The sequence below is a fragment of the Blastococcus sp. SYSU DS0828 genome, assembly GCF_054050975.1.
Window position 1 is genome coordinate 1 of the sequence record NZ_JBJHAK010000002.1, and the last position, 112,309, is coordinate 112,309.

General features: G+C 74.9%; 110 protein-coding genes, 2 tRNA genes and 1 riboswitch (1 of these 113 cut by a window edge). Of the genes, 43 read left to right on the forward strand and 69 right to left on the reverse strand.

The features are described 5' to 3' along the window. Together ACI79Q_RS01620 and ACI79Q_RS01625 are read right to left on the reverse strand one after the other, a co-directional pair. Positions 1-1,099, reverse strand: a 1,099-nt coding sequence (locus ACI79Q_RS01620; protein ID WP_456588026.1) for a DUF3152 domain-containing protein, incomplete at its 3' end; no start/stop codon positions are given. Between the two features lie 360 nt (positions 1,100-1,459). Further along, positions 1,460-1,535: transfer RNA gene (locus tag ACI79Q_RS01625), tRNA-Arg, on the reverse strand. Between the two features lie 121 nt (positions 1,536-1,656). Between ACI79Q_RS01625 and ACI79Q_RS01630 the strand changes: the two genes are divergently transcribed. From ACI79Q_RS01630 to ACI79Q_RS01640, 3 genes are read left to right on the forward strand one after another with little or no spacing between them, the layout of a single operon-like run. Continuing rightward, complete coding sequence (locus tag ACI79Q_RS01630; RefSeq protein WP_456588027.1) at positions 1,657-2,037, forward strand: GNAT family N-acetyltransferase; 381 nt, start codon at positions 1,657-1,659, stop codon at positions 2,035-2,037. Positions 2,038-2,071: 34 nt separating this feature from the next. Further along, a complete protein-coding gene (locus tag ACI79Q_RS01635; RefSeq protein WP_456614024.1) occupies positions 2,072-2,881 on the forward strand; it encodes an Fpg/Nei family DNA glycosylase in 810 nt (269 codons plus the stop codon). Between the two features lie 45 nt (positions 2,882-2,926). Next, entirely contained in the window at positions 2,927-3,754 is an 828-nt protein-coding gene (locus tag ACI79Q_RS01640; protein WP_456614025.1) for a hypothetical protein, read from the forward strand. A 12-nt stretch (positions 3,755-3,766) separates the two neighbouring features. Here the strand turns inward: ACI79Q_RS01640 and ACI79Q_RS01645 are convergent, their stop codons facing one another. Continuing rightward, a complete protein-coding gene (locus ACI79Q_RS01645) occupies positions 3,767-4,075 on the reverse strand; it encodes a putative quinol monooxygenase (protein WP_456599106.1) in 309 nt (102 codons plus the stop codon). Between the two features lie 82 nt (positions 4,076-4,157). Here ACI79Q_RS01645 and ACI79Q_RS01650 point away from each other — a divergent pair, with 82 nt between their 5' ends. Next, positions 4,158-5,567 (forward strand): FAD-dependent oxidoreductase, encoded by a 1,410-nt coding sequence (locus ACI79Q_RS01650; RefSeq protein WP_456588031.1) that lies wholly within the window; start codon positions 4,158-4,160, stop codon positions 5,565-5,567. A gap of 1 nt (position 5,568) precedes the next feature. Here ACI79Q_RS01650 and ACI79Q_RS01655 read toward each other — a convergent pair whose 3' ends face one another. From ACI79Q_RS01655 to ACI79Q_RS01685, 7 genes are all read right to left on the reverse strand, one after another. Continuing rightward, complete coding sequence (locus ACI79Q_RS01655) at positions 5,569-6,642, reverse strand: inositol monophosphatase family protein (RefSeq protein WP_456614026.1); 1,074 nt, start codon at positions 6,640-6,642, stop codon at positions 5,569-5,571. Beyond that, on the reverse strand, positions 6,635-9,436 hold the full coding sequence (gene ppc, locus ACI79Q_RS01660; RefSeq protein WP_456599104.1) for a phosphoenolpyruvate carboxylase: 2,802 nt from the start codon (positions 9,434-9,436) through the stop codon (positions 6,635-6,637). Before ppc ends, ACI79Q_RS01655 begins: the two co-directional genes overlap by 8 nt. Positions 9,437-9,547: 111 nt before the next feature. After that, the gene (locus tag ACI79Q_RS01665) at positions 9,548-10,663 is read right to left on the reverse strand and encodes a hypothetical protein (RefSeq protein ID WP_456614027.1); all 1,116 of its coding nucleotides are present in this window, start codon (positions 10,661-10,663) and stop codon (positions 9,548-9,550) included. Positions 10,664-10,828: 165 nt separating this feature from the next. After that, the gene (locus ACI79Q_RS01670; protein ID WP_456588035.1) at positions 10,829-11,689 is read right to left on the reverse strand and encodes a tetratricopeptide repeat protein; all 861 of its coding nucleotides are present in this window, start codon (positions 11,687-11,689) and stop codon (positions 10,829-10,831) included. 116 nt (positions 11,690-11,805) lie between these two features. Then, on the reverse strand, positions 11,806-12,786 hold the full coding sequence (locus ACI79Q_RS01675; protein WP_456588036.1) for a TIGR03557 family F420-dependent LLM class oxidoreductase: 981 nt from the start codon (positions 12,784-12,786) through the stop codon (positions 11,806-11,808). Between the two features lie 51 nt (positions 12,787-12,837). Further along, a complete protein-coding gene (locus ACI79Q_RS01680; RefSeq protein WP_456588037.1) occupies positions 12,838-14,028 on the reverse strand; it encodes an ABC transporter permease in 1,191 nt (396 codons plus the stop codon). Then, positions 14,025-14,939, reverse strand: coding sequence for an ABC transporter ATP-binding protein (locus ACI79Q_RS01685; RefSeq protein ID WP_456588038.1), 915 nt, complete (start codon positions 14,937-14,939; stop codon positions 14,025-14,027). Before ACI79Q_RS01685 ends, ACI79Q_RS01680 begins: the two co-directional genes overlap by 4 nt. 142 nt (positions 14,940-15,081) lie before the next feature. Between ACI79Q_RS01685 and ACI79Q_RS01690 the strand changes: the two genes are divergently transcribed. Further along, the gene (locus ACI79Q_RS01690; protein ID WP_456588039.1) at positions 15,082-15,750 is read left to right on the forward strand and encodes a UdgX family uracil-DNA binding protein; all 669 of its coding nucleotides are present in this window, start codon (positions 15,082-15,084) and stop codon (positions 15,748-15,750) included. 114 nt (positions 15,751-15,864) lie between these two features. On the opposite strand, the gene ACI79Q_RS01695 is transcribed toward ACI79Q_RS01690, so the two are convergent. Further along, positions 15,865-17,199: an MFS transporter gene (locus ACI79Q_RS01695; RefSeq protein ID WP_456599102.1), complete on the reverse strand. Its 1,335-nt coding sequence runs from the start codon at positions 17,197-17,199 to the stop codon at positions 15,865-15,867. Further along, positions 17,196-17,843 (reverse strand): pyridoxamine 5'-phosphate oxidase, encoded by a 648-nt coding sequence (gene pdxH, locus ACI79Q_RS01700; protein ID WP_456588041.1) that lies wholly within the window; start codon positions 17,841-17,843, stop codon positions 17,196-17,198. The genes ACI79Q_RS01695 and pdxH overlap by 4 nt, the downstream gene beginning before the upstream one ends. A gap of 153 nt (positions 17,844-17,996) precedes the next feature. Between pdxH and ACI79Q_RS01705 the strand changes: the two genes are divergently transcribed. From ACI79Q_RS01705 to ACI79Q_RS01715, 3 genes are all read left to right on the forward strand, one after another. Then, positions 17,997-19,118 (forward strand): citrate synthase 2, encoded by a 1,122-nt coding sequence (locus tag ACI79Q_RS01705; RefSeq protein ID WP_456588042.1) that lies wholly within the window; start codon positions 17,997-17,999, stop codon positions 19,116-19,118. A 90-nt stretch (positions 19,119-19,208) separates the two neighbouring features. Then, positions 19,209-20,321, forward strand: coding sequence for a phosphoserine transaminase (gene serC / locus ACI79Q_RS01710; protein ID WP_456588043.1), 1,113 nt, complete (start codon positions 19,209-19,211; stop codon positions 20,319-20,321). A 103-nt stretch (positions 20,322-20,424) separates the two neighbouring features. Beyond that, positions 20,425-23,103 (forward strand): ATP-binding protein, encoded by a 2,679-nt coding sequence (locus ACI79Q_RS01715; protein ID WP_456614028.1) that lies wholly within the window; start codon positions 20,425-20,427, stop codon positions 23,101-23,103. A gap of 12 nt (positions 23,104-23,115) precedes the next feature. Here ACI79Q_RS01715 and ACI79Q_RS01720 read toward each other — a convergent pair whose 3' ends face one another. Next, entirely contained in the window at positions 23,116-24,582 is a 1,467-nt protein-coding gene (locus ACI79Q_RS01720) for a circularly permuted type 2 ATP-grasp protein (RefSeq protein WP_456614029.1), read from the reverse strand. Further along, positions 24,579-26,477 carry a S9 family peptidase gene (locus tag ACI79Q_RS01725; RefSeq protein ID WP_456612611.1) on the reverse strand — a complete coding sequence of 633 codons (1,899 nt, stop codon included), beginning with the start codon at positions 26,475-26,477 and terminating at the stop codon, positions 24,579-24,581. Before ACI79Q_RS01725 ends, ACI79Q_RS01720 begins: the two co-directional genes overlap by 4 nt. A 251-nt stretch (positions 26,478-26,728) precedes the next feature. Here ACI79Q_RS01725 and sepH point away from each other — a divergent pair, with 251 nt between their 5' ends. Both sepH and ACI79Q_RS01735 read left to right on the forward strand, forming a co-directional pair. Next, the gene (gene sepH, locus ACI79Q_RS01730) at positions 26,729-27,631 is read left to right on the forward strand and encodes a septation protein SepH (protein WP_456588047.1); all 903 of its coding nucleotides are present in this window, start codon (positions 26,729-26,731) and stop codon (positions 27,629-27,631) included. Positions 27,632-27,677: 46 nt separating this feature from the next. Beyond that, the gene (locus ACI79Q_RS01735) at positions 27,678-28,151 is read left to right on the forward strand and encodes a general stress protein (protein WP_456588048.1); all 474 of its coding nucleotides are present in this window, start codon (positions 27,678-27,680) and stop codon (positions 28,149-28,151) included. On the opposite strand, the gene ACI79Q_RS01740 is transcribed toward ACI79Q_RS01735, so the two are convergent. Continuing rightward, positions 28,152-28,958 (reverse strand): TrmH family RNA methyltransferase, encoded by an 807-nt coding sequence (locus tag ACI79Q_RS01740; protein ID WP_456588049.1) that lies wholly within the window; start codon positions 28,956-28,958, stop codon positions 28,152-28,154. A 131-nt stretch (positions 28,959-29,089) separates the two neighbouring features. On the opposite strand from ACI79Q_RS01740, the gene ACI79Q_RS01745 reads away from it, so the two are divergent. The 3 genes from ACI79Q_RS01745 (at position 29,090) to ACI79Q_RS01755 (ending at position 31,190) form a co-directional block, all read left to right on the forward strand. Then, positions 29,090-29,809 (forward strand): ABC transporter ATP-binding protein, encoded by a 720-nt coding sequence (locus ACI79Q_RS01745; RefSeq protein WP_456614030.1) that lies wholly within the window; start codon positions 29,090-29,092, stop codon positions 29,807-29,809. Next, the gene (locus tag ACI79Q_RS01750) at positions 29,806-30,570 is read left to right on the forward strand and encodes an ABC transporter permease (protein ID WP_456588051.1); all 765 of its coding nucleotides are present in this window, start codon (positions 29,806-29,808) and stop codon (positions 30,568-30,570) included. The genes ACI79Q_RS01745 and ACI79Q_RS01750 overlap by 4 nt, the downstream gene beginning before the upstream one ends. A 68-nt stretch (positions 30,571-30,638) precedes the next feature. Then, positions 30,639-31,190 carry a TetR/AcrR family transcriptional regulator gene (locus tag ACI79Q_RS01755; protein WP_456588052.1) on the forward strand — a complete coding sequence of 184 codons (552 nt, stop codon included), beginning with the start codon at positions 30,639-30,641 and terminating at the stop codon, positions 31,188-31,190. Positions 31,191-31,252: 62 nt separating this feature from the next. Here the strand turns inward: ACI79Q_RS01755 and ACI79Q_RS01760 are convergent, their stop codons facing one another. The 6 genes from ACI79Q_RS01760 to ACI79Q_RS01785 all read right to left on the reverse strand — a co-directional run bounded on the left by ACI79Q_RS01760 (position 31,253) and on the right by ACI79Q_RS01785 (position 36,572). Continuing rightward, complete coding sequence (locus ACI79Q_RS01760; protein WP_456614031.1) at positions 31,253-32,080, reverse strand: acyl-CoA thioesterase; 828 nt, start codon at positions 32,078-32,080, stop codon at positions 31,253-31,255. Between the two features lie 84 nt (positions 32,081-32,164). Further along, a complete protein-coding gene (gene thpR / locus ACI79Q_RS01765) occupies positions 32,165-32,767 on the reverse strand; it encodes an RNA 2',3'-cyclic phosphodiesterase (protein ID WP_456588242.1) in 603 nt (200 codons plus the stop codon). Then, on the reverse strand, positions 32,728-33,111 hold the full coding sequence (locus tag ACI79Q_RS01770; protein ID WP_456588243.1) for a hypothetical protein: 384 nt from the start codon (positions 33,109-33,111) through the stop codon (positions 32,728-32,730). The genes thpR and ACI79Q_RS01770 overlap by 40 nt, the downstream gene beginning before the upstream one ends. Positions 33,112-33,171: 60 nt before the next feature. Continuing rightward, a complete protein-coding gene (locus ACI79Q_RS01775) occupies positions 33,172-34,554 on the reverse strand; it encodes an MFS transporter (RefSeq protein WP_456588054.1) in 1,383 nt (460 codons plus the stop codon). After that, complete coding sequence (locus tag ACI79Q_RS01780; protein WP_456588055.1) at positions 34,535-34,984, reverse strand: MarR family winged helix-turn-helix transcriptional regulator; 450 nt, start codon at positions 34,982-34,984, stop codon at positions 34,535-34,537. The genes ACI79Q_RS01775 and ACI79Q_RS01780 overlap by 20 nt, the downstream gene beginning before the upstream one ends. 28 nt (positions 34,985-35,012) lie before the next feature. Continuing rightward, positions 35,013-36,572: an NCS2 family permease gene (locus ACI79Q_RS01785; protein ID WP_456588056.1), complete on the reverse strand. Its 1,560-nt coding sequence runs from the start codon at positions 36,570-36,572 to the stop codon at positions 35,013-35,015. Between the two features lie 106 nt (positions 36,573-36,678). On the opposite strand from ACI79Q_RS01785, the gene ACI79Q_RS01790 reads away from it, so the two are divergent. After that, entirely contained in the window at positions 36,679-36,906 is a 228-nt protein-coding gene (locus ACI79Q_RS01790; protein WP_456588057.1) for a DUF2530 domain-containing protein, read from the forward strand. Between the two features lie 7 nt (positions 36,907-36,913). Here the strand turns inward: ACI79Q_RS01790 and ACI79Q_RS01795 are convergent, their stop codons facing one another. Then, positions 36,914-37,714 carry a DUF3027 domain-containing protein gene (locus ACI79Q_RS01795; RefSeq protein WP_456614032.1) on the reverse strand — a complete coding sequence of 267 codons (801 nt, stop codon included), beginning with the start codon at positions 37,712-37,714 and terminating at the stop codon, positions 36,914-36,916. 65 nt (positions 37,715-37,779) lie between these two features. Here ACI79Q_RS01795 and ACI79Q_RS01800 point away from each other — a divergent pair, with 65 nt between their 5' ends. Both ACI79Q_RS01800 and ACI79Q_RS01805 read left to right on the forward strand, forming a co-directional pair. Beyond that, positions 37,780-39,288 (forward strand): MFS transporter, encoded by a 1,509-nt coding sequence (locus ACI79Q_RS01800; protein ID WP_456614033.1) that lies wholly within the window; start codon positions 37,780-37,782, stop codon positions 39,286-39,288. Continuing rightward, complete coding sequence (locus tag ACI79Q_RS01805; RefSeq protein ID WP_456614034.1) at positions 39,285-39,749, forward strand: DUF2771 family protein; 465 nt, start codon at positions 39,285-39,287, stop codon at positions 39,747-39,749. Before ACI79Q_RS01800 ends, ACI79Q_RS01805 begins: the two co-directional genes overlap by 4 nt. 10 nt (positions 39,750-39,759) lie before the next feature. Here the strand turns inward: ACI79Q_RS01805 and ACI79Q_RS01810 are convergent, their stop codons facing one another. After that, the gene (locus ACI79Q_RS01810) at positions 39,760-40,152 is read right to left on the reverse strand and encodes a cold-shock protein (protein WP_456588061.1); all 393 of its coding nucleotides are present in this window, start codon (positions 40,150-40,152) and stop codon (positions 39,760-39,762) included. A gap of 140 nt (positions 40,153-40,292) precedes the next feature. On the opposite strand from ACI79Q_RS01810, the gene ACI79Q_RS01815 reads away from it, so the two are divergent. Both ACI79Q_RS01815 and ACI79Q_RS01820 read left to right on the forward strand, forming a co-directional pair. After that, on the forward strand, positions 40,293-40,634 hold the full coding sequence (locus ACI79Q_RS01815) for a YidH family protein (protein ID WP_456588062.1): 342 nt from the start codon (positions 40,293-40,295) through the stop codon (positions 40,632-40,634). After that, positions 40,631-40,951 carry a DUF202 domain-containing protein gene (locus ACI79Q_RS01820; RefSeq protein ID WP_456614035.1) on the forward strand — a complete coding sequence of 107 codons (321 nt, stop codon included), beginning with the start codon at positions 40,631-40,633 and terminating at the stop codon, positions 40,949-40,951. Before ACI79Q_RS01815 ends, ACI79Q_RS01820 begins: the two co-directional genes overlap by 4 nt. On the opposite strand, the gene ACI79Q_RS01825 is transcribed toward ACI79Q_RS01820, so the two are convergent. Then, complete coding sequence (locus tag ACI79Q_RS01825; RefSeq protein WP_456614036.1) at positions 40,938-41,504, reverse strand: nucleotidyltransferase family protein; 567 nt, start codon at positions 41,502-41,504, stop codon at positions 40,938-40,940. The two genes, ACI79Q_RS01820 and ACI79Q_RS01825, sit on opposite strands and share 14 nt — an antisense overlap. A 74-nt stretch (positions 41,505-41,578) precedes the next feature. On the opposite strand from ACI79Q_RS01825, the gene ACI79Q_RS01830 reads away from it, so the two are divergent. After that, positions 41,579-42,346: an endonuclease/exonuclease/phosphatase family protein gene (locus ACI79Q_RS01830; RefSeq protein ID WP_456614037.1), complete on the forward strand. Its 768-nt coding sequence runs from the start codon at positions 41,579-41,581 to the stop codon at positions 42,344-42,346. A 71-nt stretch (positions 42,347-42,417) separates the two neighbouring features. Here ACI79Q_RS01830 and ACI79Q_RS01835 read toward each other — a convergent pair whose 3' ends face one another. The 3 genes from ACI79Q_RS01835 to ACI79Q_RS01845 form a co-directional block, all read right to left on the reverse strand. Further along, entirely contained in the window at positions 42,418-44,073 is a 1,656-nt protein-coding gene (locus tag ACI79Q_RS01835) for an AMP-binding protein (protein ID WP_456588066.1), read from the reverse strand. Then, positions 44,070-44,297, reverse strand: a complete 228-nt coding sequence (locus ACI79Q_RS01840) for a hypothetical protein (protein ID WP_456588067.1) — start codon at positions 44,295-44,297, stop codon at positions 44,070-44,072. Before ACI79Q_RS01840 ends, ACI79Q_RS01835 begins: the two co-directional genes overlap by 4 nt. Positions 44,298-44,409: 112 nt before the next feature. Continuing rightward, positions 44,410-44,922 (reverse strand): hypothetical protein, encoded by a 513-nt coding sequence (locus ACI79Q_RS01845; RefSeq protein WP_456595884.1) that lies wholly within the window; start codon positions 44,920-44,922, stop codon positions 44,410-44,412. Positions 44,923-44,974: 52 nt separating this feature from the next. Between ACI79Q_RS01845 and ACI79Q_RS01850 the strand changes: the two genes are divergently transcribed. Both ACI79Q_RS01850 and ACI79Q_RS01855 read left to right on the forward strand, forming a co-directional pair. Then, on the forward strand, positions 44,975-47,221 hold the full coding sequence (locus ACI79Q_RS01850; protein ID WP_456614038.1) for a helicase-associated domain-containing protein: 2,247 nt from the start codon (positions 44,975-44,977) through the stop codon (positions 47,219-47,221). Between the two features lie 54 nt (positions 47,222-47,275). After that, a complete protein-coding gene (locus tag ACI79Q_RS01855; protein WP_456614039.1) occupies positions 47,276-47,593 on the forward strand; it encodes a DUF1905 domain-containing protein in 318 nt (105 codons plus the stop codon). Here the strand turns inward: ACI79Q_RS01855 and ACI79Q_RS01860 are convergent. Then, positions 47,559-48,056, reverse strand: a complete 498-nt coding sequence (locus ACI79Q_RS01860) for a DUF1648 domain-containing protein (protein WP_456614040.1) — start codon at positions 48,054-48,056, stop codon at positions 47,559-47,561. The two genes, ACI79Q_RS01855 and ACI79Q_RS01860, sit on opposite strands and share 35 nt — an antisense overlap. A gap of 136 nt (positions 48,057-48,192) precedes the next feature. Between ACI79Q_RS01860 and ACI79Q_RS01865 the strand changes: the two genes are divergently transcribed. Both ACI79Q_RS01865 and ACI79Q_RS01870 read left to right on the forward strand, forming a co-directional pair. Continuing rightward, positions 48,193-49,878, forward strand: coding sequence for a DNA repair helicase XPB (locus ACI79Q_RS01865; protein ID WP_456614041.1), 1,686 nt, complete (start codon positions 48,193-48,195; stop codon positions 49,876-49,878). 155 nt (positions 49,879-50,033) lie between these two features. After that, positions 50,034-51,425: a DUF3592 domain-containing protein gene (locus ACI79Q_RS01870; protein WP_456614042.1), complete on the forward strand. Its 1,392-nt coding sequence runs from the start codon at positions 50,034-50,036 to the stop codon at positions 51,423-51,425. A gap of 8 nt (positions 51,426-51,433) precedes the next feature. On the opposite strand, the gene ACI79Q_RS01875 is transcribed toward ACI79Q_RS01870, so the two are convergent. Both ACI79Q_RS01875 and ACI79Q_RS01880 read right to left on the reverse strand, forming a co-directional pair. After that, positions 51,434-53,467, reverse strand: coding sequence for a DUF222 domain-containing protein (locus ACI79Q_RS01875; protein WP_456614043.1), 2,034 nt, complete (start codon positions 53,465-53,467; stop codon positions 51,434-51,436). A 50-nt stretch (positions 53,468-53,517) separates the two neighbouring features. After that, on the reverse strand, positions 53,518-54,072 hold the full coding sequence (locus ACI79Q_RS01880) for an N-acetyltransferase family protein (RefSeq protein ID WP_456599093.1): 555 nt from the start codon (positions 54,070-54,072) through the stop codon (positions 53,518-53,520). Positions 54,073-54,150: 78 nt separating this feature from the next. Between ACI79Q_RS01880 and ACI79Q_RS01885 the strand changes: the two genes are divergently transcribed. From ACI79Q_RS01885 to ACI79Q_RS01900, 4 genes are all read left to right on the forward strand, one after another. Then, positions 54,151-54,657: a 2Fe-2S iron-sulfur cluster-binding protein gene (locus ACI79Q_RS01885; protein WP_456588076.1), complete on the forward strand. Its 507-nt coding sequence runs from the start codon at positions 54,151-54,153 to the stop codon at positions 54,655-54,657. Then, complete coding sequence (locus ACI79Q_RS01890) at positions 54,654-55,667, forward strand: FAD binding domain-containing protein (protein WP_456588077.1); 1,014 nt, start codon at positions 54,654-54,656, stop codon at positions 55,665-55,667. The genes ACI79Q_RS01885 and ACI79Q_RS01890 overlap by 4 nt, the downstream gene beginning before the upstream one ends. Then, positions 55,664-57,751 (forward strand): xanthine dehydrogenase family protein molybdopterin-binding subunit, encoded by a 2,088-nt coding sequence (locus ACI79Q_RS01895; RefSeq protein ID WP_456599091.1) that lies wholly within the window; start codon positions 55,664-55,666, stop codon positions 57,749-57,751. The genes ACI79Q_RS01890 and ACI79Q_RS01895 overlap by 4 nt, the downstream gene beginning before the upstream one ends. Positions 57,752-57,950: 199 nt before the next feature. Further along, a complete protein-coding gene (locus ACI79Q_RS01900; protein ID WP_456588079.1) occupies positions 57,951-59,726 on the forward strand; it encodes a DEAD/DEAH box helicase in 1,776 nt (591 codons plus the stop codon). A gap of 10 nt (positions 59,727-59,736) precedes the next feature. Here ACI79Q_RS01900 and ACI79Q_RS01905 read toward each other — a convergent pair whose 3' ends face one another. The 4 genes from ACI79Q_RS01905 to ACI79Q_RS01920 form a co-directional block, all read right to left on the reverse strand. Continuing rightward, on the reverse strand, positions 59,737-59,991 hold the full coding sequence (locus ACI79Q_RS01905; RefSeq protein ID WP_456599090.1) for a hypothetical protein: 255 nt from the start codon (positions 59,989-59,991) through the stop codon (positions 59,737-59,739). 65 nt (positions 59,992-60,056) lie between these two features. Further along, positions 60,057-63,056, reverse strand: coding sequence for a helix-turn-helix transcriptional regulator (locus ACI79Q_RS01910; RefSeq protein WP_456614044.1), 3,000 nt, complete (start codon positions 63,054-63,056; stop codon positions 60,057-60,059). Between the two features lie 53 nt (positions 63,057-63,109). Further along, complete coding sequence (locus tag ACI79Q_RS01915) at positions 63,110-63,241, reverse strand: hypothetical protein (protein ID WP_456588082.1); 132 nt, start codon at positions 63,239-63,241, stop codon at positions 63,110-63,112. 340 nt (positions 63,242-63,581) lie between these two features. Beyond that, entirely contained in the window at positions 63,582-64,322 is a 741-nt protein-coding gene (locus ACI79Q_RS01920; protein ID WP_456599088.1) for a phospholipid scramblase-related protein, read from the reverse strand. Positions 64,323-64,382: 60 nt separating this feature from the next. Between ACI79Q_RS01920 and ACI79Q_RS01925 the strand changes: the two genes are divergently transcribed. Both ACI79Q_RS01925 and ACI79Q_RS01930 read left to right on the forward strand, forming a co-directional pair. Next, positions 64,383-65,648 (forward strand): ArgE/DapE family deacylase, encoded by a 1,266-nt coding sequence (locus tag ACI79Q_RS01925; RefSeq protein WP_456614045.1) that lies wholly within the window; start codon positions 64,383-64,385, stop codon positions 65,646-65,648. Beyond that, positions 65,645-66,301 carry an HD domain-containing protein gene (locus ACI79Q_RS01930; protein WP_456588085.1) on the forward strand — a complete coding sequence of 219 codons (657 nt, stop codon included), beginning with the start codon at positions 65,645-65,647 and terminating at the stop codon, positions 66,299-66,301. The genes ACI79Q_RS01925 and ACI79Q_RS01930 overlap by 4 nt, the downstream gene beginning before the upstream one ends. Here the strand turns inward: ACI79Q_RS01930 and ACI79Q_RS01935 are convergent. Continuing rightward, positions 66,243-66,518, reverse strand: coding sequence for a DUF4031 domain-containing protein (locus ACI79Q_RS01935; RefSeq protein ID WP_456588086.1), 276 nt, complete (start codon positions 66,516-66,518; stop codon positions 66,243-66,245). The genes ACI79Q_RS01930 and ACI79Q_RS01935 overlap by 59 nt on opposite strands. A gap of 38 nt (positions 66,519-66,556) precedes the next feature. Between ACI79Q_RS01935 and ACI79Q_RS01940 the strand changes: the two genes are divergently transcribed. From ACI79Q_RS01940 to ACI79Q_RS01950, 3 genes are all read left to right on the forward strand, one after another. Beyond that, complete coding sequence (locus ACI79Q_RS01940) at positions 66,557-67,552, forward strand: Gfo/Idh/MocA family protein (protein ID WP_456588087.1); 996 nt, start codon at positions 66,557-66,559, stop codon at positions 67,550-67,552. Between the two features lie 5 nt (positions 67,553-67,557). Further along, the gene (locus tag ACI79Q_RS01945; RefSeq protein WP_456595870.1) at positions 67,558-68,379 is read left to right on the forward strand and encodes an SDR family oxidoreductase; all 822 of its coding nucleotides are present in this window, start codon (positions 67,558-67,560) and stop codon (positions 68,377-68,379) included. A 107-nt stretch (positions 68,380-68,486) separates the two neighbouring features. Next, on the forward strand, positions 68,487-69,167 hold the full coding sequence (locus ACI79Q_RS01950; protein ID WP_456614046.1) for a hypothetical protein: 681 nt from the start codon (positions 68,487-68,489) through the stop codon (positions 69,165-69,167). A 9-nt stretch (positions 69,168-69,176) separates the two neighbouring features. Here ACI79Q_RS01950 and ACI79Q_RS01955 read toward each other — a convergent pair whose 3' ends face one another. Then, positions 69,177-70,001 carry a DUF72 domain-containing protein gene (locus ACI79Q_RS01955; protein WP_456614047.1) on the reverse strand — a complete coding sequence of 275 codons (825 nt, stop codon included), beginning with the start codon at positions 69,999-70,001 and terminating at the stop codon, positions 69,177-69,179. Here ACI79Q_RS01955 and ACI79Q_RS01960 point away from each other — a divergent pair. Further along, on the forward strand, positions 70,000-70,383 hold the full coding sequence (locus ACI79Q_RS01960) for a VOC family protein (protein ID WP_456588091.1): 384 nt from the start codon (positions 70,000-70,002) through the stop codon (positions 70,381-70,383). The genes ACI79Q_RS01955 and ACI79Q_RS01960 overlap by 2 nt on opposite strands. A gap of 118 nt (positions 70,384-70,501) precedes the next feature. Here the strand turns inward: ACI79Q_RS01960 and groL are convergent, their stop codons facing one another. The 3 genes from groL to thrC all read right to left on the reverse strand — a co-directional run bounded on the left by groL (position 70,502) and on the right by thrC (position 74,163). Beyond that, the gene (gene groL, locus ACI79Q_RS01965) at positions 70,502-72,133 is read right to left on the reverse strand and encodes a chaperonin GroEL (protein WP_456588092.1); all 1,632 of its coding nucleotides are present in this window, start codon (positions 72,131-72,133) and stop codon (positions 70,502-70,504) included. Positions 72,134-72,434: 301 nt separating this feature from the next. Next, a complete protein-coding gene (locus ACI79Q_RS01970) occupies positions 72,435-72,635 on the reverse strand; it encodes a cold-shock protein (protein WP_456588093.1) in 201 nt (66 codons plus the stop codon). 226 nt (positions 72,636-72,861) lie between these two features. Continuing rightward, entirely contained in the window at positions 72,862-74,163 is a 1,302-nt protein-coding gene (gene thrC / locus ACI79Q_RS01975; protein WP_456614048.1) for a threonine synthase, read from the reverse strand. A gap of 12 nt (positions 74,164-74,175) precedes the next feature. Further along, positions 74,176-74,304, reverse strand: a riboswitch (SAM riboswitch). Between the two features lie 58 nt (positions 74,305-74,362). Here thrC and ACI79Q_RS01980 point away from each other — a divergent pair. Then, positions 74,363-75,184, forward strand: coding sequence for an HAD family hydrolase (locus ACI79Q_RS01980; protein ID WP_456614049.1), 822 nt, complete (start codon positions 74,363-74,365; stop codon positions 75,182-75,184). Between the two features lie 4 nt (positions 75,185-75,188). Here the strand turns inward: ACI79Q_RS01980 and ACI79Q_RS01985 are convergent, their stop codons facing one another. The 6 genes from ACI79Q_RS01985 to rarD form a co-directional block, all read right to left on the reverse strand. Beyond that, the gene (locus ACI79Q_RS01985; RefSeq protein WP_456588096.1) at positions 75,189-75,365 is read right to left on the reverse strand and encodes a hypothetical protein; all 177 of its coding nucleotides are present in this window, start codon (positions 75,363-75,365) and stop codon (positions 75,189-75,191) included. Between the two features lie 41 nt (positions 75,366-75,406). Further along, on the reverse strand, positions 75,407-76,297 hold the full coding sequence (locus tag ACI79Q_RS01990; RefSeq protein WP_456614050.1) for an ABC transporter permease: 891 nt from the start codon (positions 76,295-76,297) through the stop codon (positions 75,407-75,409). Beyond that, on the reverse strand, positions 76,294-79,236 hold the full coding sequence (locus tag ACI79Q_RS01995; protein ID WP_456614051.1) for an alpha/beta fold hydrolase: 2,943 nt from the start codon (positions 79,234-79,236) through the stop codon (positions 76,294-76,296). Before ACI79Q_RS01995 ends, ACI79Q_RS01990 begins: the two co-directional genes overlap by 4 nt. 56 nt (positions 79,237-79,292) lie before the next feature. Further along, positions 79,293-80,324: a LytR C-terminal domain-containing protein gene (locus ACI79Q_RS02000; protein ID WP_456614052.1), complete on the reverse strand. Its 1,032-nt coding sequence runs from the start codon at positions 80,322-80,324 to the stop codon at positions 79,293-79,295. A gap of 440 nt (positions 80,325-80,764) precedes the next feature. Further along, entirely contained in the window at positions 80,765-81,103 is a 339-nt protein-coding gene (locus ACI79Q_RS02005) for a DUF3263 domain-containing protein (RefSeq protein WP_456588100.1), read from the reverse strand. 117 nt (positions 81,104-81,220) lie between these two features. Further along, a complete protein-coding gene (gene rarD, locus ACI79Q_RS02010) occupies positions 81,221-82,138 on the reverse strand; it encodes an EamA family transporter RarD (protein ID WP_456614053.1) in 918 nt (305 codons plus the stop codon). Positions 82,139-82,203: 65 nt separating this feature from the next. On the opposite strand from rarD, the gene ACI79Q_RS02015 reads away from it, so the two are divergent. Then, entirely contained in the window at positions 82,204-82,602 is a 399-nt protein-coding gene (locus ACI79Q_RS02015; protein ID WP_456588102.1) for a DUF5313 family protein, read from the forward strand. Positions 82,603-82,618: 16 nt separating this feature from the next. Here ACI79Q_RS02015 and ACI79Q_RS02020 read toward each other — a convergent pair whose 3' ends face one another. The 11 genes from ACI79Q_RS02020 to ACI79Q_RS02070 form a co-directional block, all read right to left on the reverse strand. Next, on the reverse strand, positions 82,619-83,719 hold the full coding sequence (locus ACI79Q_RS02020) for a CaiB/BaiF CoA transferase family protein (protein ID WP_456614054.1): 1,101 nt from the start codon (positions 83,717-83,719) through the stop codon (positions 82,619-82,621). Next, the gene (locus tag ACI79Q_RS02025; RefSeq protein ID WP_456588103.1) at positions 83,716-84,399 is read right to left on the reverse strand and encodes a TetR/AcrR family transcriptional regulator; all 684 of its coding nucleotides are present in this window, start codon (positions 84,397-84,399) and stop codon (positions 83,716-83,718) included. Before ACI79Q_RS02025 ends, ACI79Q_RS02020 begins: the two co-directional genes overlap by 4 nt. Before the next feature lie 124 nt (positions 84,400-84,523). Beyond that, the gene (locus tag ACI79Q_RS02030) at positions 84,524-85,543 is read right to left on the reverse strand and encodes a phosphotransferase family protein (RefSeq protein ID WP_456612588.1); all 1,020 of its coding nucleotides are present in this window, start codon (positions 85,541-85,543) and stop codon (positions 84,524-84,526) included. A gap of 34 nt (positions 85,544-85,577) precedes the next feature. After that, positions 85,578-86,393: a crotonase/enoyl-CoA hydratase family protein gene (locus ACI79Q_RS02035; protein ID WP_456588105.1), complete on the reverse strand. Its 816-nt coding sequence runs from the start codon at positions 86,391-86,393 to the stop codon at positions 85,578-85,580. Then, a complete protein-coding gene (locus ACI79Q_RS02040) occupies positions 86,390-86,512 on the reverse strand; it encodes a hypothetical protein (RefSeq protein WP_456614055.1) in 123 nt (40 codons plus the stop codon). Before ACI79Q_RS02040 ends, ACI79Q_RS02035 begins: the two co-directional genes overlap by 4 nt. 23 nt (positions 86,513-86,535) lie before the next feature. Continuing rightward, complete coding sequence (locus ACI79Q_RS02045) at positions 86,536-87,729, reverse strand: thiolase family protein (protein ID WP_456599077.1); 1,194 nt, start codon at positions 87,727-87,729, stop codon at positions 86,536-86,538. Next, positions 87,726-87,977 (reverse strand): hypothetical protein, encoded by a 252-nt coding sequence (locus ACI79Q_RS02050; protein WP_456588108.1) that lies wholly within the window; start codon positions 87,975-87,977, stop codon positions 87,726-87,728. The genes ACI79Q_RS02045 and ACI79Q_RS02050 overlap by 4 nt, the downstream gene beginning before the upstream one ends. 97 nt (positions 87,978-88,074) lie before the next feature. Then, positions 88,075-89,079 (reverse strand): NAD(P)H-dependent flavin oxidoreductase, encoded by a 1,005-nt coding sequence (locus ACI79Q_RS02055; RefSeq protein ID WP_456614056.1) that lies wholly within the window; start codon positions 89,077-89,079, stop codon positions 88,075-88,077. Then, complete coding sequence (locus tag ACI79Q_RS02060) at positions 89,076-89,834, reverse strand: SDR family NAD(P)-dependent oxidoreductase (RefSeq protein ID WP_456614057.1); 759 nt, start codon at positions 89,832-89,834, stop codon at positions 89,076-89,078. The genes ACI79Q_RS02055 and ACI79Q_RS02060 overlap by 4 nt, the downstream gene beginning before the upstream one ends. A gap of 241 nt (positions 89,835-90,075) precedes the next feature. Beyond that, a tRNA-Thr gene (locus tag ACI79Q_RS02065) sits at positions 90,076-90,151 on the reverse strand. Between the two features lie 161 nt (positions 90,152-90,312). Then, positions 90,313-90,957 carry a hypothetical protein gene (locus ACI79Q_RS02070; protein ID WP_456588111.1) on the reverse strand — a complete coding sequence of 215 codons (645 nt, stop codon included), beginning with the start codon at positions 90,955-90,957 and terminating at the stop codon, positions 90,313-90,315. A gap of 190 nt (positions 90,958-91,147) precedes the next feature. On the opposite strand from ACI79Q_RS02070, the gene ACI79Q_RS02075 reads away from it, so the two are divergent. From ACI79Q_RS02075 to ACI79Q_RS02085, 3 genes are all read left to right on the forward strand, one after another. Next, positions 91,148-91,921, forward strand: a complete 774-nt coding sequence (locus tag ACI79Q_RS02075) for an ABC transporter permease (protein WP_456614058.1) — start codon at positions 91,148-91,150, stop codon at positions 91,919-91,921. 109 nt (positions 91,922-92,030) lie between these two features. Beyond that, positions 92,031-93,293: a S1C family serine protease gene (locus ACI79Q_RS02080; protein WP_456614059.1), complete on the forward strand. Its 1,263-nt coding sequence runs from the start codon at positions 92,031-92,033 to the stop codon at positions 93,291-93,293. Positions 93,294-93,336: 43 nt separating this feature from the next. Further along, complete coding sequence (locus ACI79Q_RS02085) at positions 93,337-94,617, forward strand: DUF445 domain-containing protein (protein WP_456588114.1); 1,281 nt, start codon at positions 93,337-93,339, stop codon at positions 94,615-94,617. A gap of 110 nt (positions 94,618-94,727) precedes the next feature. Here the strand turns inward: ACI79Q_RS02085 and rlmB are convergent, their stop codons facing one another. Genes rlmB through ACI79Q_RS02110 form a run of 5 tightly spaced genes read right to left on the reverse strand, consistent with a single transcriptional unit; the run spans position 94,728 to position 98,817 of the window. After that, entirely contained in the window at positions 94,728-95,708 is a 981-nt protein-coding gene (gene rlmB / locus ACI79Q_RS02090; protein WP_456588115.1) for a 23S rRNA (guanosine(2251)-2'-O)-methyltransferase RlmB, read from the reverse strand. After that, complete coding sequence (gene cysS, locus ACI79Q_RS02095; RefSeq protein ID WP_456614060.1) at positions 95,690-97,093, reverse strand: cysteine--tRNA ligase; 1,404 nt, start codon at positions 97,091-97,093, stop codon at positions 95,690-95,692. Before cysS ends, rlmB begins: the two co-directional genes overlap by 19 nt. A gap of 10 nt (positions 97,094-97,103) precedes the next feature. Further along, positions 97,104-97,625 carry a 2-C-methyl-D-erythritol 2,4-cyclodiphosphate synthase gene (gene ispF / locus ACI79Q_RS02100; protein ID WP_456588117.1) on the reverse strand — a complete coding sequence of 174 codons (522 nt, stop codon included), beginning with the start codon at positions 97,623-97,625 and terminating at the stop codon, positions 97,104-97,106. Continuing rightward, on the reverse strand, positions 97,622-98,305 hold the full coding sequence (gene ispD, locus ACI79Q_RS02105; protein ID WP_456599072.1) for a 2-C-methyl-D-erythritol 4-phosphate cytidylyltransferase: 684 nt from the start codon (positions 98,303-98,305) through the stop codon (positions 97,622-97,624). The genes ispF and ispD overlap by 4 nt, the downstream gene beginning before the upstream one ends. A 29-nt stretch (positions 98,306-98,334) precedes the next feature. Further along, positions 98,335-98,817, reverse strand: coding sequence for a CarD family transcriptional regulator (locus ACI79Q_RS02110; RefSeq protein WP_091929357.1), 483 nt, complete (start codon positions 98,815-98,817; stop codon positions 98,335-98,337). A gap of 121 nt (positions 98,818-98,938) precedes the next feature. Between ACI79Q_RS02110 and ACI79Q_RS02115 the strand changes: the two genes are divergently transcribed. The 4 genes from ACI79Q_RS02115 to disA all read left to right on the forward strand — a co-directional run bounded on the left by ACI79Q_RS02115 (position 98,939) and on the right by disA (position 103,231). Then, entirely contained in the window at positions 98,939-99,796 is an 858-nt protein-coding gene (locus tag ACI79Q_RS02115) for a UbiA family prenyltransferase (protein ID WP_456614061.1), read from the forward strand. Positions 99,797-99,931: 135 nt separating this feature from the next. Beyond that, a complete protein-coding gene (locus ACI79Q_RS02120) occupies positions 99,932-100,603 on the forward strand; it encodes a hypothetical protein (RefSeq protein ID WP_456588120.1) in 672 nt (223 codons plus the stop codon). Positions 100,604-100,661: 58 nt separating this feature from the next. Then, a complete protein-coding gene (radA, locus tag ACI79Q_RS02125) occupies positions 100,662-102,029 on the forward strand; it encodes a DNA repair protein RadA (RefSeq protein ID WP_456588121.1) in 1,368 nt (455 codons plus the stop codon). A gap of 116 nt (positions 102,030-102,145) precedes the next feature. Beyond that, entirely contained in the window at positions 102,146-103,231 is a 1,086-nt protein-coding gene (disA, locus tag ACI79Q_RS02130; RefSeq protein ID WP_456588122.1) for a DNA integrity scanning diadenylate cyclase DisA, read from the forward strand. Positions 103,232-103,277: 46 nt separating this feature from the next. Here the strand turns inward: disA and ACI79Q_RS02135 are convergent, their stop codons facing one another. Then, on the reverse strand, positions 103,278-103,946 hold the full coding sequence (locus tag ACI79Q_RS02135) for a MucR family transcriptional regulator (RefSeq protein WP_456614062.1): 669 nt from the start codon (positions 103,944-103,946) through the stop codon (positions 103,278-103,280). A 77-nt stretch (positions 103,947-104,023) separates the two neighbouring features. Between ACI79Q_RS02135 and ACI79Q_RS02140 the strand changes: the two genes are divergently transcribed. After that, complete coding sequence (locus ACI79Q_RS02140) at positions 104,024-104,914, forward strand: A/G-specific adenine glycosylase (RefSeq protein WP_456614063.1); 891 nt, start codon at positions 104,024-104,026, stop codon at positions 104,912-104,914. 185 nt (positions 104,915-105,099) lie between these two features. Here ACI79Q_RS02140 and ACI79Q_RS02145 read toward each other — a convergent pair whose 3' ends face one another. The 7 genes from ACI79Q_RS02145 to ACI79Q_RS02175 all read right to left on the reverse strand — a co-directional run. Beyond that, positions 105,100-107,631 (reverse strand): ATP-dependent Clp protease ATP-binding subunit, encoded by a 2,532-nt coding sequence (locus ACI79Q_RS02145; RefSeq protein ID WP_456588125.1) that lies wholly within the window; start codon positions 107,629-107,631, stop codon positions 105,100-105,102. Between the two features lie 363 nt (positions 107,632-107,994). Continuing rightward, positions 107,995-108,345, reverse strand: coding sequence for a histone-like nucleoid-structuring protein Lsr2 (locus ACI79Q_RS02150; protein ID WP_456588126.1), 351 nt, complete (start codon positions 108,343-108,345; stop codon positions 107,995-107,997). A 148-nt stretch (positions 108,346-108,493) separates the two neighbouring features. Continuing rightward, positions 108,494-110,014: a lysine--tRNA ligase gene (gene lysS / locus ACI79Q_RS02155; protein WP_456588127.1), complete on the reverse strand. Its 1,521-nt coding sequence runs from the start codon at positions 110,012-110,014 to the stop codon at positions 108,494-108,496. 11 nt (positions 110,015-110,025) lie between these two features. Beyond that, entirely contained in the window at positions 110,026-110,832 is an 807-nt protein-coding gene (locus tag ACI79Q_RS02160) for a type III pantothenate kinase (RefSeq protein ID WP_456588128.1), read from the reverse strand. Between the two features lie 4 nt (positions 110,833-110,836). Further along, a complete protein-coding gene (gene panD, locus ACI79Q_RS02165; protein ID WP_456614064.1) occupies positions 110,837-111,262 on the reverse strand; it encodes an aspartate 1-decarboxylase in 426 nt (141 codons plus the stop codon). Then, positions 111,259-112,113 carry a pantoate--beta-alanine ligase gene (gene panC, locus ACI79Q_RS02170; protein WP_456599068.1) on the reverse strand — a complete coding sequence of 285 codons (855 nt, stop codon included), beginning with the start codon at positions 112,111-112,113 and terminating at the stop codon, positions 111,259-111,261. The genes panD and panC overlap by 4 nt, the downstream gene beginning before the upstream one ends. Further along, positions 112,110-112,309, reverse strand: the 3' end of a protein-coding gene (locus ACI79Q_RS02175; RefSeq protein WP_456588131.1) for a Rossmann-like and DUF2520 domain-containing protein. Its footprint extends 766 nt past the window's final position; the window shows 200 of its 966 coding nt (coding positions 767-966); its start codon lies beyond the right edge, outside the window; its stop codon occupies positions 112,110-112,112. The genes panC and ACI79Q_RS02175 overlap by 4 nt, the downstream gene beginning before the upstream one ends.

Consider the following 112,309-nt stretch of genomic DNA (forward strand, 5'->3'; position numbering starts at 1 on the left):
TCTCGTGCGCACCGGTGCTCGGCGACCAGTGGATCGAGCCACCGCCGTAACCCCCGGCGAAGGCGTTGTACCGGCCCACGCCGTCCGCGGTGCTGCGCTCCCCGGTGATCGGGTAGCCCAGCACACCCTGCTCCCAGCCCAGCTCCTCCCAGCGGTCCCGGATCTCCCCGTACGTCTCGTGCGCACCGGTGCTCGGCGACCAGTGGATCGAGCCACCGCCGTAACCCCCGGCGAAGGCGTTGTACCGGCCCACGCCGTCCGCGGTGCTGCGCTCCCCGGTGATCGGGTAGCCCAGCACACCGCGCTCCCAGCCCAGCTCCTCCCAGCGGTCCCGGATCTCCCCGTAGATCTCGTGCGCGCCCGTGTTCGCCGACCAGTAGATCGAGCCACCGCCGTAACCCCCGGCGAAGTGCTGGTAGGACCCGCCGTCGGCCCCGGCGTACCTCTCCCAGGTGATCGGGGGACCCAGCACGCCCCCCTCCTGCCCGAGGTCCCGGTACCTGGCCTCGATGGCCGACCAGTTCACCGACACACCGCGGTTGTCCGCCGCCTGCTGGCGCTCGGCGATGACCGGCCAGACGTTGGCCCGGCAACCCTGCAGGGAGATCGACTGCTGCTGCATGACCCAGGCGGTGCGGCCGGGCGTGGGGCAGTCCTGGTGACCGAGACCCAGCCAGTGCCCCACCTCGTGCAGGATCACGTACCGCTGGTACAGGTCCAGCCCGTGCGGCCACGAGTCCGTGCCGCCGCGCCACCGCTCGTCGTTGATGTAGACGTTGCGGCCCACCCGGCAGCTCCACTCGCTGCTGCAGCCGGGAGCAGCAGCAGCGACCACGGCCGGCGAGGCCAGGATGAGGCTGAAGTTCCCTCCGGACTGCACCTGGTCGAAGCGGAGGGCGCCGCCGAGGCTCCAGCCCCGTGGGTCGTTGAGCGTCTCCGAGGCGACGCCGGCGAAGTGGTCCAGGTCGCCGTAGACGGTGCCCTGGGCCGTGACGGTGTAGGTGATGGCCTGTTGGGCCTGCGCCGGCGCCGCGGGCAGCATGCCCGCGGTGGTCAGCGCGAGCAACATCGCCAGGAACGTCCGCAGGTGCCAGCTCATCGACAGTCCCGTCCCGCAGCCGGCACGCGGCGACCGCGTCTCGTGGTCCTCCGGCACCGGCGCGCCGTGGCGTACCGGCCGCCGCTGCCCGTCCCGGCACGATAGCCAGCCACCACCGGGCCGGGACAAGCCTTTTGGACGCCTGACACGAAGCTGTCATGGACGTGCGGGCGGGGGCCGACCACCGCCCCGCTTCCCTCGTCGGCGGCGGTCCCCGGGACCGGTGGCGATCGCCGGACACGGTGCGGGCCGGATCCCCATGGCCACGTGACGGCTGCATCGTCGGGACAGGAGGGCGGCTTCGACCGGCCGGCGCCCAGGACGACGGTGCAGCACGGGACCGCCGGCCACAGGTCCAGCTGGTGCCCCCGGCAGGATTCGAACCTGCGACACACGGTTTAGGAAACCGATGCTCTATCCCCTGAGCTACGGGGGCCACGGCGCGGCACCAGCTGCCCCGGGACCAACGCCAGCAGGCTATCGGGTGGCCGAGGGAACCCCGGCGGGACCCGACTCGTCGGTACGGCTGAGAGAGCGAACGCCTCCAGCGGGTTACCGTGCTGGGGTCGAAACGAGCTCCGGCAGCGTGGCCGGGGTCAGAGAGGTGGGCCGCAGCGATGGAGACCACGGTGGTCGACGTCCCCGAGCGGGGTCGGTTCGAGATCCGGCAGGGCGAGCGCGTCGTCGGACTTGCCAGCTACCACGTCGAGCACGGGCAGATGACCCTCCCGCACACCGAGGTGGACCCCGCCATGGGCGGTCAGGGCATCGGGAAGGCGCTCGTCGCCGGGGTCCTCTCCGCGGCCCGCGAGCGGGGGCTGACCGTGCTGCCGTACTGCTCCTTCGTCCGCCACTACATCCAGCAGCACCCCGAACTGGTCGACCTCGTCGCGGTCGAGGACCGGCCGCACTTCGGCCTGGAGACCGCCGACCACTGAGCAGGTGACGCGCGGCGCCACCTACGCTGCGCGGGTGCCCGAAGGCCACACCCTGTACCGCCTGGCGCGGCAGCTCGAGCTGCCGTTCGCCGGCCGCCCGGTGCACGTGACCAGCCCCCAGGGCCGGTTCGAGGTCGGCGCCGCCCTCCTCGACGGGCGGGTGCTCGACGAGGTGTTCTCGTACGGCAAGCACCTGTTCGCCCGCTTCGGCGGCGACCACCTGCACGTCCACCTCGGGCTGTACGGCACCTTCCTCACCGGCACCGGCAGACCACCCCCGGCCAAGGGCGCGCTGCGCATGCGCTGGGTGGGCGACGGGCCGGACGGCGCCGGGGCATGGGGCGACCTGCGCGGTCCCACCGCCTGCGAGGTGCTCCCCGCCCCGGAGGTCGAGCGGATCCTGGGTCGCCTGGGGCCGGACCCGCTGCGGCCCCGCGCCGACGGGACGGTCGCCCACCGGCGCATCGCGGGCAGCCGCACGGCGGTCGGGGCCTTGCTCATGGACCAGTCGGTGCTGGCGGGCGTCGGCAACGTGTACCGCGCGGAGCTGCTGTTCCGGCACCGGGTCTCACCGTTCCGGCCCGGCCGGCAGATCGACGCCGCGCTGTGGGCCGGCATGTGGCGGGACCTGGTGACCCTCATGCGCTCCGGCGTCCGGATGGGCCGCATCGTGACCACCCGCCCCGAGGACCGCTCCCGGCGCAGCGGTGCGGTGACCCGCGAAGACGCCCACTACGTCTACCGGCGCACCGACCTGCCCTGCCGGATCTGCGGGACCGCCATCCGCACCCAGGTCCTGGTGGGGCGCAACCTCTACTGGTGCCCCGTCTGCCAGGCGACCTGACCGGTACCGGCGGATGCCGCTCGGCCGCGCGTACCGTCGAGGGCAGTGAGACGCAGATCATGCACGATGGTGGCCCTCGCCGCGGTGGGGGCGCTCCTCGGTCTGCCCGCGACCGCCTCCGCCGCACCCGTCGAGACCGCCGGCCCGACGCGCACCGTCGGCTACGACGTCTCCCACCCGCAGTGCGGCACCGAGCTCCCCGAGGACGCCGCGTTCGCCGTGGTCGGGGTCAACGGCGGGCTCGCCACCCGGGCCAACCCCTGCCTCGCCGACCAGCTGGAGTGGGCCGCCGGCTCCTCGGGTGCGGCCGGCCAGCCGCGGGTGCAGCTCTACCTCAACACCGCCAACCCCGGCGAGCTGCGCGAGCAGGTCACCACCTGGCCCGAGGCGGGCAGCACGCCCTACGGGCGCTGCGACGGCGGCAACTCGACGGCGTGCTCGTGGCAGTACGGCTGGGAGCGGGCGCGCGCGAGCGTGCAGTCGTTCTTCCGCCCCGCCGCCCGCGCCGCGGGGCTGGGCAGCCAGCCGGCGGGCTACACGTGGTGGCTGGACGTCGAGACCATGAACACCTGGCAGTACGGGTCCTCCGACGCGCGGGCCCGCAACCGGGCCGCGCTCGAGGGCATGACCGAGTACCTGACCGGGCGGGGCGCACGGGTCGGCGTCTACTCCACCGGCTACCAGTGGGGCCGCATCGTCGGCGAGGTCCCGGAGGAGAGCCCGCTGGCCGGGCTGCCCAGCTGGCTGGCCGGCGCCACGACCCGGATCGGGGCCGTGGCGGCCTGCGGAAAGCCGCCGCTGGTCCCCGACGGGGAGGTCGAGCTCACCCAGTACGTCCCGGGCGAGCTCGACCACGACCACGCCTGCCGCTGAGCTCGCTCGACGTCAGAGCGCGCCCTTGCCCGGCTCCCCCGCCGGGACGGCGGTCAGCCGGCGCACGTCCAGCGGCGCGGCGAGCTTGTCGGCCAGCGCCGCTCCCAGGGTGGTCAGCGCCTCGGCCTTGCCATGGGTGCGCAGCGCCTCGGGGCTCTCCCACCGCTCCACCATGACGAACACCCCGTCCCCCTCGTGCAGCGCGTACAGCTCGCAGCCGGGCTCGGCGTGCACCTTCGGCACGGCGGCGAGGATCGCCTCCCGGACGGCGTCCACCGCCTCGGGCTTCGGGGTGATGGTGGCGACGACGACAACGGACACGCAGACCTCCTGGGACGGGGGGACGACAACGGCCCGGACGGTTGCCCTGGTGGCGCGGCCCCGGCCGGGTCAGGATGCCAGGGTGGTCGACGACGGCGCTCCTCCTCCCCCGACCGCTGAGCACCCGCTGCGGGTGGCGGTCGTCGGGGCCGGTCCGGCCGGCATCTACGCCGCCGACGCCCTGACCCGGCAGAGCGCGGTCCCCGTCGCCGTCGACCTGCTCGACCGGCTGCCCACCCCCTTCGGGCTGGTCCGCCACGGCATCGCCCCGGACCACCCGAAGATGCGGGCGATCCGGGACACCCTGCACCGCAGCCTGGACCACCCGCTGGTGCGGTTCGTCGGCAACGTCGAGGTGGGCACCGAGCTCTCCCTGGCCGAGCTGCGCGCCCACGTCGACGCCGTCGTCTACACCTACGGCGCGGCCCTCGACCGGCGCCTGGGCATCGAGGGCGAGGAGCTCCCCGGCAGCCTGGCCGCCACCGACCTCGTGGCCTGGTACACCGGGCACCCCGACGCCGACCGCGCGACCGTGGAGGCGGCCCTGGCCGGCGTCCGGCACGTCGTGGTCGTCGGGGTGGGCAACGTCGCGCTCGACGTCGGGCGGATCCTCGCCCGGACCGCCGAGGAGCTGGACCCCACCGACATGCCCCAGCACGTCATCGACGTCCTCGCCGCCGCACCCGTCGAGGAGGTGACGGTGCTCGGCCGCCGCGGTCCGGCGCAGGCCACCTTCACCACCCAGGAACTGCGCGAGCTCGGGGAGCTGGCGGCGGCCACCGTGCTCGTCGACCCCGCTGACCTCGACCTGGACGCCGACACCGAGGCCCGCGCCGCGGCCGACCGCAACGCCAGCCGCAACCTCGCTGTCCTCCGCGAGTGGTCCGGCCACGTGCCCGCCCCCGGTCGCACCCGGCTGCGGCTGCGCTTCTACACCCGCCCGGTGCGGCTGCTGGGCACCGACCGGGTGACGGGCGTCGAGGTGGAGCGCACCGCCGTCGACGGCGACGGCCGGGCGATCGGCACCGGGCAGTTCGAGGTGCTGCCCGCCGACCTGGTGGTGCGGTCGGTGGGGTACCTCGGCACCCCGCTGCCCGGGCTGCCGGTCGACGAGCGCACCGGCACCGTCACCCACGACGGCGTGGGACGGGTGCTGCGCGACGGGCGGCCGTCGGCCGGGGAGTACGTGGCCGGCTGGATCAAGCGCGGCCCCACCGGGGTGGTCGGGCACAACAAGCACGACGCCCGGGAGACCATCGCGGGCCTGCTGGCCGACGCCGCCGACGGCACGCTGCGGGTGCGTGGCCCGGCCGACGACCTGGTGCGCACGCTGCAGAGCCGCGGGGCCGAACCGGTGCTGCTGGAGGACTGGCGGGCGATCGACGCCGCCGAGCAGGCGCTGGGTGCCAGCCGCGGCCGGGCCCGGACGACCCTGCACGAGCGGGAGGCGCTGCTGGCCGCCGTCCGGGAGGCCGCCGCCCGTCAGCGCTGAATCAGCGCAGCGCGGCCAGCAGCTCGCGGGCCGCCGTCTCGTCGGCGGCGGCCACGAACCGGATCAGCGCGTCCGTGTCGGGTGCCAGCTCGAGGGGCTCCCCCGCGTCGGTGAGGACGACGCCCCCCGCGGCGGCCAGCACCGCCAGTCCGCCGGCGACGTCGTGCACGTGCGTGCCGCCGCGGTCCAGGTCGTGCCAGGCCGCGGCCGCGCCGTCGGCCACCAGGCACAGGTCGACGGCGGTGCACCCGGTGATCCGCACCCGGCGGGCGGTCACCGGCACGGTGACCGCGCCGCCCCGCGGCCCGCTGGGGACGACGACGGTGCTACCCGGCCGGGTGCGCACCGGCACCCCGTCCCGGACGGCGCCGTGCCCCTCGACCGCCGCCCACCGCCGGCCCGAGGAGAGGTCGGCGACCAGCCCGGCGACCGGCCGGCCCTCCTGCACCAGCGCGGCCGAGAACGCCCACGGCGGCAGGCCGGCGGCGAAGTTTCCGGTGCCGTCGAGCGGGTCGAGCACCACCCAGGGCCGGCCGGGGGCCACCCCGGTGTCGCGGCTCTCCTCGCTGAGCACCGGCACGCCCAGCGCGCCGAGGACCTCGACGGCGGCGGCGTGGGCGGCGGCATCGGCGGCCAGCGCAGGGCTCCCGTCCCGCTTGGTCCGCGTCTCCCCGGTGCCGTGGGCGAGCGCCACCGCGGTCTCCACCCGCGTGGCCGCGAGCGCCGCCAGGTGGGCGAAGCGCAGCGGCAGGGGGGCGTCGGCCGGTGGACCCGGCACGTCGATCGCCCGCCCGGTCGCGAGGTGCCGCACGCGGTCGCACCCCCACCCCGCCGCGGCGGTGAGCACCACGGGGTGGTCCAGCGGCACCCCTGCCCGGCGCACCACCACGGCCGCGGTGGTGGCATCGTCGGTCCACTGCCGGCGGAGCAGCACCACCTGGCCCTCGTCCCCGACCAGCACCCGCGCCCAGGGGTCGAGCAGGGCCGGGGCCAGCGCGGCCGCCGACATCCCCAGCGCCTCCGCCGCGGCCGGCAGATCCGGGCTGGCCGCGGTGCGCAGCCCCGGCTCAGCCACTGTTGCGCAGCGCGGTGGCGATGCCGTTGATGGTCAGCTGGATGTTGCGGCTGGTGAGCTCTTCGTCCTCGCCGCTCCGCCGGCGCCGCAGCATCTCCACCTGCAGGTGGTGCAGCGGCTCCAGGTAGGGGAACCGGTTCCGGATCGACCGGGCCAGCGACGGGTTGTCGGCGAGCAGGTCGTCGTCGCCGGTGACGGCCAGCGCCATCCGGCAGGTCCGCTCGTGCTCGGCGGTGATGCGGTCGAACACCCGCGCCCGCAGCTCCTCGTCGGGCACCAGCTCGGCGTACCGGGCCGCGAGCTCCAGGTCGGTCTTGGCCAGCACCATTCCCATGTTGGACAGCACGGTGCGGAAGAACGGCCACCGCCGGTGCAGCTCGCGCAGCCGCTCCAGCCGCTCCGCGGAGCCCCCGACCCACTCCTCCAGCGCCGATCCGGTGCCGTACCAGCCGGGCAGCATGATCCGTGTCTGCGACCAGCTGAACACCCACGGGATCGCCCGCAGGTCGGCGATGGAGTTGCCCGCCTTGCGCGACGGTGGCCTGCTGCCGATGTTGAGCTCGGCCAGCTCACCGATCGGGGTGGCCGCCCGGAACCACTCCACGAAACCGGGCGTCTCGTGCACCAGCTCCCGGTAGGCCCGCTGCGCGCGGGCGGCGAGGTCGTCGAGCACGGCGTAGGCGTCCTCGGCGTCGGCGCCGAGGCCTTCGACGTCGAGCAGCGTCGACTCCAGGGTGGCGGCGACGAGCGCCTCGAGGTTGCGCCGGGCGAGGTCGGGGTCGGCGTACTTCGCGGCGATCACCTCGCCCTGCTCGGTGATCCGCAACGCCCCGGCCACCGCGCCCGGGGGCTGCGCGCGGATCGCCTCGTAGCTCGGGCCGCCGCCTCGGCCGACGGTGCCCCCGCGGCCGTGGAACAGCCGCAGCCGGATCCCCTCGCGGCGCGCGAGCTCCACCAGGTCGAGCTCGGCCCGGTACAGCGCCCAGTTGGCGGCGAGGTAGCCGCCGTCCTTGTTGCTGTCGGAGTACCCGAGCATGACCTCCTGCACGTCGCCCCGGTTGGCCAGCAGGGCCCGGTACAGCGGCTGGTCGAGCACCGCCCCGAGCGTCGTGGCGGCGTTCTGCAGGTCGGTGATCGTCTCGAACAGCGGGGAGATGCCGACCGGGCAGGTGGGCCCCTCCGGTCCGGCCGGGTCGAGCAGGCCGACCTCCTTGAGCAGGACGGCGACCTCCAGCACGTCGCTGACCGACTCGCACATGCTGATCACGTAGTTCGGGATGGTCCGCGGGCCCAGCAGCGCGACCCGCTCGGCCGCGGCCACGAGCACGTCGAGCTCCTTGCGCGCCTCCTCCGACAGCTGCGCGTCGGGACGCACCAGCGGACGTCGCAGCGTCAGCTCCCCGGCGAGCAGCTCCACCCGGGCGGTCTCGTCGAGCGCGGTGTAGTCGTCGCACACCCCGGCCCAGGCCAGCAGCTCGCCGACCACCTGCTCGTGCACCGACGAGTTCTGCCGCAGGTCCAGCCCGCACAGGTGGAACCCGAAGACCTCCACGGCCTCCCGCAACCGCAGCAGCCGGTCGTCGGCCAGCGCCCCGGCCCCGTGGCTGCGCAGCGACGCGTCGACGACGTCGAGGTCGGCCCGCAGCTCGTCGGGCGTCGCGTAGGGCGGCAGCGCGGGCAGGGACCCCGCGTCCCCCGGCACGACCCCCGGAACCCGGGCGGCGGTGGCCGCCAGCCGCGCCGAGATGCCGCTGAGCGCCCGCCGGTACGGCTCGTCGGCCCGGAACGGGGAGTCGTCGCCGGAGGCGTCGGCCAGTGCGTAGAGCTGCGGCGTGGGCGTGACCAGCCGGTCGGACATCGACAGCTCGCTGCGCAGCGCCGCGAGCTCGACCAGGTGGTGGCTCAGGGCCGTCTCCGCCTGCCGGGACGTGGCCCGGCGCAGCGCCTCACCCGTGACGAACGGGTTGCCGTCGCGGTCACCACCGATCCAGGACCCCGGCAGCAGCATCGGCCGGCGCAGCACCCCGGCCCCGGGCCACCGCTGCTCGACCGCCCGCCGCACCTCGGCGTTGATCGCCGGCACGACCTCGAACAGGGAGAGCTCGTAGTAGCGCAGCGCCTCGTCGATCTCGTCGGTCAGCCGCAGCCGGGACAGCCGCAGCAGCGCCGTCTGCCAGAGGGTGAGCACCGCGCGCCACAGCTGCGCCGACCACGCCGGGTCGACGTCGCCGCCGGCGCGGTCCCGTTCCCGGATCAGCTGGGTCACCTGCCGCTGCACCTGGAACACGGTCTTGCGTCGGACCTCGGTGGGGTGGGCGGTGACCACCGGGCAGACGAGGGCCCCGGCGAGCTCGCGGGCCACGGTCTCGCCCGGGATGTCCGCCTGGTCCAGCAGGGCGAACGACGCCGCGAGGCTGCCCTGCTGCGGCGGGGAGCCGGCGCGGCGGTGGTGCCGGCGGCGGCGCTCGTGGTGGATGTCCTCGGCGAGGTTGGCCAGCAGCGAGAAGTGGCTGAACGCCCGGATGACGTGGTTGGCGGAGCGGACGTCCAGGTCGGCGAGCCGGCGGGCGAGCTCGGCCCGGTCGACCTCCGAGCGACGGATGCGGAAGGCCTCCACGCGGGTGGACTCGACCAGCTCCAGCACCTCGGGGCCGGCCTGCTCGCCGATCACCTCGCCGAGGACGCGCCCCAGGAGCCGGATGTCCTCGCGCAGCGGCTCGTCGTCCGCGCGGTCACCGGTGCCGGGTGCACCGTGGTGTCGGAGGTCTGCGACGTCAACAGTGGCTTCGGACACACCCCGAGTATCGGGGATCGATGTGACGGGCAGGTGTCGGCCTCCACCTCGGTCCCGGCGCCCGCCATCGAGGGGCGGGCGCCGGGAGCGAGAGCCGGTCCCTGCGGGGTCTCAGCTCCCGTCGGCGCCGCGGCGCCGGGCCGCGACGAGCAGAGCCCCACCGGCCAGCAGCGCGCCGGCACCCAGCGCCGCGGGCAGCAGCGGGTCGGCGCCGGTGTAGGCGAGCTGCCCGGCGGCGGGGGTGGCCGCCGGGGCCACCGTCACGTCGAGCCGGAGGAACCGGTCCGATCCGTCCGGCGCGAACCCGGAGGCGACGAGTGAGTGCACACCCGCCGCCAGGTCGGCGGGGATGGTCACCGGGGCGCTGAAGTCGCCGTTGCCGTCGGTGGTCACCGTGGCCAGGACCTGCGGCTCGGAGTAGATGACGACCTTCGCGGTCGAGTTCGGCATGAAGCCCGTGCCGAGGACGGTCAGCTGCTCGCCGGCCGAGGCCCGGGTGATCAGGCCCTTGTCCGTCGTGAGCGTGAGGGGCGTCGAGGGGACCCGCGACGGCACCGTCGGCTCGCCAGCCGGCGTGGCGACCGGCGCGGGCGGGGCGGGCGGCGCGGGCGGGGCGGGCGGCGCGGGCGGCGCGGGCGGCGTCCACGTCGCGACACCGTCGGCCGCGATGGTCAGCGGGGTCTGCGGGTTGCTCTGGTTGCCGCACAGCATCGACTGGACGACGAAGGAGTGGGGCCCCTCGGTCAGGCCCGTGACGGTGGTCGTGACGACCCCGGTACCGACGTCCTCGGTGAAGGCCCCGCCGTCGAGGTAGGGCCGGGCGACGCCGTCCACCTTCAAGTAGTAGGAGGTGTAGACGACGTCGGGGTGCTCCTCGGGCTTCGCGGCGGTCCAGTTCAATGTCACCTGGCCGGCGGCGGAGGAGGCCGCCGAGACGAAGACGACCCTCGGCAGCGGCGGCGGCGGCCGGTCCTGGCTGTTCCAGTAGTCCTGGTAGGGGCCGCACTGGTCGACGGCCGCCGGCGCAGTGCCGCCCCGACCCTCCGGAACCGCCGTAACTTCGGGAGACGTCGCCTCCGACGGCTGGACGGCGACGTCCGCGCCCGGCTCCTCGGCGACGGCGACCCCGGCCCCCGTGGCCCCTCCACCGATGGTCACTGCCAGCAGGGCCGCGCCCCCGGCCAGGGCCCGGGCGAGCCGGCGCCCCCGATCCAGCCGTCCGTCCACGTGCATGTCCTCCCCGTCCCCGCCCGGACGGTCGACCCCGTCCGGCGCGTGCACGAGGCTTTCGGCAGCGGAGCGCCGTTCCTCCAGGGCAACCGCGGGTGGCTCGTACCGGAGGGCCCACTGCACCGCCCCATGCGCCCCACCGGCCACGCGAGGCGCAGCAGGCTAGTCGTGCTCGAGCTCCCGCAGGCACTGCGCCGCGAGCTGGTCGCCGGCCGCCGCCCCCAGGCGGAACTGCTCCACGGCTCCCTCGAGGTCCCCGCGGTCGGCCAGCAGCACGCCGAGGTTCTGGTGGCAGTAGGCGTCACCGGCGGAGATCCCGCTGCGGTAGGCCTCCTCGGCGGCCTCCTCGTCGCCGAGCTCCTCGCGGTAGAGGTTGCCCAGCGGCAGCCAGGCCACCTGCTCGCCGAGCTTGGCGCCGCGCTCCAGCACCGCGCGCGCCTCGGCCGAGCGGCCGGTCTCGCGCAGCAGGTGCGCCAGGTCCGCGCGGGCGGCCGGGAAGTGGTGCTGGCCGGCGCGGAGGTCGTCCTCCAGCGCCGGGTCGAGCGTCGAGCACCAGCGCCAGCAGGCGACGACGGCGGCGGCCTCCTGGTCACCCGCGGCGGCGAACTCCTCGGCCACCGCCATGGCCTGCTCGCGCTCCCCCTGCTCCCGCAGCAGGAAGGCCAGCTGCAACCCGCCCTCGAGGTCGCCGGCGGCCGCCGCCCCCCGGTAGGCGCGCATGGCGCCGGCGAGGTCACCGAGGTCCTCCAGCACCAGGCCGAGGTTGCGCCAGGCGTCGGCCTCGCCGCCGCGCAGGGCGACCTCGTAGGCGTCGACCGCCTCCTCCCAGCGCTGCTGGGCGGCCAGCGAGTTGCCGAGGTTGAACGCGGCGACGGAGTCCCCCAGGTCGAAGGCGCGGCGGAAGCAGGCCTCCGCCTCGGTCTGCCGGCCGGCGTCGGCCAGGTCGCAGCCGAGGTCGATCAGCGCGTCGGCGTCGTCGGAGGCGAGCAGCCGCCGCAGCCGCACGTCCAGGTCCTCGGTCATGCCGCCGATGATCGCGGCGAGGAGGCGCCCGGCGCGCCCCCTCGCCGCCGGACCTCACCCCAAGGGATCGGCCCGGAGGCCGAACGGTCACCCGATCAGCTGTCCCCTCCGGCCGGTCAGCTGCCGAACGCCTCCCGCCAGGCCGGCATCAGCGAGCTGCGCACCCACTCCAGGTAGGGCTCCTGCTGGTCCCCGCCGATCTGGACCAGGGCCAGGTGGGTGAACCCGGCGTCGGCGTACTCCTTCGCGGCCTCGATCACCGCGCCGACGTCGTCCCCGCACGGGATGCTGCCCTCGACGTCCTCCTCGCGGACGAACGAGGTCGCCGCGTCGAACGCCGACGGACCGGGCAGCTCCGAGTTGACCTTCCAGCCCAGGCCGAACCAGCGGAAGAGGCTGTGCGCCCGGGTGACGGCGGCGGCCTTGTCGGTGCCGTAGCTGATCGGCATCTGGGCGATCTTCGGCTTGCCCGCGCCCCCGGCGGCCTCGAACGCCTCGACCAGCTCCGACAGCGGATCGGTCGCGACCAGCACGTCGGCCAGCTCGCCGGCGATGGTGGCCGCCTGCTTCCCGCCGGCCGCGAAGCCGATGGGCACGCGCTTCTCCGGCAGGTCCCAGAGCTTGGCCGACTCGACGTCGAAGTGCTCACCGCGGAAGTTGGTGTAGCCCTCCCCGTCGAACAGGTCGCGGATGATCTGCAGCGCTTCCATGATCATCTCGTGCCGGACGTCGGCCGGTGGCCAGCCGGCGCCCACGACGTGCTCGTTGAGGTTCTCCCCCGCCCCCAGTCCGAGGGTGAAGCGGCCGCCGGAGAGGATCTGCAGGGTCGCCGCCTGCTGCGCCACGACCACCGGGTGGTAGCGGAAGCTCGGGCAGGTCACGTAGGTCATCAGCGGGATCCGGCTGGTGGCCTGCGCGGCGGCCCCGAGGGTCACCCACGCGTTGGGCGAGTGGCCCATCTCGTCCAGCCACGGGAAGTAGTGGTCGCTGCTGACGGCGAAGTCGAAGCCGACCTCCTCGGCGCCCACCACGTGGCCGACCAGGTCCTTCGGCCCGGCCTGCTCGGTCATCATCGTGTAGCCCAGCTGCATCACCATGCCGCGCGGCTACCCGGCGCGGGCCGGGGCGAACCGACCCGCGCCAGGTGGTCACACCCGCTCGGCCTTCAGCGCCTCCCGCATCGTGATCTTCCCGCCCGTGCGCAGCAGCGCCGCGGCGTACACCCGACCGCCGAGCCGGACCACCAGGACGATGGCCGCGACCATCAGGGCGGCCGACAGCACGATCTCCCAGACGGCCACGCTGCCCGCGGCCTGCCGCACCGGCATCACCAGCGGGGACAGTCCGGGGATGTAGGACGTGACGACCGCCAGGGTGCCGTCGGGCTCCGCGGCGGCCTGGATGCCGACGACGAAGGCGACCACCAGCACCATGATCGTGGGCATCACCACGGTGTTGAGGTCCTCCTGCCGGCTGACCAGCGAGGCGGTCACCGCGAAGATCGCCGCGTAGAACGCGTACGCGAGCACGAACCAGGCGACGACGGCGACGGCCGTGCCGATGAGCTCTCCGGGGATGTCGACGATGTCGAGGGCCAGCGCCCCGGCGACCCCGACGACCACGATGAGCACGATCTGCGCCAGCCCGAGCAGTCCCAGGCCGATGATCTTCCCGGCCAGCAGCTGCCACGGCCGCATGGTCGCCAGCAGCAGCTCCACCACCCGGCTGGCCTTCTCCTCGACGACGCCCTGGGCGACGAACTGGCCGAAGAGGATGAGCAGGCCGTAGAGCAGCGCGACGCCGATGATCGCCATGCCGATGCGCTGGCCGTCCTGGTCGGCGTCCGGGTCCAGCGGCGTCACCGCCACCTCGGGCACGACGAGGTCATCGACCCCGGCGGCCGCCAGCTGCTCGGCCAGCGCCAGCTGTGTGACCGCGCCCTGGACGACCGACTGCAGCGTTCCGCCGGCCGACTGCTCGACCAGCAGCTCGGGCTCACCCCCGCCCTCGGCCAGCAGCACGCCGTCGACGTCGCCCTCCTCGATCGCCGTGCGGGCGGCGGCCTCGTCGTCGAGGGCGACCACCGTGACGTCGACGTCGAGCGCCTCGCCCTGGGCCTCCAGCGTCTGCTCCAGCCCGGCGCCCCCGCCGACCATCCCGATCCGGGTGGCGTCGCCGCCGGAGCCGAGCGCCACCTGCATGCCCAGCGTGCCGAGCAGCAGCACCAGGATCACGACCGAGCTGATGATGAAGTTCTTGTCCCGGATGCGGGCGGAGACCTCGCGTGCGGCGACGAGCCGCACGAGTCCCGCGCTGCCGGGCGTACGCGACGGGCTCACGCCGCCACCTCCTGGGCGCTGGGGGCGGCGACCGCCCCGCGGAAGAGTTCGACGAGTGTGGGCTGCTGCCAGGCGAAGTGGGTGACCCGGCCGGTGTGCAGCGCGGCGGCCAGGACCGCCTGGTCGTCGGCGTCCGACGCGAGCTCCAGCAGCGTGTCACCGGCCTGCTCGGAGACCACCCGGACGCCGGGGAGCGCCGCGGCCCACCCCGGCGCGGCGTCGGGCACCACGACGCGCAGCAGCCGGCCGGCCTCGCGCCGGCGGAGCTCGTCGACGGTCCCGGTGGCGACCATCCGCCCGCGGGCGAGGATGCCGACCGAGTCGCAGAGCCGCTCGACCAGGTCCAGCTGGTGGCTGGAGAAGACCACCGGGACGCCCGCGCGGGCCTGGTCCAGCAGGGCCTCGGCCAGCGAGTCCACGCCGATGGGGTCCAGGCCGGAGAACGGCTCGTCGAGGATGAGCACCTCGGGCCGGCTCACCAGCGCGGCGGCCAGCTGCACCCGCTGCTGGTTGCCCAGCGACAGTTTCTCGACGGCGTCGCCGCTGCGCGGCCCCAGCCCGAGCCGCTCCACCCACTCGCCGGCCGCGTGCGTGGCCGCGGCGGAGTCCATGCCGTGCAGGCGGGCGAAGTAGGCGATCTGCTCGCCGACCTTCATCTTCGGGTAGAGCCCGCGCTCCTCCGGCATGTAGCCGACGCGGCGCCGGGACTCCTGGTCGAGCGGGCGTCCCTGCCAGCGCACCTCCCCGGCGTCGGGCCGGACCAGCCCCATGGCCACGCGCATGGTCGTCGTCTTTCCCGCACCGTTGGAGCCGCAGAAACCGAACATCGATCCCGGCGCCACCGTGAAGCCCACGCCGTCGAGGACGCGGACGTCCCCGAAACTTTTCTGCAGCCCGTCGAACTCGAGCACCTGTTCCTCCTGCCGTTGGGCACGTCCGCCGGAAACCGTAGCCGAGCTCATGATCACGCCAGGGTGATCGACTCGCGGGCGCGACGTCGGGACCCCGAGAGTTCATCTCGCGACGGCCGGGAGGGTGCGGTCTGATCGGTGGATGAGCGAGCGCGACGGCGTGGCGCGGCCACCCACCGGGGTGGGCCTGGAGCAGCTGCGGTCGGCGGCGGCGGGCTGCCGGGCCTGCGAGCTGTGGCAGGACACCACCCAGACCGTGTTCGGGGAGGGGCCCGAGACCGCCCGCGTGGTCTTCGTCGGCGAGCAGCCGGGCGACCAGGAGGACCGGCGGGGCGAGCCGTTCGTCGGTCCGGCCGGCCGGCTGCTGGACAAGGCGCTGGCCGACGCCGGCATCGACCGGCGCGACAGCTACGTCACGAACTCGGTGAAGCACTTCTCGCACACCGTGAAGGGCAAGCGGCGCATCCACCAGACACCCCGGCCCGAGCACCTTCGGGCCTGCCGGCCGTGGCTGGAGGCGGAGCTCGCCGTGCTGAAGCCCGAGGTCGTCGTCGCGCTGGGTGCGACGGCGGCCAAGGGGCTCATCTCGCCGTCCTTCCGGATCACCCGCGACCACGGGCAGCTGCTGCCCTGGGCACCACCGGGCGCCCCGGCGGCGACGGAGGACGACGACGAGGACGCGCCGCACCAGACCTGGATCCTCGCCACCACGCACCCCTCGGCGGTCCTGCGCACCCCGGACGAGGCGCGCGCCGCTGCCTACGACGCCCTGGTCGCCGACCTGCGGACGGTCGCCGGTGCGCTGGCCTGATCCCACGGAGAGGACTACCGGCGAGTAGGGACCGCCGGTGCTGGTTATGCCTCCCAGCGCCCGGCCGGCCTCGCCACTCTCGGGGGCGGGCGAGCCCGGCCGGGCCCCGGGCCGTCAGCGGGTGCGCTCGACGCCGGAGCGCGAGGCGCGGAACAGCCAGAACGAGGGCACCAGGAGCGCGACGGCGGCCATCGCCAGCACCACCACGATGCCGCCGGAGACCATCGCCACCGTCACCGACGCCGCGCTCGCGAGCGCCCCGGCCCGCAGGTCGCCCAGCCGCGGGCCACCGGCGACGACGACGAGGAACACGCCCTGCATCCGGCCGCGCATCTCATCGGGTGCCGCCAGCTGCAGCATCGACGAGCGCAGCACCGCGCTCACCATGTCCCCCGCGCCGGCGACGGCGAGGAACAGCACGGCGAGCCACAGCGACGGCGCCAGCCCGAACCCGATCACCGCCCCTCCCCAGACGGCGATGGCGCCCAGGACGACCGCTCCCTGCCGATCGACCCGCGACACCCACCCCGAGGTCAGCCCCATGGCGAGCGCGCCGACCGACACCCCGGCGAAGAGCCACCCCAGCGCGTTCGGCGAGTCGGCGAACCGCTCGGCCGAGAGCTCCGGGAAGACCGCGTTGGGCCAGGCGAACAGCATCGCGATGATGTCGACGACGAACGTCATCAGCAGCACCGGCTGGGTGCGCAGGAAGGCGAACCCCTCCCCCACGCCGCGCACCGCGGCGCCCAGCCGCAGCCGGCGGGCCCGGCCACCGGGCGGCAGCGCGGGCAGGCCGCGCAGCAGCAGCGCGGCGACCAGGAAGCCCAGCGCGTCCACCAGGTAGGCGAGGAACAGCTCCCCCTGACCGATCAGGACCCCGGCGAGCAGCGGACCGGCGATGACGCCTGCCTGGCGCACCGTCATCGCCAGGGCGTTCGCGGCCGGCACCAGCGCGGTGCCCACCAGCGCGGGGATGGCGGCGCTGCGCGCCGGCTGGTTGACCGCCGCGAAGCCGGAGACGAACGCGGTGAGCACCCACAGCAGCACGAGGTTCCCGCCGCCGGGCAGCAGCGCCTGGAGGGCCAGCAGAGCGCTCGTGACCGCGGCGCCCGTCGAGGTGACGAGCATCAGCTTCCGCCGGTCGACGACGTCGGCGATCGCACCGCCGAGGAGCCCGAACACCACGAGCGGTACCAGCGCGACCAGCGAGGTGAGCCCGACGAACAGCGACCGGCCGGTGAGCTCGTAGACCTGGTAGGGGACGGCGACCAGCGTCATCTGCTGGCCGATCATCGTGGCCGCGACACCGCCGAAGAGCCGGCGGTAGGCCGGGACGCGCAGCGGCGTGGTGTCCACCGCCCACCCGCGCCGCCGCACCGGCTCGGGCACCGGCTCCACCACCGCCCGGTCCGGTTCGACCGGGTCGACCGGCCCGGGCGGCCCGCTCACGGGGCGAGCCGCTGGACGATCCAGCCCCCGCCCTCCGCCGTGTCGCGGACGAACCGCAGCCGGTCGTGCAACCGGTCCCCACCGCCCTGCCAGAACTCGACCCGTTCGGGCACCACCCGGTAGCCGCCCCACGCCGCGGGGCGGGGCAGCTTCCCCTCTGGCGTCTGCTGGTCCAGCAGCCGCACCCGCTCCTCGAGCTCGTGCCGGGAGTCGACGACGGTCGACTGCACCGAGGCCGCCGCCGCCAGCTGCGAGCCGCGTGGCCGCGGGTCCCACAGCGCATCGGAGGCGGCATCGCCGATCCGCTCCACCCGACCGGCCACCCGCACCTGCCGCTGCAGCGCGTGCCACGGGAAGACCAGCGCCGCGCGGGGGTTGACCGCCAGCTGCGCGCCCTTGGCCGAGGCGTAGCTGGTGCCGAACACGATCCCGTCGGTGTCGTAGCCCTTCATCAGCACGATCCGGGCATCCGGGGCGCCGTCGGCGTCGGCGGTCGCGACCACGACGGCGTTGGGCTCCGGGAGGTCCGCGGCGACGGCGTCGGCGAACCAGCGGTCGAACTGCTCGACCCAGGTGGCGGCGAGCTCGTCCTCGCGCAGCCGCCCGAGCGTGTAGTCGTTGCGCATGCGGGTCAGGTCGGGCACGCCGCCATGCTGACACCGGCGGCGCGGGTCGGCTCGGGAGGGCGTCCACCGCGCCCCCCGTGTGCCAGGACGGGGCCGACGGCCTAGGGTCGGCTGGCAATCGTGCGCCGTGTCCTGCGCGCACGTGGGTCCACGCGCAGAGGAGCTTGCGAGATGGCCGACGACTTCGTACCCGGCCTGGAAGGCGTCATCGCCTTCGAGACGGAGATCGCCGAACCGGACAAGGACGGCGGCGCGCTGCGCTATCGCGGCGTCGACATCGAGGACCTGGTCGGCAAGGTCACGTTCGGCAACGTCTGGGCGCTGCTGGTCGACGGCAAGTTCGGCCCCGGCCTGCCGCCGGCCGAGCCGTTCCCCATCCCGGTGCACAGCGGCGACGTGCGCGTCGACGTCCAGGCCGCCCTGGCGATGCTCGCCCCGTTCTGGGGCTACCGCCCGCTGCTGGACATCGACAGCGAGACCGCTCGCGAGCAGCTGGCCCGCGCCGCCGTCATGGCGCTGTCCTACGTCGCCCAGTCCGCCCGCGGCATCGGCACCCCCGCCGTTCCGCAGAGCCGGGTCGACGAGGCCTCGACCATCGTCGAGCGCTTCATGGTCCGCTGGCGCGGCGAGCCCGACCCCCGCCACGTGGCCGCTGTGGACGCCTACTGGACCTCGGCCGCCGAGCACGGCATGAACGCCTCGACGTTCACCGCCCGGGTCATCGCCTCCACCGGCGCCGACGTCGCCGCCGCCATGTCCGGCGCGATCGGCGCGATGTCCGGGCCGCTGCACGGCGGCGCCCCCTCCCGGGTGCTGCACATGCTCGACGAGGTCGAGAAGACCGGCGACGCGGAGAAGTACGTCAAGGACCTGCTCGACCGCAAGGAGCGGTTGATGGGCTTCGGCCACCGGGTCTACCGCGCCGAGGACCCGCGCGCCCGGGTGCTGCGCCGCTCGGCCCAGGAGCTGGGTGCGCCGCGCTTCGAGGCGGCCCTCGCGCTGGAGAACGCCGCCCTCAAGGAGCTGCGGGAGCGGCGTCCCGACCGGCCGGTCGAGACGAACGTGGAGTTCTGGGCGGCCATCGTCCTGGACTTCGCCGAGGTGCCCAGCCACATGTTCACCTCGATGTTCACCTGTGCCCGCACCGCCGGCTGGTGCGCGCACATCCTGGAGCAGAAGAACACCGGTCGCCTGGTGCGCCCGTCGGCCCGCTACGTCGGCCCCGAGCCCCGCAAGCCCGAGGCCGTCGAGGGCTGGGACACCATCAACCCCTCGGCCGCCCAGCTGGCCTGAGCGAGGACCCCGCTGCCCCCACCGCGCACGCCCGCGGTGGGGGCGCGCGGCGGGGCCGCCCGACCCGCACGACCGGAAGGCCCTCCCCGGATGAGCATCACCATCCCCGCCGCACTCCTGCCCGCCGACGGCCGGTTCGGGTGCGGTCCGTCGAAGGTGCGCCCCGAGGCGTTGCGCGCCCTCGCCGGTGACGGGGCGGCGATCATGGGCACCTCCCACCGGCAGCCGCCGGTGAAGAACCTCGTGCGGCGGGTCCGCGAGGGGCTGACCACGCTGTTCGACCTGCCCGACGGCTACGAGGTGGTGCTCGGCAACGGCGGGACGACCGCATTCTGGGACGCGGCGCTGTTCGGGCTCGTCCGCGACCGCGCCGCCTTCGGCACCTACGGGGAGTTCTCCGCCAAGTTCGCCTCCGCGGCGGTGCGGGCACCGTTCCTCGGCGACCCGGTGGTCGTGACGGCCGAGCCGGGGTCGCTGGCGCTGCCGACCGCCACCGAGGGCGTCGACACCTACGCCTGGGCGCACAACGAGACCTCGACGGGCGTCATGGCCCCGATCTCGCGCCCGCACGGCACCGAGGACGCCCTCGTCCTCATCGACGCCACCTCCGGCGCCGGCGGCCTGCCCGTCGACGTCTCGCAGACCGACGTCTACTACTTCGCCCCGCAGAAGTCCTTCGCCGCCGACGGCGGGCTCTGGGTGGCCCTGATGTCGGCCGACGCGCTGCAGCGGATCGCCGAGATCAAGGCCGCGGGCCGCTGGGTGCCCGGCTTCCTGGACCTGTCGATCGCCGTCGACAACTCCACCAGGGACCAGACCTACAACACCCCCGCGGTCGCCACCCTGTTCCTGCTGGCGGACCAGCTCGACTGGATGCTCTCCCTCGGCGGCCTCTCCGGCACCGTCGCGCGCAGCCGCGAGTCCGCCACGCGGCTCTACGGCTGGGCGGAGCAGTCGCCGTACGCGACCCCGTTCGTCCCCCACCCCGAGCACCGCAGCTTCGTCGTCGGAACCGTCGACTTCGCCGACTCCGTCGACGCCGCCGCCCTGGCGACGACCCTGCGCGCCAACGGCATCGTCGACGTGGAGCCGTACCGCGGGCTCGGCCGCAACCAGCTGCGCGTCGGCATGTTCCCCGCCGTGGACCCCGACGACGTGACGGCGCTGACGGCCTGCATCGACTACGTGACCGAGCGGCTCTGAAGAAGGGCCCCCTGCCGCCCACCGCTCGCACGCTCGCGGTGGGTCCCTGCAGGGGGCCGCAGTGGGCAGTTCCGAGGTGAAGGTCCGTAGGCGGGAGGTGAGTGTGGGCCCCGATGTCCCGTCGGGCCCCGGGATCGGCGACCTGTTCGCCGCCGGGGGCGAGGCCGGCCGGATCATGGCCGGCCTCGACTGGGCGAGCACCCCGCTCGGCCCCGTGGCCGGCTGGCCGGCCAGCCTGCGTTTCGCCGTGCGCACGGTGCTGGTGTCCAGGTTCCCGATGGTGCTGACCTGGGGCCCGGACTTCCTGCAGTTCTACAACGACGCCTACGCGCCCCTCATCGGCGCGAAGCACCCGGCGATCGGCCAGGACATCCGGCAGACCCTCGCCGAGGGCTGGCACGCGCTCGGGCCCCCGATCGAGCACGCGATGGCCACGCGCGAGGCCTCCTGGCTGCCGGGGCTGCTGCTGCTCCTCGAACGCACCGGATACCGGGAGGAGACCTACTTCACCGTCTCCCACGCGCCGGCCTTCGACGACGACGGCGGGGTCGCCGGCATCCACGCCGTCTGCACGGAGGTCACCGGTGAGCTGCTCGCCGCCCGCCGCCAGCAGTTGCTGCACACGCTGTCGGTGGCGGGCACGCAGCTCGCCGACGAGCGGCAGACGGTCGCGACCATGTGCGCGGCCCTGCGCTCGAACCCGCTCGACATCCCCTTCGCCGCCGTCTACCTCGCCACCGACGAGGGCACCTTCGCCCGCGTGGCGACGACCGGGGTCGACGCCGCGCTCCTGCCCGCGGTCGCCGACGCCGGCGCGGCACTACCGCCGGTCGCCTCCCTGGGGCTGACCGGCGGTCCCTGGGACGACCCGGTGACCGACGCGGTGGTGCTGCCGCTGGCGTCCGGCCACGACGCCGAGCCGGCAGGCCTGCTGGTCCTCGGCACCTCGCCCAACCGGGCCGTGGACGCCGACTACCAGGCCTTCCACCAGCTGGTGGCCGGCCAGTTCACCGGCGCGCTGGCCACCATCCGGGCGTTCGAGGACGAGCGTCGGCGGGCCGAGTCGCTCGCCGAGCTCGACCGCGCGAAGACCACCTTCTTCGCCGACGTCAGCCACGAGCTGCGCACGCCGCTCACGCTGCTGCTGGGCCCGATCGGCGACGTCCTGGAGAACACCGACCCGCCGTTGGGCGACGACGTCCGCGAGCAGCTCTCCCTGGCGCTGCGCAACGGGCAGCGCCTGCAGCGGCTGGTCAACGACCTGCTGGACTTCGCCGGCATCGAGGCCGGGCGGGCCACCCCGGTCCGCGTGGAGACCGACGTCCCGGCGTTCACCGCCGAGCTCGCCGGCATCTTCCGGTCGGCCGCCGAGCGGGCCGGGCTGCGCCTCACCGTCGCCTGCCCGCCCCTGCACCGCCCGGCCTACGTCGACCCCCGGATGTGGGAGAAGATCGTCGTCAACCTGCTGGCCAACGCGGTGAAGTACACCTTCGTCGGCGGCATCGACGTGGCTGTGCGCGGCACCGGCGACGGCTTCGAGCTCACCGTCGCCGACACCGGCGTGGGCATCGTCGCCGAGGAGCTGCCGCACCTGTTCGAGCGTTTCCACCGGGTGTCGGGCGCGACCGCCCGCACGCGGGAGGGCACCGGCATCGGCCTGGCGCTGGTGCAGGAGCTCGCCGCCCTGCACGGCGGCACGGTGACGGTGACCAGCGAGCCGGGGCGGGGCAGCACGTTCACCGTCGCCCTGCCGTTCGGCGCCCCCGACGCCGTCGTCGGCGTTCCTGCGGCCGTCCCGTCGGAGGCCGCCCACGGCGAGGCCGAGGGCTGGGAGCGGGAGGTCTCACGCCCGGCCGACCGGGCTCCCGGCGCGGCGGACGCCACTGCGGTCCTGGTGGTGGACGACAACGCGGACATGCGCGGCTACCTCGACCGCCTGCTGCGGCCGCACTGGGCGGTGCGCACGGCGGCCGACGGACAGGAGGCGCTCGCCGCGGTGGCCGAGCAGCGGCCGGCCCTCGTGCTGACCGACGTGATGATGCCGCGCGTCGACGGCTTCGAGCTGCTCCGGGCGCTGCGCGGGGACCCGGCCACCCGGGACATCCCGGTGATCATGCTGACGGCCCGCGCCGGGCAGGACGCCTCGGTCGAGGGCCTGGAGGCCGGCGCCGACGACTACCTGGCCAAGCCGTTCCGCGCCGCGGAGCTGCTCGCCCGGGTACGGGTGGTGCTCGAGCGGGCGGCCGGTCGCGCCGTGACCCCGGCGACGACGCGGGAGGTCGGCGAGCCGCCCCGGCCGGCCACCTCCCCGCTGCCCGCGCCGCTGGTGGCCACGCCGGTAGGCCGGCCGGCGCCGGCGTCGGACCCGGGTCCGCAGCCGTCGACCGGCCCCGACGGCGCCCGGAACCGGGCGCACTGGCAGCTGCCGTCGGTCCTCTCCTCGATCCCGGTGATCCGCCGCCGGCTCCGCGGCCTCCTGGCCGACGCCGGGGTCGGCGCCGACCAGTCCTACGACCTGCTCCTGGCGGCCTGCGAGGCGGCCAGCAACGCGATCGAGCACGCTCAGGAGCCGACCCGGCCCGTCGTCGAGGTCACCGCCGTCGTCGGGGACGGCGCGGTGGAGATCACGGTCCGCGACCACGGCCAGTGGCGGGAGCGGGAGCCGAGCATGGACCGCGGCCGCGGCTCCACGCTGATGAGCGCGGTCGCCGAGGTCACCGCCGTCCCGGGCCCCGAGGGGACGACCGTGCGGATCCGGTCGGCGCTGCAGCCGGCCGCCTGACCGCGGAACTCCTCAGCGGAGCAGCCAGGTGTCCTTGCTCGCCCGGTCGAGCTCCCGCGGCCGGTCGTCCCGGGCCACCCGGGTCAGGGCGAGCGGCAGGGTGGCGGTGGTCTCGCCGGCCACGGAGAACAGCCGCAGCTCCACCGGCCGGGGACGCAGGCACCCGTCGACCAGCGTCGGCGCCGTCGAGGCGGCCAGCGGCTCCCGGGCCACGAACCGGTGCGGGGCGGCGGCGATCTCGGCCCGCAGCGCAGCGAGCTCCGCCGCCGAGCAGGCCGGGCCGAGCACCACCTGCCGGCCGCCGTACCCGGCGACCGACTCGACCTCCAGCTCCGGCAGCCGGTCGGCGACCTCCGCCCACGCCGCGGGGTCGGCGAGCACCCACGTCCGCGCCGAGCCCAGCAGCGGCTCCTCGCCGAGGTAGAAGCGGATCATGGCCGGGACCCAGGCGTAGCCTGCCGCGTCGTCGGCCACCCCGTTGCCGGGCACGTTGGCCAGCCCGAGCCGCCCGGCCCGCACCGCTTCGGTGAGCGCCAGCCCGAGCGGGACGCCCGCGCCGGTGGGGTAGGCGCCGAGCAGCGCGTCGTCGAAGCGCCGGTAGAGCACGTCGACCGGTACCCGGCCCCCGTCGACGGCGACCTCCACTCCCCCGTCGGCGCGCGGCCACAGGTCACCGGCCCGCACCAGCGGGGCGTCGAGGGCGTCGGCCAGCAGCCGGTGCTCGAACCAGGACCCGTCGTTCTCGCCCTGGGTGAGCACCGCGATCCGCGGCGCCCCGGGCACCGCCGGCGGGGCGGCGGCCGCCAGTGCACCGGCCAGCAGCGGAACGGCGTCCCCCGGTTCCCGCAGCCGCTCCCCGGCACCGGCGAACAGCTCCGGCAGCGCGGCGCGGGCGGAGTCCCGGTCGGCGAGCGCGTACCCGATGCCGGACGGCACCCGCAGGTCGTCGCGGAGCACCACCCAGCGGTCGTCGTCGGTGCGGACGAGGTCGGCCGCGGCGACGGTCGCGCGAGGCTGACCCCGCCACGCGCGGGCGACGGCGTCCGGATCCCGGCCCGGCCCGTGCGTCACGGCCCACTCGGGCAGCGCACCGGCCCGGACGATCTCGGCCGCGCGGTCGGGGTCGCCGCGCCGGCGCCCGGCCGGGCGGTAGGCGTCGGCGAGGAAGGCGTTCAGCGCCCGGTGCCGCTGCGCCATCCCGGCCGACAGCGTCCGCCACGTGCCGGCGTCGACCAGCCGTGGGACGGGGTCCAGGGGCACCGGGCGCAACTGCTGCCGGCCGTCCACCCACGTGCCGACGACGACGCCGCGTTCCTGCCGCCGGAGCCGCAGCTCCGCCTCGGCGGCCGCCAGCCCGGTCGCCCCGAGGCGCTCCAGGGCAGCGATCGGCCCGGCCCACCCGTCGCGCAGCCGGCCGTCGGCAGCGACGGCCTCGTCGCTGCGGGCGGTGGGGTAACCGGCGAAGAGTTCCCCGCTCACAGCCACCGATCGAACCAGGCGGCGAGCCGCTCGCCCAGTTCGACCAGGTGCTCCCGGCCGACGATGGCGTGCCCCTCGCCGGCGAAGAGCAGCAGGTCGGCGCGCGCACCGCGCGCCTGCAGCGCCTGGTGCGCCTGCACCGACTCGGCCACCGGCACGTTCGTGTCGCGGTCCCCGTGCACGAGGAGCACCGGCGCGGTGAGCCGGTCCAGGGCCGTCATCGGCGAGAGGGCGGCCAGCATCTCGCGGTCGGCGACCGGGTCGCCGTACTCGGTCACCGAGGCCGCGGCCATCCACGGCTCGGTGCCGGCGAAGAAGGTGCGCAGGTCGCTCATCCCGGCCAGCGAGGTGCCGGCCGCGAAGAGCTCGGGCCACCGGGTGAGGGCGACGAGGGTGAGGTACCCGCCGTAGGACCAGCCGTGGGCGCCGACCCGGCCGGGCGCCGCGATGCCCGCGGTCACCAGCTCGTCCACCGTCGTCCGGACGTCGGCGAACGAGGACTCGCGCGCGGGCCCGTCGTCGGCGGTCATGAAGGCCCGCCCGAACCCGCCCGAGCCGCGCACGTTCGGGGCGAAGACCGTGAGCCCCGCGGCCACCATGCTCTGCGTGATCGGCGACCAGTTCGGCCGCGCCTGCCCCTCCGGTCCGCCGTGGAAGCTGACCACCGTGCGGTTGGGGCCGCGGGTGCCCTCGGGCACGTACAGCCAGCCGGAGAGCCGGACGCCGTCCGGGGCGAGGTACTCGTGGCGCACCGGCTCGACCACGCCCGGCACCTCCGGGCTGGTGGGCGAGCAGGCGAGCGGTTCGGGTGCGCCCGCGCCGTCGAGCGGCACCCGCCACAGCCCCCGGGGGGCGCGCGGCCCGGACAGCTCGGCGATCAGCGCGTCGCCGTCGGCGGCCGGCGCCCACCCCGACAGCACCGGTCGGGGGAGCTCGATCCGCCGCACCACGGCCCCGTCGGCCCTGGCGTGCAGCCACAGCTGGCTCACCCCGTCGGCGTTCCACACCGCGAGCACCGTGCCGTCCGGGCGCACCGCGTACCCGTCGAGGTCGGCGTCGGCGCGCTGCAGGACCGTCCGGCCGGGTCCGGGCACCCCGTCGGTCAGGGGGACGGCGACCAGGCCGGCGCGATCGGCCCCGGGCGGCCCGGGCAGCGCGGCACGGACGTGCACGGTGGCCCCGTCGTCGGTGAACCGGCCGTCCTCGGAGGCGATGCCGCCGGGGGCGTCCAGGGGGAGGACCCGCCGCTGGATGCCCGTGGCGACGTCGATGACCACGATGTGCCGGTAGGCGCGCGGGCCGCGCCGGGCGAGGACGGTGCGGTGGTCGGCGGAGACGGCGGTGACGACGAGGAAGCCGCCGGAGGCCAGCGTGCGCTGCTCTCCGGTGACCACGTCGACCAGGACCACGTCGGCGTCCGGTCCGCTGCCCGGGGCGATCGAGCAGGCGTAGTGCCGCGGCCCCACCCAGCAGCCGGCGAAGACCGCCGCACGTGGATCGGCACCGGCCACCAGCCGGCGATCCGTGCCGTCGGGGCGGACGACGTGCAGTTCGGCGCAGATGGACCCGCCGGGGCTGACCAGGTAGGCCAGCCGCGCGCCGTCGGGCGACCAGGCGGCGGAGATCACCTCCTGGTCGGTGCCGGACACCTGGACCGGCGAGGTCCGGCCGTCCAGCGCGGCCACCTCCAGCCGGGGCAGCCCCGATCGGTCGGTGACGTAGGCGACGCGGCGGCCGTCCGGGGCCGGCGCCGGGCACCAGGCCGCGGTGGCCCCGGCGATCCCTGCGATGGCGCGGCGGACCCGCGCCGGCAGCACCTCCGGGGGCGCCAGGAGCTCCAGGGCGGCGCATCCCGCGGGCGCGGCCGTCCACTGGTCGGTCACGGGGCTGGCCATCGCTCCTCCTCGGCTCGGTGCGGCGCCGCCGGCGAGCCGCCCACTGTGGCGGTCGCGCGTTTCGGGCGTGTGTCAGTGCTGACATCGGCGTGCGACGACGTCGTCCGCACCCCTCCCCCGGGGGAACCCGCCGCTCCCCGCCGCAGACGCGCCACGCCGGTGCGCCTGCGCGCCGCTCGCGCCCGATCCCGATAACCTCGGGGACCGGGATCGGCGTCCGGACCCACCGCGCCGGCTGCAGGAGGTCGCCCATGCGCACACTGCGCCTCGTGGCGCTCTCCGACGACGGGAAGAGCCTCGTCCTCGTCGCGGACGGCCCCGACAGCCCCGACGGCGAGCGGTTCGAGCTCCCGATCGACGAGCGCGTCCGTGCGGCGGCCCGCGGGGACGCCCGCCGGCTGACCCAGATCGACGTCGACTCCGGCAGCGAGCTCCCGCCCCGGGTGATCCAGTCCCGCATCCGCGCCGGGGAGACCCCCGAGCAGGTCGCCGCCGCCACGGGTGCCCGGGTGGAGCGGATCATGCGTTTCGCCCACCCCGTGCTGCAGGAACGGGAGCGCGTGGCCACCCAGGCCCGCGAGGCGCGGGTCCGGCTCACCGACGGGGCACCGGGGGCGGTGCTCCAGCACTTCATGGTCGAACGGCTGCGGCTCATCGACACCGACATCGACGCCGTCGCGTGGGACGCCCACCGGGACGACGAGGGCACCTGGGTGGTCACCGGCGCGTGGCGCGCAGGGGCCAAGTCCGGCACCGCGCGCTGGAACTTCGACCTGCAGTCCCGCACGGTCTCCCCGGGGGACGCCGCGACGGCGGACTTCGCCGAGGGCACCCGCCTGGTGCGGGTCGTGCCCGAGGTGCCGGCCGGCCTGCCCTCGCCGGCCGCCCGCAACCGGCCGGTCTCGGTGGTGCGCAGCCCGGAGCCGCCCCCCGCCCCGGCCGGGGAGGACGACGCGCCCGTGCGCGACGTGCACGCCCCCGACGGGACCCCGGCCGACGACGAGGCGCTGGCCACCCTGCTCGACGAGGTCGCCGAGCACGACACCGTGGTGCTCGGCCGGGGGCAGAGCACCGACGAGGACGGCGACGAGGACCCGCGCGCCCGCATCCCGGCGTGGGAGGACATCGTCTTCGGGGTCCGCCGCAACCGCTGACCAACCGCACGTGGAACAGCCGGCAGGACTGGGTAGTCGCTCCGGCATGAGTGCTTCGGTGTCGATGCCGCTGGGCGGCGTGCAGGTCGGTTCCTACGACAGCTACGAGCGGGCGCAGGCCGCCGTCGACTACCTCTCCGACGAGAAGTTCGCGGTCGAGAACGTGACGATCATCGGGAGCGACCTGCGCATGGTCGAGACGGTGACCGGCCGCATGACGACGGGCCGGGCGGTCGCCGCAGGCGCCGCGGCCGGCGCCTGGTGGGGTCTGTTCGTCGGCCTCCTGCTGGGCATCTTCGCGCCCGACGGGACCAGCTGGATCGGGTCGGTGCTGACCGGCCTGCTCATCGGTCTGGCCTTCGGCGCCGCCTTCGGCGGCATGGGGTACGCCGCCACCCGCGGCAAGCGCGACTTCACCAGCACCAGCAAGATCGTCGCCAGCCGGTACGACGTGATGTGCCACCCCTCGCACGCCGAGGAGGCCCGCGCGATGCTGGCCCGGTTCTCGCTGCGCGGCTGACTAGCGCAGGGTGGCGAAGGCCACCGCCGCGGCGGCGGCCACACCGAGGGAGTCGACCCCGGTGCGCATCGGGATGCGGGCCCGCACCCGCGCCGTCCGCTGCGCCTCCGGCGTGAGACCCGGCCCCTCGGCGCCCAGCAGCACGGCGGTGCGCGGGTGCGCCCGCGGGTCGACGTCGCCGAGGTCCACCGCGTCGGCCGCCGGGGTGAGCGCGACGGTGAGGTAGCCCGCTTCGTGCAGCCGCGCGAGCCCAGCCGGCCAGTCGGGCAGGACGGCGAACGGTAGCGATAGCACGTGCCCCATCGAGACCCGCACCGACCGGCGGTACAGCGGGTCGGCGCAGCGCGGGTCCAGCAGCAGCCCGTCGACGCCGAGGGCCACCGCCGAGCGCGCGATCGAGCCCAGGTTCTCGGCGTCGTTGAGCGCCTCGAGGACCGCCAGCCGGCGCGGCCCCGCCGGGTCCGGGCCGGTCAGCACCTCGTCCGGGTCGGCCGGCGGGAGGCGGTCGGCGGAGGCGACCACGCCGCGGGTGAGCCGGAACCCGATGACCTCCGAGAGCACCCACTTGTCCGCCTCGAAGGCCGGGACGTCCCCGGGCAGGCCGAGCGCGGCCACCCGTCCCGGCACACCGAACACCGCGCGCACCCGGTACGGCGAGGCGAGCAGGCGCTCGACCGCCGGCACCCCCTCCACGATGACCGGCCCGGTGCCCCGCTCCCTGCCCGCCGGGCGGTCCCCGGCCTTGAGGTCGCGGAAATCTGCGACGCGGGGATCGGCCGGGTCGGTGATGACGACGGGTGCAGGCACGGGCGCCGATTCTGCCCGCACCGGGCGGGCGACCCTGCGCGCGCCCGGCCGCGGGCGCGCGACCCGTTGACGGCACCCAGCAACTCATCTAGCGTTGAGTTCATCAGCCGTTGAGTTGTGGGGAGCGCGTCATGGACGCCGTCACCGTCACCGATCTCGTCGTCGACCGCGGGAAGCGCTGCGTGCTCCCCGGTCTCTCCTTCGCCGTCCCGGCCGGCCAGGTGACCGGGCTGCTCGGGCCGAGCGGCAGTGGGAAGAGCACGCTGATGCGGGCGGTCGTCGGGGTGCAGCGGGTGCGCTCCGGCACGGTCACCGTGCTCGGGGAGCCCGCCGGCTCCCCCGGCCTGCGCAGCCGGGTCGGGTACGTCACCCAGGCGCCCAGCGTCTACCCCGACCTCACCGTCCGGGAGAACGCCCGCTACTTCGCCGCCCTGTACGGCCGCGGGGCGCGTGAGGCCGACGCCGCGATCGCCGACGTGGGGCTGGGCGGAGCCGCCGGGCAGCTCGTCGCCGACCTCTCCGGCGGGCAGCGCGGCCGCGCCTCCCTGGCGTGCGCACTGGTCGGCGAGCCCGAGCTGCTGGTCCTCGACGAGCCGACCGTCGGCCTGGACCCGGTGCTCCGGGTCGAGCTCTGGGAACGCTTCCACGCCCTGGCCCGCGCCGGGACGACGCTGGTCGTGTCCAGCCACGTGATGGACGAGGCCGCCCGGTGCGACCGGCTCCTCCTTCTCCGCGACGGCGCGCTGCTCGCCGACACGACACCGGGGCAGCTGCGCGCCGACGGCCGCTCCGACGACCTGGAGACGGCGTTCCTGACCGTCGTCCGCGCCCGCGAGGCGGTGACCCGGTGACCGCCGCCGGCCCGCGGCTCACCGCGACGACCGCGGCCCGCGTCCTGCGCCAGCTGCGGCACGACCACCGCACGATCGCGATGCTGCTCGTGCTGCCGAGCCTGCTCCTGGGCCTGCTGTACCTGCTGTGGGCGGACGTCCCGACCGCCCCCGGGCAGCCCGGCACCTTCGACCGCGTCGGGCTGGCGATGCTCGGCGTCTTCCCCTTCGTCGTGATGTTCCTCGTGACCAGCATCGCCATGCTGCGCGAGCGCACGTCCGGCACGCTCGAGCGGCTGCTCACCACTCCCCTGTCCCGGCTGGACCTGCTGCTCGGCTACGGCCTGGCGTTCGGGCTGGCCGCGGGTGTGCAGGCGGTGGTCACCGTGACGGTGGCGACGACGCTGTACGACCTGGACGTGGCCGGGTCCGTCGGGCTCGTCGTCCTCGTCGCCGTGGTCGACGCCGTGCTCGGGGTCGCGCTGGGGCTGCTGGCCAGCGCCTTCGCGCGCAGCGAGTTCCAGGCGGTGCAGTTCATGCCGGTGGTCGTCCTGCCCCAGTTCTTCCTCTGCGGGCTGCTCGTCCCCCGCGAGCAGATGGCCGGGTGGCTGCAGGCGATCAGCGACGTCCTCCCGCTGACCTACGCGGTCGAGGCCCTGCGCGAGGTCGGGCGCTCGGCGGAGGCGACCGGCACGATGGTGCTGGACGTCGGCATCGTGGCCGGCGCCGCCCTGCTGGCGCTCGCGCTGGCGGCGGCCACCCTGCGGAGGAGGACCGACTGAACGCCGGCGACCAGCCACCACGGCGACGCACCGGACGGCGTCCCGGCAGCCCCGGCACCCGGGACGCGGTGCTGGCCGCCGCGCGGGAGGCGTTCGCCGAGCGGGGGTTCGACGGCGCCACCATCCGGCAGATCGCCACCGCGGCCGGCGTCGACCCCGCCCTGGTGCACCACTACTTCGGCAGCAAGGACCAGCTCTTCCTCGCCGCGATCGAGGCCCCGGCCGACCCCGCCCAGCTGCTGCCCGAGGTGCTCGCCGGCACGCGGGAGGAGCTGGGCGGCAACGTCGTCCGCATGCTGCTGCGGGTCTGGGACGGGCCGGGGCGCACCGCCGGTCTGGCGCTGGTGCGTTCGGCGGTGGGCAACGAGTGGACCGCCCGCCTGCTGCGCGAGTTCCTGGTCACCCAGGTGCTGCGCCGGGTGCTCGGCTCCCTGGACCTCGACCCCGCCGAGCGCGACGCCCGGGGCGCCCTGGCCGCCTCGCAGCTGGCCGGGCTGGTGGTCACCCGGTACGTGCTGCGCCTGGAGCCGCTCGCGTCGGCCCCGCCCGAGTGGCTGGTGGGCACGATCGGCCCCACGGTGCAGCGCTACCTCACCGGCGAGCTGGACCTGCCCCGCTGAAAGAGGACCCCCCTGCCCCCCACGGACTCGCAGGCTCGCCGCGGGACCCTGCACGGGGGCCTTCAGCGGGCGGTACGGGCCAGCTGGCGGCTCTGCGCGACCAGCCGCCCGGTGGAGTCCCAGACCCGGTAGTCCTCGTCGGACCAGCCGCCGGCGATCTCGCTGGCCCGCGCCTCCACGAGGCACCAGCCCGGGGCCGGCAGCGCCCGCACGAGCACCTGCAGCTGCACGGTCGGCGCCCAGCCCATCCGGCCGGTGGCGAAGCTCGTGGGCGGCAGCACGTCGGCGAAGGTGAGCAGCGCCAGCGGGTCGGCCGGGCGGCCGTCGGCCAGCCGCACCCACGCCCGGAGCACCGGCTCGTCGGAGGGCTGCCCGAGCGCCCACGTCGCGGTGGCCGGGTCCAGTCGGCTCTCCACGTGCCGCGTCAGCCCGGGCAGCTGCACCGGCACGGCCGCCAGGTGCGCGTTCGCGGCCATGTCGATGCACTCGTCGGGCCCGGGTACCTCGGGCACCGGGAGGGAGTACTCGGGGGCGTCGTCGGCGAGCGTCGCCGTCGTCGCCTGGACCGTGAGGACCGGCCCGTTCGCGTCCGCCAGGGTGACCAGCGAGTGGGCCAGCGTCCGACCCGCCGGCCCGGGCGTCACGGCGAGGGTGGCGGGACCGGCCGCCGCCGCCCGCAGGTAGCTGGCCGACAGCGCGACCGGGTGCTCGTGCGGGCTCTCCAGCACCGCCGCGCGCCCGGCGACCGACAGCAGGTAGCCGCCGTTGAGGATCCCGCCACCGACCTCCCACTCCGGGTGGAGGTCGGCGAGGAGCGCGCCGGCCTCGCCCCGCCGCACGGCGGTCGCGGCGTCGAAGTCGGAGAGGGCCTGGTCAACGTTGTGCGGCACGTCGGACAGGGTGCCAGGGCGGCCGGCGTGGACCGCACGCGCCTCGGCTCGGGCGACCGCGCCGCCCCGCCTGCACGCGGTGACTCAGCCGACCGCCCAGTGGGCGACCACCGTGTACGCCGGCTCGGCACCGAGCCGGCTCTCCCAGAGCCGGATCTCGCGCACCGGCCACTCCGGCCCCCGGTAGCCGGCGAGCCGGTCGGTCAGCGAACCGTCGGCGGGCCGCCCGGGGCGCCAGCGCCCCAGGGTGAGGTGCGGGCGGAACGGCCGGTCCTCCACCGGCAGCTCCAGACCGCGGGCGACCCCGGCCAGCCGCCCGGCCAGCGCGGCCAGCGGGTCGACGTCGCCGTCGAGCCCGGCCCAGGCCACCTGCGGACGGCGCACCGACCCGAACCGCCCGCCCCCGGCCAGCCGCAGCGTCATCGGCGGCGTCGCGGTGACGGCGGGCGCGGCGGCGGCCACGAGGCCGGGCACCACGGCGTCCGGGACCTCGCCCAGGAACAGCAGCGTCAGGTGCCAGCGCTCGGCACGGCTCCACCGCGGCGCCCCCGGGAGCTCCCGCAGCGGGGCCAGCGCCCGCTCGAGGTCGCGGCGCGCGGACTCGGGCGGGTCGACGGCGAAGAAGAGCCGGCGCGCGGGACCGGCGGTCAGAGGGGCACCTGCAGCCCCGCGGCGCGCAGCGCGCAGGCGACCCGGAGGCGCTCGACCTCGCGGGCGCGGTCCTGCCGCAGCGCGGCCAGGTCCGAGGTCACCCCGAGCATCCCGGCCGCCTCGAGGAGGACGTCGTCGTACGCGGCCTGCAGCGCGCGGCGGCGGGCCATCGGCACCCCGGCCGCCACCAGCTCGAGCTGGCGCCCGAGCCGGCGCAGGTCCGCGGCCACGTGCTGCACCGAGCGCCCGGGCGCCGCGGGGTGCCGCGCCGCGTGGCGGCGGGCCGATCGAGCCTCGATCCACCGGATCAGCGGGCCGAAGCCGGCGACCAGGCCGGCGAACGCGGCGAGCAGTGCGACGAGCTGGATGAGTGCGGCCATGGCGTTCCCCTGCGCACGGGCGGTTCCGGTGCCCGCCGACGGTACGCGCACCCCGGCCGCTCAGAGCGACTGCTGACCGGGGGCCTTCTCGCTGAGCTCCTCCTCCACGGTGCGCACCTGCGCGGAGGGGACGGCCGGGCGGGGGGCGGCCTGGACCCGCAGCCGCAGCGGCGTGCGCTGCACCGCCAACCGCAGACCTCCGCGGTGGGCCAGCCAGGCCGCGGCGCCGAGGCCGGCGACGACGCACACCCCGCCGCCGAGGATGAGCCCCCACGGGGCACCCAGGTGCTCGGAGACCCACCCGACCAGCGGCGCGCCGACCGGGGTGCCGCCCATGAAGCACATGAAGTAGAGCGCCATGACCCGCCCGCGCATCTGCGGGTCGACGCCGAGCTGGACGAAGCTGTTGTTCGCCACGCTGAACACCAGCGCCGCCGCGCCGGTCGGTACGAGCAGCAGCGCGAAGCTGAGGTGGGTGGGCATGAGCCCGGCGACGACCGTGCACGCACCGAAGACCACCGCCGAGCCGACGAGGAAGCGCTGCCGGGGCCGCACGCTGCGCCGGGTGGACAGCAGCGCACCGGTGAGCGAGCCGACGGCGAAGCAGGTGGACAGCAGCCCGAACGCCTGGGCGCCGAGGTCGAAGGTCTCCCGGGCCATCAGCGCGATGGTGACCTGGTAGTTGAAGCCGAAGGTGCCGAGGACGAACGCCAGCCCCATCGCCAGCAGCAGGTCGGGGTGGGCCCAGGTGTAGGCGAGCCCGGCGCGCAGCTGCCCCCGCCCCCGCGCCACCGGCGGGCTCGGGGTGAGCTCGTCGGTCCGCATGCCGGCGAGCGCGGCGAGGGTGAAGGCGAAGCTGGCGGCGTTGAGGAAGAAGGCCGGCGCGGTGTTGCCCGACGCCGCTCCGATCAGCAACCCGGCCAGCGCCGGCCCGACCAGCCGGGCCCCGTTGAAGATGGTCGAGTTGAGGCTGACCGCGTTGGTGATCAGCGCGGGGCCGACCATCTCCGGGACGAACGCCTGGCGCACGGGCATGTCGACGGCGGAGACCGCGCCGAGCATCCCGGCCAGCACGAACACGTGCCACAGCGCCACCGCCCCGGTGGCCACCAGTACCCCGAGGACCAGCGAGAGCAGCCCCATGGCGCTCTGGCTGACCAGCAGCAGCCGGCGCTTGGGGTAGCGGTCGGCGAGCACGCCGCCGTACATGCTCAGCAGCAGCGACGGGCCGAACTGCAGGGCGGTGATCAGCCCGAGCGCCACGCCGCTGTCGTCGGACAGCTGCAGCACCAGCCAGTCCTGGCCGATGCGCTGGATCCAGGTACCGGTGAGGCTGAGCAGGTTGGCCGAGGCGTAGCGGCGGAAGTTGCGCACCCGCAGGGCGCGGAACATGCCGCGCCCCGGCTCCGGCGGCGTCCGCTGGTCAGTGCTCGTCCAGGTCACCCCTGGCCAGCTCGTCCATGATCTCGGCCGCCTCGCGCAGGACCGCCCGCTCCTCGGCGGTCAGCTGCTGCAGCCGGCCGGCGAGCCACGCCTCCCGCGCCCGCGCCTCCGCCGACAGCAGCTCCTCGGCCGCCGGCGTGAGCTCGATGATCACCTGGCGCCCGTCGGTGGGGTGCGGCGTGCGGGTCACCAGCCCGGCCGTCTCCAGCGCGACGACGACGCGGGTCATCGACGGCGGCTGCACCCGCTCGTGGCCGGCCAGCTCCCCCGGGCTCATCGGGCCGTGCTGCTTGAGCGTCGACAGCGCCGCGAGGTGGGTGAGGGTGACCGAGGTGTCCACCCGCTGGTTGCGCAGTCGCCGGGAGAACCGCATGACCGCCAGCCGCAGCTCGTGGGCGAGCGCGGCGGTGTCCAGCGTCGTCCGGCCCACGATCGTTAGCCTAACTCAGCAGCCGGGGTCAGAAGAGCTGCTGCAGCGGCTCGAGCGCGAAGTAGACGCCGAACATGAGCGCCACCACCCACATGAGCGGGTGGATGTCCCGGCGCCGCCCGACCGCCAGCCGCAGCAGCACGAAGCTGATGACGCCGGCCCCGATGCCGTTGGTGATCGAGTAGGTGAACGGCATCAGCGCGATGGTGAGGAACGCCGGGATGACCAGGGACATGTCGTCCCAGGTGAGGTGCTTGATCTGGCTGATCATCAACGCGCCGACGATGACGAGCGCGGGGGCGGCTGCCTCCGACGGCACCACCGCCACCAGCGGGGTGAAGAAGACCGCGACCAGGAACAGCAGGCCGGTGACGATGCTGGCCAGCCCCGTGCGGGCGCCGTCGGCCACACCGGCGGTGCTCTCGATGTACGTGGTGTTCGACGAGACGCTGCCCGCGCCACCCGCGGCGGCGGCCAGCGAGTCGACGAGCAGGACCGGCTGCGACTTGGGCAGGTTGCGCTTCTCGTCGAGCAGGTCGCCCTCGGCCCCCACGGCGGTCACCGTGCCGACGGTGTCGAAGAAGTCCGCGATCATGATCGAGAAGACGATGAGCAGGGCGGCGACGACGCCGATGCGCTCGAACCCGCCGAACAGGGAGAAGTTGCCGAGCAGCGAGAAGTCCGGGCTGCCGACGACGTCGTCGGGCAGCGCCGGCACCTGCAGCGCCCAGCCGCGGGGGTTCTCCCCGTCGTCGCCGAAGCGGGGGCCGACCCCGGCGATCGCCTCGACGACGATGGCGAGCACCGTCGTCGCCACGATGCCGATGAGCAGCGCGCCCTTGACCTTGCGGACGACCAGCAGGCTCATGAGCAGCAGACCGACGACGAAGACGAGCATCGGCCAGCCGGCGAGCTGCCCGCCGACACCGAAGCTGATCAGCGGGTTGCCCGGCCGGATGATGCCGGCGTCGGCCAGCCCGATGATCGCCAGGAAGAACCCGATGCCGACGGCGATCGCGGTCTTCAGCTGGGCCGGGATCGCCTCGAAGACGGCCCGGCGGAAGCCGGTCAGCACCAGGACGGTGATGAGCAGGCCCTCGAGCACGACCAGGCCCATGACCTCCGGCCAGGACAGCTGCGTGGCCGCGAAGACGGCGACGATCGCGTTGATGCCCAGGCCGGTGGCCAGCGCGAACGGGTAGCGCCCGACGATGCCCATGAGCAGCGTCAGCGCGCCGGCGAGCAGCGCGGTGACCGCGGCGATCGAGCCGAACGGGAGCACCGTGCCCTCGACGTCGGCGCCCGGCGTGCCGTCCGGCCCCGCGATGCTGGTCAGGATGATCGGGTTGAGCACCACGATGTAGGCCATCGTGAAGAACGTCGTGATCCCGCCGCGCACCTCGCGGCTCACCGTCGACCGGCGCGCGCTGATCTCGAAGTAGCGGTCCAGCCCGTTCTTCGGCCGCACCCGCGGCCCCTCGCTGCGGCGCGGGGTGGTGGGAGGCGTGCCGGCCGAGACGTCGGCGGGGGTGCTGCCGTCGGTGGCGGCGGCGCTGGCGCCACCGGACGGACGGGACTTCTGCGGCATGCGGGTTCTCCGGGGCGGTGCGAGCGGCCAACGAGCGGCGCCAGCGTGCCACACGCACGTGGCAAGCAGGTCGCCCCGTGACCGAGCCGGGATCTAAGGTGCCGTCGTGCCCGGTCCCGGAAAGCAGGCTCCCCCGCCGTTGCAGGTGGACACCGCGCGCGTGGTGCTCGCCGGGATCGCGCTGTGGGCGGTCGCCCTGGTCGTCCTGCTGCTGCTGGGCGACCGGGTGGACCGCATGTGGACCTGGACGTGCGTCGCCGCGATCGGGCTGGCGCTCCTGGGGCTCGGCGTCATGAAGCTGCAGGGGCAGCTGGGCCGGCGCGACCGCGGCTGACCCGCGATCAGTCGCTCAGGACGTCGTACTCCGAGGTGTCGTAGCGCGCAGAGGTGACCACCTCGGTCTCCTCGACGACGACGAGGGTCGCCTGGCTGTGCGCGCCGCACCCGTAGTCGGCCGCCACGACCCGACCGTCGCCGGGGGCGTAGGCGTTCCCGCACGCACCGACGAACTGCCGCAGCGAGCCGGCCAGCGGGAGGTAGAACCCGCAGGTCGCGCAGGGGCCGGGTGCCTGCCGGGCCATCGGCGACGTCGGGCCGAACTCCCCCGACGTCCAGCGGGCCACCGCCTCCGACCGGCCCTCCCGCGACATGACGCGCTCCCGGCCGAGGCCGATCTCGGCGGCGACCACCCGTCCCTCCGGGTCGTCGGCGGAGTCGTCGTCGGTCGTGTACGCCGGCACCAGCCGCGGGTCGTCCTCGGTGGCCGGCAGGACGTCGCCCACCGAGAGGTCGCCCGGCCGCAGCCGCTCGTGCCACGGCACCCAGGCCGGGGCCAGCAGCGCCTGCTCACCGGGGAGGAGCACCACCTCGTCGACGGTGATCCGCTCCTCGCCGGGAACCCGGGCGATCGTGACCGCCCAGTGCCAGCCGACGTAGCCGGGCAGCCGGCTGGCGAAGGTGTGGGTGAGCACCTCCCCCAGCTCGGGGGGACCGACCGACTCCGCGGTGGCCCCCAGGTGCTCGCCGACCGCGTCGGCGGCGCCGGCCGTCTCGACGGCCGCCGCCCGGGCCTGCTCGATCGCGGCGGTCAGCGGCTCGGCCGCTGGGGAGGCGGGCCGGACGGGCGCGGGGGACTCGGACACGACTCCCATTGTGGCGGACGACCGGTCCGGCGTCGCGGACCGGACTCCCAGGCGGGTGCGGCACCATGGGCGGCGTGTCCGCCTCCAGCCGCCCGCCCGGCGCACGCCGGTGGTCGCGGCCGGGCAGGCAGGAGGCGGCGCCGCCGCTGGACACCACCCCGCTGGACACCACCCCGCTCGGAGTGCCGCGGCCGCAGACCCGGCCGATGCCCGCGGCCACCCCGAAGATCACCGTCACCCGGGTCGCCGCCGCCCGCAGCCGCGAGCTGACCACCGCCGCCGCCCGCCGGATCCGCGCCGCCAGCCGGGCCGACGGCGCGGGTGAGAGCGGGCTGACCCAGCTGCTGTGGGTGAACGCCCTGCACATGGCCGGTGACGCGATGATCGCCGTCTCCCTGGCCGGCACGCTGTTCTTCGCCGCGACCACCGATGCGCAGCGCGGCAACGTCGCGCTCTACCTGCTGGTGACCATGGCGCCCTTCGCGCTCCTGGCGCCGGTCATCGGCCCCGCGCTGGACCGGCTGCAGCGCGGCCGCCGGTGGGCGCTGGCGGCGTCCCTGGGCGGGCGGGCAGCGCTGGCCCTGGTGATGGCCGGGCACTTCGACGACCTGTGGCTGTACCCGGCGGCCCTGGGGGTGCTGGTGCTGTCCAAGGCGCACAACGTGCTGCGGGCGGCGGTGGTCCCCCGCGTGCTGCCGGGCGCGATGTCGCTGACCTCGGCGAACGCGCGGCTGTCGGTCTTCGGCCTGGCGACGGCAGGGGTGGCCGGTGGCCTGGCCGCCGGGGTGGCCGCGCTGATCGGCTTCGACTGGGAGCTGTGGGCGACCGCCGCGGTGTTCCTGGGCGGGGCGGTGCTGGCCGTCCGGCTCCCCCGGCACGTCGACGTCCCGGCGGGCGAGGAGCCCGCCGACGTCCTGCGCACCGCCGAGATCCCGGTGCAGGGCCGGGGACGCCGGCGGGTGAGCCCGCACGTGGTGCTGGCGCTGCGCGCCAACACGGCGCTGCGCGGCCTGGGCGGCTTCCTCACCATCTTCGCCGCGTTCCTGGTGCAGGCGACGTTCGCCGACGGCTGGTCGGCCACCCTCGCGCTCGGCGCGCTCGCGGCCGCCGCGGGGCTCGGCAGCTTCACCGGGACCGCGGTGGGCTCACGGCTGCACACCGCCGCCCCCGACCGCCTCGTGCTCCACGCGGCGTCCGCCGCCGCGGCGGTGACCGTGCTGGCCGCGGTCTTCTACGGGTTCGCCATGGCGGTGCTCGTGGCCGGCGTCTCCGCCGTCGCCAACGCCCTCGGCAAGGTATCGCTGGACGCGATCATCCAGCGCGAGGTGCCCGAGCGCCTGCGCGCCTCGGCGTTCGCCCGCTCCGAGACGATGCTGCAGCTGGCCTGGGTGGTCGGCGGGGCGCTGGGCATCGCGCTGCCGCCGGTCGGCTGGATCGGGTTCACCGTCGCGGCGGCCCTGCTCGTGCTCGCCGTCGCCCTGATCCTGTGGAGCCTCTACCGCAGCCACCCCCCGGCAGCCGCGCCGGGGGGCCCGGAGGCGCCGACGACGCCGGTGGGACCGTCGTGGTCGTGAGAGCTCCCCTCCCCGCGCTGCTGCTCGCCGTCTGCGCGGCCGGTTCGCTGTCGGCCTGCGCGGGCGAGCCCGCGACCCCCGAGGAGATCCGGGTGCAGGCCGGCAGCCAGGACGTCACCGCCGGGCCGACCCAGTACTGCCTCGACGGCGAGGGGCAGCGCTACAGCACGAGGCCGCCGGTGGTCGAGGTCTCCCCGGGCACCACCATCTCCCTGACCGTCCCCGAGGCGATCGCCGAACGGGGCTGGCAGGTGCAGGTGTTCGACGAGTCGCTGGAGGAGCTCATCGGCGAGGTGGACGTCCCGGCGGGCACCGAGACGTTCGAGGGGATCAGCTCCTCCGACGTCGTCCCGCCAGCCTTCTACCTCGTGGTGGTCGAGGACGCCGGCGGCGACTGCGGCGAGTTCACCGCGGCCTGGCCGGTCGGCTTCCTGCGCGCAGGCGGCGAGCTGGCGGGCTGAGCGGCGGCGCTCAGCCCTCCAGGTCGGTGGCGACGGCGCGCAGCACGGCGGCGACCTTCCGGGCGTGGCCGCGATCGGGGTAGCGGCCGTGGCGCAGCCCCTCGGAGACGTCGTCGAGCAGCTTGATCAGGTCCTCGACGATCGGGACCAGCTCGTCGGGCTTCTTGCGGTTGGCCGCGGCGACGGTGGCCGCCACCGACGGGAGCGGGTCGAGGATGCGGACCTGCAGCGCCTGGTCGCCGCGGCGGCCGGCGACGATGCCGAACTCCACGCGCTGACCGGGCTTGAGGTCGGTGCCGGCGGGCAGCGCGTCCTTGTGCACGAAGACGTCGGGACCGTCCTCGCGGGACAGGAAGCCGAAGCCCTTCTCCGCGTTGAACCACTTCACTCTGCCGGTGGGCACGGTGGATTCCCTCAGTTCCTCGCTCTGGCGCGGCACGCTGGCCGGTCGGACGACGGCGGCAGGACGCCGCTGGTCACCAGGTTAGCCGCCGCGCCGCCGCGCCGACCTGCCGATTCCCGGCGGGTCCCTACGCTGGGCCGGTGCCCGACCACCCCGACTACCGCTTCACCCTGGCCAACGAGCGCACGCTGCTGGCCTGGCTGCGGACCGGGCTGGCGCTGGTCGCGGGCGGGGTCGCCGTCGCCACCTACGCCCCCGACCTCGGGGTCCCGTGGGGCAGCTCCGCCGTCGCGCTGGCGCTGGTCGCCATCGGCCTGGGCATCGCGCTGGCCGGGTACCGCCGGTGGCGGGCCAACGAGGCGGCGATCGAGTCCGGGCGGGCGCTGCCCTCGAGCGTGCTCGTCCCCGCCGTGGTCGCCGCCGTGAGCGCCGTGGTGGTCGTCGTCGGCGTCCTCGTGGGCCTGGAGGTCCTGCGCGGGTGACCGACCCGGTGGAGACCCAGCCCGAACGGACCGCGCTGGCCTGGCAGCGCACCGGGCTGGGGCTGCTCGCCGTGGCCGGGCTGGTGGCGCACCGGGCAGTGGGCGCGGAGCGGCCCGCGCTCCTCGTCGCGGGCGGGGTCACCGCGTTGCTCGGGCTGCTGCTGCTCGGAGGGCTCGCTCCCGCCCGCTACCGGCAGGTGCGCCGCAGGGTGGCCGACGGCGGGCGCGTCTCGAGCCCCGCGCTGGCCCGCGCGGCGACCGCCACCGTCGTCCTCACCGCCCTCGCCGCCGCCGTGGCCGTGCTCATCCCGGGCTGACGTCCGGGGTGATCCGGAGCCGATCCAGCAGCGCCAGGAAGACGACGGCGAAGTCGTTCTCCGCCACCTCGCGGGCCACCAACTCCCAGTCGACCTGCTCGCGCAGCGCGCGGGCGACCGGCAGCAGCCGCGAGAAGTCGCAGTAGTGCTCGTCCAGGGCCATCAGCTTGGACACCACGATGTCGGTCGGCGCCAGCACCGGCATCTGCACGGAGAGGACGGGCAGCGTCTCGGCGCGGTCGACCAGGTCGTTCCCCACGGGGAGTCCGCAGGCCCGCCAGATCACGTCGACGAAGACGTCGTCCCGCACGATCTTCAGCAGCCAGTCCTCGGCCGGCTCCACCACCTGCAGGCCGGCGTCGGCGAGCGCTTCGGCCGCCCGCCCGGCCTCGGCCGCCGGGACGAGGAAGTCGGCGTCGTGATCGGGCTCGGGCGCACCGCGCGCCCAGGCGGCGTAGCCGCCGCAGAGCGCGAACGGCACGTTCCCCTGTTTCAGCGCGACCGCGGTCCGCTTCAGCAGGTCGCGCACCTGCTCCCGGGGAGACGTCTGCACCCAGCGCCTGCTACCCGCAGGTAACGCCCGCACACAGCGGGGTAGACCGGGCGCCCGGCGGGCACTGGGAGCGGGTGCGCATCGCGACCTTCAACCTCCTGCACGGACGCTCGCTCGACGACGGCCGGGTCGACGTCGACCGGCTGGCCGCCGCGGTCAAGACCCTGGACGCCGACGTCCTCGGTCTGCAGGAGGTCGACCGCGACCAGCCGCGGTCGCACGGCGCCGACCTGACCGCCGTCGCGGCCGAGGCGATGGGGGCCGTCGACTCCCAGTTCGTCGCGGCGCTGTCCGGGACGCCCGGCGGCACCTGGATGGCCGCCACCGGCGACGAGCAGCCGGGGTCGGCCAGCTACGGCATCTCCCTGCTCTCCCGGTACCCGGTGGTCTCCTGGCGGGTGGTCCGGCTGGACGCGCTGCGGGTGAGCGTGCCGCTGTGGTCGCAGCAGTCCCGCCGTCCGTTCCTGGCCCGGGACGAACCCCGCGTGGCCGTCGCCGCCGTCATCGACGGCCCCTCCGGGCAGGTCACCGTGTGCAACACCCACCTGTCGTTCATCCCCGGGTGGAACGCCCACCAGCTGCGCACGCTGGTGCGCTCGCTCGCGGGCACGCCGGAGCCCCTGGTGCTGATCGGTGACCTCAACATGCAGCAGCGCGCGGCCGCGCGGCACAGCGGGCTGCGCCCGGTCGCGACGGCGGCGACGTTCCCGGCGCCCCGGCCGACCCGGCAGCTGGACCACGTCCTGGTGCGCGGCGGCATCCGGGCCGGCGGCCCGGCCGAGGCGGTGCGGCTCCCCCTGTCCGACCACCGGGCGCTGGTGGTGCCGGTCGCCCCGGGGTGACGAACTGGAACGGCCACCCTTCAGGGGCCCGCGCCGAGCGTGCGAGGCGTGGGGGGAAGGGTGGTCCTTCTTCAGGCGTTGCGCACGGCCGCCGCGGACTCCAGCCCCAGCTCCGCCACCGACACCTGGCGCATCTCCACCTTGCGGATCTTGCCGGTCACCGTCATCGGGAACTCGTCGACGACCTTCACGTACCGCGGCACCTTGTAGTGGGCCAGCTTGCCGGCGCAGAACTCGCGGAGGCTCTCGGCGGTGAGCGGCTCGGCGCCCTCGCGCAGCCGCACCCAGGCCATGAGCTCCTCCCCGTACCGCTCGTCGGGGACGCCGATGACCTGCGCGTCGACGATGTCGGGGTGGGTGTAGAGGAACTCCTCGATCTCCCGCGGGTACACGTTCTCCCCGCCGCGGATGACCATGTCCTTGATCCGGCCGACGATGTTGAGGTAGCCGGCGTCGTCCATGACGGCGAGGTCGCCGGTGTGCATCCAACGGGCGCGGTCGATGACCTCCGCGGTCTTCTCCGGCTCGTCCCAGTAGCCGAGCATCACCGAGTAGCCGCGGGTGCAGAACTCGCCGGGGGTCCCACGGGGGACGGTCAGCCCGGTCGCCGGGTCGACGACCTTCACCTCCAGGTGCGGGTGCACCCGGCCGACGGTGGAGGTGCGCCGCTCCAGGTCGTCGTCGGCACCGGTCTGCGTGGAGACCGGCGAGGTCTCGGTCATGCCGTAGCAGATGGTCACCTCGGTCATGCCCATCTCGGCGACCACCCGCTTCATCACCTCCACCGGGCACGGCGAGCCGGCCATGATGCCGGTGCGCAGGCTGGAGAGGTCGAACTCGCCGAAGTTCGGCAGCCCGAGCTCGGCGATGAACATCGTCGGGACGCCGTACAGCGAGGTGCAGCGCTCGTCCTGCACGGCCTGCAGCGTCAGCGCGGGGTCGAACCCCGGCGCCGGGATGACCATCGTCGCGCCGTGGCTGGTGGCGCCGAGATTGCCCATCCCCATGCCGAAGCAGTGGTAGTACGGCACCGGGATGCAGACGCGGTCGGCCTCGGTGTAGCCGCACCCCTCGCCGACGAAGAACCCGTTGTTGAGCAGGTTGTGGTGGGTGAGCGTGGCGCCCTTCGGGAAGCCGGTCGTGCCCGACGTGTACTGGATGTTGATCGGGTCGTCGGCGGAGAGCTGCGTCTCGCGCTCGGCGAGCAGCCCCCGGTCCCCCTCCCGGCCCGCGCGCATCAGCGCATCCCACTCCGGGGAGCCCAGGAAGACGACCTCGCGCAGCTCGGGGCACTCACCGCGCACCTCGGCGACCATGGCGCGGTAGTCGCTGGTCTTGAACGCAGGGGCCGCGACCAGCACGGAGATCCCGGCCTGCTTCAGCACGTAGGCGAGCTCGTGGGTGCGGTAGGCCGGGTTGATGTTCACCAGGATCGCGCCGAGCTTCGCCGTCGCGTACTGGACGAACACCCACTCGGCGCAGTTGGGCGCCCAGATGCCGACCCGGTCACCCTTGGCCACGCCGAGGGCGTCGAGCCCCAGCGCGCAGGCATCGACGTCGTCGACCAGCTGGGGATAGGTCCAGCGGCGACCGGAGGCGCACTCGACGAGCGCCTCGTGGTCGCCCACCCGTGCCGCCGTCCGATCCAGGTTCGCCCCGATCGTGTCGCCCAGCAGGGGGACCGTGGAGGTCCCGCTGCTGTAGGACGGCAGCGCGGGCGCGCTCACCGCCGCCGGCCCTCTGCGGTCTGGACGCCGGCCCGGTTGGGCTTGTCCGTCGGGTGGGCGTAGCGCAGGCGCTCCGGCGGGATCGGGAAGCCGTGGTCCTCGCCGAACGGCGACAACGGGCCGGCGACCGAGGCCACGAGCTCGGTGATCGGCGGACCGCCGCCGTCGGACTCGCCCCAGGTGGGTTCCACCAGGTGGGCGTGCTTCTCGTTGCGCTTGGCCATGACGCCTCCGTGTGCGGTCGCGGGTGCACCGCGCGGTGCACTGTCCCCCACATCATCTCCTGACCGGCCTGCCCGGCGCGCGCCACCGCCCCCGCGGCGGGGGGTGTCGCGGTCAGCGCCCCCGGGCGACGGCCCGGGCGCCGTAGAGGGTGCCCGCTCCCTCGGTCGTGAACACCCACTGCCCCGCTCCGACCGGCGCGGCGAGCACGCTGCCGCCGTCGAGCGCCTGCACCGCGCGGGTCCGCCAGATCGCGGTGCTCAGCAGGCGGAGGTGGACGTCGTCGTCGAGGCCGTCGGGCTCGAAGGCGAGGACGGCCGGCCCGGCGACGCGCAGCGTGCCGCGGCGCCACGGGGTGCCGGCCAGCGCCCGCCGCCAGCGGTGGGTGCGCCACAGCGCCCCGGCGCCCACGCCGACGGCGGCCAGCCCGCCGAGCACGAGCACCAGGACGGCGAGGCCCGCACCGGGCACCCGGCGCCCGTCCTCGCCGGCGATGGTGATCGCGGCGACGCCGAGCAGGATCCCCAGGACGACGGCGATGGCCCCGCCGCCCAGCCAGCGCAGCGCCCCGACCTGGTGGGCGGCCAGGGCGGTCCGGGTGCCGGGGTCCTCACTCGCCGGGTGCATGCCTCCATGCTGGCAGCAGCGTCGGCGGGGGCGGCGACGTAGCGTGGACCGGATGTCCACGGAAGCTCCTGCGACGCTCGCCGCCTGGTTGCGCACCCGCAGCGACGAGCAGCTGCGCGCGTTGCTGGCGGCCCGGCCCGACGTGGCCCGCCCCGCGCCGTCCGACGTCGTCGCGCTCGCCAGTCGGCTGGCCGTCCCGGTGTCGGTGGACCGCGCGCTGGACGAGCTGGACGCCGCGACCCTGCAGGTGCTGGACGTGGTGCTGCTCGCGCCCACCGACGGTCTGGCGCCCGACGCGCTGTTCGGGGAGCTGCCCGAGGTCGGCGAGGACGTGATCGCCGGCGCGATCGAGGCGCTCACCGCGCGGGCGCTGCTCTGGGGCGACGACGTGCTGCACGCCCCCGACCCGGTGCGCCGTGCCGTCCGGCACCCCGCCGGCCTGGGTCGCCGCGCGGTGGACCTGCGCCTGCAGCTGCCCGCCGACCTCCCCGCCGCGCTCGCCGAGCTCGCCCCGGACGAACGCGCCGTCCTGGAGCGGCTGGCCGGCGACCGGCCGGTCGGCCACCTGCCCGATTCGCCGAACGGCGGCGCGTCACCGGCCCGGCGGCTGCTGCAGCGCGGACTGCTCGCCCGCATCGACGCGCTGAACGTCGAGCTGCCCCGCGAGATCGGCCTGCTGCTGCGCGGCGACCGGCCGTACGGCTCGCCGCGCCGTCGCCCGGAGCCCGCCGTCGTCACGCGGGACCCGCAGGTGGTGGACCGGCAGGCCGCCGGTGCCGCGCTGGAGTCGGTCGGGCGCGTCGGGGAGCTGCTCGCGCTCCTGGAGGAGGAGCCGGCCGGGCTGCTGCGCAGCGGCGGGGTCGGCGTGCGCGACCAGAAGCGGCTGGCGAAGACGCTGAAGGTCGCCGAGCCCGACGCCGCCTGGCTGCTGGAGCTGGCGCACGCCGGCGGGCTGCTCGACGTGGGTGGGCCGCACCGGGACGAGTGGCTGCCCACGCGGGCCTACGACGTGTGGCGGGAGCAGGACCTCGCCGACCGCTGGGCGGCGCTCGCGGCCGGCTGGCTCGGCGGTGTCCGGCTGCCCTCGCTGGTGGGGGTGCGCGACCTGGCCGGCAAGGCCGCCAACCCGCTCTCCCCCGACCTGGTGCGGCACACCGCGCCGGCGATCCGCCGGTCGGCGCTGGCCGTGCTCGCCGAGCAGCCGCCGGGTTCGGGGCTGGCGCCCGACGACCTCACCGCGCTGCTGCGCTGGCGCACCCCGCGCCGGGCGGACCGGCTGGCGCCGGTGCCCGACATGCTCGCCGAGGCCGCGCGGCTCGGGGTGCTCGTGGGCGGGGTGCTCTCCACCGGTGGCCGCGGTCTGCTGGCCGCCGGCGAGGACGGCGCCGCCGACGGCATGCGGGGGTTGCTGCCCGAGCCGGTCGACCACGTCCTCGCCCAGCCGGACCTGTCGCTGATCGCGCCGGGACCGCTGGTCGCCGAGCTGGCCGACACGCTGGCCGTCGTCGCCGACGTCGAGTCCTCCGGCGGCGCCACGGTGTTCCGGGTGTCGGAGGGCAGCGTGCGGCGGGCGCTGGACGCCGGCTGGTCGGCGTCGGACCTGCACGACTTCTTCGCCCGGGCGTCCCGCACCCCTGTGCCGCAGGCGCTGGATTACCTCGTCGACGACGTGGCCCGGCAGCACGGGCGGCTGCGGGTCGGGTCGATCGAGTCCTACGTGCGCTCGGACGACCACGGGCTGCTGTCCCAGGTGCTCAGCGACCGGCGCACCGCCGGGGCCGAGCTGCGCCGCCTGGCCCCGGGCGTGCTGGTGAGCGGGCTGGGCGCCGACGAGGTGCTCACCGTGCTGCGCGAGGCCGGGTACGCCCCGGCCGGCGAGCACCCGGGCGGGGCGGTGCTCACCCGGCCGCCGGCCCGGCCGCGCGCAGTGGGCCGCCGCGGCACCGAGCCACCGGCCGCGCCGCGCCCGCTCAGCGGCACCGACCTGGACGCCACGGTGCGGGAGATCCGGGCCGGCGACGCCGCGCTGGCCGCCCGCCGCGGGGAGGCGGTGCGGCAGGTGCCGGGCGTGACGACGGCGTCGACGCTGGAGCTGCTGTCGCGGGCCGTGCGGGAGGGCGTGCCGGTGTGGCTGGGCTACGTGGACGCCCAGGGCAGCGGCAGCCAGCGCGTGGTCCAGCCGGTGTCGCTGGCCGGGGGGTTCCTGCAGGGCTACGACGAACGCCGCGGGGAGAGCCGCACCTTTGCCGTCCACCGGATCACCTCGGTGGCGCTGGTGGAGGGCGACGCGGCCGGCTGAGGCGCGCGGTCTCCGGCACGGCGAACCGTCGGTGCCGCGGCCTACCGTGCCGCCGTGACCGAGACGTTCACCGCCGAGCTCTGGGTGCACGACGGGTCGGCGGGCTGGCACTTCCTCACCCTGCCGCCGGAGGTGGCCGACAAGGTGCGCGAGGCCGGTGCCACGGGCCGCAGCGCGTTCGGCTCCGTGCGCGTCACCGCCACGGTGGGCAGCACCTCGTGGCAGACGTCGCTGTTCCCCGACGCCGGCAGCGGCAGCTACCTGCTCCCGGTCAAGAGGTCGGTGCGGGCGGCGGAGCGGCTCGACGCCGGGGACCGCGTCCGGGTCGAGCTGGCCGTCACGGCTCCGCTGGCACGGCGTAGCGGCGGGTGAACATCCAGCCCAGGTGGGCCGCGAGCCCCGCCAGGTAGCCGCCGACCAGCACCAGCGGCCACGGACCGAGGCCGGGGTCGCCGGCCGTGGCGGCGCGGACGACGAGCCACTGCACCCCGGTGAGGAGCAGGAACGTCCAGGCGCCGATCAGCCACAGGTCCGTCGTGATCATCCCGCGCAGCCGGTCGAGGTTCTCCGCCCGCTTCCAGTACCCCGGGTTCGGCACGTTGACCAGCTCGGGGCGGCACCGGCGGACGAACCGGGCGCAGCCGGCGAAGACCGCCGCCATGGCCAGCCCGAGCACCGCCGCGCCGACCAGGGCCGCGGGCCGGCCGGCCCAGGTGTCCGGCTCGCCGCCGGGGCCGAAGTGGACGGGCACCCGGTCGGGCAGCCGCGTCCACGCCCACACCCAGACCGCGGCGTACAGCGCCGCTGCGGCGGCGAACCAGCTCCTCGACCGCATCCCGGCAACCTAACCCCCGGCGGCTGCGCCGGAGCCGGGCCGTCGTGCGGGGGAAGGCCGTGTCGTCCCCCGGCGTTACCGTGGTCAGTCCGGTGCGCCCGCCGCGCCGCCGCCCCCGATCGAAGGACTCCCCCGCGTGAACGACGGTCCGCTCATCGTCCAGTCGGACAAGACCCTGCTGCTCGAGGTCGACCACCCGCTGGCCCGCGACTGCCGGGCGGCGATCGCGCCGTTCGCCGAGCTGGAGCGCTCCCCCGAGCACGTGCACACCTACCGGGTGACGCCGCTGGCGCTGTGGAACGCGCGCGCCGCCGGCCACGACGCCGAGCAGGTCGTGGACGCGCTGGTGCGCTACTCGCGCTACCCGGTGCCGCACGCGCTGCTGGTCGACATCGCGGACACCATGGACCGGTTCGGCCGGCTGACGCTGCAGAACCACCCGGTGCACGGGCTGGTGCTGTCCAGCACGGACCGCGCGGTGCTGGAGGAGGTCATCCGGTCGAAGAAGGTCGCCCCGATGCTGGGCGCCCGCATCGACGCGGACTCCGTCGTCGTCCACCCCTCGGAGCGCGGGCGGCTGAAGCAGGCGCTGCTCAAGGTGGGCTGGCCGGCCGAGGACCTCGCCGGCTACGTGGACGGCCAGGCGCACCCGATCTTCCTGGACCAGGAGGACTGGCAGCTGCGCGACTACCAGCAGGAGGCCGTCGACGGCTTCTGGGCCGGCGGCTCGGGCGTCGTCGTCCTGCCCTGCGGGGCCGGCAAGACGCTGGTCGGCGCCGCGGCGATGGCCGAGGCCAAGGCGACCACGCTGATCCTGGTGACCAACACCGTCTCCGGGCGGCAGTGGAAGCGCGAGCTCATCGCCCGCACCACGCTGACCGAGGAGGAGATCGGCGAGTACTCCGGCGAGCGCAAGGAGATCCGCCCGGTCACGATCGCGACCTACCAGGTGATCACCACCCGCCGGAAGGGCGAGTACCGGCACCTGGACCTGTTCGACGCGCAGGACTGGGGCCTGATCGTCTACGACGAGGTGCACCTGCTGCCCGCGCCGATCTTCCGGCTGACCGCTGACCTGCAGTCCCGCCGCCGGCTGGGGCTGACCGCGACGCTGGTGCGCGAGGACGGGCGGGAGGACGACGTCTTCTCGCTCATCGGGCCGAAGCGCTACGACGCGCCGTGGAAGGACATCGAGCAGCAGGGCTACATCGCGCCGGCCGAGTGCGTCGAGGTGCGGGTGGCGCTCGACGACGAGGAGCGGATGACCTACGCCGTCGCCGAACCGGAGGAGCGCTACCGGATCGCCGCCACGGCGCAGTCGAAGCTGCCGGTGATCCGCCGGGTGCTGGAGCGGCACCCAGACGAGCAGAAGCTCGTGATCGGCGCTTACCTCGACCAGCTCGAGGCGCTGGGCGAGGCCCTCGACGCCCCGGTCATCCAGGGGTCGACGACGAACAAGGAGCGCGAGCGCCTCTTCCAGGCGTTCCGCATCGGCGAGATCAAGACTCTCGTCGTCTCCAAGGTCGCCAATTTCTCCATCGACCTGCCCGAGGCCGCCGTCGCCGTGCAGGTGTCGGGGACGTTCGGGTCGCGCCAGGAGGAGGCGCAGCGGCTCGGCCGGGTGCTGCGGCCCAAGGCCGACGGCCGGCAGGCGCACTTCTACACGGTGGTCAGCCGCGACACCCTCGACAGCGAGTACGCCGCGCACCGGCAGCGCTTCCTCGCCGAGCAGGGCTACGCGTACACGATCGTCGACGCCGGCGACCTGGCCGGCCCAGGCGAGGTCAACGGGCCCGACTGGGTGGACGAGCCGGCCGACTGACGGTCTCTGCCGGTCCCCTTCGGCTTCAGTCGGGGTAACGACTCGCCGATCACGCGGGGGTGGAGCTCCACTCCGGGGGGACGCCGGCGACGGCCAGGTGCCGGTTGGCCTACGGGTACGGCCCCCCGCGACGGGGCCGGCTCGAGTTGTCCCCTGTGCGGCCGACCTGGCGCCGGCTCCGCGAGGAGGTCGACCTCACCGGCGCATCGCCGGTCGCCTCGTCGGTACTCTTCGATCACCCGGACGGACCGGCGGATCTGCTGCTGCAGCTCCGCGACGGTGACTCGGTGCAGTTGCGCCTGGCGACCCCTGACGCGCTCGAACTGACCCGCCTGCTCGCGGCAGGTGTGCCAGGGGGCTCCGCCGCTCCTGAACCGGCACCGATCCGGCGCAGGCCGCCCCGCGGCGCGGCCGCGATCGCCGTCATGCTCACCGGAGTCCTCTACGTCGGCTTCTACGTCCTCATGGCCGCCACCGGATACGCGGCGACCGCAACGGTCACCGGCGAGGACCGTGATGGGGACGGCTTCTGCGACGTGGTGTGGGAGGACGCCGCCGGTCAGCGGCACAGCGGCGAGTGCAGCTGCTCCGACGAGTCGGCAGGGAGCACCATCGACGTCCTCGTATCCGGCTGGCCTTTCCCCGATGAGGCCATCACGCCGGGCGACTTCGCCCTCGAGACGCTCGTCGTAGGAATTCCGCTGTGCGGCTTCGGCGGGGTGCGGCTGCTGTTCGTGCGGAGACGAGCAGCGCGATGGCGCACCGATCTGGCGTCGACATCGTCACCGGATACGGCGCAGCCGTTGCCGCGGGCTGCCGAGGCAGCTGCGACGCACCGGGCTCTGGCCCGCACCCGCCGTCGGACCATGGGGGTCTTCGCCCTCGGGATCCTCTCCCTCACGGGCTTCGTGGTGAGCGCGAGCGTCGTCTTCGACCAGAGTGCGGAGCTTCGCGCATCCGGCGAGCAGACGGTCGGCACCATCGAAGAAATCCGTCCCAGGCAGGGCCTCACGACGGGCAGCGCACTCATCCGTTACCGGGTCGATGGCGTGGAGAGGTACGAGACGGTGGCCCTGGGTGACTACACCGACCGCTACTCCGAGAACCAGACCGTCACTGTCCACTACGACGCGGCGGATCCAGGCCACATGACGATCGACGACCAGGACAACCAACCCTCGTGGTCGGTCCTACCCATGATCGTCGCCCTGGTGGGCGGGCTCGGGATGGTCTGGCTGGCCGGACACCGCTGGGTGCGTGGTCTCCGCGTCGAGCGGCTGCTCTGGGAGCGACCGTGGGAGCGGGTCCGTGCGGACGTCGCAACCCACGGTGCGGGGCTGGTGGTGCGCCTGGACGACGGATCGGTGTGGCGCTCTGGACGGTCGCCCGGTTGGCGACGGCGTGAAAACGGTGAGGACCTGCCAACGACCGGGCACGAGGATGACGACGTGGACGACCGGTCCTTCTGGTGGGTCTCCGACGGCACCAGGGCCGTCTTCGCCCGCGACCGGAGCGGTCCGTTCGTCCGCACGCGTCGTAGCCGCTGACCTCGTCCTCAGAACGGCGGTGGCGATGTCGCCGCCACCAGACCGCTCGGTGTGGTGACCGTCAGGGTGCCGTCCGGTGCGAGCTCGTGCTGCCACCCGGGGGCCTGGTGCTTGCCGCGGTGGTGCGACGTGCAGTAGCCGACGAGGTTGGTCGCCGCAGTGGGTCCGTCGGGGTACGGGCGGTCGTGGTCGAGCTCGCCGCCGCGTGGAACGGGCCGGCGGCAGCCGGGGAAGCGGCAGCGCCGGTCGCGGGCGCGAAGGTAGCGGTCGAGCGCGGCGCCCGGCCGGTAGCCGTCGGTGGGTGGCGGTGGGCCGAGCCCGGGCCGGCCGGTCAGGTCGTGATCGCACCCGGCCGGGTCGCGGCGGCAGGCGGCGTCCCCGCAGACGGCCAGCCGGGTGAGCATCGGCGCATCGGTGAGCGCCAGCAGGGCCCCGGTCAGCTCGTCGACCAGGGCGATGCGCGGCCGGTCGGCGAGGCCGCCGCCGCCGGTGCGGTGCAGCAGGTCGGCCAGGGCCACGCGCTGCTGCTGGGCCGCCGCGGTCAACGCGGTGATCGCATCGGGTGCCGCAGACGCCCGGCCCCCGGGGCCGGCTTGCCACGCCTCCTCGTCGTCCGCGTCGGCGAGCCGCGCGGCCGCGACCGCACGCTGCGCCCGCCCGACGGCGCGCTCCAGGTCGAGCAGCGCCGCGCCTGCGACATCGACGGCACGATCGGCCGCCGCCCACGTGCCGACGGCAGGCTGAGGATGTACCTCGGACCCGGGACCGTCGTCGGCCGGTGAGGTGGAGCGGGCGCGCGCACCGTCGCCGGGCGCGGGTCCGTCGGACCACCATGCGTCGAGGGGCGGTGCCGCACCGGCCCGCGGCGGGTCGAACACGCCCATGTCCACCGGTGAGGGCATGCGGTGGAAGCGGGCCTGCTCGGCCCAGTAGCGTTCCATCTCCGCCTCCGGCGGCTCCTCCGCACCGCCCCACTCAGCGAGGACGAGCGCCTCGGAGGCTGCCCACCAGTCGGCGAAGGCCTCCTCCTCCGTGGGCCAGGCGGCGCGTGCCGGGGTGGGTGGCGCGACGGACGGAGCAACGACCGGTGCGGCTTCCTCCGCAGCGGCGTCGGGGAGCAGCCCCAGGGCACGGGCGAGCGCCCGCACCATCTCCGCCGGGACCACCTGCCCGGAGATCTCACCCGGCTCGTCGCCGCCCAGCAGGGTGCGCACCCCGGCGACCACGGTCAGCTGCGCGGTCACCGGCGGCATCTCGTGCTCCCCGGGCCGCAGGACGAGGTCGAGCAGGCAGTCGGCCATCTTCTGCCCACGGGTGCGCTGGTCATCGGGGCCGGTGTCGAGGGCGTCGGCGTACCGACCCAGGGCGTCCAGCAGCGCCTGGGCCTCGGGCACCGTGAGCAGCGCGCTCAGCACCGCCGTCCCGTCCGCGGTGCCCGGCCGCACGGAGACGCCGCGGTCGCGCAGCGCTCGGGCCAGCCGGCCGGCCGCGTCGCGCGCATCGCGCCGGAGGACCACACGCCGCGCCTTGTCACCCAGCTGCGCCGGGGTGGTGGTGGTCCGCCGGCCGACCCAGGCGAGCAGTTCGGCCTCCACCTCGGCGCGGACCTTCGGGTCCGCGATCGGCGCGACGGTGCCGAGCATCGGCCACAGGTGCCCGTCGTGCAGTGCGCCCGATTCGAGGGCCTGCAGCGTCCCGGGCAGCCGGTGCACGAGCGTCAAGGACCGGGTGAGCAGCGCTTCGGCCGACTGCGAAGTGCGGGACAGGGCGACGGCGAGTTCCTGGGTGGCCCACTCGCTGACGTCGGCGAGCACCTCCGGCCTGGAGGCCCGGCGATCGGCGCTCATGGCGCCCGGCTCGCCCGGCTGCCGGTCCACGGACGCCGGACGGGCCGCCGCGAACTCGGCCACCGCCCGGGCGCGCAGCGCGGTCTGCCGGCCGATCTCCCGGTCGGCGGCCTGCACCGCGCCGAGCGGCCCGGTCGCCCAGCCGACCGCAGGCGCACCCGGTGGGGCACTGGTCGTCGTCCCGGCGTCTGACATGCTCCGAACATACGTTCGACCACCGACAATTCCGCGCGACCGCTCCTGCGTCAGGACCGGGTCGCGACCAGGTCCAGACCCATGAGCACCTCGTCCCGCCGGTCGTCGGGGGTGATCTGCAGAGCGCCGGGCCAGCGACCGGTCACCGTCCAGCCATACCGGCCGTAGAAGGCCTCGAGCCCCATGCCGCCGCGCACCTCCAGCCGGAGCGCGTCCAGGCCCAGGTCACCCCGCGCCGCGCGGGCCACCTCGGCCATCAGCGCGCCACCGACCCCCATCCCGCGCGCGGGCAGCGCCGTCTGCACGTGGGTCACGCGGGCCCAGTGCGCCGTCACGGGATCGGCGTTGCCGGTCAGCACGAGCCACCCAGCCACGTCTTCCCCCCGCGTGGCGACGAGGAGCCGCTGGAGCTGGGGATCGAGGCCGGCGACGAGCCGGTCGACGACGGGACGCACCACGTCGTCACCGACGGGCAGCCGCTGGGCGAAGCCGACCGCTCCCCCGGCGTTCGCGACATCGCGCCAGCACGACGTGAGCTGGGAGCACAGGCCTTCCCCCACCTCGCCCGGCGTCGTGCACCACCGCAGAACCGGCTCGTCGATCACGCCCGGTAGCCTGGCAGGACACCCGGTTGTCATCTGCACCGGGTTTGCCACGCCGACCGGCGGGGGCACCGGCGGGCCATGGACGCGGACATCACGCTGCGGGTCGACGGCGAGACCCGCCGGCTGACCGTCGACACCCGCACCTCCCTGCTCGACGCGCTGCGCGAGCGGCTGGGCAACACCAGCCCGAAGAAGGGCTGCGACCACGGACAGTGCGGGGCCTGCACGATCCTGCTCGACGGGCAGCGGGCGCTCTCCTGCCTCGCGCTCGCGGTCGCGCACGACGGCGCGGAGATCACCACCGCCGACGGGCTGGCCCGCGACGGCGAGCTGCACCCGGTGCAACGGGCCTTCCTGGAGCGGGACGCCTTCCAGTGCGGCTACTGCACCCCGGGCCAGGTCTGCTCGGCGGTCGGCGTCATCGAGGAATTCGAGAAGGGCTGGCCCAGCCACGTCACCGAGGACCTCACCAGCGAGCCGGAGATGACGCACGACGAGGTCGCCGAGCGGATGAGCGGCAACCTGTGCCGCTGCGCCGCCTACGTGAACATCACGCCCGCCGTCCAGGAAGCGGCTGGCCGGTGAAGCCGTTCACCTTCGCGAAGCCCGGCGACGTCGCCGAGGCGGTCCGCGACGTCGCCGCCGAGCCGAACGCCGTCTTCCTCGCCGGCGGCACCAACCTGGTCGACCACCTGCGCCTCGGCGTCGCCCGGCCCGACCTGGTCGTCGACGTCCGCACCCTGACCTCCCGCGAGATCACCGACCTCGACGACGGCGGGCTGCGCCTCGGCGCCGCCAGCACCAACAGCGAGGTCGCCGCCGACGGCCGGGTCCGGGAGCGCTACCCGGTGCTCGCCCAGGCCCTGCTGGCCGGTGCCACCGGGCAGCTGCGGAACATGGCGACCACCGGGGGCAACCCGCTGCAGCGCACCCGCTGCCCGTACTTCCAGGACGTCACGACGCCCTGCAACAAGCGCGAGCCAGGTACCGGCTGCTCCGCGGTCGGCGGCTACGTGCGCTACCACGCGATCCTCGGGACGCCGGGTGCGCTGCCGGATCCGACCGCCCCCGAGACCTGCATCGCCACCCACCCCTCCGACATGGCCGTCGCGCTCGCCGCGCTCGACGCGCGGGTACACACCCTCGGCCCGGCCGGCGTCCGCACCATCCCGTTCACGGACCTGCACCGGCTCCCCGGCGACGACCCGTCGCGGGACACGGTGCTGGAGCACGGCGAGCTGATCACCGCGATCGACCTGCCGCCGCTGTCCGCGGGGACGCGGAGCGCCTACCGGAAGGTGCGCGACCGGGCCTCGTACGCCTTCGCGCTCGTGAGCGTCGCGGCCGTGGTGCACGACGGCGACGTCCGCATCGCGCTCGGCGGGGTGGCGCACAAGCCGTGGCGGGCGTCCCGCGCCGAGGAGATCCTGCGCGGGCAGCCGCTCACCGACGACGCCGTCCGGGCCGCGATGGACGCCGAACTCGCGGCCGCCCAGCCGCAGCCCGGCGTCGAGGGCGGCAACGGCTTCAAGATCCCGCTCGTCACCCGCACCGTCGCCGCCACCCTGCGCACGCTGACCGAGGAGCAGTCATGACCGACCTGCTGGAGCCGCGCGCGATCGGGCAGGGGCTGGTCCGGCGCGACGGCGAGGCCAAGGTGCGGGGCACCGCGACCTACGCCGTCGAGACGCCGGTGGAGAACCCCGCCTACTGCCACCCGGTGCAGGCGACCGTCGCCCGCGGCCGCGTGACCGCCATGGACACCACGGCGGCCGCGGCCCTCGACGGGGTGCTGCGGATCCTCACCCCGTTCGACGCCGAGCGGCTGGCGAGCACCGAGGACGCCGAGTACGCCGTCCTGCAGAGCGACGAGGTGGCCTTCCGCGGGCAGCCGATCGGGGTGGTGGTCGCGGAGACCTCCGAGGTCGCCCGACAGGCCGCCGACGCGATCCGCGTGACCTACGACGAGCAGCCGCACGACGCCGAGCTCGCCGTCGACCGGGACGACCTCTACAAGCCGGAGAAGGTCAACGCCGGCCACCAGACCGACACCGCGGAGGGCGACGTCGCCGCGGCGATGGCCACCGCGGAGGTGACGCTGCAGCGCACCTACTCGACGGCGATGTACCACAACAACCCCCTGGAGCCGCATGCGACGACGGCGCTGTGGGACGCCGAGGCGCAGTTCCTGACCCTGTGGGACTCCACCCAGGGCGTGCACCCCGACCGCGCCGCGGTCTGCGAGGTGTTCGGCCTGGAGCAGGAGCAGGTGCGGGTGGTCTGCCCGTACGTGGGCGGCGGGTTCGGCTCCAAGGGGCAGCCGCACGCCAACGTCATGCTCGCGACGATGGCCGCCCGCGCGCTGCCCGGCCGGCCGGTGAAGCTCGCGCTCACCCGGCAGCAGATGTTCTTCCTGGCCGGTTACCGCACGCCGACGATCCAGCAGATGCAGCTGGCCGCCGACCGCCGCGGCCGGCTCCAGGCGATCGCGATCGACGTCGTCGAGCAGACCTCGCGGATCAAGGAGTTCGCGGAGCAGACCGGCGTCCCCGCCCGGATGATGTACGCCTCACCCAGCCGGCGGAGCACCCACCGGCTGGCCGCCCTCGACGTCCCGGTGCCCTCCTGGATGCGCGCGCCCGGAGAGTGCCCGGGCATGTTCGGCCCCGAGGTCGCCATGGACGAGCTGGCCGAGGAGCTGGGCATCGACCCGATCGAGCTGCGGATCCGCAACGAGCCCGAGGTCGACCCGGAGACGGGCAAGCCCTGGTCGAGCCGCAACCTGGTGCGCTGCCTGCGCGAGGGGGCCGAGCGCTTCGGCTGGGCCGACCGCCCGCGCGGACGGCGGGAGGGGAACTGGCTCGTCGGGTACGGGGTCGCGTCCTCGGTCTACCCGACGATGCGCCAGGCCACCTCGACGGCGAACCTGCGCTTCGAGGGCGGCCGCTACATCGCCGAGATCGGCGCCGCCGATCTCGGGACCGGGGCCTGGACGATCCTGCCGCAGATCACCGCCGACGCCCTCGGGGTGGACGTCGCCGACGTCGAGGTGCGGATCGGCGACACCCGCTACCCGGTCGCGTCGGTGGCCGGGGGTTCCTCGGGGACGAACACCTGGGGCTCGGCGCTCGTGGTGGCCGCGCGCGCGTTCCGCGACAAGTTCGGCGGGGCGCCGGCGGACGGCGACGAGGTCTCCGGCGACGTCGACCAGGCCGCCAAGGACGACGCGCACGCCCCCTACGCGTTCGGCGCCCAGTTCGTGGAGGCGCGGGTGGACGTCGACACCGGCGAGATCCGGGTGCCGCGCATGCTCGGCGTCTTCGGCGTCGGCCGGGTGATCAACCCGACCACCGCCCGCTCGCAGCTCATCGGCGGGATGACGATGGGGCTGTCGATGGCGCTGCACGAGAACAGCGTCTGGGACTCCCGGATCGGGCAGGTGGCCAACCACGACCTGGCCGAGTACCACATCACCGTCAACGCCGACGTCGGCGAGATCGAGGCGGTGTGGCTCGACGAGCACGACCCCTACGTCAACGTGATGGGCGCCAAGGGGATCGGTGAGATCGGTATCACCGGAGCGGCGGCGGCGGTCGTCAACGCCGTGCACGCGGCGACCGGCGTGCGGGTGCGGGACCTCCCGGTGACGCTCGACAAGGTCCTCGCGGGGCTGCCCTGACCCCTGCGTCGGGCGGGACCGGCGTGACGTGACGAGTCGGTCCGGCACGCCGGTGATCCGCGCCATACCGTCGTGACGCCGGACGTGAACGCGCTGGTCAGCGACTCGTCCGGGCTTTCCCATACGTCGCGGCGGCGGTGGCGCGCGGGAGGACCCCGTTGGGCGTGTTGCCCCGCCGCCGATCAGAATGGGCCCCGACATGGCGACTGCAGCAGCAGCGGCGGCCCGGGCCCCGCAGACGACCAGCCGACCGCTCCGGGCATGGCAGCAGGCCGCCCTCAGCCAGTACGAGGAGGCCTCCCCCAAGGACTTCCTCGTCACCGCTACGCCGGGCGCCGGCAAGACGACCTTCGCCCTGACCCTGGCGGCGCGGCTGCTGTCCCGGCGCGAGGTCGCCCGCGTCGTCGTCGTCGCCCCCACCGACCACCTGCGCCTGCAGTGGGCCGAGGCCGCCGACGCGATGGGCATCGTCCTCGACCCGAACCTGACCAACGCCGTCGGCCCGGTGCGCGCCGGCACCCAGGGCTACGTCACCACCTACGCGCAGGTCGCGGGCAAGCCGATGCTGCACGCCGCCCGCGCCACCGCGGTCAAGTCGCTGGTCATCCTCGACGAGGTGCACCACGCCGGTGACGGCCTCTCCTGGGGCGAGGCGGTCGAGGAGGCCTACGGCATGGCCGCCCGCCGGCTGTGCCTGACCGGGACGCCGTTCCGCACCAAGCCCGACGAGCGCATCCCCTTCGTCCGCTACGAGGAGGACACCTTCGAGGGCGAGGCGGGCGGTCTGGTCAGCCGCGCCGACTACACCTACGGCTACAAGGAGGCGCTGGCCGACAACGTCGTCCGCCCCGTCGTCTTCGCCGCCTACACCGGCACCTCGCGCTGGCGGAACTCCGCCGGCGAGGTGGTCGCCGCCTCGCTCTCCGAGGCCGGCACCAAGTCGGTGGAGATGCAGGCCTGGCGCACCGCGCTGGACCCCAAGGGCCAGTGGGTGCCGCACGTCATCGCCGCGATGGACGACCGGATCACCCACCTGCGCGAGGAGGGCGGCATGCCCGACGCCGCCGGGCTGATCCTCGCCAGCGACCAGGACGACGCCCGCGACTACGCCAAGATCGTGCGCCGCGTGACCGGCAAGGCGCCGGAGCTGATCCTGTCGGACGACCCGAAGGCGTCGAAGAAGATCGAGAAGTTCGCCACCGGGACCGCACGGATCGCCGTCTGCGTGCGGATGATCTCCGAGGGCGTCGACGTCCCGCGCGCCGCCGTCCTCGCGTGGATGACCTCCTACCGGACGCCGCTGTTCTTCGCCCAGGCCGTCGGCCGCGTCGTCCGCTCCCGCTCGCCGCACGAGTCGGCGACCGTCTTCCTCCCCGCCGTCCGCCCGCTGCTGTCGCTGGCCGCCTCCATGGAGGAGCAGCGCAACCACGTCATGCCGCCGCCCCGGAGCCAGCCGGACGAGGAGCTCGAGGCGCTCGACCTGCCGCCGCGGGAGCCGCGCGAGGGCGAGATGAAGCAGTGGGAGGCGCTCGAGGCCGACGCCCGCTTCGCCCACGTCCTGCACGGTGGGACGGCGCACACCGGTGCGGGGGGCCCGGCGACCGTCGTCGCCCCCGAGGAGGAGGACTTCCTCGGCATCCCCGGGCTGCTCACCCCCGAGCAGACGGCGTCGCTGCTGGCCAAGCGGGACGACGAGCTGCGGCTGCGCATCGCGGCGAGCCACCGGAACGACGCCGACGACTTCATGGTCGTCGAGGACCACCCCGACGAGGACGACGCCGGCCGCTCGTGGCGCGACGCCGCCGAGCTGCGCCGGGAGATCAACAAGCTGGTCAACCGCGTCGCCGCACGGACCTCGCAGCCGCAGGCCGTGGTGCACACCCAGCTGCGCCAGCAGGTGCCCGGGCCGCCGTCGGCGTCGGCGTCGGTCGACGTGCTCCGCGCCCGCCGCGAGCGCCTGCGCACGATGCTCTGACGCGGACCGCTCAGCTCTCGACCGGGGGCACGTCCGTCCGGACGAGCCGGAGGCGCTCCGGCGGGATCACGCCTGGGAAGTACTCGTATCCCTCCCCCGAGGTCAGCAAGTCCGCGGGGTCGACGTCCTCCACGGCCCAGACGTCGACCGGACCGCCGGTGTTGTTCATGGCGACGAAGTAGTCCGCCGTCCACTCGTCGGGGGCGAGGAAGCAGCCTTCCTGCTCCGGCACCGGGCTGCCCGCGATCCCCGGGGTATCGCCCATCCGCCGCCAGTCCAGGCCGTGGGCCTGGATCGACGCCCGGTTCCGCGACGAGGTGACGTGGAACATCACCCGTCGACCAGGAGACCGCGGGCCGCGGCGATCGCGACCGCTTCGGTGCGGCCGCCCGCGCCGAGCTTGGCCAGGATGTTGCTGACGTGCACGCTCGCGGTCTTCTCGCTGATGTAGAGCTCCGCACCGATCTGCCGGTTGGTGCGTCCCTTCGCCAGCAGCGCGAGCACCGACTGCTCACGCGGGGTGAGCACCGTGGAGACGTCCACCAGCCGGACGCCGGGGACGTCGAGCCGGCCCCGCCGGACCAGCGCCTCGACCGCCGTGCGCAGCGGCGCGGCACCCAGCCGGACGGCGACCTCGTGCGCGGCGCGCGCCTCGACCGCGGCCCCGGCCCGGTCGTCGGTGGCCAGCAGCGCCTCGGCCAGCCGCCACCGCGACCTCGCCTCCTCGTACACGTGCCCGTAGCCGAACGCCTCGACCGCCGCCTGCCACAGCTCCGGCGCGGCCTTCCCCGCCAGCCGCGCCTGCTCCGCGTGCGCCCGCGCCTGCCAGGCCAGGCCCTCGACGCCCATCCCGCCCACCGAGCGCTCGAACACCTCGACCGCCGAGCGGGCGATCCCCACCAGCTCCTCACCGCGGCGCACCCAGCCGTCGGCGGTGGCGTGATCCCCCGCCAGGCCGGCCGCGCAGGCCGCGTCGGCGGCCGCACCCAGCGCGGTGGCGACCAGCCGCAGCACCCCGAGGTGGTCGAACGGCCACACCTGGCGCAGCCGGGCGCTGGTGGCCACGGCGACGGCGACGGCGGTCTCCGGGTCGCCCGCCCAGCCGGCCAGGTCGATCTCGGCCGCCCCCGTGACCAGCGAGAGCAGGAAGTGGGTGTTCGACCGCTCGACCAGCGACCGTGCCCACGCCAGCCGGTCCCGTGCCGCCGGGTCGCCCCGGCCGACCAGCACGAGCAGCGCGGCGGCACGCACGTGCGCCGCCATCTCCGGCACCCGGGCGAGCAGGTCGGCCTCGGCCAGGCTGGCGTCCCACTCCCCCGCCGTGTAGAGCGCCGTCACCCGCAGGTGCCGCAGCCCGGCCGGGTAGGTGGCCCACTCGACGCCCAGCCCCCGGGCCCGCTCGGTCGCCTGCTCGGTCAGCGCCAGCGAGCCCGCCACGTCGCCGGCCTCGAACCGGTCGATGGCGAGGTTGAACCAGGCCCGCATCTCCACGTCCACGTCACCGGAGCGCCGGGCACGCTCCAGCGCCTCGCTCAGGCGACGCCGCACCGCCTCGACGTCCGCGGCCGGGCGGGAGCGCACCTGCGAGACGGCGGTGTCCGACCACGCACCGTCCAGCCCCAGGACGTCGGCCGCCGCGAGCGCCTCCTCCGCGGCCGCGTCGCCCTCGGCGAGCAGGTTCAGGGCGAAGCACATACGCGCATGCGTGGCCGCCGCCCAGGTGCGCACCTCCGACGGCGGGTCGGCCGGCACCAGGGCCATGGCGGCGCTGCTCTCGCGGTGCCCGCCGGTGTGGTCGTCGAGCCGGACCAGCGCCTGCGCGAGCGTGTAGTGCAGGCGGGCCCGCGTCACCGGGTCGCCGTCGGGCCCCACCAGTTCCAGCGCCGCGCGGAGCAGTGCCACCGCGCGGTGCAGCTCGCCCGCGGTGCGGGCGGCGGCGGCCGTCTCCACCAGCAGCGCCACCTGGTCGCGGCCGGCCCGCGCCGCCGCGTCGGCGACCGCCGGCCACAGGGCGAGCGCCGCCTCCAGGTGCTGCAGCTGCTCGGCCGGGGCGCCCACGCAGCAGGCGGCGACGGCGGCCTCCAGCGAGGCGCTGAACGCACCCGGCAGGTCGTTGCTCTCCCGCGCGTGGTGGGCGCGCTCGGCGGCGGTGCCGGCGTCGGGGTGGGCGCCCAGGTAGCCGGCGATCGCCGCGTGCAGCCGCACCCGCTCCCCCGGCAGGAGGTCGGCCAGCACGGCCTCGCGCAGCAGCGCGTGCCGGAAGCGGTAGCGGCCGTCGTCGGAGACGACGAGGAGGTGGTGGTGCACGACCTCGGCGAGCGCCCGGTCGAGCTCGTCGGGCGCCAGCTCGCCGATCGCGGCGACCAGTTCGTGGCGCACCTGGCGCCCGGCGACCGCGGCCACCCGCAGCACCCGCTGCGCCGCCGGGGAGCGCTGCTCGACCCGGGCCAGCAGCACGTCGGCCAGCGCCAGCGGCAGCGCCTCGCCCTGCAGGCCCGCGGCGAGCAGCTCCTCGGCGTAGAAGGCGTTGCCCTCGGCCCGGGCGACGACGTCGTCCACGGTGCTCTCCGCGATACCGCCGGTCGCCCCCGCGAGCGTGCGCACCAGCTCCCCCACCGCGCCGTCCGGGAGCGGCGCCAGGTCGATGCGCTCCACACCGGGCAGCCGCACCAGCTCGGCGAGCAGGGGGCGCAGCGGGTGGCGGCGGTGCAGGTCGTCGGCGCGGTAGGAGACGACGACGGCGATCGGCTCCTCGACCAGCCGGGCCAGCAGGTAGCGCAGCAGGTCGCGGCTGGAGCGGTCGGCCCAGTGCACGTCCTCGAGCACGAGGAGCAGCGGGCCGGTGGCGGCGACCTCGCACAGCAGCCCGGCGACCGACTCGAACAGCTGCAGCCGCCCGTCGTCGACCGGCTGGGGCGCGGCCCGGTGCGGCAGCGGGCGGCCGAGGTCCTGCCCCTCGCCGGGCGGCGGCACCGGCACCGGGGCGCCCGGCCGACCCGAGACCAGGCCGGTGAGGACCGGGTTGTGCCGGGTCGCGGGGGCGAGCTCCGGGTCGGCCGCGAGCGGGCGCAGCAGGTCGACGAACGGCAGGTAGGGCAGGCCGACGTCGCCGAGGTCGACGCAGTGCCCGGTGAGCACCCGCAGCCCGCGCTCGGCCGCCCGCCGGCCCAGCTCGTCGAGCAGCCGGGTCTTGCCCACGCCGGCGTCGCCGGCGAGCAGCGCTGCGCACGCCCGGCCGGCGACGGCCCGTTCGACGTGCGCGAGCAGGCGGGCGAGCTCCTCGGCCCGGCCCACCAGCGGGGCGTCGTCCCAACGTGACACGGCTGGCATCGTGGCACGCGGGGACGACAGGACTCCCCCGGATCCGCTCCGACCGGCTGCGCTCAGCGAGAACGCCGCCGGCGGCGCATCCACGGACCGCGCCCGGTGCGGGCGCCACGGCTGAGCGCCTGGAGCACCTCCCGGCGGTAGGCGAGCTCCGCGTCCAGGCCTGGGTTCGGGTAGTGCATGGTCATGGCCGTCCCTTCCTCGTCCGTGCTGACGGGAGGAACGGTCGTGCTGAGGGGTGCTGCGCGGCATCGGTCGGCCGGGCAGTCCCACGGCGCCGGGCGGGGCTGAGGCCCCCTCACGACGATCGGCCCCACCCTGAGGTGGGGCCGATCGGGGATGAGGTCCGGACCGGATGACGGCCGCCTCGCGGCGAAAAGCACAACACGGCTCCAGGCCCCCGACCGAGGTCGGGGCGGTAGTCCGTGAAGGCGTAACCAAATGGCACCCGGGGGCACGATGCACCCGGCCCGGACGTCTTCGAGGCTACCCGCGCTCCCCGGCGCGACACCCGCCCGGCGGCAATTTTCAGTTGAAGCCGCGCTCGTCCTGCTTCAGCGCCGTGTCGACGGTGAGCGCCGAGGCGATGACCATGCTGGCCAGCGGCTCGGGCAACCGGTAGTGCACCAGGACGACGTAGCGGTCGGCCGTGGTGAACATGGTCCGGGCCAGCCCCTCCCACTTCTTCGTGATCCGCGTGACCTCGACGCCGGCGGCGTCGGTGACGGCGAAGTCCCAGGCGCGCCAGTTCTCCGCCTGGATCGCGCCCACGAGCTGCCCGCCGGCCACCAGGTCGAAGCGGATCCGGCCGAAGACGTTGGCCTGCACGATCTCGCCGACGGGCGTCCCGTCGGGCCGCTCCACGACCACCCGCGAGCGCATGAGCTTCGCCGGTCGGGTGAGCACCAGCACCGGCCCGCGCGCGTCGCGCACCTCCAGCCGGTGGGTGAGGAACTGGTCGAGGCTGGAGACCAGCCGCACCGCCTTCTTCAGCGAGCTCTGCCCCACCTGCACGACGGCGCCGATCTGCTGACCGTTGCCGTCGAGGACGGCGTACTCGTTGGTGAGCTCGATCAGCTTGGTCTTCTGGTTCACCAGCAGGACCGGCTGGTCGTACAGCGAGGGGCCTGCTCCCGGTGGCTGCTGCGGCGGAGGCGACGGCGTGGCCTGCTGGACGTGCTCGGACCAGCCCTGGCCGTCCCACCAGCGGGTGCCCTGGCCGCCGGCGGGATCGGGGTACCAGCCGGGCGGCGGCGGGGGTTGGCTCACGGCGGTCACGCTAACGCCGCTGCCCCGCACCGCCCGGCACCCGCGTGCCAGACTCCGACCGTGGCCGACCTGACCGACGTCGAGGCCCGGGTCCTCGCCGCCGTCGACGAGCGGTGGGCGGTGGAGCGGCTCTGCGCGCTGATCGCCGTCCCGTCCGTCGGCGGCACGGCCGCCGAGAGCGAGGTCCAGCACCTGCTCGCCGGCTGGCTCGACGAGCTCGGCTGCGACGTCGACCGCTGGCCGATCGACCTCGCCGAGGCCGCGACCGCCCCCGGCGCCCCCGGGCAGGAGGTGGTGCGCACCGAGGCCTGGGGCGTCGTCGGCACGCTCGGCGGCGACGGCACCCCGGCGCTGGTGCTCTCCGGCCACACCGACGTCGTCCCGCCCGGCGACCTCGGGCTGTGGGGCGGCGACCCGTTCGTCCCCCGGTTCGCCGACGGCGCGGTGCACGGGCGCGGGGCCTGCGACATGAAGGCCGGCGTCGCCGCCTGCCTGGTCGCCGTGCACGCCCTGCGGACGGCGGGGGTGCGCCTGGCCCGGCCGCTCGCCCTGCACGGTGTGGTGGGCGAGGAGGACGGCGGTCTCGGCGCGTGGGCCACCCTGCGGCGCGGCCACACCGGCGAGCTGTGCGTCATCCCCGAACCCACGGCGCAGGCCGTGGTGACGGCGCACGCCGGGGCGCTCACCTTCCGGCTGGAGATCACCGGGCACGCCGCGCACGCCGCCATGCGCGACCGCGGGGTGAGTGCGGTGGAGCTGTTCGCGCACGTGCACGCCGCGCTGCTCGCATTCGAGGCCGAGCGGCAGCGGGACGCCGATCCGCGCTTCGGCGACGCCCGGTTCCCCTACGGCATCTCCCTCGGCCGGGTGCAGGCCGGCGACTGGGCGAGCTCGGTGCCCGACCGGCTGGTCGCCGAGGGCCGCTACGGCGTGCGGATCGGCGAGCCGGTGGAGTCCGCGCGGGCGGCCCTGGAGACCCGCCTCGCCGAGGTCTGCGCCGCCCACCCCTGGCTGGCCACGCACCCGGTGCGGCTGACGTGGACCGGAGGGGCGTTCGCCAGCGGTCAGCTGCCGGCCGGGCACCCGCTGCTGCCGGCGGTGCGTGCGGCCGTGGTGGACGCCGGTGGGCCGCCCCCGCCCGAGCGGGCGCTCCCCGCGGGCACCGACCTGCGGCTCTACGCGGCCGAGGGCATCCCGACCCTGCACTACGGGCCCGGCGACCTGCACCTGGCCCATGGGCCGCAGGAGCGGGTACCCGTCGCCGAACTCGTCACCGCCGCCCGCGCCTTCGCCCTGCTGGCGCTGCGCAGCTGCGGGGTCCGGTGAGCGGCCCGGTCGGGTTCGAGGCCTGGGCGGCGCTCGCCGGGGACTCCCCCACCTCCCGCACCGAGTGGGCGGCGCTCGTCGCCGCCTGGAGCGAGCCGCACCGCCGCTACCACGACCTCGCCCACCTGGCCGCCGTCCTCGGGTTGGCCGAGCGGCTCTCCGCCGACGTCCCCGACCCCGACGCCGTCGCCCTGGCCGCCTGGTACCACGACGTCGTCTACGACCCGCTGCGCCCGGACAACGAGCAGGTCAGCGCCGAGCGCGCCCGCGCCGGGCTGCGGGGGCTGGTGCCCGAGGAACGGGTCGAGGAGGTGGCCCGGCTTGTCCTGCTCACGGCCGGGCACGACCCGGAACCCGGGGACGCCAACGGCGCGGCCCTGTGCGACGCCGACCTCGCCGTGCTCGCCGCTCCCCCGGCCGCGTACGCGGGGTACGCCTCGGCGGTGCGGGCCGAGTACGGGCACCTCTCCGACGAGGAGTTCACCGCCGGGCGGATCGCCGTCCTGGAGCGGCTGCTCGGCCTGCCCCGCCTCTACCGGCTCCCCGCCGCCGCGGAGTGGGAACCCCTCGCCCGCGCCAACCTGACCGCCGAGCTCACGCTCCTGCGGTCCCGCGCTTCCGCTGCCGCAGACCCGCCGCCAGGAGACGGCTGAGCAGCTCGCGGCAACCCACCGGCAGCGCGCCCGCGGCGACGGCGGCGTCGTAGAGGTCCGCAGGCACGTCGTAGTGGTCACCCTGGAACGCGCGCCGCGGGATGCCCAGCTCGGCGGCGACGAACGCGTGCAGCTCGTCGTAGGAGACGTCGCTGACCAGGTGCGACCACATCCGGCCCCGCCAGGGCCACACGGGGCTGTCGATGAGCACGGCCACGAGGAAGCAGTGTGCCCGGCCCGGCTAGCGTCTGTCGGGTGAGCAACGAGATCCGCTGGGGAATCGTCGGGCCGGGCCGCATCGCCGAGAAGGTGGTGGAGGACTTCGCGGTGGTGGAGGGCGCCCGCGCGGTCGCCGTCGCATCCCGGTCGCAGGAGCGGGCCGACGGGTTCGCCGCGCGGCACGGCCTGGAGCGCGCCTACGGCTCCTACGCCGAGATCCTCGCCGACCCCGACGTCGACGTCCTCTACCTCGCCACCCCGCACCCGCAGCACCACGCGATCGCGCTGGGCGCCCTGCGCGCGGGGAAGGCGCTGCTCGTGGAGAAGGCGTTCACCGCCACCACCGCCGGGGCCACCGAGGTCGTCGACCTGGCCCGCGGGACGGGCACCTTCGTCATGGAGGCGATGTGGACCCGCTTCCAGCCGGCCGTCGTCGCGCTCAACGAGCTGGTGGCCGACGGGGCGATCGGCGAGGTGCGCTCGGTGCAGGCCGACCTGGGCGTCGCGCGCGAGTACGACCCGGTCGACCGGCTGTTCGCCCTGGAGCTCGGCGGCGGCGCGCTGCTCGACCTCGGCGTCTACGTCGTCTCCTTCGCCCAGATGCTGCTGGGCACGCCCGACCGCGTCGTCGCCACCGGCTCGCTGTTCCCCTCCGGCGCCGACGCGGAGGCGGCGATCCTGCTCGGCTGGGACGACGGCCGCAACGCCGCGCTCACCACGTCGCTGAAGTACGCCCTGCCGGGGACTGCGCGCGTGGTGGGGACGACGGGCTGGATCGACGTCGTGCCCCGCTTCCACCACCCGCAGACCATCGTGCTGCACCGCGCGGGTGCCGAGCCGGAGGAGATCACCCGGCCGCAGACCGGTGCCGGGTACGCGCACGAGCTGCTCGAGGTGACCGAGTGCCTGCGCGCCGGGCGGACCGAGAGCGCCGTGATGCCGCTGGCCGACACGCTCGTCGTCCAGGACGTGCTGGGCCAGGCCGCCGACCAGCTGGGCGTTCGGCACGCCGAGGCGGTCGACGTCCTGTGATCGTCGTGACCGCCGCGGGTGGGGCCACCGGCACCGCCGTCGTCCGGGCACTGCTGGCGCGCGGGGAGCAGGTTCGCGCGGTGGTGGCGTCCCGTCGACCGCGGCCGGAGCTCGACGGCGCGGAGGTGGTCGTCGGCGACCTCACCGGCGATCTCTCCGCCGCGCTCGCCGGCGCCGACGCCCTGTACCTGATCTGGCCGAACTTCGACCCGGACGAGGCGACCGGTGCCCCCGCCGTGCTGACCGCCGCCGCCCGCGCGGGCGTCCGCCGGCTCGTCTACCACTCGGTGCTGCGGCCCCAGATCCGCGCGATGCCGCACCACGCCGCGAAGGACCGCGTGGAGGAGGCGCTGGACGGCGCCGTCGCCGGCACGGCCGCGCGGTGGCGGGTGCTGCAGCCCTGCGCGTACGCCGCCAACCTCGACGGCGCGATCGGAACGGCGACCGCGACCGGTGAGCTGCCCAGCCCGTGGGGGTTGCAGCAGGCGCAGTCCTTCGTCGACCTCCGCGACGTCGCCGACGCCGCTGCGGTCCTCCTCACCGAGGACGGCCTGGACAGCGGCACCTTCGAGGCCGTCGGCCCCGAGGAGCTCACCGCCCCCGACGTCGCGGCGCTGCTCACCGGGCGCTCCGGGCGGCCGGTCACCGCGGTCGACGTGCACGCCGAGGACGACGGGAGCTACGCCGGGCGCTGCCGCACCACGATGTTCGACTGGTACCGGGAGCACGGCTTCACCGGCAGCCCGCGGGTGCTGACGACGCTGCTCGGCCGGCCGCCGCGGACGTTCGCCGAGCACCTCGCCGACGGGGTGCCGGCGGGCAGCTGACCGTCCCCCGACCGGGTGGCTCGGCTGCAGCAGTCGCCGGAGCCTGCCGATGTGGAACGGGAACGGCCGTACCGACGGCCGTCCGCCCCGAGGGGATACGAACGTCCATGGCTCTGCTCGAAGGTCTGGCCGCACTGGCCGCGAAGTTCGCCGGTGCCAGCACCGTCGCCCAGGTGGCGACCGGTGTCGGCATCGCCACCGCCGGCGTGACCGGCGCGGGCGCCGTCGGTGTCCTCCCGGCGCCGGTGCAGGACGCCGTGGCGAGCACGGTCGAGACGGTGACGCCGTTCGACCTGCCGGAGTCCGAGCTCTCGACCGAGACCGAGACCGAGACCGATGCGCCCGTCGGCGACACCGAGGGCGACCCCGTGACGACCGAGGACGAGGCCACCGACGACGAGGTCGTCGAGGAAGAGGCCACCGAGGACGAGGCCACCGAGGACGAGGCCACCGAGAACGAGGTCGTCGAGGAAGAGGCCGCCGAGGACGAGGCCACCGAGGAGCAGACGGGCGCCCGCGGCCTGGACAACGCCATCGCCCACGCGAACGAGCACGCGCAGGGGGCGCTGCAGGCGGCCCAGGCCCGTCAGGCGGCCCACGACGCCGAGAAGGCCGCCCGCGACGCGGCCCGGGACGCGGAGAAGGCCGCCCGCGACGCCGCGAAGGCCGCTCGCGCCGCCACCGCCCCGGTCGAGGAGACCGTCGCCGAGCCCGAGGAGACCGCCGGTGCGGCCACCGGGAAGCCCGCCGACCAGGGCCCGAAGAACCAGGGGCGCGGCGGCAACTGACCCACGCGGTCAGACCGGGGGGACCTCCACCGGCGCCCAGGCCAGGCCGGTCGCCTGGTCGGCCGTGGGAACGCGGGTCGGAGTCCCCCCGGCGCGGCGGACGCACTCGGCGAAACGGACGGCGTCGATGACCGCGGCGCAGCCCGGGTCGTTGTTGAAGTAGACGAGGACGTCCGCGTCGCCGTAGGTGGTCGCGATCCGCTCGGCCCACAGCTGCAGGGTCTCGGCGCGGTAGCCCCAGCCCTCGAAGCCGTGGTGGAAGCGCAGATAGCCCCAGTCCGTGGTGCGCCAGAGCGGCGCGATCGGCTGCTCGTCCCGGTCGGCCCAGCACAGCGCGGCGCCGTAGCGCTCGAGCAGGGCCCGCACCTCGTCGGTCCACCACGACTCGTGCCGCGGCTCCACGGCCACCCGGGTACCGGCCGGGAACTGCGCCAGGCACTCGCGCAGCAGCTCGGGGTCGGCCTTCAGCGTCGGCGGCAGCTGCAGCAGGATCGTGTCGAGCTTCCCCGCCAGCCCCTCCGCCCGGCCCATCAGCCGCGCCACCGGCTCCTCCGGCTCGCGCAGCCGCTTGATGTGGGTGAGGAACCGGCTGGCCTTGACCGCCCACCGGAAGTCCGGCGGGGTGCGCTCCCGCCACTTCACGAACGTCTCGTGCTCCGGCAGCCGGTAGAAGGCGTTGTTGCTCTCCACGGTGGCGAAGTGCTGCACGTAGTGCTCCAGCCACAGCCGCTGCGGGAGCTTCGGCGGGTAGAAGGCGCCCCGCCAGTCGCGGTACTGCCACCCCGACGTCCCGATGATCACGGCCACGGACAGCCGCCTACCCTCCGCGGTCATGGCTGACGCACCCGCGCGCTTCAAGGACCTCTGCCTCGACGCCAACGACCACCACGCGCTCGCCGACTGGTGGTGCGCCGCCATCGGCTACGTGCGGCGCGACTCCCTCGAGGACGCCGAGAACCCGGAGGACGACGAGCCGCGCCCGCACGACTGGCCGATCCCGATCGTCGACCCGGCCGGCGAGGGACCGCTGGTGTGGATCGTCCCGGTGCCCGAGCGGAAGACCATCAAGAACCGCATGCACTTCGACGTCGTCGGTGAGACGTGGCCGCTCATCGCGGCGGGTGCGCGGATGGTGCGGGAGCAGGATGACGAGATCGAGTGGAGCGTCCTCGCCGACCCCGAGGGCAACGAGTTCTGCGTCTTCGCCCCCGAGTGAGCTGAGCTTCCGCGGCGAGGGCGCCCCGGACGCCGACAGGGGCGGCCCGCTCGGAAGCGGACCGCCCCTGCCGGGCAGTGCTGGTGGTGCAGTGCTCCTCAGCGAGGAGCGGGCGGACTCAGAAGTCCATGCCGCCCATGCCGCCCATGTCGCCACCCGGAGCGGCCGCAGCGGCCTTCTCCGGCTTGTCGGCGATGACGGCCTCGGTGGTGAGGAAGAGCGCCGCGATGGAGGCGGCGTTCTGCAGCGCCGAGCGGGTGACCTTGGCCGGGTCGATGATGCCGGCCGCGACCAGGTCCACGTACTCGCCGGTGGCGGCGTTGAGGCCCCAGCCGGTCTCCGAGTTGCGCACCTTCTCCGCCACGACGCCGCCCTCGAGGCCGGCGTTGATGGCGATCTGCTTCAGCGGCGCCTCGAGCGCGACGCGCACGATGTTGGCACCGGTCGCCTCGTCACCCTCGAGCTCGAGCTTGTCGAACGCGACGGCCGTGGCCTGCGCGAGAGCGACGCCACCACCGGCGACGATGCCCTCCTCGACGGCGGCCTTGGCGTTGCGCACCGCGTCCTCGATGCGGTGCTTGCGCTCCTTGAGCTCGACCTCGGTCGCGGCGCCGGCCTTGATGACGGCGACGCCACCGGCCAGCTTGGCCAGGCGCTCCTGCAGCTTCTCCCGGTCGTAGTCGGAGTCCGACCGCTCGATCTCGCTGCGGATCTGGTTGACCCGGCCCTGGATCTGGTCGGTGTCACCCGCACCCTCGACGATCGTCGTCTCGTCCTTGGTGACGACGACCTTGCGGGCCCGGCCGAGCAGCTCGAGGTCGGCGGTGTCGAGCTTGAGGCCGACCTCCTCGCTGATGACCTGGCCACCGGTGAGGATGGCGATGTCGCCCAGCATGGCCTTGCGGCGGTCACCGAAGCCCGGGGCCTTGACGGCGACGGACTTGAAGGTGCCGCGGATCTTGTTCACGACCAGGGTCGCGAGGGCCTCGCCCTCGACGTCCTCGCTGATGATGGCCAGCGGCTTGCCCGACTGCATGACCTTCTCCAGCAGCGGGAGCAGGTCCTTGACCGAGCTGATCTTCGAGTTGACGACGAGCACGTACGGGTCGTCGAGGACGGCCTCCATGCGCTCGGTGTCGGTCACGAAGTAGGGCGAGATGTAGCCCTTGTCGAAGCGCATGCCCTCGGTGAGCTCGAGCTCGAGGCCGAAGGTGTTGCTCTCCTCGACGGTGATGACACCTTCCTTGCCCACCTTGTCCATCGCCTCGGCGATGAGCTCACCGATGGCGGGGTCGGCGGCGGAGATCGACGCGGTGGCGGCGATCTGCTCCTTGGTCTCGACGTCCTTGGCCGTGGAGAGCAGGTACTCGCTGACCGAGGCGACGGCCTTCTCGATGCCCTTCTTCAGGGCCATCGGGTTCGCGCCGGCGGCGACGTTGCGCAGACCCTCGCGGACGAGCGCCTGGGCGAGCACGGTGGCGGTGGTGGTGCCGTCACCCGCGACGTCGTCGGTCTTCTTCGCGACCTCCTTGACGAGCTCGGCCCCGATCTTCTCCCACGGGTCCTCGAGCTCGATCTCCTTGGCGATGCTCACACCATCGTTGGTGATGGTGGGCGCGCCCCACTTCTTCTCAAGAACGACGTTCCGGCCACGGGGGCCGAGGGTCACCTTGACGGCGTCGGCGAGGGTGTTCATCCCTCGCTCGAGGCCGCGGCGCGCCTCTTCGTTGAACGCGATCATCTTGGCCATGTGGTGATGTCCTCCGAGCATGGATCGCTGCACGGCCGGGTTCGGCGCCCGCGACGGACGACACCAGCGACGTGGACGCTCCGTCGGCCCACGGACCGGTGCCTCACCGTTCCGACCTGATTGGCACTCAGGAGCCCTGAGTGCCAGAACCGAGTTTGGCACTCGACCCCTGCGAGTGCAAGAACGGGGGTCGCTTCCCCCCTTCCAGGGGGTTCTCACCGTGGCCGGCGCGGCCCCGGGAACGACCGAGGCCCGGTCCCCCGTGGGGAACCGGGCCTCGGCCGGTGTTGCCGAGTGGTTCTCAGGCGCTGCGGACGGCGTCGGCCTGGGGGCCCTTGGCGCCCTGGACGACCTCGAACTCGACCCGCTGCCCCTCGTCGAGGCTCTTGTACCCGTCCATCTGGATGGACGAGTAGTGGACGAAGACGTCCTCGCCGCCGTCGACGGCGATGAAGCCGAAACCCTTCTCGGCGTTGAACCACTTCACGGTGCCCTGTGCCACGTGTGCTCCCACGTTTCGTGCGTGCGGCGCCCCATCGCTCTCGATGTGGCGGGGTCTCGCTCTTCCGCCCGCCGAACACGAACGTGGAACTCGAACCGCGCGAGACGGTACAGCAGAGAAGCGCAGGTGACAGCCCCACGCGCGCACGACGCACCCGGATCCGGCGACGACGTCGCCCGGACCGGGGAACCGACGGGGACTCTACGCCCCCCGCCGGACGGACCGCTCAGCCGATGAGACCGGCCGCCCGCACCGACTTCAGCGACGGCTCGACCCGGTGCGTGGGACCGACGACCGGCTCCAGCGGGTCGAGGGTCTTCAGGCCCTCCCCGGTGTTGAGGACGACGGTCTCCTTGGCCGGGTCCAGCTGGCCGCCCTCCACCAGCTTGCGCAGGACGGCGACGGTCACCCCGCCCGCGGTCTCGGCGAAGACGCCGGTCGTACGGGCGAGGTCGCGGATGCCCTGGACGATCTCGTCGTCCCCGACCCGGGCGACCGAGCCGCCGGTGCGGCGGATCGCGTCGAGCGCGTAGGGGCCGTCGGCCGGGTTGCCGATGTTCAGCGACTTGGCGATGCCGGTGGGCTTCACCGGCTTCACGACGTCCCACCCGTTGTCGAAGGCGGTGGCGATCGGGTCGCAGCCGGCCGACTGCGCACCGAAGATCGTCCACTCGGTCGCCTCGACGATGCCCGCGGCACTGAGCTCGCGGAAGGCCTTGTCCACCTTGGTGAGCAGCGAGCCCGACGCCATGGGGATGACGACCTGGGCCGGGATCCGCCAGCCGAGCTGCTCGGCGATCTCGTAGCCCATCGTCTTGGAGCCCTCGGCGTAGTAGGGCCGGACGTTCTGGTTGACGAAGGCGGTGTCCTCGAACTCGTCGGTCTCGGCGAGCTCGCTGGTCAGCCGGTTGACGTCGTCGTAGGAGCCGTCGACGGCGACCAGGGTCTGGCCGTAGACGGCCGACTGGACGACCTTGCCGGGCTCCAGGTCGCTCGGGATGAAGACGAACGACGGCAGGCCGACGCGGGCGGCGTGCGCGGCCACCGAGTTGGCCAGGTTGCCGGTGGAGGCGGCGGCGATCTTCGTGTACCCCAGCCCCTTGGCGGCGGTCGCGGCGAGGCTGACCACGCGGTCCTTGAACGAGTGGGTGGGGTTGGCCGAGTCGTCCTTCACCCACAGCCCGCCGGTGAGGCCGAGCTCGGCGGCGAGCCGGTCGGCGCGGACCAGCGGGGTCATGCCCGGGTCCAGCGAGACGCGGTCGACCGGGTGCTGACCCACCGGCAGGAGGGCCACGTAGCGCCAGATGTTCTGCGGCCCGGCCTCGATCTGCTCGCGGGTGACCGCCTTCATCAGCTCGGGGTCGTAGTCGACCTCCAGGGGCCCGAAGCACTCGGCGCAGGCATGCTCGGCGATGAGCCCGAACGTGGCGCCGCAGTTGCGGCACACGAGCCCGCGGGCGGGACACGGGGGGACGGGGCCACCGGCGCTGGAGTCGGCCTGGACGGATCCGGGAGCGGTGAGGGTCATGCGACGACTACCTCCTCATCTTCCCCGCAGCGGGCCGTCGAGCCGCGCGGGACGGAATTGGCACCTCCCGCTGCACGTGCGCGCAGGCGGCGGTTGCCGGGGCTTCGTCGGGCCGTGTCCCTCTGCCCCTCTGGATGAGTGAACGGCGTGAACTGTACCCAGTCGCGAGCCGGGGCCAGCGGCCGGACAGGATGGCCTGGTGAGCGCGCGCGTCGTCTACACCGATCTCGACGGCACGATGGTGGGTCCGCGGGGCTCCTTCTGGCACACGGCCGGGCGGGAGCTGACCGACGGGCCGGCCGCCGCGCTGCTCGACCTGCACCGCGCCGAGGTGGCGTTGGTGCTGGTCAGCGGCCGGACGTACGAGCAGGTGGTGGAGGCAGCGCGCATCTTCGCCGCCGACGGCGCCATCGCCGAACTCGGCGCCACCATCGGCTGGGGATCCGGGCGGACCACCCACCGGCTGCGGGGCGCGCTGCCGGAGGAGTACGGCGACCGCACGCCGATGGACGTGATGGGCGAGCTCGGCGTCGTCGAGGAGCTGATCGCCGCGCACCCGCGGCGGCTGGAGTGGCACGCCCCGTGGCACGCCACGCACGCGACCGATGCGCTGCTGCGCGGCCGGGTCGACGCCCTCGCCGTCGACGCCTGGCTGGCCGAGCGGGGCGCCGGCTGGCTGACGCTCAAGGACAACGGCGCGATCCCTGCGGCGTCCTGGATGGGCCTGGACGACGACGCCGCGCCGCCGCGGGTCTACCACCTGATGCCGCGCGGCATCTCCAAGGGCGCGGCGATCGCCTGGGACCTGGAGCGGCGCGGCCTCTCCCCCGACGATGCCGTCGCGATCGGGGACAGCGTCAGCGACCTGGACATGGCGCCCGCGGTGGGCCGACTGTGGATCACCGCGAACGGGGGCGCCGTCGACGGGATGGCCGAGCTGCTCTCCGCCCTCCCCAACGTGACGGTCACCGATGCCCCCATGGGCGAGGGCTGGGCCCAGGCGGTACGCGCGTCCCTGTGAGCGCTCAGCTGCTCCCGCCGCTCCCCGCACGGGACCGTCCGGCGACCAGCACACCGACGAGGACGGCCACCAGCACGATGACCACCAGCTCGACGGAGCCGATCGCGCCGAGCAGTGGCAACAGCAGGAGCAGGACGACGAAGCAGACGACCCCGGCCACGAGACCCCACAGTCCGCTCATGCAGGACAAGCTACGTCGGCGACGGCCTCGCGGGCAGGGGGTCAGCTGGTGACGTCGCGGCGGGCGAAGTGGCGGAAGCCGAGTGCGGTGAAGACGGCGATGTAGACCAGCGACTGGATCACGCCGCGGAACAGGTCGCCGTCGTCGACCGGCGTCTGCAGCAGGTCGGTCCAGGCGAACTCCTCCGCCGTCGGGAACCAGTCGCGGATCGACCCGAGCTGCTCCACCTGGTCGAGGATGGCGAAGACGAACATGGTGAACACCGCGCCACCGACCGCCGCCAGCGGTGCGTCGGTGATGGTGGAGAACCAGAACGCCAGCGCGCCGACGACGAGCAGGTGGATGGCCAGGTAGCCGAGCATCCCGGCCAGCCGCAGCATGCCCTCGCCCTGGTCGATCCCCACCCCGACCGGCGTCCGGATGTCGTCGAAGCCGAACGCGATCCCACCGGCGACCACCGCGACCGCGGCGAGCGTGAGCAGCGCCGCCACCGACTGCACGAGGGCGGCCAGCCACTTCTGCCGCAGCAGCCGCATCCGCGGGACCGGCGTGGCCAGGGCGTACCGCAGCGAGCCCCACTGCGCCTCGACGGCCACGGTGTCGCCGAAGAAGAGCGCGTAGACCACCACGAGGAAGAAGCTGGTCGTCGCGAACAGCACGAACAGGGTGAAGTTCAGCCCGCTCGCCGTCGCGACGTCGACCAGGTTGATCCGGTTGTTCTCCGCCGCCTCCTCGCTGGCGCCCAGCTGGAGGGCGGCGATGAGCACCAGCGGGAGCGCCACCATGAGCGCGAACACGCCGATCGTGCGGCGGCGCTTGAACTGCCGGCGCAGCTCCACCGACAGCCGGAGCGTCCGCTCCGGCCGGTAGCCGGCGACCGCGCCGGTCGACTGCACGTGCTCGGAGTCCACGGATCGACTGGTCGTGCTCATGACTCCCCCACCAGGGCCAGGAAGGCGTCCTCCAGGCGTCGTCGCGGCGTGAACTGCTCGACGGCGATACCGGCGGACACCAGCGCCTGCAGCACGTCGGCGCGGCGGGCGCCGTCCAGCTCGGCGACCAGGCCGTCGTCGCCGCGCGCGCCGGTGACCCCGGGCAGCGACGAGAGGACGGCGATCGCCCGGTCGGTGTCGGCGTCGTCGGCCAGGCCCACGAGCACCGAGCCACCGGTGCCGACGATCTCCTCCACCGTGCCCTGCACGATCTTCTGGCCCTTGGCCATGACCACCACGTGGCTGCAGGTCTGCTCGATCTCGCTGAGCAGGTGGCTGGAGACGATCACGGTGCGCCCGGTGGCCGCGTAGGAGCGCAGCACGTCGCGCATCGCGTGGATCTGCGGCGGGTCGAGCCCGTTGGTCGGTTCGTCGAGGACCAGCAGGTCGGGCAGGCCCAGCATCGCCTGGGCGATGGCGACCCGCTGGCGCATGCCCTGGCTGTACCGGCGCACCGGCCGGTCGATGGCGGCGCCGAGCCCGGCGACCTCGATGGCCTCGTCCATGTGCGCGTCCTCGGCCGGCCGGCCGGTGGCGGCCCAGTACAGGGTGAGGTTGTCGCGGCCGGACAGGTGCGGCTGCAGCCCGGTGCCCTCCACGAAGGAACCCAGCCGCGACAGCACCGGGGCACCGGGGCCGGCAGCGTGCCCGAAGACGCTGATCCGCCCGTCCGTGGGCCGGATGAGGCCCATCAACATCCGCAGCGACGTGGTCTTGCCGGCGCCGTTCGGCCCGAGCAGGCCGAGCACCTGCCCGCGGCGCACCTCGAACGACAGGTCGCGCACCGCGACGAAGCCGTCCTTGTAGGCCTTCGTCACGCCCTCGAAGCGCAGGGGGACGTCCTCGCCGTCGGGCTCGACGCTGGACAGCTGCCGCTGACGACGCCGGCCCCACCACAGGCCGGCCAGCCAGCCGAGCAGGCCAAGCCCCGCGAGGAGGCCCAGCAGCACCCACCAGCGCGAGGCACCGGTCGCTGCCCCGCTCTCGCCGGAAACCGTCGGTGCGGCGAGCTGCGCCTCGCCCGCGGCCACGCCGTCGGCGGCGCCGGGCGAGGCGAGGCCCACCGAGTAGACGGCCGACTCGGCGGGCAGCGCGTACGCCTGGTCGGTGGAGGACACCAGCACGCGCATGGTGTGGCCCGCCTCGAACCGGTGCACGATCGCGGGCAGGGTCACGCTCACGCGCGTCGGGGCGGTGGGGTCGGTGGAGACGTCGGGAAGCGCCAGGGGCGCGACCAGGCCGCCCGGCAGCGTCGTCGCGCCGTCGGGCCCGACGTCGTAGAGCTTGGCGAACAGGGTGGCGCTGCCGCTAGGCGAGGCGACCGCGAGGTCGACCGTCGAGGCGCCCACGACCTCGACCGGGGCGTCGAGCGGGGCACTGTCGAAGACGGCGTACTGGCCGGGGATCTCCGCGGTGGTCCCGCCGAGCGCCGACGTCAGGGCGCCCAGACCCGGGACAGTGGTGAGGGACGCGGGGGTGCCGCCGGCCGGGGTGACCACCGGCTGCACGGGTCCCTCGACGGTCACGGCGCGACGCTCGGCCGGCTCGGCGCCGTCGAGGCCCGGATAGGCGTCGGCGACGACGGTCTGGCCGCCGCCCTGGACGCGGCCGACGGTGGCACCCAGGCCGGTGGGCGCGGGGAACTCGAAGCCCGTGCCCGGGGCGTCGCCCTGCCCCCGCAGGTGCCGGTCGAACCAGCCGGCCACGGCCGCGCGCAGCGACTCCCGCTGCCGGTCCGACCCCGAGGCGTCGTGCCCACCGGAGTACCAGACCACCTTGACCGGGGTGCCGTCGGCGGCGATGCCGCGGGCGTTGGCGTCGGCCTGGCCGAGGCCGAAGAGCGAGTCCTGCGTGCCCTGCACCAGCAGGGTGGGGACGTCGATGCGGTCCAGCACACCCGCCGGGCTGCTGCGGTCGAGCACCGCGGCGACCTCCGGGGTGAGGGTTCCGGAGGCCGCGGCCGCCTGGTAGGCCTGGCACACATCGACGCTGAACCGGCCGCAGGTGAGCAGCTGCTCGGCGGCCTCGGGGTTCTCGGCGGCCTGCTCGAGCAGCTCGGGCGGGAGCGCGGGCGGGCCGGCGGGGGCCGGCGCCGCGACGGTGCCGCCGCCCACCGCCTCGCCGTCGAGGCCCTCGTCGCCGCCGGCCTGGCCGGCACCCCCGAGGGAGTCGAGCAGCCCCCCGGAGGCGGAACCGATGCCGAAGAAGAGCCCGGCCCACAGGCGCTTGTAGACGCCGGCCGCCTCCGGCTGCGGTGTCGCGGCCACGGTGCCGGCGTCGAGGTCGCCGGTCTGGGAGGGGAACAGCGCGGCGGTGAGGGAGTTCCAGGTGATCTGCGGGGCGATCGCGTCGACCCGCTCGTCGTAGGCGGCGCCCAGCAGCGCCAGCGCCCCGCCGTAGGAGGCGCCGGCGACCCCGACCCGCGGGTCGCCCTCGGCGTCCAGCTCGACCTCGTCGCGGGCGGCCAGCAGGTCGAGCAGCGTGGAGAGGTCGGCGATCTCGTAGCGCGGGTCGTTGAGCCCGATCCGCCCGGTGCTCGCACCGAAGCCCCGAGCCGAGTAGGTGAGGACGACGTAGCCGCGCTCGGCCAGGTCGGCCGCATCCTCGGCCACGGAGCGCTTGCTGCCACCGAAGCCGTGCGCGAGCACGACCGCCGGCGCCGGGTCGTCGCCGCCCGGCAGGTACAGCGTGGTGTCGAGCTCGACGGCGTCCTCCCCCGAGCCAGAGGGGACCCGGAGCTCCTCGGTGCGCACCTCGGCGGCGCCCGCCGGGGACGCGAGGACGAGGCCGGCGGGCAGGGCGAGGGCGAGCAGGGCGGCGGCCGCGGCCCGCGCACGAGGGCGCGAGCGGGGACGCGCGGGCCCTCGGAGGGGACGCACGCTGCCCCCAACGGCCGGACGGCCGCTCCTGTTCCGGGTACCCGGCAAGACCGGCGTCAGGGCTGCCAGTTGCCGGTGGCGACGATGACGAGTCCGGGTGCGGGGACGTCGGCTACCTCGAAGAAGCGCGGGGCGGGGCCGGCGAGGTCGGGGAACTGGTCGACCAGCTGGAGCGCGGCCTGGCGCTGCTGCTCGTCCCCCTCGGTGAAGAAGACCGTGGTGGCCGAGACGTCGGTGCCCGGGTAGGCGCCCACGCCGGGCGACTCCCAGCCGCCGGAGACCACGGCGCCGGAGATCGTGGCGGCGAGGCCGGCGATGTTCGTGGCGTTGAGAACGGTGACGGGGACGCGCACGGGGGTGGTGATCGGCGGCTCGACGACGATGGGCTCCTCGGGCAGCGGCGGCAGGGCGGCGGTGGGGACCGCGACGGTGGGCACACTGGCCGGTGCGGGAGCGGCGGCCGCGGCCTCCTCCTTCTCCGGGGCGGTCACCGTGTAGACGCCGAGGACGGCACCGGCGACGACGGCCATGGCGACCAGGCCCTTGAGCACGCGGCGCGGCTTGCGCTCGGGCTCGTCGTCGAAGATCACCTCGGGCGTGCCGCTGCGCTTGGCCGCCTTGCGGCGGGCGGCGTCGGCGGCCTGCCGCTCGGCGCGGTAGGCGGCGCGGCCACCCTTGACCGCCGCGGCGCCCGCGGCGGCGGCATCCACCTCGCGCTCGAGGTCGTAGCCGGCCTCGTCATTGCCGGCCTCGGCGTAGCGGGCCTCGTCGTAGCGGGCCTCGTCGTAGCCGGCCTCGTCGTCGAGGTCGCGGCGGGCCTTCGCACCCCGCTCGGGGATCGCGGTGGTGGCCGGCGCGTGCGGCACCTCCGGCGCAGCACCCAGGCCGAGGCGCGACCGCCCCGTCTCGTCGCTGCGCGAGGGCTTGGTCCAGTCGCCGTAGGAGGAGGCGGGCGCACCGGACGGCGTGGTCTGCCGCGGCACGCGAGGAACCAGCGGCGCGGGCCCGCGCCGCCCGAGGCCACGGGCCGGTCCGGTGGTGACCAGGGGCTCGTCCTCGACGAGGAGCCCGGCGGGCGCCGGGCTCACGACCCTGCCGGAGGGTTGGGCAGCCTGCTGCGGCGGCTCGCCGGCGGACACGGGTGCCAGGACGTCGGCGCCGCGAGCCGGCACCGGGACCTCCCCGAGGGCGGCGGGAGCGGGGGCGGGGGCGGGGACCGCGGCGAACGGTGCGGCGCTGGTGCGCGGCGAGGGGGCAGCAGCAGCGCGGGGTCCAGCAGGCACGGGTGGCAGCGGCAGGCGGGAACGGGAGATCTGCCGGGCACCGTCGGCGGCGGGCACGTCCGCCCGGACGTCGCGCCGGAGGGCCGCCCGGTCGCGCCCGGGCGCGGTGGGGTGGTCGCTCAGGCCGGCACCGGACCACGCACCCTCAGGGGTATCGGTCCTGCGCCGCCCAGCGGCTGCAGACGCGTTCCCCTGATCCAGTCCGTCACTGCCTGACGCGGCGTGCCTGCCCACGGTGACCGAATCTAATCGATGTCATTCCCGATGCCCAGGACCTTCACCGAACGCGTTCGCTGCCGTGCCGTGCGCAACCGGCGGAGACGCCGGACCAGGAGCGGATCGGCGGCCAGCGCCTCGGGGCGTTCGACCAGCGCGTTGAGCGCCTGGTAGTACCGCGTCGGCGTCGTGCCGAACAGGTCGCGGATCGCCGTCTCCTTCGCGCCGGCCCGCCGCCACCACTGGCGCTCGAAACCGAGCATCTCGTGCTCGCGCCGCGTCAGGCCCACGCCTCCGGCCTGCACGGACTCCTCCCCTGACCCGTCGGCCCGGGGCGGGGAGACCACGGGGGCTGGGTCGCTGCTCATGGGTTCGACCATCTCCTGACCTGCTCTGCCGACCGGGAACCCCGGCGGCTCGAGGACGACGGTAGCGCCGCCCACCGACGTTTCCGGCCGGCCCGCCGAGGCGGGTCCGACTGCCCGTCAGGGGGTGGCGACCACCGCGTCGCGGGCGGCTCTGCGGGCCCCGGCCCGGGCGTGTCGCCACGTGTCGGCGGTGAAGACCGCCAGGGCGACCCAGACGATCACGAAACCGGCCAGCCGGGCCGGCGGCATGGGCTCGTCGTAGACGAAGACGCCGATCGCCAGCTGCATCAGCGGCGTCAGGTATTGCAGCAGACCCACCGTCGACAGAGGGATGCGCCGGGCCGCCGCGGCGAACAGCAGCAACGGCACCGCCGTCGCCACCCCGGCGCTGGCCAGCAGCAGGGCGTGCCCGGTGCCCGCGTTGGCGAACGTGCCGGTCCCGTCGGAGTGCAGGACCGCGAGGACCACTCCCGCGGGGACCGCGACCAGCACCGTCTCCAGGAAGAGCCCGGGCGCCGCCTCGATCGACACGAGCTTCTTCATCAGGCCGTAGAGGCCGAAGGACAGGGCCAGGCCGAGCGCGATCCACGGCGGGCGTCCGTAGTCGATGGTCAGCACCGCGACGGCGACCGCGGCGGTGCCGACGGCCACCCACTGCAGCGGGCGGAGCCGCTCGCTGAAGACGACGACGCCGAGGAGGACGCTGACCAGCGGGTTGATGAAGTAGCCGAGCGAGGCCTCCACGACCTGCCCGGAGTTCACGCCGTAGACGTAGATCAGCCAATTCACGGCGATCAGCACGGCGGCGCCGGCGAGGATCAGCAGCGTGCGCGGGCTGCTCACCGCCGCCCGGACGTGCCCCCAGCGCCGGACGACGCACAGCAGCAACCCGACGAACAGCAGCGACCAGAGCACCCGGTGCGCCACGATCTCCAGGCCGCTCGCGGGCTCCAGGAGCGGGAAGTACAGCGGGAAGATGCCCCAGAGCGCGTAGGCGCCGAGCCCGGAGACCACCCCCAGGCGACGCTCGTCCACGGCGGCACCGTACGCCCGGCGGGAACGCCGGCCGTACGCGACCGGATCGGCCTACCGTCGGGGGCGTGAGCAGGCAGCGACCCGGACCCCTGCAGTGGGTCTGGTACGCCTACGGCGGAGGGCTGCCCCGCGAGCTGTCGCCCTGGGTGCTGGCCGACACCACCCGCAGCACCTGGGTGTGGCGCCACCTCGCCCGGGCGGTCGTGCAGCTGCTGCCGCTCGTCGTGCTGTGCCTGCTCGTGGTGCCCGTCCCGCTGGTCTACCGGGTCTCCGCCGCCGGCGGCGGCCTGCTGCTCGGGCTGCTCTTCTCGCTGGCCTACATGGTGGAGACGATCGAGCACCGCGTGGCCAAGGCCGGGTACGAACCGGGGACGGCGGCCCGGCTGCGGGCCGAACGCGCCGAGCGGGCGCGAGTGGAACGGCTCTCGCCCTACCGGCGCGACGGCGCGGGGAGCTTCGACTGAGCCGCCCGCCCGGCGCTCAGGACCAGCGCCGGAGCACCTCCACGGCGGTGGTGCCGCCCGGCGCGGGCGGGGCTACCGGTGGCGGCGGCGCCGTCCGCGAGAACCGGGGCGCCGGGGACGCCTGCTGGACGCCCCCGAGCTCCGCGTACGTCCCCCGGGCGACCAGGTGCGGGTGCACGGCGGCCTCCTCGTAGGAGAGCACTGGCGTCACGCAGGCGTCGGTGCCGGCGAACAGCTCGGCCCACTCGTCGCGCGTCCGGCTCGCGAACGTCCCGGCGAACACCTCCCGCATCCGGGGCCAGCCGGACCGGTCGTCCTGGTCACCCAGCGCCGCGGCGTCCAGGCCGAGCCCGGCGAGCAGGGCGGCGTAGAACTGCGGCTCGAGGGCGCCCACCGCCACGAACCGCCCGTCGGCGCAGGCGTACGTGTCGTAGAACGGCGCCCCGCCGTCGAGGAGGTTGGCCTGCCGCTCGTCGCGCCAGCCTCCGAGGCCGCGCATGCTGAGCACCAGCTGGTTGAGCAGGACCGTGCCGTCGACCATCGCCGCGTCGACCACCTGCCCCCGCCCCGAGCCGGACCGCTCGAAGAGGGCGGCGAGCAGCCCGACCAGCAGCAGCATCGAGCCGCCGCCGTAGTCGCCGACGAGGTTCAGCGGCGGGGCCGGCGGCTGGCCGGCCCGGCCCATGGCGTGCAGCGCGCCGGTGAGGCCGATGTAGTTGATGTCGTGTCCGGCGGTCCGCGCCAGAGGGCCGTCCTGCCCCCACCCGGTCATCCGCCCGTAGACCAGCCGGGGGTTGCGCGCCAGGCATTCGTCCGGGCCCACGCCGAGCCGTTCGACGACCCCCGGCCGCAGCCCCTCGATCAGCACGTCCGCGGCCTCGGCCAGCGCGAGCACCGTGGCCCGCCCCTCGTCGGACTTGAGGTCGGCCGCCAGCGAGCTGCGCCCGCGCAACCCCCAGTCGACCCCGCCCCCCGGCGGGCCGGGTCGCTCCACCCGGACGACGTCGGCGCCCAGATCGGCCAGCACCATCGCGGCGTGCGGCGCGGGGCCGATGCCGGCGAGCTCGACCACCCGCAGCCCGGCCAGCGGACCGCGCGACACCCCGTCCCGGCTCACGCCGCGCCACCGCGGCGCACAGTGGCCTGCTCGCGCACCCGCCGGATCAGGACCGCGGGCGCTCCGACCGTGTGCGCGGCGATGTCGACGTAGTTGTGCGCCAGGTCCTGCGCGGACAGCGGCCCTCCGGGGCGGTACCACGTGGCGATCGCCTGGAACATGCCCAGCAGCGCCCGGGCGGTGTCCTTGGGGGACGTGACGTCGAAGAGCCCCGCGGCCTCCCCCGCCTGCAGCGTGTCGACGAGCATCTCCTCGATCCGCCGGCGCTTCTCGCTGTAGGCCGACCGGTTCTCCGGGCCCAGCGAACGCAGCTCGGCGTCGACGCCGGCGATCTTCGTGCTGTGCGCCATGTAGAGCACGATCGCCTCGACCAGGTTGAGGAAGCGGTCGGCCGGGTTGTCCCCCGCATCGGCCAGCGCCGCCTCGCACATCCGGGTCAGCCGGAGGATGCCGGCGTCCAGGAGCGCGAAGAGGATCGCCTCCTTGTTCTCGTGGTGGTAGTAGAGCGCCGGCACGGTCACCCCCACCCGTCCGGCGATGTCCCGCACGGAGGTGCCGTGGTACCCGTGCTCGTTGAAGGCGTCGAGCGCCGCGGACAGGATGGGGCTCATCTCGAGGGCGGGCACGCTGCGCCAGCGCCCCCGGGTCATCAGCTCGTCGTCCTCCCGGACCGCGGTCATGGCACCCCTCTGTCCCGCCGGCGGGCGCCTCGCCCACCGCTCACCTGAGATTAACGAACGCTCGGTATCGGCGATCCCGCGCGCGTGCCGTCTACCCACCTGGGGGGGGAGAGGCATCCCGGCCTCACCGGGTCCCCAGCGCGGCCAGGCCGGCGGCGACCAGCTCGGGCACCACCTCGGCTGCCCGCCCGGCGTCGCGCCCGGAGTCCGCGCCGGCGCGGGCCCGGTGCGCGATGCCCTCGGCGATCACGGCCAGCTTGAGGTGTGCCAGGCCGAGGTAGAACGGCCAGTGGCCCAGGTCGCGCCCGGCCAGCCGGGAGTACGTCTGCGCGAGGTCGTCCGCCGAGGGCAGCCGGGGGCTGGTCCAGGCCGCCGGCAGGCCCAGGATCACGTCCAGGGCCGGGTGGCGGTAGACGCACATCAGGGCCACGTCGGTGAGCGGGTCGCCCAGCGTCGACAGCTCCCAGTCCACCACCGCCCGCACCGTCGCGGGCCGGGTGCGGTCGAGGATGACGTTGTCGATCCGGTAGTCCCCGTGCACGATCGCGGTCCCCGCGGACGGCGGGACGCCGTCGGCGAGCCGGGCGTGCAGCCGCTCGAGATCCGGCAGCTCGCGCCCCCGGGTGCGGTCCCACTGGCGACGCCACAGCGCGACCTGCCGGGCCAGGAAGCCCTCCGGCCGACCGAAGCCGGCCAGCCCGACGGCCCGGGCGTCGACGGCGTGCAGCGCTACCAGCACGGCCATCAGCGAGGTGCTCACCTCGCCGACCACCTCGTCGGGGAGGGCCGCCAGCTCGTCCCGGTCCCGGACGACCAGGCCCTCGACCCACTCGACGACGGTGAACGGTGCGCCGAGCACGCCGTCGTCCTCGCACAGCGAGACCGGGCGCGCCACCGGCACCGGCGTCCCGTGCAGGGCGCTGGTCACCCGCCACTCCCGCACCATGTCGTGCGCCGAGGCGGTCAGCCCGGCCAGCGGTGGCCGGCGGACCACCCACCGCGTGGCGCCGTCGGTCACCGCGTACGTCAGGTTGGACCGGCCCCCGGAGATCAGCTCCGCCCGCAGCGGGCCCGCCGGTCCGGTCCCCGTGGAGACCAGGTGCGCCCTCAGCCTCTCCAGGTCCAGCCCCGGCGTGGCCGTCACCGTCGCAGCCCCGGCCGGGCGGGGACGCCCCCGGTCACCGCCCCACCCAGCGCGGGTCCCGCTTCTCCGCGAACGCCCGCGGACCCTCGGCGGCGTCGGCGCTGGCGAACACGGTCGCGGTGGCCTCCTCGTTGGCCCGCCACGGATCGGTGCCGGTCCAGGACTCGTCCCAGTCGGAGCCGCCGCCGCTGGTGCGGTGGAGCATGCGCTTGGTGTGCCGCACCGACAGCGGCGCGTTGACGGCGATCCGGCCGGCCAGCTCCAGCGCCGCGTCGAGCACCTGCTCCGGCTCGACCACCGCGTTCACCAGACCCCACTCGAGGGCGGTGGCCGCGTCCACGCCGTCGCCGGTCAGCGCCAGCTCCAGCGCCCGCTTCAGGGGCACCTGGCGCTGCAGCCGGACGACGCCACCGGCGGCCGCGAGCAGCCCCCGCTTGACCTCCGGCAGGCCGAAGACCGCTCCGGACGACGCCACGACCAGGTCGCAGGCCAGGGCGATCTCGGTACCACCGCCCATGGCGAAGCCGTTGACCGCGGCGATCACCGGCTTGTCGATCCAGTGCCGCACCAGCCCGGCGAACCCCCACTCGGGGTGCCCGTCCGCGGCCACGGAGCGCTGCGCAGCCAGCTCCTTGAGGTCAGCGCCGGCGCAGAAGGCGCGCCCGGTGCCGGTCACGACCACCACGCGGACCTGGTCGTCCGCCGCCGCCTGCTCCAACGCCTCACCGACGGCCGTGGCGAGTGCCGCGTTCACCGCGTTGAGCGCGGCGGGCCGGTCGAGCGTGATCAGCCCGACGTGGCCGCGGACCTCGTACCGCGCCGCCGGCTCGGCGGCAGCAGCCGCGCTCACCGGGTGCCCAGCGCGTCGTGGGGGCCGTAGCCCGCGAGCAGCGGGATGCCGCGGTCGGCGATCAGCTCGCGGTCGGCCTCGAACAGCGGGTGGCCGGCGGCCCCCAGGTCGGTGCTCATGTCCGGTCTCCCCGAGGTGGGCGTCAGAGCCGCTCGATGATGGTGGCGTTGGCCAGGCCGCCGCCCTCGCACATCGTCTGCAGGCCGTAGCGGCCGCCGGTGGCCTCCAGGTGGGCGAGCATCGTCGCCATCAGCCGGGTGCCGGAGCCACCCAGCGGGTGGCCCAGCGCGATCGCGCCGCCGTTGGGGTTCAGCCGCTCGGGGTCCGCCCCCAGCTCCCGCTGCCAGACCAGGGGCACCGGCGCGAAGGCCTCGTTGACCTCGTAGGCGTCGATGTCGTCGATGGACAGCCCCGAGCGCTCGAGCACCTTGCGGCTGGCCGGGATCGGGGCGGTGAGCATGAGCAGCGGGTCGTCGCCGGCGAGGGCGAAGGTGTGGAAGCGGGCCCGGGGGGTCAGCCCCAGCTGCTCCGCGGTGTCCTCGCCCATGATGAGGGCAGCGGAGGCGCCGTCGGTCAACGGCGAGGAGTTGCCCGGGGTGATCTTCCAGTCCAGGTGGGGGTAGCGCTCGCGCATGGCCGGGCTGTCGAAGGACGTCTTCAGCCCGGCCAGCCCCTCGGCGGTGGTGGAGGCGCGCACCGTCTCGTCCTGGTCGTGCACCGTCTCCGCACCGTCGGCACCGATGACCGCGACCGGCACGATCTGGTCCTTGAACTGGCCGGCCGCGGCCGCTGCGGCGGCGCGCTGGTGGGACCGGGCCGAGAACGCGTCGAGCTCCTCGCGGGTGAGTGCCCAGCGGTCGGCGATCAGCTCGGCGGAGACACCCTGGTTCACCAGACCCTCGGGGTAGCGGGCGTGCATCGAGGGGCCGAGCGGGTCCTCCCCCACGGTGGCGACGCCCATCTTGACGCGGCTCATCGACTCCACGCCGCCGGCGACCACGATGTCGTAGGCGCCGGCCATGACACCCTGCGCGGCGAAGTGCAGGGCCTGCTGGCTCGAACCGCACTGCCGGTCGACGGTGGTGGCCGGCACGCTCTCGGGCCAGCCGGCCGCCAGCACGCCCTGCCGGCCGATGTTGAGCGACTGCTGCCCGACCTGGCTCACGCAGCCGGCGATCACGTCGTCGACGCGGGCCGGGTCGAGGTCGGACCGCTCGGCGAGGGCCCGCAGCACCGTCGCGAGCAGCTCCACGGGATGCGTGCCGGAGAGAGCCCCGCCGGGCTTCCCCTTGCCGGAGGCGGTGCGGACGATGTCGACGATCACGGCGCTTCTCATGACGGTTCTCCCTGGTTGGATCGATCACGGTCCCCGGTGGGCGCGAGCAGCGCGTCGTGCTCGCCCGGCGCCGGGGTGTGGGGGTCGGCGGTGGTGTCGAGGCTCGAGTGCCGGGCCGGCGTCCGGACGACGTCGACGGCCTGGCCCGCCTGTCGGATGGTCAGTTGCAGGCCGCGGCGGGCGTCCGGCTGCGAACCGACGACGTACGGCCGGTCGGCGAGGTGGCTCGGCGACGTCGTCGCGCTCATGGGCTCCTCCGTCGAGCGGCTGTGTTGACATAGCGATAGCTAAGTACCGAGCATGAGCCCCCGGTCCCGGGCCGTCAAGACACCGACCCGCGGCCGGTCACCCCACCCCACCGGCGAAGGTGGCCAGCCGCCCGTGGATCAGCTCGTGTGCCTCGCGGATCATGCGGTCGAGCACCTCGGCGACGGCGGGGACGTCGTGGACCAGCCCCTGGCTGATGCCCGACGTCCAGATGCCGCGCTCCAGATCGCCCTCCTCGAACACCAGCCGGCCGCGTGCGCCGGCGACGAGGTCGCGGACGTCGTCGAAGGCGCCGCCGTCGGCCAGGATGCCGACGACCTCGCGGCTGACCGTGTTGCTCGCCACCCGGGCGGTGTTGCGCAGCGAGCGGAAGATCAGCTCGGTGTCGCGCTCGGTGGCCTCGACGATCCGCTGCTTCACCGCGTCGTGCACCGGGGACTCCTGGGTGCACAGGAACCGGGTGCCCATGGTGACGCCCTCGGCGCCCAGCGCCAGGGCGGCCACGAGGCCGCGGGCGTCGGCGATGCCGCCGCACGCCACCACCGGGATGCTCACGGCCGAGGCCGCGGCCGGGACGAGGACCAGGCCGGGCACGTCGTCCTCACCCGGGTGCCCGGCGCACTCGAAGCCGTCGATGCTGATCACGTCGACGCCCTCGGCCTCGGCGCGCCGGGCGTGCCGGACGCTGGTGCACTTGTGCACCACGGTGATCCCGGCGTCCTTGAAGAACGGCATGTGCTCGGCCGGGTTGGCGCCGGCGGTCTCCACGATGCGGACCCCCGAGGAGGCGATGACGTCGCGGTACTCGGCGTAGGGCGGCGGGTTGATCGACGGCAGGATCGTGAGGTTGACGCCGAACGGGCGGTCGGTCAGGTCGCGGCACCGGGCGATCTCCTCGCCCAGCGCCTGCGGGGTCGGCTGCGTGAGGGCGGTGATCATCCCCAACCCACCGGCGTTCGACACGGCGGCGGCCAGCCCCGCCCGCCCCACCCACTGCATGCCGCCCTGGATCACCGGGCGCTCGATGCCGAGGAGCCGGGTGAGGCGGGTGGCCAGCCGCGGCGCCGGTGCCGTGCGGGTCACCGCGGCGCCATCCGGATGGCGCCGTCGAGGCGGATCGTCTCGCCGTTGAGCATCGGGTTGCCGACGACGGCCGCCACGAGGTCGGCGTACTCCTCCGGCTGACCGAGCCGGCTGGGGTGCGGCACCTGGGCGCCGAGGCTGGCCCGCAGGTCCTCGGGCAGGGCGCCCAGCAGCGGGGTCTCGAAGAGCCCGGGCGCGATGGTGACGACCCGGATGCCGTAGGAGGCGAGGTCCCGGGCGATCGGCAGCGTCATGCCGACGATGCCGCCCTTGGAGGCGGAGTAGGCGGCCTGCCCGATCTGACCGTCGAACGCGGCGACGGAGGCGGTGTTGACGACCACCCCGCGCTCCTCGCCGTCGACCTCGTTGCCGGCCATGGCGGTGGCGCCCAGGCGGATCACGTTGAAGGTGCCGATCAGGTTGACGCCGACGACGCGGTCGAAGTCGGCGAGCGGGAAGGGCCCCTTCTTGCCGACGGTCTTGTTGGCGGCGCCGATCCCGGCGCAGTTCACGACGACGGCGAGCGTGCCCTCGTCGTTGGCGGCGTCCACGGCCGCCTGGACGGCCGCCTCGTCGCGGACGTCGGCACCGGCGAACCGGACAGGGTCGCCCAGCGCACCGAGGGCCGTCTGGTCCGCGGTGGGCAGATCGAGGGCCACGACGCGGGCACCGCCGGCCACGAGCCGTCGGACGGTGGCCAGGCCGAGACCGGACGCACCCCCGGTCACGAGCGCGGTCTTTCCCTGCAGTCGCACGATCAGCCTCCCGACGCGAATAACTATACCTAGCGCTCGCTAACCTAGGCGCGCGTCGGCCGTAGGGCAACGGTCTGCAGCGTGGCGCCCACCGCCCGCGCACCGACCGGGGCGACGACGGGCCAGGGGCTCGGGTCCGGCCCGGGCCGGGCCGGACTCCGGCGCCGCTGTCGGTGGCCGCGGGCAGGGGTTCTCCGCGGTGCCCGTGCGGAGAGGCCGGACGCCGGGCACGGCACCACCGTGGAGCCGACGAGGGGACTCGAACCCCTAACCGCCCGATTACAAGTCGGGTGCGCTACCAATTGCGCCACGCCGGCGGGACGTGGGGACAGGTCCCGGGCACGAGTCTAGGGACAGCGCCGACGAGAACTCCGCCGCGTCGGCGACGCGGCCGGGGCCGATGGACAGCACGCCGAGCCAGGGCATCGTCTCGGCGGCCTCCGGATGGACGGCGGTGGACGGCGGCAGGGGCCGCAGGTCAGGCGGCCTCGGTCTCCGCGGTGGGGTCGGCGGGCGGCGGTGAGCTGCGGACGAAACCGGCCGGGTCGGCGCTGCCGAGCGGGGCGGCGGCGAGCCAGCGGGCGAACCCGGCCGGGTCGCGGCGCTCCAGCTCGTCGAGGACCTGCGCCCGCCGGGCGACCAGCCGCTGCCGCACCGCGGGCGCCAGCGGTCGCTGCAGCTCGGCGCTCGTGCGCCGCCACTCCTCGCCGAGCGTGGCGGTCGACGCGCCCGCCACGGCGGTGGACGGCGTCCAGCCGGTGGGCACCGGACCGGCGCCCACCGACGTCACCGGGCGGGCCGGTGCGTCGCGGCGGTCACGCAGCCAGCGGAGGGCAGCCCAGCCCGCGGCACCGAACCCGATCAGCAGCAGCGCCGCCGCTCCTCCGGCGAGCACCGCCGTTCCGCTCACCACCAGCAGCACGCCGACCGTCACGGCCGCGGCCTGCCCCGCCACCTCGAGCGTCGACCGGCGCGTCGGCCCCGGGGTCTCGCGGGCGACGCCGGCGGCGACGCACCCGGCCAGCGCCCCGGAGACGCAGACGGCCACCAGCCCGGGGCCGCGCAGCGCGATGCCGCCGACGACCGCGATGACAGCGGCACAGGCCAGGCCCAAGCCGATCACGAACCTGACGAGAGGACCACTGAGGGGCACGGAGAGCTCCACGGGGGCGACGGGGGCGGGCACCGGGCCGCGGGAGTGCACCCGCGCCCCAGGCACCGCCACTACCCGCCTCCGGGCACCGATGCACACGGGATCCGGCCCGATCCCCCACCTCGCCGGGGCCCGGGGAGCACCGGGCAGGATCGGCGTCGTGGGGTCCTCCGTGGTCGACGTCGATCTCCGGCTCGGCGTCGTCCTGGTGGCCCTGACCGCGCTGGCCGCCACGGGCGGTCGCCTGTCCGGGCTCGGCGAGGACCGGTCGGTGCTCGTGGCGGCAGTGCGCGCCACCGTGCAGCTCGCCGTCGTCTCCACCGTCCTGCTGGTCGTCGTCGAGTCGCTGTGGCTCTCCGCCGTCTTCGTGCTGCTCATGGTCTCGGTCGCGAGCGTCACCGCCGCCGGCCGGGCCACCGGCCTGCCGCTGCGCTCCCCCGGAACGGCGCCACGGCTGGCCGCCGTCGCCGCTCCGGTGGTCGGCGGCGCCGGCCCCGTGGTCGCGCTCGTGCTGGCCAGCGGAACCGTGCCGCTGCGCGGGGAGGCGGTCATCCCCATCGCCGGCATCCTCATCGGCGGCGCGATGACCGCCACCTCCCTGGCGGGTCGGCGGCTGCGCGAGGAGCTGGCGCAGCGGCGCGGCGAGGTGGAGGCGGCGCTCGCGCTCGGGGTGCTCCCCCGGGACGCGGTCCTGCTCATCGGCCGCCCGGTCGCCGGCACCGCGCTCGTGCCGCCCCTCGACCAGACCCGCACCGTCGGGCTGGTCACCCTGCCCGGCGCCTTCGTCGGCGTGCTGCTGGGCGGCGGCAGCCCGCTCGAGGCCGGCGCGGCGCAGCTGCTGGTGCTCGTCGGGCTGCTGGCCACGGAGGTGCTCGCCGTCTGGGCCGTCACCGAGCTGGTCGCCCGGGGCCGGGTGCTGCCGGTCCCCCGGTGATCCGGGCATCCAGGAAGCTCACAGCCAGCCTCCAGCGTTGCGCCAGTGGCGGGGCCGACAGTGGGTTCCGATGCAGCGGCCGCACGGCCGCGAGGAGAGGAACGGACGCGTGAGCGAGCACCAGCACCAGTACCCCGGCGCAGGCCAGCAGTACGGCTGGCAGCCACCGCTGTCGACGCCCCACCAGCCGACGACGCCGCAGCCGGTCACGTCCCCGGGCTACCCCGGCTACGGGGGGCTGCCGGCACCGGCGGCCGAGCAGCCGCCGGCCCGGCGCGGGAGCCGGCTGCGCATCGGCCTGGCCGGCCTCGTCGCCGGCGCGCTCATCGGCGGGGGCGCCGGAGCCGGCGTCACCGCGCTGCTCGACGAGCCGGTCGCCGGCACCAGCAGCTCCGCCGCCGCGCAGAGCGTGACCACCGAGAACCCGGAGCGGGCGACCACGGCCACGGCCGCCGCGGCGAAGGCCGCCCCCAGCGTCGTGACCGTCTACGTGACCACGGGCACCAGCGCGGGCAGCGGGTCCGGCGTCGTCCTGACCGCCGACGGCTACGTGCTCACCAACAACCACGTCGTCGCCGCCGACGGCGCCGGCACCGGCTCGGTGCAGGTGCGCACCGCCGACGGCACCCTCTACGACGCCGAGATCGTCGGCACCGACCCCGCCTTCGACCTCGCCGTGCTGCGGCTGGAGGGCGCCGACGACCTGGTCCCGGCGACCTTCGCCGACTCCGACGAGGTGCAGGTCGGTGACATCGCCGTTGCCATCGGCGCCCCGCTCGGCCTGTCCAACACGGTCACCGACGGCATCATCAGCGCCACCGGCCGCGCGGTGGCCACCGGCTCCAGCCGGGACGAGGCGACCGTCCTCGACGCGATCCAGACCGACGCGGCGATCAACCCCGGCAACTCCGGCGGCGCGCTGGTCGACGGCGCCGGCGAGGTGATCGGCATCAACACCGCGATCGCCACCGTGGCCTCCGGCATCCCGGGGGCGCAGGGGCAGAGCGGCAACATCGGCGTCGGCTTCGCCATCCCCGGCAACACCGCGCAGCGGGTGGCCCAGGAGATCATCGAGACCGGCACCGCCACCCGCGCCCACCTCGGGGTGACCACCCGGACCGCCGCCGACGACCAGAACCGCGAGGTCGGCACCGGCGCCGAGGTCGTCACCGTGACATCGGGCACCGCCGCCGACGAGGCCGGGCTGGAGCCGGGCGACGTCGTCACCGCCGTCGGGCAGCGCCCCGTCACCACGTCCACCGAGCTGAGCGCCGCGATCGGCAGCCGGACCCCCGGCGAGACTGTCCAGCTGACCGTGCGCCGCGGCTCCGACACGCGCACCGTCGAGGTCACCCTGGGCTCGACCAGCTGACGCCCGCGGCGACCACCCGGACCCGATCCCTAGGCTGGGCCGGGTGGCCGCTCCCCCGCTGACCGTCCCGCTGGCCGGGTCGCTCGACGACCCGGCCCGCGCCCGCGACCTGACCCGGATGAAGCGGCTGGCGACCGGGCTGTTCCTGCTCGCCGCCGCCGTCTTCCTCGCCTGCGTGCTCCTCGGCGAGGACGCCGGCGCGTGGGTGGGCTACGTGCGGGCGACGGCGGAGGCCTCGATGGTCGGCGCGCTGGCCGACTGGTTCGCCGTCACCGCGCTGTTCCGGCACCCGCTGCGGCTGCCGATCCCGCACACCGCGATCATCCCGCGCAAGAAGGACCAGATCGGCGAGAGCCTGGGCGCCTTCGTGCAGGAGAACTTCCTGACCCGCGCCGTCGTGGCGGAGAAGCTGGCCACCATCGACGTCCCCGGCCGGCTGGGCGCGTTCCTGGCCGCCCCCGGCCGGGCCGAGCGCCTGGGGGGCGACGCCGCGACCGCGCTCACCGGCCTCACCCACCTGCTCAAGGACGACGACGTGCAGCCCGCCGTCGCCGCGCTGGTGGACCGCAAGCTGCACGAGACGCCCGCCGCCCCGGCGCTGGCCCGGGTGCTCGAGCTGGTGGTCGACGGCGACCGCCACCAGGAGGTCCTCTCTGCGGCGCTGCGGCTCATGGCCCGCTTCCTCGACGAGAACCGGCTGGTCTTCCGGGCCCAGCTGGGGGATGCCTCCCCCGCGTGGGTGCCGGACTGGGTGGACGACCGGGTCTTCGACCGGGCGTTCGCCGGGATGCACCAGTTCATCGCCGAGGTGGCCGCCGATCCGCGGCACGAGCTGCGCCGCTCCTACGACGCCCGGCTGCGCGCCTACGTGGACGCGCTGCGCACCGACCCGGCCACCGCCGCCCGGGTGGAGGAGTTCAAGCACGAGGTGCTGGCCCACCCCGCGGTGCGCGAGTGGTCCGGGTCGCTGTGGACGACGGCGAAGGACGCGGTGCTGGCCGCCGCGGCCGACCCGGCGTCACCGCTGCGCGCCCGGGTGACCGCGCTGATCCGCGACGGCGCGCGGCTGCTGCAGACCGACCCGACCGTGCGGGAGCTGGTCCAGCGGCACAGCGGCCGGGTGGCCGGCTACGTCGCCGAGCGGTTCTCCGGCGACCTCGCCGACCTGGTCAGCAGCACCGTGGCCCGCTGGGACACCGACGAGACCAGCCGGCGGATCGAGCTGCAGGTGGGCCGGGACCTGCAGTGGATCCGGGTCAACGGCACCGTCGTCGGCGGCCTCGCCGGCCTGGTGATCTACACGGTCGCCCAGCTGCTCGGCTGACCGCACTGATGATCAGGTGACCTGATCAACAGGGGTCCTGGCTCAGCGTCGACAGTGAGCCAGGACCACCGGAGGTGAGCCAGGACGACGGAGGAGCGGCGAGCCGGCCGTCAGCGGCGCGCGGCCCCCACCTGGTAGAGCGCGATGCCGGCGGCGACGCTCACGTTGAGCGACTCGGTGTCCCGGGCGATGGGGATGCGGACGACGACGTCGCACTTCTCCCGCACCAGCCGCGAGAGCCCGGTGCCCTCGGCGCCGACGACCAGGGCGACCGGGTCGGCGAAACCGTCGTACTCGTGGAGGTCGACGTCGCCGTCACCGGCCAGCCCGACGGTCTGCAGGCCGGCGTCCTGGTACGCGGCGAGCGCGCGCGGCAGGTTCACCGCGCGGGCGACCCGCAACCGGGCCGCCGCCCCGGCGCTGGTGCGCCAGGCCGACGCGGTCATCCCGACCGCGCGGCGCTGCGGCACGACGACGCCGTGGGCGTCGAACGCGGCCGCCGAGCGGACCACCGCCCCGAGGTTGCGCGGATCGGTCACGCCGTCCATCGCCACGATCAGCGGGGCCCGGCCGGAGTTCCGCGCCAGGTCCAGGAGGTCGTCGGGGTGCGCGTAGTCGTACGGCGGCACCTGCAGGCCGATGCCCTGGTGCAGGGCGCCCTGCGACATGCGGTCGAACTCGGGCTTGGTCACCTCCAGCAGCGGCAGCCCCCGGTCGCTGGCCAGGTGCAGCGCCTCGGTGATGCGCTCGTCGGCGCCTGGGCGGGTGGTGTCACCGGTGACGACGTACAGCGCCATCGCCGGGATCTGCGCGCGCAGCGCCTCGACGACGGGGTTCCGCCCGAGCAGCAGCTCGGGTGACTCCTCGGCCCGCTGACGGGCGCGCGCCCGGTCGGCGCGCTGGCGCTCCTGCGCCTGGGCCTTGCGCTGGGCGGGGTGCCCGTACCGCTGCTCGGCGGGCGGGGTGGCACCACGACCGGCGAGGGAGCGCCGGTTCTTGCCACCGGTCCCCGCGGTCGCCGTCTTCTTGCCCGCACCCGTCGTGCGGCCGCGACGCTGGCTGTTGCCGGCCATCAGTGGGTCAGCTCCCATCGGGGTCCCTGGGGGGTGTCCTCGACGGTGACGCCGAGGGCGGCGAGCTGGTCGCGGATCGCGTCCGCCGCCGCGAAGTCCTTGCGCGCCCGCGCCGCCTGGCGCTGCTCGAGCGCCAGGGCCACGAGGCCGTCCGTCGCGCGGGCGAGCCGGTCGTCGGCACCGGTGGCCGCCCACTGGGGGTCGAGCGGGTCCAGGCCGAGCACGCCGAGCATCGCGCGCACCGAGCCGAGCGTGCCCGCGACCGCGGTGTCGTTCCCGTCGGCCAGGGCCGTGTTGCCCTCGCGGACCGTGTCGTGGATCGCGGCGATCGCCGCGGGCGTGCCGAGGTCGTCGTCCAGCGCGGCGCTGAAGTCGGCGCAGAGCACCGGCGCGCCGGCGTCGGCGCCCACCCGCTCGGCAGCGCGCTTCACGAACGACTCGATCCGCCGGTAGGCCGCGCCGGCCTCCTCGAGTGCGGCGTCGGTGAACTCGACCGTCGAACGGTAGTGCGGTGCCACCAGGTAGTAGCGCAGCTCGACCGGGCGCACCCGCCGCACGACCTCGTCGACCAGCGCTGTGTTGCCCAGCGACTTGCTCATCTTCTCGCCGCCGAGGGTGACCCAGCCGTTGTGCAGCCAGTACCGGGCGAACCCCTCGCCGGCGGCCCGCGACTGCGCCTGCTCGTTCTCGTGGTGCGGGAACCGCAGGTCCAGCCCGCCGCCGTGGATGTCGAACTCCGCGCCGAGGTAGCGCTCGGCCATCGCCGAGCACTCGAGGTGCCAGCCGGGGCGGCCGCGGCCCCACGGCGTGGGCCAGGAGGCGGTCGCCGGCTCGCCGGGCTTGGCAGCCTTCCACAGCGCGAAGTCCCGCGGGTCGCGCTTGCGCTCGTCGGTGTCGGTGTCCGCGGCGGGCTCGAGGGCGTCGAGCCGCTGACCGGTGAGCGCCCCGTACTCGGGGAAGGACCGGACGTCGAAGTAGACGTCGCCGTCGACGGCGTAGGCGTGCCCGCGGTCGATCAGCCGCTGCATGAGCTCGACCATCTCCGGGATGTGCCCGGTCGCGCGCGGTTCGTAGGTCGGCGGCAGGACGCCGAGCACGTCGTAGGCGCGCGTGCTGGCCCGCTCGAACTCGTACGCCCAGGCCCACCACGGGACGTCGCGCTCGGCGGCCTTGGTGAGGATCTTGTCGTCGATGTCGGTGACGTTGCGGACGTAGGTGACCTCCAGGCCGCGCGCGGTCAGCCAGCGGCGGAGGACGTCGAAGGAGACCGCCGCCCGGACGTGCCCGACGTGCGGCGGGCCCTGCACGGTGAGACCGCAGACGTAGACGGACGCCTGCCCGGCACGCAGGGGCGTGAAGTCGCGGACCGCGCGGGCGGCCGTGTCGTACAGGCGGAGGCTCACTGCGTGGAGTCTACGGAGCGACGTGACCGGCCCGTGCGGCGTCGGTGACGTCCTCCCCCGTCCGGACCACCAGGGCGGTCGCCACCGCGGCCCGGCCCTCACCGCGACCGGTGAGCCCGAGGCCGTCGGTGGTGGTCGCCGTGACGCTGACCGGGGCGCCGAGCGCGGCGGAGAGCACCGCCTCGGCCTCCCCCCGGCGCGGACCCACCTTGGGCGCCGTCGACACCAGCTGCACCGCGGCGTTGCCCACCCGCCAACCCGCGGTGGCGAGCACCTCTCGCACGTGGGTGAGCACGTCGGCGCCGCGTGCGCCGGCCCAGCGGGGGTCGTCGGTGCCCAGCAGCCCGCCGATGTCACCGAGCCCGGCGGCGGAGAGGACGGCGTCGGTGAGCGCGTGGGCGACGACGTCGCCGTCGGAGTGCCCCGCGCAGCCGTCGGCGCCGGGCCACTCGAGGCCGGCGAGCCAGCAGGCCCGGCCGGGCTCGATCGGGTGGACGTCGGTGCCGATGCCGACCCGCGGCAGGTCGCTCACCGGGGCACCTGGCTCGCCGTCAGGCCCACACCCAGCTCCGCCAGCGCCAGGTCGTGCGGCACGGTGATCTTCGCCGACCGCTCGTCACCGGGGACGGTGTGCACCGGAACACCTGCGGCACGGACGACGGCGGCGTCGTCGGTGAGCTCGGCGGCGTCGTCCAGCGCGGCGTAGGCGGCGACCAGGGTGGCCCGGTGGAAGCCCTGCGGTGTCTGCACCCGGCGGAGCGGGGCGCGGGGCACCGCATCGGTGATCGCGCCGTCGTCGTCCACCAGCACGGTGGTGTCGACGACGGGCAGCACCGGGACGACGGCACGGGCACCGGCGGCCACGGCGTCCAGCACCCGCGCGACCGCCGCGGGCGGGGTCAGCGGGCGGGCGGCGTCGTGCACGAGGACGACGTCGGCCCGTGGACCGGCGGCGGCCAGGCCGGCGCGGACCGATGCGGTCCGGGTGGCACCGCCGTCGACGAGCCGGACCTCCGGCGGCAGGACCGCCGCGAAGGCGGCGCGCTCGGCGGCGGGGACGGTGACCACGATCTCGGCGACCCCGCCCGCGCGCAGGCCGTCGACGGCCCAGCAGACCAGCGGGCGCCCCGCGAGCGGGACGAGCGCCTTCGGCCGGTCGGCCCCCAGACGCGAACCGCTCCCGGCCGCTGCGACGATCGCGACAGCGTGCACGGGAGCGGTTCGGGGGGAACGCGGAGCGCTCAGCTGGCGAGGACCTCGTCGAGCAGGACCTCGGCCTTGTCCTCGTTGGTGCCCTCGGCGAGCGCGAGCTCGCTGACCAGGATCTGGCGGGCCTTCGAGAGCATGCGCTTCTCGCCGGCGGAGAGGCCGCGGTCCTTGTCGCGACGCCACAGGTCGCGGACCACCTCGGCCACCTTGTTGACGTCGCCGGAGGCCAGCTTCTCGAGGTTGGCCTTGTAGCGGCGCGACCAGTTCGTCGGCTCCTCGGTGTGCGGGGCGCGGAGCACCTCGAACACCCGGTTGAGCCCCTCCTGACCGACGACGTCACGGACGCCGACGATCTCTGCGTTGTCGGCCGGCACGCGCACGGTGAGGTCGCCCTGGGCGACCTTCAGCACGAGGTAGGCCTTCTCTTCACCCTTGATCGTGCGCTTCTCGATCGCCTCGATGAGCGCGGCACCGTGGTGCGGGTAGACGACGGTCTCGCCGACAGTGAAGCCCATGTGGATGTGACCCCTTTCGCTTCCCCCAGGTTAGCACGGCAGACTGACCAACGGATCGGCACCGGGCAGTAAATCTGCAGGTCAGCGGCCTGGGCCAGAGCCGCGGAGGGGTTGACAGAGCGTGGTTGATGTGCCTGCGGCGGCCGCCCCTCGGGGTGCGACGGCCCGCGCGCTGTTCCGCGCGACGCACCCGGGCCCGGCCCTCGCGGTCACCACCACGGCCACCCTGCTGGCCGTGGCGGCCGACGTGCCGCCGGCCCGGACCGCGCTGCTCTGCGCTGCCGTCCTCGCAGGTCAGGCGTCCATCGGCTGGAGCAACGACTGGCTCGACGCCGACCGCGACCGCGCCGTCGCGCGGGCCGACAAGCCGGTCGTGCAGGGCACCGTCGGCCCCGCCGTCCTGCGCCGTGCCGCCCTGTCCGCCGCCGCCGCGGCCGTCGTCCTCTCGCTCCTGCTGGGGCTCCTCCCCGGCGCGCTGCTGCTGCTCCTGGTCGCCAGCGGGTGGGCCTACAACGCCGGGCTCAAGCGCACCGCGTGGTCCGGCGCCGGCTACGTCGTCGGGTTCGGGGCCCTGCCGGCCGGAGTGGTCACCGCCGCCCCGGGGAGCCCCGCACCCCCCTGGTGGCTGATCGCCGCCGGCGCCGCACTGGGCGGCGCCGCCCACCTCGCGAACGTCGCTCCCGACCTCGAGGACGACCTGGCCACCGGGGTCCGCGGGCTCCCGCACCGGCTGGGACCGCGGGTCTCCGCCGCCTGCGGCGCGCTGCTCCTGGCCGGGGCGACGCTGGTGCTGGTGCTCGGCCCCCCGGGCGCGCCCGGGCCGACGGGGTGGGCCGCCCTCGCCCTGGCCGTGCCGGCCGCCACCGTGGCCGCGCTCTCGGGGACGGCGCGCTTCCGGGGGCTCGCCTTCCCCGCCGTGATGCTGCTGACGGTGCTGGACGTCGCGCTCCTGGTGGGCAGCGGTGCCGCCCTCGGCTGACGCCCCCGGGCCGAGGGGAACCCGCGACGCCCGCCGCTCCCTGCGGGCGGGGCGCGCAGGCGCCCGATAGGCTCCGGAGGTTCCCGCGCCACCGATCCCCGGTGGCCGGTACGGTCCTGCTGGAGGTCGACAGCTGTGAACCGCGCTCTGCGCGCCGCCACGATGGGCGTTCTGCTCTTCTCCCCGCTCGCCCTCTCGGCGTGCAGCGCCGGCCAGGTCACGCAGACCGCCACGCAGGAGCGCGACAAGGTGGGCGCGATGGCCCAGGTCGGCGACATCGTCCTGCGGCAGGTCGCGGTCACGCACCCCGAGGGCGGCCGCTACGAGGCCGGGGACGACGCCACCCTGCGGCTGGCGATCGTGAACACCGGTGTCGAGGACGAGACCCTGACGGGGGTCACCGGCGAGGGCTTCGGCGAGGCGACGATCAGCGCGGGCGAGGCAGCGGCGACCAGCACCGTCCCGCCGAACACCGGTGGCGGCGTCACCGGCTCCACGGACGCGCCCACCGGTGACGACGGCGAGCTGGAGATCCCCGCGGGGACGACCGTCTTCCTCGGGGAGGACGAGGGCCCCGCGATCACGCTCACCGACCTCGACGAGGAGCTCACGACCGGGGGGCTGGTCGAGCTGACCTTCACCTTCGAGAACGCCGGCGAGATCCCCCTGACGGTCCCGGTGGCCACCCCGGACGAGGTCCTGGAGCGCGGCGAGTCGTTCGACTTCCACCACTCGGAGGAAGAGGGCGGCCACGGCGCCGAGGAGATCGCCCGCGAGCGGGAGTCCGACGTCGGCGACGCCGAGTGACCCTCCCGCCCCACCGCTCTTCCGCCGTCTTGTCGTAGGTCGGGGTTAGCGTCGCCGCGTGCCGCCCGCCGGAGTGAAGACCGCCCGCCCTGCCCACCGCTGCACCGAGTGCGGCTACGCCTCGGCCAAGTGGGTCGGGCGCTGCCCCGAGTGCCAGGCGTGGGGCAGCCTGCAGGAGGTCGGCGCCCCCGCCACCGGGCTGCGGGCCGTCTCGGCCGGCCCGGTGAGCGCCCCCGCCCGCCCGATCGCCCAGGTCGAGCTCGCGGGCGCCCGCGCCGTCCCGACCGGCATCGCGGAGTTCGACCGCGTCCTGGGCGGCGGGCTGGTGCCGGGCGCGGTGCTCCTCGTCGCCGGGGAACCCGGGGTCGGCAAGTCCACGCTCCTGCTCGAGGTGGCCCACCGGGTGGCCGCCGCGGGCGGGCCGGCCCTCGTCGTCTCCGGGGAGGAGTCGGCCGGCCAGGTCCGGCTGCGCGCGGAGCGGATCGGCGCCCTGCACGACCGGCTGTACCTGGCCGCCGAGACCGAGCTCTCGGCGGTGCTGGCCCACGTCGAGGCCGTCAACCCCTCGCTGCTGATCCTCGACAGCGTGCAGACCGTCCGCTCCCCCGCCGTGGAGGGCACCGACGGCGGCTCGACGCAGGTGCGCGCCGTCGCCTCGGCCCTGACGGGCGTGGCGAAGACCCGGGGCATGACCACGATCCTCGTCGGCCACGTCACCAAGGACGGCGCCATCGCCGGCCCGCGCACCCTCGAGCACCTGGTCGACGTCGTCGTCTCCTTCGACGGCGAGCGGCACTCGACGCTGCGGATGGTACGGGCGACGAAGAACCGGTTCGGCCCGGCCGACGAGATCGGCTGCTTCGAGATCGGCGACAGCGGGGTCGTCGGCGTCCCCGATCCCTCGGCGCTGTTCGTGTCGCGTCGCACCGACCCGGTACCGGGCAGCTGCGTCACCGTCACCCTCGAGGGCAGCCGACCCCTGCTGGCCGAGGTGCAGGCCCTCGTGGCGAGCACGAGCGGCGGCGGCTCCCCCCGGCGGGCCGTCAGCGGGCTGGACTCGCAGCGGGTCGCCATGGTGAACGCGGTGGTGGAACGGCGTGGGCGCGTCAAGCTCGCCGAGGCCGACGTGTTCGCCGCCTCCGTCGGTGGGGTGCGGATCGCCGAGCCGGCGGCGGACCTGGCCCTGGCGCTGGCGATCGCGTCGGCCGCCAAGGACGCCCCACTGCCGGCCGGCCTGGTGGCACTCGGCGAGGTCGGCCTCTCCGGGGAGATCCGCCGGGTGGGGGGCACCGGCCGCCGGCTGGCCGAGGCCGCCCGCCAGGGCTACCGCGTCGCGCTGGTGCCCCCCGATGCCGGGCAGGCCCCGGCCGGCATGCGGCTGATCGAGGTCCCCGACCTGGGGGCCGCCTTCCACCGCATGTTCTGAGCCCGTAGGGTTTCGTATGGGGGTCGCGGGCGGACGCCGGCACCCCCGAGCCTGCCCGGCCCCCGACGGGGCCACGTAGACTCGGCCACCGAACCACTCGACCGTCAGGAGCGCTCGTGCCCGCCGACGTGGACCCCGAGGTCGCCCTGCGCGAGCTCCTCGGCCGCATCGCCCCCGGCACGGCGCTGCGCGACGGCCTCGAGCGCATCCTGGCCGGCCGCACCGGCGCGCTCATCGTGCTCGGCTACGACCGGGTGGTGGAGTCGATCTGCACCGGCGGCTTCGCCCTCGACGTCGCCCTCTCGGCCACCCGGCTGCGGGAGCTGGCGAAGATGGACGGCGCGGTGATCGTCTCCTACGACGGCAGCCGCATCGTCCGGGCGGGCGTGCACCTCATGCCCGACCCCACCGTTCCGACCGAGGAGTCGGGCACCCGGCACCGCACCGCCGAGCGGGTCGCCGTCCAGACCGGCTACCCGGTGATCTCGGTGAGCCAGTCGATGCACATCATCAGCGTGTACGTCGCCGGCCGCCGGTACACCCTCGAGCACCCCACGACGATCCTCGCCCGAGCGAACCAGGCGCTCGCCGCGCTGGAGCGCTACAAGCTCCGCCTGGACGAGGTGGCGAGCACGCTGTCCGCACTCGAGATCGAGGACCTCGTGACCGTGCGGGACGCGATGAGCGTCAGCCAGCGGCTGGAGATGGTCCGCCGCATCGCCGACGAGATCGAGGGCTTCGTCGTCGAACTGGGCACCGACGGGCGGCTGCTGGCCCTGCAGCTGGACGAGATGCTGGCCGGGGTCGAGGAGGACCGGGGGCTGCTCGTGCGCGACTACCTCCCCGCGGCAGGGCGGCGCCACCGCACGATCGACCAGGTGCTCACCGACCTGCGGGCGCTGACCGCCACGGAGCTGCTCGACCTCTCGGCGGTCGCCCGGTGCTACGGGCTGCCGACGTCGCCGGACGCGCTCGACTCCCCCGTGAGCCCGCGGGGTTACCGGCTGCTCGCCCGGGTGCCCCGGCTGCCCGCCGGCATCATCGACCGGCTGGTCGAGCACTTCGGCGGACTGCAGAAGCTGCTCGCCGCCACGATCGAGGACCTGCTGGCCGTGGAGGGCGTCGGGGAGGCCCGCGCCCGGGGTATCCGGGAGGGCTTGTCCCGGCTGGCCGAGACCTCGATCCTCGACCGCTACAGCTGAGGCTCCGGGACGAGCCTCGTCCCGAGCCTCGTCCCGGACGGGGGCCTCACTGGAGGGTGATCGGGGCATCCCCGGACACCTTGGTGTCCAGCCGGCCACGCAGCACGTAGTCACCCGCCGGCGGGGTCACCCGGGGAGCGGTGCAGGTCGGCTCGCTGGTCAGCCCGCCCCACACCACGGGGAAGACGACCAACTCCCCCGGCGCCAGCGTGCGCTCGTCGTCGCTGCTCTCCGGGAAGCAGTCGTTGCTGCCCCAGACCCGCGCGCCGTCGGCGTCGACCATCACGAGCTCCTGCAGCTGCTTGTCCAGCCTGCGCACGCACGGCACCGGCGAGGAGTTGACCACCACCAGCTCGAAGGTCGGCTTGCTGCCCACGGGCGCCGTCCCGGGGGTGCGCACCTCGAGGTCCAGCATGTCGTCGGTGCAGGGCCCACCCGGGGTCGGGCCCGCCGGTACCGGTGGCTCGCTGGGTGGCGGCGTCGTCCCCGGCGTCCGGACCCCGGAGGCCGAGGGCACCACCCGCTCCAAGGCGGGCGGCTCGGACGGCGCGGCGCCGCCGGCCGACGCGGCCGCGGGACCGCTCCCCCCGCTGCTGGTCAGGAGGCTCACCGCGAGCCACGCCAGGCCGCCGAGAACGGCCAGCAGGAGGACCAGCACGGTCAGCCGACGCCGCCAGTAGACGGCAGCGGGCAGCGGACCGACCGGGTGCAACACGCGGGGAACGCTAGTGCGCCCGGTGCGGACTGGTCCGCTCGGCACGCCGCGCCGTGCGCACGGCAGACTGGACGCCCGTGACCGGTCCGACCTCCCCCGCGGCCGCACCTGTCGGCGAGGTGATCGTCGACTGGTACGCCACCGCCGCCCGCGACCTCCCCTGGCGGACGCCAGACGTCGAACCCTGGGCCGTCCTGGTCAGCGAGGTGATGCTGCAGCAGACCCCCGTGGCGCGCGTGGAGCCCGTCTGGCGCGACTGGATGACCCGGTGGCCCACCCCGGCAGGGCTCGCCGCAACGCCGCCCGGCGAGGTGATCCGGGCCTGGGGGAAGCTCGGCTACCCCAGACGAGCCCTGCGGCTGCGGGAGGCCGCGATCGCGATCACCGAGCGGCACGGCGGCGTCGTCCCCGCCGAGGTCCCCGCCCTGGAGGCGCTACCGGGCGTCGGCACGTACACCGCCCGGGCCGTCGCCTGCTTCGGGTACGGCCGGCGCCAGCCCGTCGTCGACACCAACGTCCGCCGCGTGGTGGCGCGGCTGGTGCACGGTCGCGCGGAGGCGGGCAACGCCCGGGCCGCCGACCTCGTCGACATCGCCGCGCTGGCGCCGGAGGACGACGGCCGCGCCGTCCGCTTCTCGGTCGCGGTGATGGAGCTGGGCGCGCTGGTGTGCGTCGCCGGCACCCCGCGGTGCGGCGCGTGCCCGGTGCGTGACCGCTGCGCCTGGCGGCTGGCCGGCTCCCCGGCCCACGAGGGCCCGCCCCGGCGGGTGCAGAAGTTCACCGGCACCGACCGCCAGGTGCGTGGCCGGCTGCTGGACGTCCTGCGGGCCGCCCACGAGCCCGTGGACACCGCGGCGCTGGAACCGGCCTGGGCCGACGCGGTCCAGCGGTCCCGCTGCCTGTACTCGCTGCTCACCGACGGGCTGGTCGAGCAGACCGCCGACGGGAGATTCGCCCTTCCGACGTGAGGCGCCCTGCGAGGGTCGGCCTGCGGGGCGGGGCCGGAGGTTCCCCACGCGGGTCGACGAAAGGGCTCGACGCAGCCGGGGTACGGCACCTGGCCGCGGTGCGATCCGGAGGATCGCCATGTCACGACGACAGGGGCCGCCCCCACCTCGCGGTGGGAGCGGCCCCTGTCGTGGTCCTGCCGGCCTTACTCCGCCGAGGCGGAGCCGTTCTCGTCACCCTCGGCGCCCGAGAGGGCCACCGGCGGGGTGTCGGGCAGGTCGACCGGCTTGGCCTCGCCGCGGAAGGTGAACTTCGCGTCGGTGCCCTCGCCCTCGACGTCCACCACGATGATCTGCCCGCCGGACAGCTCGCCGTAGAGGATCTTCTCGCTCAGCGCGTCCTCGATCTCGCGCTGGATGGTCCGGCGCAGCGGCCGGGCGCCCAGCACGGGGTCGAAGCCCCGGGCGGCCAACAGCTTCTTCGCCGGCGGCGTGATCTCCAGCGCCATGTCCTTGTTCGCCAGCTGGCTCTCCACCCGGCTGACCATCAGGTCGACGATCTGGACGATCTCCTGCTCGGTCAGCTGGTGGAACACGACGATGTCGTCGATGCGGTTGAGGAACTCCGGCCGGAAGTGCTGCTTGAGCTCCTCGTTGACCTTGAGCTTCATCCGCTCGTAGTTCGACTGGTCGTCGTTGCCGGCCTGGAAGCCGAGGCCCACGGCCTTGGAGATGTCCCGCGTACCGAGGTTGGTGGTGAGGATCAGGATCGTGTTCTTGAAGTCCACGATCCGGCCCTGACCGTCGGTGAGCCGACCGTCCTCGAGAACCTGCAGCAGCGTGTTGAACACGTCCGCGTGCGCCTTCTCGATCTCGTCGAAGAGGACCACCGAGAACGGCTTGCGCCGCACCTTCTCGGTCAGCTGGCCACCCTCGTCGTAACCGACGTACCCCGGAGGGGCACCGACGAGGCGGGACACGGTGAAGCGGTCGTGGAACTCACCCATGTCGATCTGGATGAGCGCGTCGTCCTCACCGAACAGGAACTGCGCCAGCGCCTTCGCCAGCTCCGTCTTACCGACACCCGAGGGGCCGGCGAAGATGAAGGAGCCACCGGGACGGCGCGGGTCCTTGAGGCCCGCCCGCGTGCGCCGGATCGCCTGGCTGACGCTCTTGATGGCCTCTTCCTGGCCGATGATCCGCTTGTGGAGCTCGTCCTCCATGCGGAGCAGACGGGTGGTCTCCTCCTCGGTGAGCTTGAAGACGGGGATGCCGGTCCAGTTGGCCAGCACCTCGGCGATCTGCTCGTCGTCGACCTCGGCGACGACGTCCATGTCGCCGGCCTTCCACTGCTTCTCGCGCTCGGCCTTCTCGCCCAGCAGCTGCTTCTCGGTGTCGCGCAGCGACGCGGCCTTCTCGAAGTCCTGCGCGTCGATCGCCGACTCCTTCTCGCGGCGGACGGCCGCGATCTTGTCGTCGAACTCGCGCAGGTCCGGCGGCGCGGTCATCCGCTTGATCCGCATCCGCGCGCCCGCCTCGTCGATCAGGTCGATCGCCTTGTCGGGCAGGAAGCGGTCGGAGATGTACCGGTCGGCCAGCGTCGCGGCGGCCACGAGCGCGCCGTCGGTGATGCTGATCCGGTGGTGCGCCTCGTACCGGTCGCGCAGCCCCTTGAGGATCTCGATCGTGTGGGCCAGCGTCGGCTCGCCCACCTGGATCGGCTGGAAGCGGCGCTCGAGCGCGGCGTCCTTCTCCAGGTGCTTGCGGTACTCGTCGAGCGTGGTGGCGCCGATGGTCTGCAGCTCGCCGCGGGCCAGCATCGGCTTGAGGATGCTGGCGGCGTCGATCGCGCCCTCGGCGGCACCCGCCCCGACGAGGGTGTGGATCTCGTCGATGAACAGGATGATGTCGCCGCGGGTGCGGATCTCCTTGAGCACCTTCTTGAGCCGCTCCTCGAAGTCACCGCGGTAGCGGGAACCGGCGACGAGCGCACCCAGGTCGAGGGTGTAGAGCTGCTTGTCCTTCAGCGTCTCGGGCACCTCGCCCTTGACGATCGCCTGGGCCAGGCCCTCCACGACGGCGGTCTTGCCGACGCCGGGCTCGCCGATGAGGACCGGGTTGTTCTTGGTGCGCCGCGAGAGCACCTGCATGACCCGCTCGATCTCCTTGGCCCGCCCGATGACCGGGTCGAGCTTGGAGTCGCGCGCGGCCTGGGTCAGGTTGCGGCCGAACTGGTCGAGGACCAGCGAGGTCGACGGCGTGCCCTCGGCGGGGCCGCCGGCCGCGGCCGGCTCCTTGCCCTGGTAGCCGCTCAGCAGCTGGATGACCTGCTGGCGGACGCGGTTGAGGTCGGCGCCGAGCTTCACGAGGACCTGGGCGGCGACGCCCTCGCCCTCGCGGATCAGGCCGAGCAGGATGTGCTCGGTGCCGATGTAGTTGTGGCCGAGCTGCAGCGCCTCGCGCAGCGACAGCTCCAGGACCTTCTTCGCCCGCGGGGTGAAGGGGATGTGCCCGGACGGCGCCTGCTGGCCCTGCCCGATGATCTCCTCGACCTGCTGGCGGACACCCTCGAGCGAGATGCCGAGGGACTCCAGGGCCTTGGCAGCGACGCCCTCACCCTCGTGGATCAAACCCAGGAGGATGTGCTCGGTGCCGATGTAGTTGTGGTTGAGCATCCGGGCCTCTTCCTGGGCCAGGACGACGACACGGCGGGCTCGGTCGGTGAACCGTTCGAACATCTGCTGCTTCTCCTCTGACCGGCTGGTCCGGCGCTGCCCTCCCCGTGCTGGGAAGGAGCACCCGACGTCCGTCGGCGCGCGGGGGCACCGGTCTTTCCACTGTAGTCGCGGACCACGCCGTCCCGTCGTCGTCCGACGGTTCCGGTGGGTGGCTGTCCGTTCCAACCACCCCCTGGCAGGTGGTGTTCCGCCCCCGTTACGCCGTGAGCGGACGGTGCACACCGTCGGCCTGTCGGCCTCCACCGCGGCCAGGTGCCGGGAGCGCTGCACGGAGCCGGAACGAATCGACCCGCGGGTGGGGACGCTGCGCGCCCCCGCCACGCGGGTCGAAGTCCGACCAGGTCGGAGTGCTGCTGTCCTGCGTCAGTGGGCGGCTTCGTAGGCCTCGACGACGCTGGCCGGGATGCGGCCGCGGTCGCTCACCGCGTGACCGTTCTTGCGCGCCCAGTCGCGGATGGCGCCTGCCTGCTCGCGGTCCATCCGGCCACCGCCACCGGTGGCGCGGGACCGGCCACCGCCCGAGGCGCGGGTGCCGCGGCCGACCTTGCGCGCCGCCGAGATGTACCGGGCGAACGCGTCGCGCATCTCCTGGGCGTTCTTCTCCGCCAGGTCGATCTCGTACGAGGTGCCGTCGAGCGCAAAACTGACGGTCTCGTCGGCCGGAAGATTCTCGTCGAGGTCGTCGCTCAGGATGACCTGGACCTTGCGCGCCATTCGTTCCTCGCTAATCGCAGCGACCCGGAGGTCGGACGGAAATAGCACCCGGCGGGTGCTAGGTCCATTACAGCACGATCTCCGGATAATCGGAAATGGGCGCACGATTCCACTCCTCTATTCGAGGGGGAATCGAGATACGGCCCGATCAGGAACTGATTGGCCGGACCAACGGGAACAGGATCGTCTCCCGGATCCCGAGACCGGTGAGCGTCATCATCAAGCGGTCCATGCCCATTCCCACGCCCCCCGTGGGCGGCATGCCGTATTCCAGCGCCTCGAGGAAGTCCTCGTCGAGCACCATCGCCTCGGGATCGCCGGCCGCGGCCAGCAGCGCCTGCTGGGTGAACCGCTCCCGCTGGACGACGGGGTCGACGAGCTCGGAGTACCCGGTGCCCCGCTCGATCCCGCCGATGTAGAGGTCCCACTTCTCCGCGACACCCGGCTCCGAGCGGTGCGCCCGGGTCAGGGGCGAGGTGTCCACCGGGTAGTCCATGACGAACGTCGGCTCCTGCAGCGACGGCTGCACCAGCGCCTCGAAGATCTCCTCGACCAGCTTGCCGTGGATCCAGGCCGGGTCGACGCCGACCCCGTGCCGCTCGGCCAGGGCGCGCAGCTGCTCGATCGGCGTCTGCGGCGTCACCGTCTCCCCCACCGCCTCGCTGACCAGGTCGAACAGCCGCACCTGCCGCCACACGCCGGAGAGGTCCAGCTCGGTGCCGTCGTGGTGCCGAGCCACGTGGTCGCCGAACAGCGCCGCACAGCTCTCCTGGATCAGTTCCCGGGTGATGACCGCGATGTCGTTGTAGTCGAGGTAGGCCGCGTAGAACTCCAGCATCGCGAACTCCGGGGAGTGCGAGCTGTCCGCACCCTCGTTGCGGAAGTTCCGGTTGATCTCGAACACGCGGTCCAGGCCGCCGACGATGCACCGCTTGAGGAACAGCTCCGGTGCGATACGCAGGTAGAGGTCCAGGTCGAATGCGTTCATGTGGGTGCGGAACGGCCGGGCCGCCGCACCGCCGTGCACGGTCTGCAGCATCGGCGTCTCGACCTCGATGAAATCCCGCCGGCCGAGCCCCGCGCGCAGGGTGGACATGACGGTGGCGCGCTGGCGGACGGTGCGGCGGGCCTCGTCGCGCACGATCAGGTCGACGTAGCGACGGCGGACCCGCAGCTCCTCGCTCATCGGCTTGTGCGCCACCGGCAGCGGGCGCAACGCCTTGGCGGTCAGCTGCCAGGAGTCGGCGAAGACCGACAGCTCGCCGCGGCGCGACGTCCCGACCTCGCCCGCCACGAAGACGTGGTCACCGAGGTCGACGTCGGACTTCCACGCGGCGAGCGCCTCCTCGCCGACGCGGTCGCGGGAGAGCATCACCTGCAGCTCGGCGTCGCCCTCGCGCAGCGTGGCGAAGCAGAGCTTGCCGGTGTTGCGGAAGAAGATCACCCGGCCGGTGACCCCGACCCGCTCGCCGGTCATCGTGTCCGGCTCCAGCTCGGGGTGCGCGGCGCGGACCGCGGTGAGCGTCGTCGTGCGGGGCACCGTCACCGGGTAGGGGTCGACCCCCGACTCGCGCAGCCGGTCGAGCTTGGCCCGGCGGACCCGCATCTGCTCCGGCAGCTCCTCGCCGCTGTCGTCGGCGCCCGTACCGTTCGGTCCCACGTCCGTCACGGGAACCCAGCCTACGGGGCGGCCACCCGCCGCTCGGCGGCCTGCTGCCGCTGGAAGGCCAGCCGCAGCCCGTGCACCGTCAGGTCGGGCTCGCGTTCGCCGATGGTGCGGCAGCTGTCGACGAGCAGCGGGGCCAGCCCGCCGGTCGCGACGACGACCGGTGGGGTGCCGAACTGCGACACCAGCTCCGCCGAGATCCGGCCGACCAGCCCGTCGACCAGGCCGGCGAACCCGAGCACCAGCCCCGCCTGCAGCGCGGCGACGGTGTTCTTCCCGATCGCCTGCGGCGGGCAGGAGAGCTCGACCGAGCGCAGCTGGGCGGCCCGGCTGGCCAGCGCGTCGCGGCTGACCTCGACCCCCGGCGCGAGGGCGCCCCCGAGGAACTGCCCGTCCGGGCCGACGGCGTCGACGTTGGTGGAGGTGCCGAAGTCGACGACGACCACCGGCCGGGTCCCGCCGCCGGGTGCCCGGCCGAACAGCTCGTGCGCGGCCAGCGCCGTGACCACGCGGTCCGCCCCCACCTCGCGGGGATTGTCCACGTGCAGCGGGACTCCGGTGCGCACGCCCGGGCCGATGAGCACCACCGGCACCTCGAGGGAGTCCAGCAGCTGGCGCAGCGCCGGCAGCAGCGCGGGCACGGTGGAGCAGGCGGCCACCCCGGTGACCTCCGTGTCGCGCAGCAGGCCCCGCCAGAGCATGCCCAGCTCGTCGGCGGTGGCCCGGGGCGCGGTCGTCACCCGCCAGGAGCCGACCCGGCGGGCGCCGTCGAAGGTGGCGAGGACGGTCTGGCTGTTGCCGACGTCGACGGTCAGCAGCACCGGGTCACCGGATCGGGACGCCGACGTCGCTGCGCTGCTGGTCGGCGGCACCGGGCACCGGGGCCGACGGGTCGCCGCCGAGCTCGACGACGCGGTTGGCGCCGTCGACGTGGACGACCCTCGGGATGTAGCTCTTGGCCTCGGTCTCGTCCATGACGCCGTAGCTGATCAGGATGACCATGTCGCCGGGGTGCACGAGGTGGGCGGCGGCACCGTTGATGCCGATGACGCCGCTGCCCCGCTCACCGGGGATGACGTAGGTCTCCAGGCGGGCGCCGTTGGTGATGTCGACGATGGCGACCTGCTCGCCGGGCAGCAGGTCGGCGGCGTCGAGGAGGTCCTCGTCGACGGTCACCGAGCCCACGTAGTGCAGGTCGGCCTGGGTGACAGTGGCGCGGTGGATCTTGGACTTGAGCATCGTGCGCATCATCGGGGGCCTCCCAGTCGGACTGCCGTGTTGTCGAGGAGCCGGGTGCTGCCCGCGCGGACCGCGACGAGCAGGCGGGCGGGGCCGGCGGCCGGCGCCGGTCCCAGATCGGTATCGGTCAGTTCCAGGTAGTCCTGGACCAGGTCGGGGGCTTCGGCCAGGACGGCGCGGGCGGCGGCGAGGACGGCCTCGGCGCCGTGCGGGCCGGCGTCCGCACCGGCGCGCAGTGCCTGGTGCAACGTCGCTGCCCGGGCCCGTTCTTCCGGCGAGAGGTAGCGGTTGCGGCTGGACAGCGCCAGCCCGTCGTCCTCCCGCACCGTCGGGACGCCGACCACCTCCACGCCGAGCGCGAGCTCGCGGGCCATGGCGCGGATCAGGGTCAGCTGCTGGTAGTCCTTCTCGCCGAAGAGGGCGAGGTCGGGCCGCACCAGGCCGAAGAGCTTGGCGACGACGGTGAGCACCCCGGCGAAGTGCCCGGGGCGCACCGCCCCCTCCAGGACCGACCCCAGCGGGCCGGGGTCGACGGTCACCCCCACCGCGCCGGCGGGGTAGACCTCCTCGACCGGCGGGTGGAAGACGACGTCGGCGCCCTCCTCGGCCAGCGCGGCGAGGTCGGCGTCCCAGGTGCGCGGGTAGCGGTCGAAGTCCTCGCCCGGCCCGAACTGCGTCGGGTTCACGAACACCGAGACGACGACGCTGCCGGCGCGCTCGCGGGCGGCGCGGACGAGGGTGCGGTGCCCCTCGTGCAGGGCGCCCATGGTGGGCACCAGGGCGACCGGGCCGGGCAGCGCGTCGACCAGCCGGCGCAGCTCGGCGGCGGAGGCGGCGACGGCGGGCCGGGTGCCGACGGTCATCGGGACCCGGCCGGATCGTCGTGCCGGGCGGCGGCGAGCAGCTCGAGCAGCGGCGCAGCCTCGTGGTCCTTGAGCCGGCCGGCGGCGAGGGTCCGCTCCGCGGTGCGCTGTGCCATGGCGACGTAGGCGGCCACCGACCCCGGGGCTCGCTCGGTGAGGGTCCCCAGGTGGCGCGCGACGGTGCCGGCGTCGCCGC

What these genes read in the sequence shown, in the direction of transcription:
- ACI79Q_RS01990 (WP_456614050.1), bottom strand. Translation starts at nt 76,297, where the DNA reads ATGAGCACGACCAGTCGATCCGTGGACTCCGAGCACGTGCAGTCGACC.
- ACI79Q_RS01690 (WP_456588039.1), top strand. Translation starts at nt 15,082, where the DNA reads ATGAGCGAGCGCGACGGCGTGGCGCGGCCACCCACCGGGGTGGGCCTG.
- ACI79Q_RS01955 (WP_456614047.1), bottom strand. Translation starts at nt 70,001, where the DNA reads ATGACCGCGGAGGGTAGGCGGCTGTCCGTGGCCGTGATCATCGGGACG.
- thrC (WP_456614048.1), bottom strand. Translation starts at nt 74,163, where the DNA reads ATGACCCTCACCGCTCCCGGATCCGTCCAGGCCGACTCCAGCGCCGGT.
- ACI79Q_RS01885 (WP_456588076.1), top strand. Translation starts at nt 54,151, where the DNA reads ATGGACGCGGACATCACGCTGCGGGTCGACGGCGAGACCCGCCGGCTG.
- ACI79Q_RS01785 (WP_456588056.1), bottom strand. Translation starts at nt 36,572, where the DNA reads ATGCCGCAGAAGTCCCGTCCGTCCGGTGGCGCCAGCGCCGCCGCCACC.
- ACI79Q_RS01875 (WP_456614043.1), bottom strand. Translation starts at nt 53,467, where the DNA reads ATGTCAGACGCCGGGACGACGACCAGTGCCCCACCGGGTGCGCCTGCG.
- ACI79Q_RS01745 (WP_456614030.1), top strand. Translation starts at nt 29,090, where the DNA reads ATGGACGCCGTCACCGTCACCGATCTCGTCGTCGACCGCGGGAAGCGC.
- ACI79Q_RS01900 (WP_456588079.1), top strand. Translation starts at nt 57,951, where the DNA reads ATGGCGACTGCAGCAGCAGCGGCGGCCCGGGCCCCGCAGACGACCAGC.
- ACI79Q_RS02005 (WP_456588100.1), bottom strand. Translation starts at nt 81,103, where the DNA reads ATGAGCAGCGACCCAGCCCCCGTGGTCTCCCCGCCCCGGGCCGACGGG.
- ACI79Q_RS01725 (WP_456612611.1), bottom strand. Translation starts at nt 26,477, where the DNA reads ATGGCCAGCCCCGTGACCGACCAGTGGACGGCCGCGCCCGCGGGATGC.
- ACI79Q_RS01905 (WP_456599090.1), bottom strand. Translation starts at nt 59,991, where the DNA reads ATGGGCGATACCCCGGGGATCGCGGGCAGCCCGGTGCCGGAGCAGGAA.
- ACI79Q_RS01850 (WP_456614038.1), top strand. Translation starts at nt 44,975, where the DNA reads ATGTCCACGGAAGCTCCTGCGACGCTCGCCGCCTGGTTGCGCACCCGC.
- ACI79Q_RS02045 (WP_456599077.1), bottom strand. Translation starts at nt 87,729, where the DNA reads ATGAGAAGCGCCGTGATCGTCGACATCGTCCGCACCGCCTCCGGCAAG.
- ACI79Q_RS01915 (WP_456588082.1), bottom strand. Translation starts at nt 63,241, where the DNA reads ATGACCATGCACTACCCGAACCCAGGCCTGGACGCGGAGCTCGCCTAC.
- ACI79Q_RS02150 (WP_456588126.1), bottom strand. Translation starts at nt 108,345, where the DNA reads ATGGCGCGCAAGGTCCAGGTCATCCTGAGCGACGACCTCGACGAGAAT.
- rlmB (WP_456588115.1), bottom strand. Translation starts at nt 95,708, where the DNA reads ATGGGAGCTGACCCACTGATGGCCGGCAACAGCCAGCGTCGCGGCCGC.
- panD (WP_456614064.1), bottom strand. Translation starts at nt 111,262, where the DNA reads ATGATGCGCACGATGCTCAAGTCCAAGATCCACCGCGCCACTGTCACC.
- ACI79Q_RS01860 (WP_456614040.1), bottom strand. Translation starts at nt 48,056, where the DNA reads ATGCGGTCGAGGAGCTGGTTCGCCGCCGCAGCGGCGCTGTACGCCGCG.
- serC (WP_456588043.1), top strand. Translation starts at nt 19,209, where the DNA reads ATGAGCATCACCATCCCCGCCGCACTCCTGCCCGCCGACGGCCGGTTC.
- ACI79Q_RS01910 (WP_456614044.1), bottom strand. Translation starts at nt 63,056, where the DNA reads ATGCCAGCCGTGTCACGTTGGGACGACGCCCCGCTGGTGGGCCGGGCC.
- groL (WP_456588092.1), bottom strand. Translation starts at nt 72,133, where the DNA reads ATGGCCAAGATGATCGCGTTCAACGAAGAGGCGCGCCGCGGCCTCGAG.
- ACI79Q_RS01950 (WP_456614046.1), top strand. Translation starts at nt 68,487, where the DNA reads ATGGCTCTGCTCGAAGGTCTGGCCGCACTGGCCGCGAAGTTCGCCGGT.
- sepH (WP_456588047.1), top strand. Translation starts at nt 26,729, where the DNA reads ATGCGCACACTGCGCCTCGTGGCGCTCTCCGACGACGGGAAGAGCCTC.
- ACI79Q_RS01985 (WP_456588096.1), bottom strand. Translation starts at nt 75,365, where the DNA reads ATGAGCGGACTGTGGGGTCTCGTGGCCGGGGTCGTCTGCTTCGTCGTC.
- ACI79Q_RS01840 (WP_456588067.1), bottom strand. Translation starts at nt 44,297, where the DNA reads ATGGCCAAGCGCAACGAGAAGCACGCCCACCTGGTGGAACCCACCTGG.
- ACI79Q_RS02050 (WP_456588108.1), bottom strand. Translation starts at nt 87,977, where the DNA reads ATGAGCGCGACGACGTCGCCGAGCCACCTCGCCGACCGGCCGTACGTC.
- ACI79Q_RS01770 (WP_456588243.1), bottom strand. Translation starts at nt 33,111, where the DNA reads ATGGCCGCACTCATCCAGCTCGTCGCACTGCTCGCCGCGTTCGCCGGC.
- ACI79Q_RS01960 (WP_456588091.1), top strand. Translation starts at nt 70,000, where the DNA reads ATGGCTGACGCACCCGCGCGCTTCAAGGACCTCTGCCTCGACGCCAAC.
- ACI79Q_RS02040 (WP_456614055.1), bottom strand. Translation starts at nt 86,512, where the DNA reads ATGAGCACCGACCTGGGGGCCGCCGGCCACCCGCTGTTCGAGGCCGAC.
- ACI79Q_RS01895 (WP_456599091.1), top strand. Translation starts at nt 55,664, where the DNA reads ATGACCGACCTGCTGGAGCCGCGCGCGATCGGGCAGGGGCTGGTCCGG.
- ACI79Q_RS02110 (WP_091929357.1), bottom strand. Translation starts at nt 98,817, where the DNA reads ATGGGCTTCACTGTCGGCGAGACCGTCGTCTACCCGCACCACGGTGCC.
- ACI79Q_RS02145 (WP_456588125.1), bottom strand. Translation starts at nt 107,631, where the DNA reads ATGTTCGAACGGTTCACCGACCGAGCCCGCCGTGTCGTCGTCCTGGCC.
- ACI79Q_RS01800 (WP_456614033.1), top strand. Translation starts at nt 37,780, where the DNA reads ATGGGCGGCGTGTCCGCCTCCAGCCGCCCGCCCGGCGCACGCCGGTGG.
- ACI79Q_RS01670 (WP_456588035.1), bottom strand. Translation starts at nt 11,689, where the DNA reads ATGACCGAGGACCTGGACGTGCGGCTGCGGCGGCTGCTCGCCTCCGAC.
- ACI79Q_RS01735 (WP_456588048.1), top strand. Translation starts at nt 27,678, where the DNA reads ATGAGTGCTTCGGTGTCGATGCCGCTGGGCGGCGTGCAGGTCGGTTCC.
- panC (WP_456599068.1), bottom strand. Translation starts at nt 112,113, where the DNA reads ATGACCGTCGGCACCCGGCCCGCCGTCGCCGCCTCCGCCGCCGAGCTG.
- ACI79Q_RS01675 (WP_456588036.1), bottom strand. Translation starts at nt 12,786, where the DNA reads ATGGTGATGCAGCTGGGCTACACGATGATGACCGAGCAGGCCGGGCCG.
- ACI79Q_RS01845 (WP_456595884.1), bottom strand. Translation starts at nt 44,922, where the DNA reads ATGCACCCGGCGAGTGAGGACCCCGGCACCCGGACCGCCCTGGCCGCC.
- ACI79Q_RS01705 (WP_456588042.1), top strand. Translation starts at nt 17,997, where the DNA reads ATGGCCGACGACTTCGTACCCGGCCTGGAAGGCGTCATCGCCTTCGAG.
- ACI79Q_RS02025 (WP_456588103.1), bottom strand. Translation starts at nt 84,399, where the DNA reads ATGACCGCGGTCCGGGAGGACGACGAGCTGATGACCCGGGGGCGCTGG.